General features: G+C 41.4%; 111 protein-coding genes, 1 tRNA gene and 7 pseudogenes (2 of these 119 only partly in view). 20 read left to right on the top strand and 99 right to left on the bottom strand.

The genetic code is table 11. The features are described from left to right. The 31 genes and pseudogenes from D8790_RS02170 to D8790_RS02015 form a co-directional block, all read right to left on the bottom strand. A protein-coding gene (locus D8790_RS02170) for an energy-coupling factor transporter transmembrane component T family protein (protein ID WP_125387412.1) crosses the window boundary here: on the bottom strand, positions 1–817 show its 5' portion. 20 nt of this gene lie to the left of the window's left edge; the window shows 817 of its 837 coding nt (coding positions 1–817); the start codon lies at positions 815–817; its stop codon lies off the left edge, out of view. Then, positions 810–1,613: pseudogene (locus tag D8790_RS11035) on the bottom strand (energy-coupling factor ABC transporter ATP-binding protein); the annotation flags it as partial. The pseudogene D8790_RS11035 and the gene D8790_RS02170, both read right to left, overlap by 8 nt. Positions 1,614–1,640: 27 nt before the next feature. Then, positions 1,641–2,495, bottom strand: a pseudogene (locus D8790_RS11030) (ATP-binding cassette domain-containing protein); the annotation flags it as partial. Between the two features lie 7 nt (positions 2,496–2,502). Further along, positions 2,503–3,264 (bottom strand): nucleoside phosphorylase, encoded by a 762-nt coding sequence (locus D8790_RS02160; RefSeq protein ID WP_125387410.1) that lies wholly within the window; start codon positions 3,262–3,264, stop codon positions 2,503–2,505. Positions 3,265–3,522: 258 nt separating this feature from the next. Next, positions 3,523–4,239, bottom strand: a complete 717-nt coding sequence (locus tag D8790_RS02155) for a hypothetical protein (RefSeq protein ID WP_125387409.1) — start codon at positions 4,237–4,239, stop codon at positions 3,523–3,525. 299 nt (positions 4,240–4,538) lie between these two features. Then, positions 4,539–5,357 carry a hypothetical protein gene (locus D8790_RS02150; protein WP_185761889.1) on the bottom strand — a complete coding sequence of 273 codons (819 nt, stop codon included), beginning with the start codon at positions 5,355–5,357 and terminating at the stop codon, positions 4,539–4,541. A gap of 110 nt (positions 5,358–5,467) precedes the next feature. Next, positions 5,468–6,274 carry a hypothetical protein gene (locus tag D8790_RS02145; RefSeq protein WP_260470255.1) on the bottom strand — a complete coding sequence of 269 codons (807 nt, stop codon included), beginning with the start codon at positions 6,272–6,274 and terminating at the stop codon, positions 5,468–5,470. 311 nt (positions 6,275–6,585) lie between these two features. Then, a complete protein-coding gene (locus D8790_RS02140) occupies positions 6,586–6,936 on the bottom strand; it encodes a TfoX/Sxy family protein (protein WP_125387408.1) in 351 nt (116 codons plus the stop codon). 9 nt (positions 6,937–6,945) lie between these two features. Continuing rightward, on the bottom strand, positions 6,946–7,359 hold the full coding sequence (locus D8790_RS02135) for a VOC family protein (protein ID WP_002907088.1): 414 nt from the start codon (positions 7,357–7,359) through the stop codon (positions 6,946–6,948). 56 nt (positions 7,360–7,415) lie between these two features. After that, positions 7,416–8,219, bottom strand: coding sequence for a helix-turn-helix transcriptional regulator (locus D8790_RS02130; protein ID WP_125387407.1), 804 nt, complete (start codon positions 8,217–8,219; stop codon positions 7,416–7,418). A 155-nt stretch (positions 8,220–8,374) separates the two neighbouring features. Continuing rightward, positions 8,375–9,361 carry an oxygen-dependent tRNA uridine(34) hydroxylase TrhO gene (trhO, locus tag D8790_RS02125; protein ID WP_125387406.1) on the bottom strand — a complete coding sequence of 329 codons (987 nt, stop codon included), beginning with the start codon at positions 9,359–9,361 and terminating at the stop codon, positions 8,375–8,377. A 137-nt stretch (positions 9,362–9,498) separates the two neighbouring features. After that, positions 9,499–9,991, bottom strand: a pseudogene (locus D8790_RS02120) (DUF6773 family protein). A gap of 9 nt (positions 9,992–10,000) precedes the next feature. Next, positions 10,001–10,678 (bottom strand): CPBP family intramembrane glutamic endopeptidase, encoded by a 678-nt coding sequence (locus D8790_RS02115; RefSeq protein WP_125387405.1) that lies wholly within the window; start codon positions 10,676–10,678, stop codon positions 10,001–10,003. Beyond that, positions 10,675–11,151, bottom strand: a complete 477-nt coding sequence (locus D8790_RS02110; RefSeq protein WP_125387404.1) for a DUF6773 family protein — start codon at positions 11,149–11,151, stop codon at positions 10,675–10,677. The genes D8790_RS02115 and D8790_RS02110 overlap by 4 nt, the downstream gene beginning before the upstream one ends. A 44-nt stretch (positions 11,152–11,195) precedes the next feature. After that, positions 11,196–11,690: a DUF6773 family protein gene (locus D8790_RS02105; protein WP_125379194.1), complete on the bottom strand. Its 495-nt coding sequence runs from the start codon at positions 11,688–11,690 to the stop codon at positions 11,196–11,198. Positions 11,691–11,709: 19 nt separating this feature from the next. Then, entirely contained in the window at positions 11,710–11,907 is a 198-nt protein-coding gene (locus tag D8790_RS02100) for a helix-turn-helix transcriptional regulator (protein ID WP_005591814.1), read from the bottom strand. Then, complete coding sequence (locus tag D8790_RS02095; RefSeq protein ID WP_125387403.1) at positions 11,891–12,091, bottom strand: potassium transporter; 201 nt, start codon at positions 12,089–12,091, stop codon at positions 11,891–11,893. Before D8790_RS02095 ends, D8790_RS02100 begins: the two co-directional genes overlap by 17 nt. A 134-nt stretch (positions 12,092–12,225) precedes the next feature. Continuing rightward, the gene (locus D8790_RS02090; protein ID WP_061910022.1) at positions 12,226–12,789 is read right to left on the bottom strand and encodes an ECF-type riboflavin transporter substrate-binding protein; all 564 of its coding nucleotides are present in this window, start codon (positions 12,787–12,789) and stop codon (positions 12,226–12,228) included. A gap of 11 nt (positions 12,790–12,800) precedes the next feature. After that, on the bottom strand, positions 12,801–13,646 hold the full coding sequence (locus D8790_RS02085; RefSeq protein WP_015605665.1) for an SAM hydrolase/SAM-dependent halogenase family protein: 846 nt from the start codon (positions 13,644–13,646) through the stop codon (positions 12,801–12,803). Positions 13,647–13,871: 225 nt separating this feature from the next. Beyond that, entirely contained in the window at positions 13,872–14,465 is a 594-nt protein-coding gene (locus tag D8790_RS02080; RefSeq protein WP_125387402.1) for an MptD family putative ECF transporter S component, read from the bottom strand. A 514-nt stretch (positions 14,466–14,979) separates the two neighbouring features. Then, positions 14,980–15,672 carry a methionine ABC transporter permease gene (locus D8790_RS02070; protein WP_005591809.1) on the bottom strand — a complete coding sequence of 231 codons (693 nt, stop codon included), beginning with the start codon at positions 15,670–15,672 and terminating at the stop codon, positions 14,980–14,982. Position 15,673: 1 nt separating this feature from the next. Next, positions 15,674–16,738, bottom strand: a complete 1,065-nt coding sequence (locus tag D8790_RS02065; RefSeq protein WP_125387401.1) for a methionine ABC transporter ATP-binding protein — start codon at positions 16,736–16,738, stop codon at positions 15,674–15,676. Next, positions 16,728–18,104, bottom strand: coding sequence for a M20/M25/M40 family metallo-hydrolase (locus D8790_RS02060; protein WP_125387400.1), 1,377 nt, complete (start codon positions 18,102–18,104; stop codon positions 16,728–16,730). The genes D8790_RS02065 and D8790_RS02060 overlap by 11 nt, the downstream gene beginning before the upstream one ends. A 206-nt stretch (positions 18,105–18,310) precedes the next feature. Further along, positions 18,311–19,186 (bottom strand): MetQ/NlpA family ABC transporter substrate-binding protein, encoded by an 876-nt coding sequence (locus D8790_RS02055; protein ID WP_045500767.1) that lies wholly within the window; start codon positions 19,184–19,186, stop codon positions 18,311–18,313. 86 nt (positions 19,187–19,272) lie between these two features. After that, positions 19,273–20,106: an amino acid ABC transporter substrate-binding protein gene (locus tag D8790_RS02050; protein ID WP_005592302.1), complete on the bottom strand. Its 834-nt coding sequence runs from the start codon at positions 20,104–20,106 to the stop codon at positions 19,273–19,275. Positions 20,107–20,308: 202 nt separating this feature from the next. Continuing rightward, entirely contained in the window at positions 20,309–21,445 is a 1,137-nt protein-coding gene (locus D8790_RS02045) for an amidohydrolase (protein ID WP_125387399.1), read from the bottom strand. 109 nt (positions 21,446–21,554) lie between these two features. Further along, entirely contained in the window at positions 21,555–22,649 is a 1,095-nt protein-coding gene (locus D8790_RS02040) for a DUF4352 domain-containing protein (protein ID WP_185761888.1), read from the bottom strand. Positions 22,650–23,118: 469 nt separating this feature from the next. Further along, a complete protein-coding gene (locus tag D8790_RS02030; RefSeq protein WP_125387398.1) occupies positions 23,119–23,679 on the bottom strand; it encodes a hypothetical protein in 561 nt (186 codons plus the stop codon). Between the two features lie 28 nt (positions 23,680–23,707). Continuing rightward, on the bottom strand, positions 23,708–24,118 hold the full coding sequence (locus tag D8790_RS02025; protein ID WP_125387397.1) for a peptide deformylase: 411 nt from the start codon (positions 24,116–24,118) through the stop codon (positions 23,708–23,710). An 80-nt stretch (positions 24,119–24,198) separates the two neighbouring features. Then, on the bottom strand, positions 24,199–25,098 hold the full coding sequence (scrK, locus tag D8790_RS02020; RefSeq protein ID WP_061911497.1) for a fructokinase ScrK: 900 nt from the start codon (positions 25,096–25,098) through the stop codon (positions 24,199–24,201). Positions 25,099–25,257: 159 nt separating this feature from the next. Then, positions 25,258–27,144 carry a sucrose-specific PTS transporter subunit IIBC gene (locus D8790_RS02015; RefSeq protein ID WP_005591796.1) on the bottom strand — a complete coding sequence of 629 codons (1,887 nt, stop codon included), beginning with the start codon at positions 27,142–27,144 and terminating at the stop codon, positions 25,258–25,260. Between the two features lie 199 nt (positions 27,145–27,343). On the opposite strand from D8790_RS02015, the gene D8790_RS02005 reads away from it, so the two are divergent. Together D8790_RS02005 and D8790_RS02000 are read left to right on the top strand one after the other, a co-directional pair. Beyond that, a complete protein-coding gene (locus D8790_RS02005) occupies positions 27,344–28,798 on the top strand; it encodes a sucrose-6-phosphate hydrolase (RefSeq protein ID WP_125387396.1) in 1,455 nt (484 codons plus the stop codon). Then, complete coding sequence (locus tag D8790_RS02000; RefSeq protein ID WP_125387395.1) at positions 28,779–29,744, top strand: LacI family DNA-binding transcriptional regulator; 966 nt, start codon at positions 28,779–28,781, stop codon at positions 29,742–29,744. The genes D8790_RS02005 and D8790_RS02000 overlap by 20 nt, the downstream gene beginning before the upstream one ends. Before the next feature lie 277 nt (positions 29,745–30,021). Here D8790_RS02000 and D8790_RS01990 read toward each other — a convergent pair whose 3' ends face one another. From D8790_RS01990 to D8790_RS01955, 8 genes are all read right to left on the bottom strand, one after another. Then, the gene (locus D8790_RS01990) at positions 30,022–33,840 is read right to left on the bottom strand and encodes a pullulanase (RefSeq protein ID WP_125387394.1); all 3,819 of its coding nucleotides are present in this window, start codon (positions 33,838–33,840) and stop codon (positions 30,022–30,024) included. 396 nt (positions 33,841–34,236) lie between these two features. Then, complete coding sequence (locus D8790_RS10790) at positions 34,237–34,443, bottom strand: hypothetical protein (RefSeq protein WP_125387393.1); 207 nt, start codon at positions 34,441–34,443, stop codon at positions 34,237–34,239. Between the two features lie 55 nt (positions 34,444–34,498). Next, complete coding sequence (locus D8790_RS10785) at positions 34,499–34,714, bottom strand: hypothetical protein (protein ID WP_125387392.1); 216 nt, start codon at positions 34,712–34,714, stop codon at positions 34,499–34,501. Between the two features lie 693 nt (positions 34,715–35,407). Then, positions 35,408–35,845 (bottom strand): transcription antitermination factor NusB, encoded by a 438-nt coding sequence (nusB, locus tag D8790_RS01975; protein ID WP_181951229.1) that lies wholly within the window; start codon positions 35,843–35,845, stop codon positions 35,408–35,410. Continuing rightward, positions 35,838–36,227, bottom strand: coding sequence for an Asp23/Gls24 family envelope stress response protein (locus D8790_RS01970; RefSeq protein WP_125387390.1), 390 nt, complete (start codon positions 36,225–36,227; stop codon positions 35,838–35,840). Before D8790_RS01970 ends, nusB begins: the two co-directional genes overlap by 8 nt. A 30-nt stretch (positions 36,228–36,257) precedes the next feature. Continuing rightward, positions 36,258–36,818 (bottom strand): elongation factor P, encoded by a 561-nt coding sequence (gene efp, locus D8790_RS01965; protein ID WP_125387389.1) that lies wholly within the window; start codon positions 36,816–36,818, stop codon positions 36,258–36,260. A gap of 61 nt (positions 36,819–36,879) precedes the next feature. Then, on the bottom strand, positions 36,880–37,941 hold the full coding sequence (locus D8790_RS01960; RefSeq protein ID WP_125387388.1) for a M24 family metallopeptidase: 1,062 nt from the start codon (positions 37,939–37,941) through the stop codon (positions 36,880–36,882). 66 nt (positions 37,942–38,007) lie between these two features. Next, positions 38,008–39,414 carry a Cof-type HAD-IIB family hydrolase gene (locus D8790_RS01955; RefSeq protein WP_125387564.1) on the bottom strand — a complete coding sequence of 469 codons (1,407 nt, stop codon included), beginning with the start codon at positions 39,412–39,414 and terminating at the stop codon, positions 38,008–38,010. 66 nt (positions 39,415–39,480) lie between these two features. On the opposite strand from D8790_RS01955, the gene D8790_RS01950 reads away from it, so the two are divergent. Beyond that, a complete protein-coding gene (locus D8790_RS01950; RefSeq protein ID WP_125387387.1) occupies positions 39,481–40,443 on the top strand; it encodes an asparaginase in 963 nt (320 codons plus the stop codon). A gap of 165 nt (positions 40,444–40,608) precedes the next feature. On the opposite strand, the gene D8790_RS01945 is transcribed toward D8790_RS01950, so the two are convergent. The 3 genes from D8790_RS01945 to glyQ are packed head-to-tail and all read right to left on the bottom strand — an operon-like array spanning position 40,609 to position 43,846. Further along, complete coding sequence (locus D8790_RS01945) at positions 40,609–40,866, bottom strand: DUF896 family protein (RefSeq protein WP_125387386.1); 258 nt, start codon at positions 40,864–40,866, stop codon at positions 40,609–40,611. A 20-nt stretch (positions 40,867–40,886) separates the two neighbouring features. Further along, on the bottom strand, positions 40,887–42,926 hold the full coding sequence (gene glyS, locus D8790_RS01940; RefSeq protein ID WP_125387385.1) for a glycine--tRNA ligase subunit beta: 2,040 nt from the start codon (positions 42,924–42,926) through the stop codon (positions 40,887–40,889). Positions 42,927–42,928: 2 nt separating this feature from the next. Then, a complete protein-coding gene (glyQ, locus tag D8790_RS01935) occupies positions 42,929–43,846 on the bottom strand; it encodes a glycine--tRNA ligase subunit alpha (RefSeq protein WP_002893545.1) in 918 nt (305 codons plus the stop codon). Positions 43,847–44,454: 608 nt separating this feature from the next. Between glyQ and D8790_RS01930 the strand changes: the two genes are divergently transcribed. The 5 genes from D8790_RS01930 (at position 44,455) to serS (ending at position 49,188) form a co-directional block, all read left to right on the top strand. Next, the gene (locus tag D8790_RS01930) at positions 44,455–45,444 is read left to right on the top strand and encodes a PTS sugar transporter subunit IIB (protein WP_125387384.1); all 990 of its coding nucleotides are present in this window, start codon (positions 44,455–44,457) and stop codon (positions 45,442–45,444) included. A 44-nt stretch (positions 45,445–45,488) separates the two neighbouring features. After that, positions 45,489–46,295 (top strand): PTS mannose/fructose/sorbose transporter subunit IIC, encoded by an 807-nt coding sequence (locus tag D8790_RS01925; RefSeq protein ID WP_002908912.1) that lies wholly within the window; start codon positions 45,489–45,491, stop codon positions 46,293–46,295. A gap of 18 nt (positions 46,296–46,313) precedes the next feature. Further along, positions 46,314–47,255, top strand: coding sequence for a PTS system mannose/fructose/sorbose family transporter subunit IID (locus D8790_RS01920; protein WP_125372482.1), 942 nt, complete (start codon positions 46,314–46,316; stop codon positions 47,253–47,255). Between the two features lie 70 nt (positions 47,256–47,325). Further along, entirely contained in the window at positions 47,326–47,697 is a 372-nt protein-coding gene (locus tag D8790_RS01915; protein ID WP_125387383.1) for a DUF956 family protein, read from the top strand. 213 nt (positions 47,698–47,910) lie between these two features. Continuing rightward, on the top strand, positions 47,911–49,188 hold the full coding sequence (gene serS, locus D8790_RS01910; RefSeq protein WP_125387382.1) for a serine--tRNA ligase: 1,278 nt from the start codon (positions 47,911–47,913) through the stop codon (positions 49,186–49,188). Positions 49,189–49,474: 286 nt separating this feature from the next. Here the strand turns inward: serS and D8790_RS01905 are convergent, their stop codons facing one another. Continuing rightward, the gene (locus D8790_RS01905) at positions 49,475–51,433 is read right to left on the bottom strand and encodes a peptide ABC transporter substrate-binding protein (RefSeq protein ID WP_185761886.1); all 1,959 of its coding nucleotides are present in this window, start codon (positions 51,431–51,433) and stop codon (positions 49,475–49,477) included. A gap of 279 nt (positions 51,434–51,712) precedes the next feature. Between D8790_RS01905 and pbp3 the strand changes: the two genes are divergently transcribed. Further along, positions 51,713–52,990, top strand: a complete 1,278-nt coding sequence (pbp3, locus tag D8790_RS01900; RefSeq protein ID WP_125387380.1) for a D-alanyl-D-alanine carboxypeptidase PBP3 — start codon at positions 51,713–51,715, stop codon at positions 52,988–52,990. Between the two features lie 191 nt (positions 52,991–53,181). Here pbp3 and sufB read toward each other — a convergent pair whose 3' ends face one another. The 9 genes from sufB to D8790_RS01855 form a co-directional block, all read right to left on the bottom strand. Then, on the bottom strand, positions 53,182–54,594 hold the full coding sequence (gene sufB / locus D8790_RS01895) for a Fe-S cluster assembly protein SufB (RefSeq protein WP_125383452.1): 1,413 nt from the start codon (positions 54,592–54,594) through the stop codon (positions 53,182–53,184). Between the two features lie 17 nt (positions 54,595–54,611). Beyond that, on the bottom strand, positions 54,612–55,049 hold the full coding sequence (sufU, locus tag D8790_RS01890; RefSeq protein WP_125387379.1) for a Fe-S cluster assembly sulfur transfer protein SufU: 438 nt from the start codon (positions 55,047–55,049) through the stop codon (positions 54,612–54,614). Next, complete coding sequence (locus D8790_RS01885) at positions 55,036–56,268, bottom strand: cysteine desulfurase (RefSeq protein WP_125387378.1); 1,233 nt, start codon at positions 56,266–56,268, stop codon at positions 55,036–55,038. Before D8790_RS01885 ends, sufU begins: the two co-directional genes overlap by 14 nt. Positions 56,269–56,308: 40 nt before the next feature. After that, positions 56,309–57,571 (bottom strand): Fe-S cluster assembly protein SufD, encoded by a 1,263-nt coding sequence (gene sufD / locus D8790_RS01880; RefSeq protein WP_125387377.1) that lies wholly within the window; start codon positions 57,569–57,571, stop codon positions 56,309–56,311. A gap of 41 nt (positions 57,572–57,612) precedes the next feature. Further along, complete coding sequence (sufC, locus tag D8790_RS01875; protein WP_125387376.1) at positions 57,613–58,383, bottom strand: Fe-S cluster assembly ATPase SufC; 771 nt, start codon at positions 58,381–58,383, stop codon at positions 57,613–57,615. Positions 58,384–58,467: 84 nt separating this feature from the next. Beyond that, on the bottom strand, positions 58,468–59,640 hold the full coding sequence (locus D8790_RS01870; RefSeq protein ID WP_125387375.1) for a glycosyltransferase family 4 protein: 1,173 nt from the start codon (positions 59,638–59,640) through the stop codon (positions 58,468–58,470). Beyond that, positions 59,631–60,374 (bottom strand): adaptor protein MecA, encoded by a 744-nt coding sequence (gene mecA, locus D8790_RS01865; RefSeq protein ID WP_125387374.1) that lies wholly within the window; start codon positions 60,372–60,374, stop codon positions 59,631–59,633. The genes D8790_RS01870 and mecA overlap by 10 nt, the downstream gene beginning before the upstream one ends. Positions 60,375–60,485: 111 nt before the next feature. Further along, positions 60,486–61,328: an undecaprenyl-diphosphate phosphatase gene (locus D8790_RS01860; RefSeq protein ID WP_125387373.1), complete on the bottom strand. Its 843-nt coding sequence runs from the start codon at positions 61,326–61,328 to the stop codon at positions 60,486–60,488. Positions 61,329–61,416: 88 nt separating this feature from the next. Further along, a complete protein-coding gene (locus D8790_RS01855; protein WP_260470254.1) occupies positions 61,417–63,252 on the bottom strand; it encodes a DUF2207 domain-containing protein in 1,836 nt (611 codons plus the stop codon). A 190-nt stretch (positions 63,253–63,442) separates the two neighbouring features. Between D8790_RS01855 and D8790_RS01850 the strand changes: the two genes are divergently transcribed. Together D8790_RS01850 and D8790_RS01845 are read left to right on the top strand one after the other, a co-directional pair. After that, entirely contained in the window at positions 63,443–65,008 is a 1,566-nt protein-coding gene (locus D8790_RS01850; RefSeq protein WP_125387371.1) for an ABC transporter substrate-binding protein/permease, read from the top strand. After that, positions 65,005–65,745: an amino acid ABC transporter ATP-binding protein gene (locus D8790_RS01845; protein ID WP_005591761.1), complete on the top strand. Its 741-nt coding sequence runs from the start codon at positions 65,005–65,007 to the stop codon at positions 65,743–65,745. The genes D8790_RS01850 and D8790_RS01845 overlap by 4 nt, the downstream gene beginning before the upstream one ends. Before the next feature lie 93 nt (positions 65,746–65,838). On the opposite strand, the gene D8790_RS01840 is transcribed toward D8790_RS01845, so the two are convergent. From D8790_RS01840 to D8790_RS01755, 17 genes are all read right to left on the bottom strand, one after another. Next, entirely contained in the window at positions 65,839–66,054 is a 216-nt protein-coding gene (locus D8790_RS01840; RefSeq protein ID WP_001130035.1) for a capsule biosynthesis transcriptional regulator, read from the bottom strand. A gap of 110 nt (positions 66,055–66,164) precedes the next feature. After that, positions 66,165–67,061, bottom strand: a complete 897-nt coding sequence (locus D8790_RS01835) for an SPFH domain-containing protein (RefSeq protein WP_048766446.1) — start codon at positions 67,059–67,061, stop codon at positions 66,165–66,167. Positions 67,062–67,154: 93 nt separating this feature from the next. Then, complete coding sequence (ilvA, locus tag D8790_RS01830) at positions 67,155–68,405, bottom strand: threonine ammonia-lyase IlvA (protein ID WP_125387370.1); 1,251 nt, start codon at positions 68,403–68,405, stop codon at positions 67,155–67,157. A gap of 70 nt (positions 68,406–68,475) precedes the next feature. Beyond that, positions 68,476–69,498 carry a ketol-acid reductoisomerase gene (ilvC, locus tag D8790_RS01825; RefSeq protein WP_125387369.1) on the bottom strand — a complete coding sequence of 341 codons (1,023 nt, stop codon included), beginning with the start codon at positions 69,496–69,498 and terminating at the stop codon, positions 68,476–68,478. A gap of 65 nt (positions 69,499–69,563) precedes the next feature. Next, positions 69,564–70,040 carry an acetolactate synthase small subunit gene (gene ilvN / locus D8790_RS01820; protein ID WP_005591757.1) on the bottom strand — a complete coding sequence of 159 codons (477 nt, stop codon included), beginning with the start codon at positions 70,038–70,040 and terminating at the stop codon, positions 69,564–69,566. Further along, positions 70,033–71,733, bottom strand: coding sequence for an acetolactate synthase large subunit (locus D8790_RS01815; protein WP_048766450.1), 1,701 nt, complete (start codon positions 71,731–71,733; stop codon positions 70,033–70,035). Before D8790_RS01815 ends, ilvN begins: the two co-directional genes overlap by 8 nt. Before the next feature lie 161 nt (positions 71,734–71,894). Continuing rightward, the gene (locus D8790_RS01810; protein WP_125387368.1) at positions 71,895–72,494 is read right to left on the bottom strand and encodes a response regulator transcription factor; all 600 of its coding nucleotides are present in this window, start codon (positions 72,492–72,494) and stop codon (positions 71,895–71,897) included. Beyond that, positions 72,491–73,597, bottom strand: coding sequence for a sensor histidine kinase (locus tag D8790_RS01805; protein WP_125387367.1), 1,107 nt, complete (start codon positions 73,595–73,597; stop codon positions 72,491–72,493). Before D8790_RS01805 ends, D8790_RS01810 begins: the two co-directional genes overlap by 4 nt. A gap of 4 nt (positions 73,598–73,601) precedes the next feature. After that, positions 73,602–74,336, bottom strand: coding sequence for an ABC transporter permease (locus D8790_RS01800; RefSeq protein ID WP_125387366.1), 735 nt, complete (start codon positions 74,334–74,336; stop codon positions 73,602–73,604). A 12-nt stretch (positions 74,337–74,348) separates the two neighbouring features. Further along, positions 74,349–75,224, bottom strand: a complete 876-nt coding sequence (locus D8790_RS01795; RefSeq protein ID WP_125387365.1) for an ABC transporter ATP-binding protein — start codon at positions 75,222–75,224, stop codon at positions 74,349–74,351. A 183-nt stretch (positions 75,225–75,407) separates the two neighbouring features. After that, positions 75,408–75,584 carry a hypothetical protein gene (locus D8790_RS10475; RefSeq protein WP_185761885.1) on the bottom strand — a complete coding sequence of 59 codons (177 nt, stop codon included), beginning with the start codon at positions 75,582–75,584 and terminating at the stop codon, positions 75,408–75,410. A gap of 146 nt (positions 75,585–75,730) precedes the next feature. After that, the gene (locus tag D8790_RS01785; RefSeq protein ID WP_125387363.1) at positions 75,731–76,327 is read right to left on the bottom strand and encodes an SP0191 family lipoprotein; all 597 of its coding nucleotides are present in this window, start codon (positions 76,325–76,327) and stop codon (positions 75,731–75,733) included. 263 nt (positions 76,328–76,590) lie between these two features. Further along, positions 76,591–78,255: a fatty acid kinase ATP-binding subunit FakA gene (gene fakA, locus D8790_RS01775; RefSeq protein WP_125387362.1), complete on the bottom strand. Its 1,665-nt coding sequence runs from the start codon at positions 78,253–78,255 to the stop codon at positions 76,591–76,593. Positions 78,256–78,257: 2 nt separating this feature from the next. Next, positions 78,258–78,623 (bottom strand): Asp23/Gls24 family envelope stress response protein, encoded by a 366-nt coding sequence (locus tag D8790_RS01770; protein WP_005591747.1) that lies wholly within the window; start codon positions 78,621–78,623, stop codon positions 78,258–78,260. Positions 78,624–78,768: 145 nt separating this feature from the next. Continuing rightward, complete coding sequence (gene rpmB / locus D8790_RS01765; protein WP_001140948.1) at positions 78,769–78,957, bottom strand: 50S ribosomal protein L28; 189 nt, start codon at positions 78,955–78,957, stop codon at positions 78,769–78,771. Positions 78,958–79,092: 135 nt separating this feature from the next. Next, on the bottom strand, positions 79,093–79,758 hold the full coding sequence (locus D8790_RS01760; protein WP_125387361.1) for a LiaF transmembrane domain-containing protein: 666 nt from the start codon (positions 79,756–79,758) through the stop codon (positions 79,093–79,095). A 5-nt stretch (positions 79,759–79,763) separates the two neighbouring features. Further along, a complete protein-coding gene (locus tag D8790_RS01755) occupies positions 79,764–80,210 on the bottom strand; it encodes a LytTR family DNA-binding domain-containing protein (protein WP_125387360.1) in 447 nt (148 codons plus the stop codon). Positions 80,211–80,614: 404 nt separating this feature from the next. Between D8790_RS01755 and D8790_RS01750 the strand changes: the two genes are divergently transcribed. Further along, on the top strand, positions 80,615–80,878 hold the full coding sequence (locus D8790_RS01750; RefSeq protein WP_005591744.1) for a SemiSWEET family transporter: 264 nt from the start codon (positions 80,615–80,617) through the stop codon (positions 80,876–80,878). A 53-nt stretch (positions 80,879–80,931) separates the two neighbouring features. Here the strand turns inward: D8790_RS01750 and D8790_RS01745 are convergent. Next, positions 80,932–81,004 (bottom strand) — tRNA-Thr (locus D8790_RS01745). A gap of 212 nt (positions 81,005–81,216) precedes the next feature. Here D8790_RS01745 and D8790_RS01740 point away from each other — a divergent pair. The 4 genes from D8790_RS01740 to D8790_RS01725 all read left to right on the top strand — a co-directional run bounded on the left by D8790_RS01740 (position 81,217) and on the right by D8790_RS01725 (position 82,920). Further along, entirely contained in the window at positions 81,217–81,669 is a 453-nt protein-coding gene (locus tag D8790_RS01740; protein ID WP_062123566.1) for a DUF3290 family protein, read from the top strand. Further along, positions 81,669–82,298, top strand: a complete 630-nt coding sequence (locus D8790_RS01735; protein ID WP_125387359.1) for a DUF421 domain-containing protein — start codon at positions 81,669–81,671, stop codon at positions 82,296–82,298. The genes D8790_RS01740 and D8790_RS01735 overlap by 1 nt, the downstream gene beginning before the upstream one ends. 135 nt (positions 82,299–82,433) lie before the next feature. Then, positions 82,434–82,637, top strand: coding sequence for a CsbD family protein (locus tag D8790_RS01730; RefSeq protein ID WP_125387358.1), 204 nt, complete (start codon positions 82,434–82,436; stop codon positions 82,635–82,637). Between the two features lie 40 nt (positions 82,638–82,677). Then, positions 82,678–82,920 carry a hypothetical protein gene (locus D8790_RS01725; RefSeq protein WP_125387357.1) on the top strand — a complete coding sequence of 81 codons (243 nt, stop codon included), beginning with the start codon at positions 82,678–82,680 and terminating at the stop codon, positions 82,918–82,920. Positions 82,921–82,944: 24 nt separating this feature from the next. Here the strand turns inward: D8790_RS01725 and D8790_RS01720 are convergent, their stop codons facing one another. The 9 genes and pseudogenes from D8790_RS01720 to D8790_RS01680 all read right to left on the bottom strand — a co-directional run bounded on the left by D8790_RS01720 (position 82,945) and on the right by D8790_RS01680 (position 93,042). Beyond that, positions 82,945–85,854 (bottom strand): type I restriction endonuclease subunit R, encoded by a 2,910-nt coding sequence (locus tag D8790_RS01720; protein WP_125387356.1) that lies wholly within the window; start codon positions 85,852–85,854, stop codon positions 82,945–82,947. Positions 85,855–85,866: 12 nt separating this feature from the next. Then, positions 85,867–87,204, bottom strand: coding sequence for a restriction endonuclease subunit S (locus D8790_RS01715; protein ID WP_125387355.1), 1,338 nt, complete (start codon positions 87,202–87,204; stop codon positions 85,867–85,869). Continuing rightward, positions 87,197–89,374 carry a type I restriction-modification system subunit M gene (locus tag D8790_RS01710; protein ID WP_125387354.1) on the bottom strand — a complete coding sequence of 726 codons (2,178 nt, stop codon included), beginning with the start codon at positions 89,372–89,374 and terminating at the stop codon, positions 87,197–87,199. The genes D8790_RS01715 and D8790_RS01710 overlap by 8 nt, the downstream gene beginning before the upstream one ends. Continuing rightward, positions 89,375–89,545, bottom strand: coding sequence for a helix-turn-helix domain-containing protein (locus tag D8790_RS01705; protein ID WP_446677477.1), 171 nt, complete (start codon positions 89,543–89,545; stop codon positions 89,375–89,377). 655 nt (positions 89,546–90,200) lie between these two features. Next, the gene (locus D8790_RS01700) at positions 90,201–90,884 is read right to left on the bottom strand and encodes a S24 family peptidase (protein ID WP_125387353.1); all 684 of its coding nucleotides are present in this window, start codon (positions 90,882–90,884) and stop codon (positions 90,201–90,203) included. Positions 90,885–90,914: 30 nt separating this feature from the next. After that, positions 90,915–91,753, bottom strand: a pseudogene (locus tag D8790_RS01695) (ImmA/IrrE family metallo-endopeptidase). Positions 91,754–91,857: 104 nt separating this feature from the next. Beyond that, positions 91,858–92,187: a hypothetical protein gene (locus tag D8790_RS01690; RefSeq protein ID WP_125387352.1), complete on the bottom strand. Its 330-nt coding sequence runs from the start codon at positions 92,185–92,187 to the stop codon at positions 91,858–91,860. 100 nt (positions 92,188–92,287) lie between these two features. Next, positions 92,288–92,626: an HNH endonuclease gene (locus tag D8790_RS01685; RefSeq protein ID WP_125387351.1), complete on the bottom strand. Its 339-nt coding sequence runs from the start codon at positions 92,624–92,626 to the stop codon at positions 92,288–92,290. A 182-nt stretch (positions 92,627–92,808) separates the two neighbouring features. Next, positions 92,809–93,042, bottom strand: coding sequence for a hypothetical protein (locus D8790_RS01680; RefSeq protein ID WP_125387350.1), 234 nt, complete (start codon positions 93,040–93,042; stop codon positions 92,809–92,811). Here D8790_RS01680 and D8790_RS01675 point away from each other — a divergent pair. Beyond that, a pseudogene (locus D8790_RS01675) lies at positions 93,029–94,132 on the top strand (tyrosine-type recombinase/integrase); the annotation flags it as partial. The gene D8790_RS01680 and the pseudogene D8790_RS01675 sit on opposite strands and share 14 nt — an antisense overlap. A gap of 645 nt (positions 94,133–94,777) precedes the next feature. Here D8790_RS01675 and D8790_RS01665 read toward each other — a convergent pair. From D8790_RS01665 to D8790_RS01640, 5 genes and pseudogenes are all read right to left on the bottom strand, one after another. Next, positions 94,778–95,827: a DUF389 domain-containing protein gene (locus tag D8790_RS01665; protein ID WP_125387349.1), complete on the bottom strand. Its 1,050-nt coding sequence runs from the start codon at positions 95,825–95,827 to the stop codon at positions 94,778–94,780. A gap of 278 nt (positions 95,828–96,105) precedes the next feature. Continuing rightward, a pseudogene (locus tag D8790_RS01660) lies at positions 96,106–96,411 on the bottom strand (DUF898 family protein). A gap of 58 nt (positions 96,412–96,469) precedes the next feature. Continuing rightward, a pseudogene (locus D8790_RS01655) lies at positions 96,470–96,910 on the bottom strand (FtsX-like permease family protein); the annotation flags it as partial. 544 nt (positions 96,911–97,454) lie between these two features. Beyond that, on the bottom strand, positions 97,455–98,402 hold the full coding sequence (locus D8790_RS01645) for an AEC family transporter (RefSeq protein ID WP_125387348.1): 948 nt from the start codon (positions 98,400–98,402) through the stop codon (positions 97,455–97,457). A gap of 76 nt (positions 98,403–98,478) precedes the next feature. Beyond that, positions 98,479–100,104, bottom strand: a complete 1,626-nt coding sequence (locus D8790_RS01640; protein WP_125387347.1) for a malolactic enzyme — start codon at positions 100,102–100,104, stop codon at positions 98,479–98,481. A gap of 358 nt (positions 100,105–100,462) precedes the next feature. Here D8790_RS01640 and D8790_RS01635 point away from each other — a divergent pair, with 358 nt between their 5' ends. Both D8790_RS01635 and D8790_RS01630 read left to right on the top strand, forming a co-directional pair. Further along, positions 100,463–100,813, top strand: a complete 351-nt coding sequence (locus D8790_RS01635) for a helix-turn-helix domain-containing protein (protein ID WP_004185387.1) — start codon at positions 100,463–100,465, stop codon at positions 100,811–100,813. A gap of 127 nt (positions 100,814–100,940) precedes the next feature. Further along, positions 100,941–101,819, top strand: a complete 879-nt coding sequence (locus D8790_RS01630) for a LysR family transcriptional regulator (RefSeq protein WP_125387346.1) — start codon at positions 100,941–100,943, stop codon at positions 101,817–101,819. A gap of 208 nt (positions 101,820–102,027) precedes the next feature. On the opposite strand, the gene rpsI is transcribed toward D8790_RS01630, so the two are convergent. From rpsI to truA, 10 genes are all read right to left on the bottom strand, one after another. Continuing rightward, a complete protein-coding gene (gene rpsI / locus D8790_RS01625; protein WP_096363147.1) occupies positions 102,028–102,420 on the bottom strand; it encodes a 30S ribosomal protein S9 in 393 nt (130 codons plus the stop codon). 18 nt (positions 102,421–102,438) lie between these two features. Further along, positions 102,439–102,885, bottom strand: coding sequence for a 50S ribosomal protein L13 (gene rplM, locus D8790_RS01620; protein ID WP_003026230.1), 447 nt, complete (start codon positions 102,883–102,885; stop codon positions 102,439–102,441). Between the two features lie 183 nt (positions 102,886–103,068). Next, positions 103,069–103,932 (bottom strand): DegV family protein, encoded by an 864-nt coding sequence (locus D8790_RS01615; RefSeq protein WP_125387345.1) that lies wholly within the window; start codon positions 103,930–103,932, stop codon positions 103,069–103,071. A gap of 142 nt (positions 103,933–104,074) precedes the next feature. After that, positions 104,075–104,719 carry a hypothetical protein gene (locus tag D8790_RS01610; RefSeq protein ID WP_125387344.1) on the bottom strand — a complete coding sequence of 215 codons (645 nt, stop codon included), beginning with the start codon at positions 104,717–104,719 and terminating at the stop codon, positions 104,075–104,077. Then, positions 104,719–105,450, bottom strand: a complete 732-nt coding sequence (gene rlmB, locus D8790_RS01605; RefSeq protein ID WP_125387343.1) for a 23S rRNA (guanosine(2251)-2'-O)-methyltransferase RlmB — start codon at positions 105,448–105,450, stop codon at positions 104,719–104,721. Before rlmB ends, D8790_RS01610 begins: the two co-directional genes overlap by 1 nt. Positions 105,451–105,861: 411 nt before the next feature. Next, positions 105,862–107,145, bottom strand: coding sequence for a trigger factor (gene tig, locus D8790_RS01600; RefSeq protein ID WP_048763290.1), 1,284 nt, complete (start codon positions 107,143–107,145; stop codon positions 105,862–105,864). A gap of 427 nt (positions 107,146–107,572) precedes the next feature. Next, a complete protein-coding gene (locus D8790_RS01590; protein WP_125387342.1) occupies positions 107,573–108,136 on the bottom strand; it encodes a TIGR01440 family protein in 564 nt (187 codons plus the stop codon). Between the two features lie 12 nt (positions 108,137–108,148). Then, positions 108,149–108,631, bottom strand: a complete 483-nt coding sequence (locus D8790_RS01585; RefSeq protein ID WP_061910637.1) for an ECF transporter S component — start codon at positions 108,629–108,631, stop codon at positions 108,149–108,151. Continuing rightward, a complete protein-coding gene (locus D8790_RS01580) occupies positions 108,621–109,382 on the bottom strand; it encodes a bifunctional hydroxymethylpyrimidine kinase/phosphomethylpyrimidine kinase (RefSeq protein WP_125387341.1) in 762 nt (253 codons plus the stop codon). The genes D8790_RS01585 and D8790_RS01580 overlap by 11 nt, the downstream gene beginning before the upstream one ends. Beyond that, complete coding sequence (gene truA / locus D8790_RS01575; RefSeq protein WP_125387340.1) at positions 109,372–110,121, bottom strand: tRNA pseudouridine(38-40) synthase TruA; 750 nt, start codon at positions 110,119–110,121, stop codon at positions 109,372–109,374. Before truA ends, D8790_RS01580 begins: the two co-directional genes overlap by 11 nt. Before the next feature lie 121 nt (positions 110,122–110,242). Between truA and D8790_RS01570 the strand changes: the two genes are divergently transcribed. Beyond that, the gene (locus D8790_RS01570) at positions 110,243–110,770 is read left to right on the top strand and encodes an NUDIX hydrolase (RefSeq protein WP_125387339.1); all 528 of its coding nucleotides are present in this window, start codon (positions 110,243–110,245) and stop codon (positions 110,768–110,770) included. Positions 110,771–110,881: 111 nt separating this feature from the next. Here the strand turns inward: D8790_RS01570 and D8790_RS01565 are convergent, their stop codons facing one another. The 5 genes from D8790_RS01565 to comA form a co-directional block, all read right to left on the bottom strand. Continuing rightward, complete coding sequence (locus D8790_RS01565) at positions 110,882–112,033, bottom strand: ABC transporter permease (protein WP_125387338.1); 1,152 nt, start codon at positions 112,031–112,033, stop codon at positions 110,882–110,884. A 3-nt stretch (positions 112,034–112,036) separates the two neighbouring features. Beyond that, positions 112,037–112,717 (bottom strand): ABC transporter ATP-binding protein, encoded by a 681-nt coding sequence (locus tag D8790_RS01560; RefSeq protein WP_125387337.1) that lies wholly within the window; start codon positions 112,715–112,717, stop codon positions 112,037–112,039. Beyond that, positions 112,714–113,292, bottom strand: a complete 579-nt coding sequence (locus tag D8790_RS01555) for a TetR/AcrR family transcriptional regulator (protein WP_125387336.1) — start codon at positions 113,290–113,292, stop codon at positions 112,714–112,716. Before D8790_RS01555 ends, D8790_RS01560 begins: the two co-directional genes overlap by 4 nt. 280 nt (positions 113,293–113,572) lie before the next feature. Continuing rightward, the gene (locus D8790_RS01550; RefSeq protein ID WP_125387335.1) at positions 113,573–114,928 is read right to left on the bottom strand and encodes a bacteriocin secretion accessory protein; all 1,356 of its coding nucleotides are present in this window, start codon (positions 114,926–114,928) and stop codon (positions 113,573–113,575) included. 14 nt (positions 114,929–114,942) lie between these two features. After that, positions 114,943–115,343: the 3' end of a peptide cleavage/export ABC transporter ComA gene (comA, locus tag D8790_RS01545; RefSeq protein WP_005591091.1), read on the bottom strand. Its footprint extends 1,753 nt past the window's final position; 401 of the gene's 2,154 nt are visible here — the last part of the coding sequence; the start codon falls outside the window, past its right edge — the gene reads right to left on this strand; the stop codon is at positions 114,943–114,945.

Below are 115,343 nucleotides of genomic sequence, written 5' to 3'. Positions count from 1 at the left end.
AGCGTCCTTGATTGACAACAAAAAGAAGAAGGCTAAGGACTAGTAGAAGGACGGACACCACGATTACAAGCTTGTCTAGTTTGCTGAAGGCTTGCTGGGTGTACCAGGTTCGCTTTTTGTTTTTCCCAAAGCGGCGCAACTCCATGGCCGTTGCGATAGTGTTGATTCGCTCGAGCGAGCTGAAAATCAGGGGAATGACGATTTGCAGATTGCCCTTGACCCGCTTGCTAAGGGGAGCTTTCTTGGATAATTCTTGCCCACGCGCCTCCTGAGACATCTTGATGAGGTAAAATTCCTCCTGCAAATCTGGAATATAGCGCAGGGTCAGACTGACCGCATAGGCAATCTTATAGGAAAGGCCGATTTGATTTAGACTGGAAGCAAATTGACTGGGATGGGTGGTCATGAGAAAGATCACCGCTAGGGGAATCGTTGAGAAATACTTGAGCAAAAGATTCAAGAGATAAAAGAGCTCCTGAAGCGTGAGATTATAAGCTCCCCATCCTGTCCAAAGCAGATTCTTTGCTCCATAAATCTCCACCCCATACTGCGGGGCAAAGAGATAGACCATGAGAATATTCAGCGCTGCAAAAGTTCCCGCAAAAGCCAAAACGAAAGAAATGTCTTTCAGCCGAATCTCAGACACTCGAAACAACATCAGGGAAGCCAGAGCCACAAGAAGGAGGAAACGCGTATCGTAGCTCATCATGGCCGCCACCGAAACTAGGATAAAAAAGATCAGTTTGCTAGCACCAGAAAGAGCATGGAGAAAAGTCTTTCCGGCATGGTAGCCAATCAATTTCTGTTGATTAAACATGACTTTCCTCCTTTTTTCGCATGTAAAATTGAGTCAGAGCTAGCGGATCCACTCCCAGCTTCTCAGCTAGGCTAAAAATCGAAGTTTCCTTTAGATTGGCCGCTGCAATCAACTCATGATTGGACAAAACCTGAGCAGGCGACTGGTCTGCTAAAATCTGGCCGTCCACCACTACGATTGCCCGATCCGAATAATCCAGCATGAGCTGCATATCATGGGTAATCATGATAATCGTGTGCCCCTGCTGGTTTAGCTCATCGAGAAAGTCCATCATTTCTGTGTAATGGCGCTGATCCTGACCAGCTGTTGGCTCATCCAAAAGGATAATCTCTGGATTTAGTACCAAGATAGAAGCAATGGTCACCCGCTTCTTCTGACCAAAAGACAGGGCTGAGATTGGCCAACTGCGGAATTCATAGAGACCACAAGTTTTGAGAACAGCATGAACTCTTTCTTCAATCTCTGCTTCTGCCAAACCACGCAACCGCAGTCCCAGAGCCACTTCATCAAAGATCATTGTGGTCGAAATCATCTGATTGGGGTTTTGCAGAACATAGCCAATCCGCTCTGCTCGCTCCTTGATAGAGTCGCACTTGATATCCCGTCCCTGCCAACGATACTCCCCTTCTGTATCAATAAAACGACAGAGAGCCTTGGCTAGAGTAGACTTGCCAGCTCCATTTTTCCCAACGATGGCTATCCGCTCACCCTTGAAAATCTTCAGACTGATATCCCGCAAAATAGGTCTCTTGCTCTGATAGGCAAAGGAAACATGGTCGAGTTCCAAAAGTGCTTCGTGACGACTGTCATCCTGCTCTGCTTTTTGCTCGGTCAGACGCTGCGAAAGTTCTGTAAGCTCCAGCTTTGTAAAATCAGCCAGATGAGTCGCACTTGCCACATCAAAACCAAGCTGCCGCAAGGCTGTGATATAGAGGGGTTCTCGGATCCCATTTTCTGCCAAGAGCTCTGTCTTGAGCAAATCATCTGGCGCACCGTTAAAGAGAATCTCCCCATCATTGACGAGGGCAACTCGGTCAACAGGTCGATAAAGAACGTCTTCCAAGCGATGCTCGATGATGATGGTCGTGGTCGCAGCTTCTCTATGAATCTGATCAATCAAGTCAATCGTGTCCTGACCAGACTTAGGATCGAGATTGGCCAAAGGCTCATCAAACAGCAAAATTGGACTCTCATCAATCAAGACACCCGCCAGACTGACCCGCTGCTTCTGCCCACCAGACAAGTCTTGAGGACGATGGTCCAAAAGCTGCTCTAGTTCCAGCTGCTTGGCCCAACGCAGGACTTTCTCCCGCATCAAGGGCAAATCCACCATATCATTTTCCAAGGCAAAGGCCAGATCCTCTGCCACACTGAGTCCGATAAACTGACCATCCGTGTCCTGCAAGACCGTGCTAACAAGATTTGACTTGTCATAAATACTGCTATCAAAGGCTGGCTGCCCCTTAATTAAGAGTTGCCCACTAGCCTGACCCTTGTAAATATTGGGAATAATGCCGTTGAGACACTGACCTAAGGTTGACTTACCAGAGCCAGACGGCCCAATCAGCAGGACCTTTTCCCCCTCATAAATGGTCAGATTGATATGCTTCAAAGTCGGCTCCGACTGAGCCTGATATTGAAAACTAAAATCTTCAAATTGAATAATTGGTTTTTTCATGTTTTTTCTATAAGGCCAGAGCGATCTGAATCGCCAGATTAGCCACCTTGTCTTTCTCGTCTAAGTCCGCATGATTAGCCAGATTGCGCATGTCCCAAGCCTCCTCAGACAGATGATCCGCCGCATAAAAGAACTGGCAAACTTGAACGCCACGAAAGGCCGCTACAGCCGCTACAGCCGAGCACTCCATATCCACACAGATAGCTCCCGCCTCTTTTCGCCTGCGCAACTTGTCCGCAGTCTCTCGGAAAATGCCATCGGTCGTCCAAACCTTGCCCAAACTATAGGAAATCCCTCGCTGCTCAAGGAAATTTACCAGAAAAACCTGCAAGCCGACATTGACCGCTATCTCCGAACTAGCCGGCTGGTAATGATAACTAGTCCCCTCATCGCGCAAAGCCGCCGTCGGAATAATGACGGATGTTTCTTTGATATCCTCGTCCAGCACACCACAAGTCCCAAAGAGAACCAGCTTTTTCATACCAAAAGCAATCAAATCCTCCAGAATAGCCACACAAGCAGAAGCACCAACTGGTACATTAAAAAGAGCTAACTCCTGTCCATCCGCAAAGACCCGATAGATAGGAATTTCAATGTTGGCCATAGATGTCGTCGTAATCAACTCATGGTCAAAATCCGCCAACATTCGGGCAAAGGTCTCCCGAGCAAAGCAGGACACTGCCGTCTGCGGAAAGCCTTCAACAGGCTCTATCAAATCCTCTGGATTGATGATGGCCTTACGGTTTTGATCAAACTCTTCAAGAATCATCGGCTTGTTTTGTCCCTTTCTTTAGCATGAAATAGCCAGCTAGCATCCACTGACTCTATCCTACTATTGTATCATAAAAAGGCAGTCTACTGACTATTACCAGCATATTTTCTAGCTAGCCAAGGATATAGGCAGACTCTATAGCAGGGACAGGCTCAAGCGCATTTCAAAACAAAAAAGATTGGGATAAACCCCAATCGATACACCAATATACCCTATACCATTTAAACTATCCTCTCATCTCAGCGGCTTGTATATTCACTTTTTCTTTCTAAATCTATCTCTATCAAATTCCTTATCTTGGATCATATCTGAGGACACTTCTATATGTTTGATGGGAGTTGTTTCTTCGACATCATTGCGGTGTTGATAAGCATAGATAATATGAAACCAAGTTCGATATAAGTAAGGACCCATAGTCATAAAGAGAAATGACATTCCCCATCCCCAAAAATACTCATACCCTAACATACCTAAAAAAACACAGCAAAGAGATAAAATTAATGGTGGCCCCATTACAAAATTATATACATTTCTAATAGCCTTGGCAGATATAATCTCTTCAGAGTCCAAGTCAACCAAACAGCTCATGACGATAATAATCACAAGGGCATAGATAAGGGGGAGGGAAAGTTTTAAGCCAATAAAACTATGGTCACCGCTCATAGCGCTAAAGCCAACAATGGCATAAACATGACCAGTCAGATACATTAGATAGGTCCCAAAACTTGTTAAAACCCCTCTCTTAAGGTCCAATAAGAAAAACAGATTTAAAATCCAAGTAACAATCCCTGCAATAAGCAGACCTTGATATAATGATGGATTTTTTAGGACTTCTAAGCCTCCTGCCAAAAACATAAAAAATACTAAGGGATAAAAAATTATAATCCCACATACAACTCCCCAAAGAGGGACGGGTCCTTGTACACTCCTGCTTTGAAATTCAAAAGTTTTTTTAATTCGTTCCAGTATCATTTAAACCATCCTCTCATACCTTTTATCAGGCTATAAATTACTGTCTTAGGATTGTCTGAAGAGGTACCTTATGACAAATAACTTCTAACCTTTGTTAGCTGGTACTTGATACCACCTATCGATCTACTAAAAGCTGATTTCTAAGCTTGTAGCCCAGATAAATTAATCTTTATTTTTCACCATTATAACTTAAAAGAAGCATTTTTTCTAGCTTACTCATTAGAGAACAAAAAAATCCCAAGAGAAAACTCTCGGGATTTCTACCCTACTCCCAATCAGTAAACCAGTACGTTTTGACATTAGTTTGCTTCTTCTAAGTACCTCTTCGCTTCCTGAACATAGAAGAGCTCAGGATTTTCATTTGTAATACTCTCAAATAAGGCACGTGTGCGTTCCTTATCACCTTTCAATTGCGCATTAAGAGCACTGTAATAAGAAAACATAATTCGAGACAGTTTGTTCTGAGGTTCTGTTGTATCAAAATAGTCATTCGTTCTTTTATCACAAATAATATCAAAGGTTGCTTGTAAAAATGAAATATCTTTTATCTTGTGTTTCATTTGAGATTTATATGAACCTGATAATCTGTTCATTTCTTTTAACAATTCTTGTGCCTCATACAATCTTTTAGAATGCACTAAATCCAATATTTTATAATAATAGCCATTAAATATGTAATTAAAACTATCTCTTTTTTTCAAGCTACTATTCTGTATTTCGTCCAAATAAAGTAGGCTTTCTTGAAAATTTCCTTTATAAAAAGAAACCGTCGCATTCGCTAATAACTTAGATAAGAGTTGTGTTTTCTTATTGTAAGAACTTAAATAGGCTTTGTTAATTATATCTAAATATTTATCTAACTCAATATTGTTATTTAATAGCTCAAACAAGCTAAGATCTAACAAAATTTTTGAGAATAAAATAATAAACAAAATGATAATTAGTAAAAACATTATTCCCTTTGTGAACAGTGTAGATGGATGATTAAAAAGATAAATATAGAAAATTATTGTTGAAAATATTAGTATAAAAAAACAATATTTCCAAATAATTTTTAAAAAAATGAATTCTATTTTTTGAACTGGCCAACTCAAAATGCTATCAATAATTTTTTTCATAAAACACCCCTTATTTATGAAATAGTCTCTTCTAAAGTTTATACAAAATACAGATATAGATTCTTCCAGCCTCATATTTAATAAGTCTTACCTTATTATATATGAGGGCCTTATCTCGCAACTTCTAAATACTTCTTCGCTTCCTGAACATAGAAGAGCTCAGGATTTTCACTGGAGATACTTTCAAACAGACTATGTGCATAGGCTTCATCACCTTTTAACCGAGCGTTAAGCGCACTGTAATAAGAAAACATAATTCTAGACAGTTTGTTCTGAGGTTCTGTTTTATCAAAATAGTCATTCACTTCCTGATTGAACACGATATCCTTGATTGCCTCTGCTTGAGAAACCAGGGCTCCCTTAGTATTTTTCCAGTCAGATGCTTTCAATAATTTTTCTTCAAAGTGGACTATTGCCCTTTGGTCCTGTAAATGAATAGAGATGAGAAGTTGATAATATGATTGACTCAATACGTAGCTAGGTCTATATTTTAAAGCTATGTTTGTAAGATCAATATTTGATAAATATGATTGTGCTAATAAAAAATTCCCCTTTAAAACAGATATCTCACCGTTTACAAACTCAAGACTAGTTATATATAGCTTCTTGTCCGCCCTACGAGAATGTTCTGCTGCATATTCATAGAATAACTGATATTTCTTTAGGTCAATACCTACTTCTTTCCAATATTTTATTACATTACCTATTAACCTTTTCAAAAAATAGGCATTGAATAAAAATAGCACAGATAAAAATAAGAGGATACGAACTACAACTATACTTTGTTTTATTAATAAAAAGAAACCTATACTAGCCAAAAATACTGATAATACTGCTGAAAATATTGATATTCTATCAAGAAGCAAAAAGTTTAATTTTATATCATTATTTGCCAACTTCGCTGTTAGTTTTTTCATTTTCTTTCTCCGTATTATGATTACCGTTATTAAATAATGTGACAATCTCCTTTACAAAAAGAGATTTTATACCATTTTTAGACTTATAGAAAAATCTTATTTATTAAAGCACCCTTTAGTACTCACAGTATTATAATAATTATAGCATAAAGATTTTTCACTTTATATGTATAATTGCAGCACCCTTCTTACACTATCGCAAAATAAAAACTTTAGACAGTATCCGCCTAAAGTTTTTTTCTTCACGATTCAATTACTGAGCTACCAGTGTCTCCAAACTTTCCCCAATCGCAGCCAAACGCTCTATCACTTCATTTTTGCGTCAGCTTCTGATTGTAGGCCAAGGCTAGCTTGATCCAGTAAGGCAGTTCCTTTTGTCCTTCGCCATCTAAATCAATATAGCCATGATAAAGCCTACCCTTCATCACTGTGACACTGGCACCATTTTTAGGCAGGACCTGCTTTTCCATTTCCTTACCGATGCGTACCATGACAAGCTCTTGACCTCTCGAACTCACAGTAACGGTCATCTTACCTCGGACCATAAAAGCCAAACCACCAAACATCTTCTTCTCTTCCACCTCTTCTTCAAAAACATGAGGAGGAAGTTCAGTAGCTAAAATGGCACGGACTTGCTGGGCTAAGGATTCACTATAAGCCATCCTTCTGCCTCATTTCATCACATCCCAGCCGATACCAAAACGGTCAATCAAGCGGCCATAAAACTCTGCGAAAGCTTGTTCCTCTAAAGGATAGAGAATTTGTCCACCTTCAGCAAGCTTAGCAAAGAGCTCATCGGCTTCTTCTCTACTATCTGGGCTCAGAACCAACCATTGATTAGGCTGATGATTGCTAGGAATAGATAGGTCATTAAAAACACCTACATCCTCACCATTCAGGGTCAAGTTTTCTGTATCTAAAGCAATCCAGGCAAGCTTATCCCGTTTTTCTGCAGGAAGGTTTGCTGGATCCATCATCTCACTGGCTCGTACAAGTCCCTTTATCTCTGTCTGAAAAAGATCTGCATAAAAACGAAAAGCTTCTTCGGCCTGACCATTAAAACTTAAAAACACGTCTAATTTCATTATTGTTCCTCCAATTTTTTATATCTGAGAATAAATCTCTAGTATCAGTTTATCAATTAAGATAAAAATTTTCTTATTCTCAATTGCGCTTGTTTGGCTAGGGAACGCATGATTAAAACTGGAAGATTAACTGTAATAGGTGGATCGCTGGGCAAGGGCCTGCGCATGCTGATTTCCTCCTGATAGATGCTATCGCCTGAAAAAGTGAGAGGCTCATCGCTGCCCCAGCGAAAGTTATGCTTCAAGACATAGTTTTTAGTTAGGCATAAATCCTCCAGCAATTCACAGGCCAAAAGATAGTAGTGACCATCCGGTACATTTTCAAAAATAAACCGGCTCTCCTGACTCAGTGCTACTCCGATAACCGGCTCTTCTTTGGGTATGCGGGTTTTAAAAAGCCCGACACAACTAATACGTGGTTCATACCCCTCAGGATAAGATAGCGTCACAGTCAATCGATTGCCACTTTTACAGTCGGGATCCTGATGCAAGAAAGCTCCCTTCTCATCCAGCTGTTTGACCATGAAATCATAAGCCTTGGTTGATTCCTGATAGTATTTTTTAGGCGAAAGTCCAGTATGCCGCTTAAACGTATTGGAGAAGCTGCCTAGGCTATCATAACCAGCTTCCATAGAGGTATCCGTCACATTTTGCCGCCCTTCCACAATCTCCTGAATCCCTTTTTCCATCTTAAGAGCTTCCACATATTGCTTGATAGAAAAGCCCATCTTTTTCTTGAAAGTTCTGGATAGATGGGAAGGGCTATAGTGGAAATACTGAGCCAAATCGGTCAGACTCAGCTCTTCATCTGCATACTGACGCAGATACGCTGCCACTTCTTCCATGATAGCTTTAGACATAGACTTGCTCCTTTCCCATTTATTAAGCCCATTATATCACATCAAAAAGAAAGGACAAAACATCGAAACCTGAATAAAGAAAAGCTAAGCTGCAAATAAATAATGAAAAAACTTTAGACACTATCCGTCTAAAGTTTTTTATCTTCACAATTCAATTACTGAGCGACCAGTGTTTCCAAGCTTTCTCCAATCGCAGCCAAACGCTCCATTATTTCTGCCTGGCTCAGGCCGTTTTCAGCCACATAGCGGTTACGAGGGTGAACGCGACATTCGTGAGAACAGCCACGGAGGTATTTGTCTTCATTTTCTTCTGAAGTCAGGATGCGGCGGTTACACTCTGGATTGCCACAGTTGACATAGCGCTCGCAAGGAGTACCGTCAAACCAGTCTTTCCCAATCACGACTGGGTCAACATGGTTGATATCAACGGAGATACGCTCATCAAAGACATACATCTTGCCGTCCCAAAGTTCACCCTGAACTTCTGGATCTTTACCGTAAGTTGCGATTCCTCCGTGCAATTGACCGACATCCTTGTAGCCTTCACGAACCATCCAGCCTGAGAATTTCTCACAGCGAACACCACCAGTACAGTAAACAACCACGCGCTTGTCCATGAACTTCTCTTTGTTATCGCGAACCCATTGCGGCAATTCGCGGAAGTTGCGGATGTCTGGACGAATGGCCCCACGGAAGTGACCCAGGTCGTACTCATAGTCGTTACGAGTGTCTAGGACAACTGTATCTTCGTCAAGAAGGGCTTCTTTGAACTCTTTTGGAGACAAGTAAGCACCCGTTGTTTCAAGTGGGTTGATGTCGTTGTCAAAGTCATTGTCTTCCAAGCCCAAGTGCACAATTTCTTTCTTGTAGCGAACAAACATTTTCTTGAAAGCTTGCTCGTTTTCTTCGTCAATCTTGAACCAAAGGTCTTCCATGCCTGGAAGGCTGTGAACGTAATCCATGTATTTTTGAGTAGTTTCATAGTCACCAGAAACCGTTCCGTTGATTCCCTCATCTGCTACCAGGATACGGCCTTTCAGACCAATGGATTTACAGAAAGCCAGATGATCAGCTGCAAATTTCTCAGCATTCTCAATCGGAACATATTTGTAGTAAAGTAGGACGCGAATATCTTTTGCCATAAGATTTCAACTCTCTTTTCTCTATAAAATTTTCTGAATTTTTTAATTCATCTATTTATTATAACCTGATTGAAAAAACTGGGCAAAAAATTTGTTTGGAAAATAGCAGAGCTAGAATCTCTACGTAGAAAAGCAGGTTAGCTCTCTTTCTCCAATTCTTCCAAATACTTCTCGAAGCGATTCTTCTGCCACTTGCTGAGACTCTCCAAGAGAATATTGACCAGCAGCATCAAGGAAAGTGAATGACAAAAGTAATTAAAATAACAAATAGAAACATGGGGTGAAAAACACTATTGTGATAAATAGCATGATTGAGCTGGAAATTCTGGCAGGCAATCAAAAGGGTCAGAAAGCCTGTCGCAGCCAGTACCCCCCCCAGATAGTCAGACTGAAACTATTGTAATAATTAGCCCCCAGATACTGAGCTCGACACATGAAATAAAGAGAGGCAATGGCAATCAAAACCAAGAAGGGCTGATAGTTAATGGCTCCAGCATTCATAGCTACAGAACCAGCTTATAAGGCTAGACTACCATACAGCAAAAGACTAAAAGCCTCCATGCCGGCCTTGTTGACAAGCTGCTCTTCCCGTTCGTCTAAGATTTGACGATTAATAAGTTTCATTTTCATTTCAAGCTCCTATACTTCTACTCCAAAAATAGTAATTAACAACATAAGAATGGCAGGAATTCCGTTATTTATCATGTGAACTGCGATACTGACTTCCAAGCGCCGAGTTCGACAAGCCAGCAAGGTCAAAATCACAGAAGCACCGCCATAAATCACAAAAGACATGATATTGGTTGGACCATGAAAAATCGCAAAAAGCAGTCCGCCTATGATATAGCCCCAGCTTTCATAGCCTTTAAAGATTTTTAGAGGAATAATGCCACGGAAAATAATTTCTTCTGCGATGGGCGCTAAAATTCCAAGCATGATGGACAATAAAATTACATCCCCTCTTCGGAACTCCTCCATCAAAGATGCCTGATTAGCCGTTGTCACTTCTCCATGCAGCCATCGGAGTAGTACCGTCCCAAGGACAGATATGAGCAACATGCCTAAGAGGCTGAGAGCAATTCGTTTCCCGTCTCCTTTTTGAAAAATTTTTCCAGATGGAGATAGGATGCCAGTTTTCTCTGCTACCGTGACAAATACCAGTAAAATGAGGATTATCAGCGAAAGCCCAAGACCAATGGTCCATTGTTTGGGAAATTGATAAGTTATTGCTAGCTGCTGAAACAGCATAGGGAGGATATACAAGGCCAAGGCTAAAAAAGCGCAGCCAACCCAGATCAATCGTTTCCACCAAGTCATTCTTCATCCTCCAATTCCTGATCGAGCTTTGCCTGACCTTTGCCGTTTAGGTAAAGACTGATCTTGTCCATGGTCAAGCTTCCAAGCATAAACAGTAGCATTGCAAGAGCCAGCTTGAGCAGATACAAAATGCTTAACATACTAGCCAGATTTTCTCGCTGACCAAAGAAATCAATGCCCATAACGATGAGAACAAAGACGACTCCACCGCCAAAACGCTCTGGCCATTTTTCCTCTCTCACCATATCACCAACATCAATGCCTAGGCTTACACGACGAAGCAAGGCATATAGACCTACTAGGGTAAGCAGAATACCTTCTGGCAGATAGGCCAGCAAGCTTAGATGAAGGACATAGGCTTTGAAAAATACAGAGATAGCCAAGAAAAGAAACATTCCTAGTACTAACTCCCCCGCAACTTTGCCGTCCAATTTTTCTGTTCGTTCATCTTTTATAACAGGCTGCTTCTTCATTTTCTTTCTCACTTTCTTATTTATAAGTTAAAGATTCATTGATTCTAATTCTCATCATTTTCTAGTTCTTGGTCTAATAAAAGCTGTCTCTTCTGATAAAAATAATCGACCAACTGATCAAATATACTAGAAAAGGCAGTTAGCAAAGCTACAATAAAAATAAATTGCAAAATTGGATGATGGCGAAAGAATGGTCGAAGAGCTGAATTTCCACTCCACATCTGAACAGCCACGATTACAATCGCTAAGATAGCTCCGTTAGCCAAACGACTTCTGAAACTCCTATGCCCAATAGATGGCTTGTCGCGTCTGATATCAAGTCCCAACTGCCAGCTACGAATTCCAGCATAGATTTCCATAGACAAAATAACTAGAATTTCCGGTAAGTAGCCTTCGACTGGCACATGCCAAATCATAATTTTGATAAAAATAGAGATAAGGAGCAAGATAATCGCAAAAAATGCAACTTCATTTCCTAATTTTCGCTCAAGTTGTAGAGTCCGCTCGTCTGTATAGACTTTTTGTGGTTTGTCCTTCATTTTCTTTCTCACTTTCCTACTATTCTTCCCAAAACAACTGATCCAGCGTTTTATTGAGGCATTTGCAAATGGCCAAGCATAGACTAAGACTGGGATTGTACTTGCCTGCCTCAATCAGGCCAATGGTCTGACGAGTCACACCAATGGCATCAGCCAAGTCGCCTTGAGTCATGTCATGCTCAGCCCTTGCCATTTTTAACCTAAGATTTTTTGCCATGGTCACCATCCTTTTCGTATTTCTTTTGCCCGCCTATGGCGTAGGAAGTAGAGCCAAGGGCGACATCAGCACAAGCGATTATGATAAAGGTTTGATCTTTCTGAATCATGCCAACTACTAGTAGAACTATCGCCGATACAAGACAAATAAGTAGTGTAAGCAGATTATTCCCTTTCTTATTCATATTTGCGCTCCTTTCGTCTTCATAAATCCATTATACAATATATTTTAAATAATGCAATATATAAATTACATTTTGTTTTTTATTTTGTACAAAAAAAGATTGGGACTTTCCCAATCTTTAATTATCTAATTTGATTAATCTTTCTTAAGGCTGCCTGAGCGAGTCTGAGTACGAGCGTAGGCTAGTAAGAGCAAGGTTCCTGCTACGGCAACTGTCACTCCATTGGACAGAGTTGCCACAAAGCCTTGCACAAAGACCTTATTGACCGGCTCGCTATAAATCAAGATATCTCCAATTGGAGCGACCAAGAGCCAGACAAAAGCATTGGCCAAAAGCTGGAAGATATTGAAGTTGACGATGTCCTTCACTTCAAAAACACCTTCTGCTGCACGAATGCGATTTTTAAACAAACCGAGAATGAAACCAAAGAAGGCACTAGCGATAATCCATGACCACCAGAGACCGTAGCCAGCCATAGCGTCTTTGATAACGTGACCAATCAAGCCCATCAGGAAGCCGACAAAGGGGCCAAAAACGACACTAAAGAGAGCCTGAACCGCATATTGCAACTGAATACTGGTATTTGGGACAGGTGTTGGAATGCTAATCATTCCGATAACTACAAAAAGTGCAGCTCCAATCCCCGTTGCAACGACTTCTTTAATGGTAAACTTTGTATCTAACAATTTCTTTTTCATAATGTTCTCCTTTAATTTTCTATACGTTTAATCTCAATATGCCATTGAGCACCAACACCAACATTATAGGCCTTGGCAAAGGAACCTTGGTTAATAGCCAAGCCTACCCGATAGAGGGAATTGATGTATAAAATTGGCTGACCAATACGGACATCCGCAAAGGACTTGCCATAGGTCACTTGGTTTTGATAAACCAGCATATCATTGTTGTAAATAGTAACTTCGAAACGGTCGCCAAAGTTTGGCTCCAAGGTGCAGAACTCCTCGCGCGTAATCGAAGTCCAAAGGGAACCAAAGCGAACATCCAAAATGTCAATAGCTCCACTGACCAAATTATCCGCTAGCCTTGTTTCGACAACAGGGATTTCGACAATTTCTTCGACACTCAACTCTGGGCCAACTTCCTCAAAACTGATATGGCCGCTAGCCAGCTTTGCACCTGTGTAGGCATAGACATCTCGCCCATGAAAGGTATAAGAATGCTCGGTATTCTTACGGCGATTTTCCACCTCAGAGATTTCACGAATGGCTACGATGCCGACATGTTTTTTGATAAAGGACAGCGTTCCATTATCGGGAGTTACGATATATTGATTTTTGCTGGTCTTAGCAACCACGCTTTTCCGCTTGGAACCCACTCCCGGATCCACGACCGAAACAAAGGTCGTTCCCTCTGGCCAATAATCTACCGTCTGAAAGAGACGATAACTACCCTCAAAGATATTGTAAGGGGTGATATCATGGGTCAAATGATGGATTTTCAGCGTTGGTGATTCCTCCAAAGCCACTCCAATCATAGCTGACACTGCTCCATCTACCAGACCGAAGTCCGACTGCAGCACTAATATGTTGTTCATCTTATTCCTCCCAGGCCCTAAGCCTGATATTCTCCAAGTCTTCTAATCTTACCAAAATTAGGCTCTTTTCGCTAGAGCTGGAGGCATAGAATTTTTTTATAACCGTCTATTTCTCAAAGATATAGCATGCAAGCTAGTTTTTTTCTGGATCAAACTTATGCCAGAACAATTCCTTGAGTAAGCTAAGATAGGAAAGTCCGGCAACTTTTATCTTGCTTAACTTTTTTATGACTGAAAATCAGCTTTTTCACTGCGTTTCTTTACCAGATATTGGCCCAGCAGACCACCGATTAAAGCACCTGCCACTACCATCACGATAAAACTAGCAATGGTCGGGAAATCCAACGGCAGCAAAATCCGATTGATGTATTCTGCTGTCTTGCCACGCGCCACCAAGCTATCAATATAAGCCTGACGCGCTAACCACATGAGGATAATAGGGCCCGAATTGACAAAAGAGAAACAAACAAAAGAAAGCAGATTCCAGAATTTATTTTCGTATTTGCCCATGCCTGCAATCGTGTCTGCCAAAAGACCGAACACCAAGCCCGGCAGACCAGCAATCATAAAATGACCAGACAGGAGGAAAAAGCCTCCCATTATTAGGCCTACTAAGCTGATCGCTCCAAATTTTTTAATCTTGCTTTGCAGCAACATATAAACGCTTCCGCCAAAAACTGCAGCAAAGACTGGAGCATAGAGCATATTGCCAGCATTGTCAAAAAAGTGACCTACTAGTACTCCTAGTCCGACACAGAGAAAGTAGAGCAGAGCAAAGACTCCCGTCCATTTCAACTCTTTCAGTGTTAACGATGTCATTATTGAATCCTTTCTAATTGTGAAACTAAAACTTCATAAAACTATTGATAGCTATATCCTTGATACGTGCAAATGCGCATTTCATGCTTTGCCATCCTTCCTGCAGGAGGAAGTTCTAGCAAGGTTTGTAGATCTAGCATCCTTGATAAGCTTTCTTCCTAGGAAAACTAGTTGTTTATTAAAGCAACTTTCCTCGGCATGGGCAAAATCCAGCACTGCCAAGAAGTAATGTATTATGCTATTTTTCTATACGTAGCTTTATTTATTATAGCATTATGAAAATAGAATGTAAATTAAATTTTCAGACTTTTCAAAGGATGATAGTTGACAAAAGGAGGCTGGGACAAAAGTCCTAGCCTCTAAATTGTATTTGGATTGTCGAGCAAGACGCAGTGGTTGAGTAGGGTTCTATTACGCTGATTTCATCAGCGTAATAGAACCCTACTCAACTGTGCGGAGGTGGGACGACGAAATCGAATTCTAACGAATTACCGATTTCTGTCCCACTCTCTGTCTAGCGATGACTGATCTTTCTAGTTAGGAAATCTCCCAGAAACTGGATAAAGAAGATAAGAAGTAAGAGCAAAACAGTCGCTAAAATGGTCACGTCTTGGTTGAAACGTTGATAACCGTAGGCAATCGCTACGTTCCCAAGGCCGCCTGCACCGATCGCTCCCGCCATAGCTGTTTCACCAACTAGAGAGATTAGGGTCACTGTTGTCACCCGAATCAAGTCTGGTAAGCCTTCACGCAGGTAAACGCCGATGATATCCCATGAGTTAGCCCCAACTGCCTGCGCTGCTTCAATCACACCACGGTCTAATTCTGATAGAACCACCTGCACCTGACGGGCAAAGAAAGGGAAGACCGCCAAAGATAGTGGCACCAAAGCTGCTGTTGGACCAATCCCTGTCCCCACAATCATCCGTGTGAAAGGATTGATTAAAGCTAGGAGAATGATAAAGGGAATTGCCCGAAAGATGGATGTGACCTTATCCAAGATGAAAAAGGCTGTTTTATTTTCTAAAATACCCCCTGGCGCTGTCAATACCAGGAAAAGTCCAGCGATCAAACCTAGAATGCCACCGATCAGGAAAGAAATAATCGTCATATAAAGGGTCAAATAAATCGCTGTTCCCCAGCCAGCCTGACCAGCCCAGCCCATTTTATAGACGTTAGGCAAAAATGTTTTAATCAAGTCTATCAATCTAAATTCCTCCCTTAAGCACCTTTAATTCTACGCCAGCAGCTTGTAAATTGCTTTGAGCAGACGCAAGATTTTCTGCATTTCCTGACAAAATGACTACCATCTCCCCGACAGGAACATTGTCTAAAATCTCAATGTTAGCATGTAAAATATTGGCTGAAACTTGATACTGTTTGTAGATATCGTTGATAATGGCTGTATCTGTCACTGTACCAGCATACTTCAAATGCGCCAAGACAGAATCCGCTGGCAGATCTTGCACAATCTTCTGTTGATTGATTTTAACCATCGCTTCAGTGATACCTGTTGCCGTTGTGATAAAGTCTTGGGTCAATTTGTTCTGCGGATTGGTAAAAATATCCAAAACCGAGCCTTCCTCGATCAATTTCCCATTCTGCATAACAGCCACGCGATTAGCAATATCTTTTACAATCTGCATTTCGTGCGTGATGAGTACAATCGTCAGCCCCAACTTTTGATTCAAATCCTGAAGCAAGGCCAAAATTTGCTTGGTTGTTTTAGGATCCAATGCCGAAGTCGCTTCATCTGAAATTAAGATTTTCGGATCATTAGCCAAGGCTCTAGCAATCGCCACGCGCTGCTTCTGACCGCCAGACAGCTGAGACGGATAATTATCCGCTCGATCTTCCAGACCAACCAATTCTAAAAGTTTGCGAACCTTCTCCTCTTTTTCAGCAGCAGACAAGGAAGAGTGCTTCAAGGCAAATGCGACATTTTCTTTAGCCGTCATCTGGGCCATCAGATTGAAATGCTGGAAAATCATGCCAATGTCCTTGCGCTTTTCCCGCAGTTGAGCCGCATTCAATTGGACGCTCTCCTTGTCATATAGGACTGTTCCATCTACAGTAATGCGACCACCAGATGGCTTTTGCAGAAGGTTAATAACCCGCACCAAAGTTGACTTTCCGGCACCAGAATAACCCACGATACCGTAAATATCCCCCTGATTGATGTGAATGGTCACATCTTCAACCGCCTTGATGACACGATTTTTCTGTGTAAAAGTGACATCTATACGGTCTAATTTGATAATTTCATTGCTCATAACTTCTGATTAACTCCTTGATTAATTCAATATGGGTATAATAATCGGCAATCTTGACATTTTCATCGCCACCATGATCCCGACTGTTAGCATTTCCCAAACCAAAGGCAGCCATCGGAACTTCCAAAGCCTCAAAGACTGTATGCATGGGGCCTGTTCCTGCCGATGTCGGAAGCACCGAGATGCCCTCTGGATAAAAATCCTTGGCCAGTTCAATCACATTCAGGATAGAAGGAGCACTCATATCGCTACGATAGCTCATTTCTCCCAATGTATAAGTTAATTCTACCTTATCATAGCCATTTTTGTCCAGTTGCTTACGAATCTTGTCCAAGACATCATGGGGCTCTAAGCCTGGTACCAAGCGCACTTCCATCTTGGCAGATGCATATGCTGGGAGGATGGTTTTGACTCCTTGCCCCTGATAGCCCGAACCGAAGCCTTCAATGTTAATGGCTGGCTCAAAATAGAAGCGACGCAGAAATTCCTGCCTGTCCTCTTTCAAGACTGGAAGCTGGAGGCCGTAAATTTCCTTCAACTCTTCTGGTGTCTTCAGAGCGTACTGGGCAATCAGAGCTAGCTCTCGCTCATTGGGCTCCTGTACTTGCTCATAGATACCCTCCACCAAAATTTGACCGTCAGCACTACGCAGGCTAGAGATAGCATCCATCAAGTACCAAGAAGCTGAATTAATGACACCGCCATAGCTAGAATGAATATCGACTTCCGCACTGCGAACAGACATATCAAAGGTGACAATCCCCTTATTTCCACCAGAAATTTCAAGCTGACCTAGATTATTACGCGTGCCCTGCTCCCAGACCAGCAGATCTGCTCCCCGCAAATGTTTCTTATGCTTGGCCAGATATTTATCCAAGTCTGTTGAAGCCGACTCCTCTGCTCCCTCCATCATGAAGATGATATTGACTGGCAGCGAACCATGCTCTCGGATATACTTACGTACCGCTGTCAAACGCGCAGTAATGTGCCCTTTGTCATCATCGACCCCGCGACCATACATAACACCGTAGTGGACTGACAGAGTAAAAGGATTGTTGGTCCAAGGCTGGTCATTATCGGCCGGCACTGTATCATAGTGGTGATAGAAAATGATAGTCTTGGCCTCAGGATTGTCCGACTGAAACTCTGCCAATACAAAGGGAGCCGTGTAACTGTCATCAATCATCACTTTAGCACCCGCGGCAGTGAAAATTTCTCCCAGATAGGTAGCTACCTCCTTGAGCCCAATTTGCTGGGCAAAGATAGACTTTTTAGAAATCAAAGTCCGCAACACTTCAAAATAGTGTTGGGCCACCTCATCATTTTCAAACTTTTTAATTTGTTCACTCTCAGTTGAGAAAGGCATGTGTAACTCCTACTAATCGCATCTGTTTAAAGATTATCTGCTATGATTCACGAAAGATCAAAGACTTGCTGTCAGGTAAGTCTGTGACTCTGCGTTTTAATATTGCTAAGTCATCTCCGCTGATAAAAACTCTAACTAATAGCAGATAAAGGGCTGGAGAAATCCATTCCCCGCCCTTTCTATCTTCAATTATTTTCTATAAAATCTTACCAAACTGGTTGATCCATACCATCTGAAGATTCTTCAATGACTTTTTTAACTTCGTCAGTATGGTAAGCCTTGATGATTTTCTTGATGGCATCTGCCTTGTCAGATTTTTCCCAATCTTTCTTAGCAGCAATCAGGTTGTACCACAGTTTAGAATTTTCATCTGTCTTTTCTTTGTAAAGAGCGCTCTTGTAGTCAATACCAGCTTCACGAACGAAGGTATTGTTGACAACCGCTGCATCTACAGAAGTAAGAGAAGCTGCTGTTTGAGAAGCATCCAATTCAGAAATTTTCAAGTTTTTCTTGTTTTCTTTGATGTTAGCAACAGTCGCAAGTTTCGTTGAATCCACGTCCAACTTAATTAAACCAGCTGCTTGAAGAAGGTTCAAGGCACGGCTTTCGTTTGTTGCATCGTTTGGTACGGCAATGCTTCCGTTTTCTGGAATATCTTTTACATCAGTATATTTGTTTTTGCCATCTTTAGTACCAGAGTAAAGGCGAATTGGTGCGATATACGTATCTGCTACAGACACCAAATCAGCATTGTTTTCTTTATTCCAGTTTTTCAAGTAGTAGTAATGCTGGAAGGCATTGATGTCTACATCGCCATCGCGAACTGCTTGGTTAGGTTGAGAATAGTCTGTAAATTGGGTGAACTCCAATTTAACACCTGCTTTATCCTTATCAAGGATTTCTTGAACCTTGTTCCAACGTGCTTCTTCTGTATCGCTGAGGCTCATCACACCAACTTTTACAGTCACTGTTGCACTGTCTGCTGACTTAGCGTTTTTTGATGTTGAAGACGAGCAAGCTGCCAAACCAAATGCTGCTACAGCTAAGAGTGCTGTTGCGCCAAACCATTTTTTCAATTTCATGAGATAATCTCCTTATAAAATATATTTTTTTCTAGTGAAAGGGTTGTAAGTTATTTCCAATTGCTTAAGGCAAAGAAAATCAAAACTTACTTGATATCCTTGGCATCTGGCAAATAAGTGCCGCCAAAGAATTCTTTTGATAATTTTTCAAGTGTTCCATCCTCGTAAAGTTCCTTGATCCGCTTGTTCATGAAGGTTTGAAGCTCTTCTTGTCCTGAAGCAAGGATTGGATAAACATAGGGTTGTTGGTCACTTGGAAGTTCAATCACTTCGACATTATCTAAACCTTGGTCTTTGATGATGGTATCTACTGTGATACGTTCAAAGATCTTGTAGTCTGAACGGCCATCATTCAAATTAGCTAGGATTTGCTGGATTGTACCATCTGTATAGTTGATAGTTGTTGGGTTTGAACTGTGCTCTTCATTGTACTTTTCCAACTGCTTAGCTGTTGAAGTACCTTGAACAACCTCAGTAGATTTGCCTCCGATATCGTCTAGCGACTTGATATTCACTCCTTTACGAACCACCAAGACGGTTGGGTTTTTAGCGTAAGGGTTGGTATAGAGGTATTTACCAGCACGGTCTTCTGAATAACTGATGTTATTGGCACCAATTTGGTAGCGGTCACTATCCAAGCCAGAGAAAACAGAAGCCCATTTGGTTTTGTTGAAGTTGACTTCGTACTTATCTGAACCTTTGAAGATTTCACGAAGCACTTCAATTTCGTAACCAGTTAGTTTTCCGTCCTTATCCTCATAAGAGAAAGGCTTGGTTGTTCCAACCGTTCCGACTTCAATCGTCTTTTTCTTTGTAGCACTATCTTTACTTGCAGAAGACGAGCAGGCTACAAGCAGCCCAACTGCAAGACTTCCTACCACAGCAGTGGCAGTGTATTTCAATATTTTTTTAATATTCATATCCCTATCTCCTCCTAAAGAGCATGTTTCTATCATACCAAAAGTCGAAAATCCTGACCATTATATATTTTTTATCAAGGTGATAGATTTTCTTTATCACTGATTCGATGATTCAAACTATGAAAATATCGAAATCTTGTTTTTTTATGATAACAAAAGAAGAGGAGCTTGCCTAGTTCTTATTTTCTATGAAAGACTATAGTTATTTCTTATAGTGTTTGAGGAGAAAGAGGGCGTTTTCGACATAGTAAGGCACGGAGACCTGAAAGGCCGCATCGTCAATCGTCATGCTATCATGGTGCAGGTCAGGTGCATCTGCTGCACCATTTGAGCCAATAAAAGCAAAGACACCAGGGATTCTTTCTTGATAAAAGGCAAAGTCTTCGCCAGCTGAAGACGGCTGAGCAGGCAGTAGCTCCCCGATATTCTGAGAATTTTTGAAAATAAGCTCGGCTAATTCTGGATCATTATAGGTCACTGGCGGAGTCTGATCCCAGACAATGGTGACCTTAGCACCAAAATTCTCCGCCGTGTGCTCCACAATACGGATAAAATCCGCCTTCAAACACTTTTGCAAATCAGGATTAAAACAACGAATGGTGCCTTCAAAAAAGCCATTTTGCGGCAGGACATTCCAAGTCGCCCCAGCCTCAATGTGGGTCACCGATAAAACAACTGGCTCAAAGGGCGAGACAGTCCGAGAAACCAGTGCCTGAAGATTTTGAATCATGCTGGTCAAGGTCAGCACCGTATCCACTCCCAAATCTGGTCGAGCCGCATGGCTACTGACTCCCTCCACAGTCACCTTAAACTTCTCTACGCCTGCCATCATAGCTCTCGGCTTCAAGGCTATTTGCCCAGCTTTTAACTGGGGCATATTGTGAAAACCAATAATCGCAACTACATCATCCAGCAAACCCGTAGCCAGAACTTGACTGGCTCCTTGAGAGGTTTCCTCGGCTGGCTGAAAAATCAGGCGAATGGTTCCCTGTAAATCTTCTTCCATAGCCTTGAGCAACTCCGCCGCTCCCAGAAGACTAGTCTGATGAAAATCATGACCGCAGGCATGCATGACACCAGGATTTTGGCTAGCGTAAGGCAGACCTGTCTGCTCTATAATGGGCAGGGCATCAATATCTGCTCTCAAGGCGATAACTGGTTCTCCCTGACCGATTTCGGAAATCAAGCCCGTCTCTAGGCCAGAGTCCAAGATTTTTATCCCCAAGTCTTGCAAATAACGGCTTAGAAAGGCCGTTGTTTCATATTCTTGGCCAGACAGCTCTGGATGCTGATGGAGATGATGACGCGTTTTTACTAATTTATCATAGAATTTTTTCATGGTAGACTCCTTTACTCTACATATCTACCCTCCAGTATAGCACAAAGCTAGGCTAGGAAACAAAATAAAATAGAGAACAGAATGAAGCATCTGCCCTCTCATCTTGCTATTAAGATATATCGCCTTCAAAAGCTCTGACGATAGATTCATAAGAATAATCACGCTCTAGGACCCATTTGCCATCTGTTTTGACAAATTTCAACTGATAATCTCGCTCTGGTGTAAGGAGAGGACGTGAATCCATTCCAGCCATCATGTCATTAGCATAGCTCTTATCGGTAGCTTTATAGACGTCACTCAGACTTCCATATTCAGAGCGATGTTTGTCATAAAAATCTTGACGGTAGGTATACATGGTTTTATTTAGACTGACCGTTCTCGGTTTGATCTTGATAACGATTGAATTTGGCATGTACTGCGCTACTGTGTAATCAATTTCTGCGCGTTTGGCATTACTTTTCACATAGGCATCAATGAAAGCATTGATTTCATCATCACTAAATGGATAGTCATGCAATTTACGTGTAAAATCTGCTGCAAAAGCTGCTCTATAATCTTTTTTATCTTGCTCCAAATCTCCGCCTAAAACCAAATCACCTTTATCTTTAGAAGATTTTGTCTTGGCTTCTCCTCCCAAGAAAACAGCATTGAGGTAATCAGAAGCTAATTTCTTTGATTCGTCAACATGATTCGGATATTTCGCAGGATCAACTTTTAGTTTGATGGGTTCTGCTTTTTCATCGGAGCCGTAGGATTTCTTCTCATAGTGAAGTTCATATTTCTTGCCATCTTCAACCTTAAAGACCAGATTACCAGAAAGAGTCTTTCCTTCCGCTAAATCTTCATAGCTCAGTGTTTTAAAGTTTTCTTTGTCGTCATAGACTCCGACCGGCTGGATCTTTTCTCCCTCTGAGTCATAAAAACCAATGTCAGAGGAGGAAATCATAATCTTATCATTTGTTTTATTTTTAATTTCCAAAGACAAGGCCAAGTATTTGGCATCAGCTGATCCGTTGCTTGGCATAATAAACTGACCATCCTTAATCTGGATATCAACCTGCCCATTGCTGGCTGATTTTTTGACAGTCGTTTCCTGGCTTGGCTTACCAGAATGTTTTTTATTTGGACTTGGAAGCAAAGCACAGGCTGTTAAGCTCACACCTGCCACAAGCAAGGCTGTGTATTTGAATACTTTTTTCATCATTGTCTCCTTAATTTCTTAATGCTGTGACTTTTCTATTTTATCATACTTGGCTAAACTGGTAAATAGCGTTTAAAATTACCATCATGTAAAAATGCATCCTTGCAATCTCTAAAATGACCAAGCAGATCAAATGAAAATTTTAAAGTGCGGTCTTAAGTAAAACAGGCAACATTTCTAACTCTCATATTAAGAAATTGGTTACAAAAAAGAGAGTGGGACAGAAATCGGTAATTCGTTAGAATTCGATTTCGTCGTCCCACCTCCGCACAGTTGAGTAGGGCTGTAAAAGCTGATGAAATCAGCGTAGTAGAGCCCACTCAACCACTGCGTCTTGCTCGACAATCCAAAGACAATTGAGAGGCTAGGACTTTTGTCCCAGCCTCCTTTATCTTTTATCCAACTAATCTTACATCGATAAAATAAGCAGATCAAATCCCTGCTCTAGAATAATCTTCCTCATCATTCATTTCTATGGAAAGAGCCACTTGATATGAGGCGCAAGATTGGAAATTTCTTGATGAAGTTCATTGAAGCTAGCATTTTTCACATCATCCAAGTCCAAAGAGACCGCACTCTCCTCTTGATTTTTAGGATAGAAATATAAAATTCGACTGCCCGGTTCTGACCTAGATCCATAGAAATCGTATTCAATTTGCTCAATCTCCTGCCACAAGAAGTACTTCTCTCTTTTAGCAGATAAGCCTCTCAGCCTTATTCCCATCTCATCCATCTCTAAAATCGGTGGTTTATGATTCGAAATATAGCCTAGAACGATCATAAAAATAGCGGTTATGCCCATTCCCCAATAGAGCGGATTGAGCATATTGTTGCTTTCTTCAGTAATCTGCCTGCTTCTTTGGTCTTCTTTGTTGGTAGAAGCCCTATGAACCAGTTGATTAGCACTATTTTGACTTGTTGACTCAAGGGAGGCCTTATCCATAGATACAAAAGCCATGATAAAAAAGATAGCAAAGAGTAAGAGAAAGCCTATGGCATAAAATTTTGCTCCATCGCGCTGATATACTTTCATTCTATTCCTATCCTTTCCAGATATATTCCTATATGAGAATTCCTTCCAAATGATCCAATTCGTGCTGGCAGATTTGCGCTGGAAAATCCTCTAACGTGATGGTCTTCTTCAGCCAATTCTGATCCAGATATTCGACAGTGATTTTCTGGTAACGAATGATTGACCGACTGCCTGTCAAGGATAGACAGCCCTCTTCCGTTTCATAAGGGCCAGACTTCTGAATAAGAACTGGATTAAACATGACTATGGGCAACATACCATACATAAAAATAATCACCCGCTTTTGGAAACCGATCATATTGGCAGCAAGACCGACACAAGACTCTCTATGAGCCAACAAGGTATCCTGCAAATCTTGGGCTAAAAATAGGTCAGCCTTTGTAGCTGGGACCGATTTTTGCTGTAAAAATAAAGGATCTTTCACAATTGCTTTTTGCATATTTCACCTCAAATGGAAGAGGCTGGATTCCCTATCTCAGCCTCCTTTGTTTATTTGAAAACTCTCAACGTCTTATTTACTTATTTTGCATAGCGTTCGCTAATATCTTTTGCGAGGACAAAATTTCCTAGTGTAGCCGAGCCATTTCCTGCGACAGCCGGTGTAACAATGTAATCACGCACATCTGGCACTGGCAGATAACCATTGAGCAGGACAGTAAATTTTTCACGGACACGGTCCAACATGTGCTGTTGCGCCATCACACCACCACCAAAGACAATGACATCCGGACGGAAGGTCACCGTTGCTTGAATAGCTGCCTGCGCAATATAGTACGCCTGGATATCCCAGACAGAATTATTGAGCTCAATGTTTTCACCACGCACACCCGTCCGCGCTTCTAAGCTAGGACCTGCTGCTAAGCCTTCCAAACATCCCTTGTGGAAAGGACAGACGCCGTTAAAGCCTTTTTCCTCATCCATCGGGTGCTTAGCCACATAGTAGTGGCCCATTTCTGGGTGGCCTGTACCCCCAACAAATTCACCACGTTGGATAGCACCAGCACCAATCCCTGTTCCAATCGTATAATAAACCAGATTTTCAATGCGACCACCAGCATTGTTACGGGCTACAACTTCACCATAAGCTGAGCTGTTGACATCTGTCGTAAAGTAGATTGGCACATTCAAAGCACGACGAAGCGCTCCCACGATATCTACATTGGCCCAATGTGGTTTTGGAGTTGTCGTAATGTAGCCATATGTTTTTGAATTAGGGTCAATATCAATTGGACCGAAAGAGCCGACTGCCAGACCTGCTAAATTGTCAAAACGAGAGAAAAACTCAATCGTTTTATCTAGCGTCTCAATCGGCGTAGTTGTAGGAAACTGTGTTTTTTCTACAACATTAAAATTTTCATCGCCCACAGCACAGATAAACTTCGTTCCACCGGCTTCTAAACTTCCGTATAATTTTGTCATTTCAAACACCTCTTGTATTCTTTATACTCCATTATAGCATATTTCCCTATTGGAAATGGCTCTATATTTTAGATTTTCCTCTGTAAATCTTAGCACTCAAGTAAAAAACGAACAAACATAAGTTGTTCGTTTTCCTTTGTTGACTTTCTATAGCTAAGATTAAGCTTTCACTTCAATAATCGCATCGCCTTTAGCAACAGTTCCTTCTGCTACTGGAGTCACAGATGCGTAGTCAGCTGTGTTAGTCACGATAACCATAGTCGTGTCATCCAGACCAGCTGCTGCGATTTTAGCTGAATCAAAAGTTCCAATAATATCGCCAGCTTTGACTTTAGAACCTTGAGAAACTTTTTGATCAAATCCTTCGCCATTCATAGACACTGTGTCAATACCAACGTGGATCAGGATTTCAGCACCATTAGCTGTCTTCAAACCATAAGCATGGCCTGTCGCAAAAGCAATTGTCACTTCTGCATCGGCTGGGGCATAAACGACACCTTCAGTTGGTTTGATCGCAATCCCTTGACCCATTGCTCCGCTTGAGAAAACAGGATCATTTACATCGCTCAAAGCTACTGCACTACCAACGATTGGAGAAATGATTGTTTCATCTTGGAGAGCTGCTGGAACATTACCAGTTGTTTCTTCTTCGACAAGGCGCTCTGTAGTAGCATTTGTAGCAACTTCAGCTTCATCTTCGTAACCAAACATGTAAGTAAGAGCAAAACCAAGAGCAAATGATACAGCTACCATGAAGAGATATTGGAAGAGCTGTCCATTACCGATGTAAAGCATGGTACCTGGGATGATGGTGATACCATTACCAGTACCAGCAAGTCCAAGGATAGAAGCCAATCCACCACCGACAGCACCAGCGATCAATGAAAGGAAGAATGGTTTGCGGTAACGCAAGTTAACCCCGAAGATGGCAGGCTCTGTAATACCAAGGAAGGCAGAGAGAGCAGCTGGGAAGGCAAGAGTTTTAAGTTTAGGATTTTTAGTTTTGACACCAACAGCAACGGTTGCAGCACCTTGAGCTGTCATAGCTGCAGTGATGATAGCGTTGAATGGGTTAGCATGGTCAGCTGCGAGCAATTGTACTTCAAGCAAGTTGAAGATATGGTGTACACCTGATACGACAATCAATTGGTGAACTCCGCCGATCAGCAAACCACCTAGACCGAATGGCAAACCAAGAATAGCTTTTGTACCAATAAGGATGTAGTTTTCAACAACGTGGAAGACTGGTCCGATCACGAAAAGTCCAAGAATTGACATCACCAAAAGGGTTACAAATGGTGTGACCAAAAGATCCAAGACATCTGGCACAACCTTACGGACAGCTTTTTCAAACTTAGCTCCGACAACCCCGATAATGAAGGCTGGAAGAACAGAACCTTGCAAACCAACGACTGGGATGAAGCCGAAGAATTTCATTGCAGTCACTTCACCACCAGAAGCAACAGCCCAAGCATTTGGAAGTGAGCCTGAAACAAGCATCATACCAAGAACGATACCAACGGCTGGATTTCCACCGAATACACGGAAGGTTGACCAAACCACCAAACCTGGTAGGATAATGAAGGCTGTATCTGTTAAGATTTGAGTATAGGTCGTTACATCATCTGGAAGCGTCATTCCAAGAGCGTTCAAGAGACCACGAACACCCATGAAGAGACCAGTTGCTACGATAACTGGGATGATTGGTACAAAGACATCACCGAAAGTACGGATGGCACGTTGGAACCAATTCCCTTGCTTAGCAGCTTCTGCTTTCATGTCATCTTTTGATGAAGTTGGCAAACCTAAGGCTACAACTTCGTCATAGATTTTATTAACCGTACCAGTACCAAAGATGATTTGGTATTGGCCTGAGTTAAAGAAAGCTCCCTGAACTTTTTCTAGATTCTCGACAGTATTTTTGTCGATCTTTCCTTCATCTTTAACCATAACGCGCAGACGAGTCGCACAGTGGGCTACACTGTTAACGTTCTCACGTCCACCCAAGGCTTCGATGACCTTTTTTGCAATTTCAGTATTGTTCATTTGCAAAAATCTCCTTATAAAAATATTGTAAAACTTTTTGAAAGCGATTTTATCACCTTTACGAATATTATTTTACCATGATTCAGAGATATGTCAAGCGTTTTGCAGAAAAAATATTTTTTTACTATTAAATGTTGATTTTTCAGCAGAAAACGTTTACTATAGTAATAAGAAATAATATGATTCGGAGGACAAAAGATTGGCTTGGACGACTGAAAAACGCTACAAACGCTATGAAGACTGGACTCAGGAAGAGCTACAGCAGATCAAAGAAAACATCGCTAAATCTCCTTGGCGGACTAACTACCATGTGGAGCCTCAGACAGGTCTGCTCAATGACCCCAACGGCTTCTCTTATTTTGACGGCAAGTGGGTGGTTTTCTACCAAAACTTTCCTTTCGGGGCTGCCCACGGTCTCAAGTGCTGGGTTCAATTAGAAAGCGATGACCTAGTTCACTTCACTGAAACCGGCCTTCGGGTGCTGCCAGATACTGCTCTGGACAGCCACGGTGCCTACTCAGGCTCTGCCATGCAGTTTGACGACAAGCTCTTTCTCTTCTACACTGGCAATGTTCGTGATGAAAATTGGGTGCGTCACCCCTATCAAATCGGTGCCTTGTTAGACAAATCAGGCAAGCTCGAAAAAATCGGCAAGGTTTTGATTGAGCAGCCTGCTGAAGCGACCGACCACTTCCGCGATCCACAGATTTTCAATTACAAAGGGCAATTCTATGCCATTGTCGGTGGGCAAAATCTAGATAAACAAGGCTATGTCAAGCTTTACAAGGCAATTGATAACGACTATACCAACTGGGAAGCCGTTGGCGATTTGGACTTTGCCAATGACAAGACGGCCTATATGATGGAGTGTCCTAATCTAGTCTTTATCAATGACCAGCCAATCCTGCTCTACTGCCCTCAAGGTTTGTCTAAGGACGTACTGGACTATGGCAACATTTATCCAAATATGTATAAAATAGGTCAATCGTTTGACACAAATCAAGCTGCTATGATTAATCCTAGCCCTATCCAAAATCTGGATTATGGTTTCGACTGCTACGCGACCCAAGCCTTTAACGCACCTGACGGTCGTGCTCTGGCTGTCAGCTGGCTAGGTTTGCCTGATGTCGAATACCCATCTGACCGCTTCGACCATCAGGGTGTCTTCTCTCTCGTCAAGGAATTAACCCTGAAAGACGGCAAGCTCTACCAATACCCAGTGCCTGCTATCAAGAATTTGCGAGCAGAGGAACAGCCTTTCACTCCTTTGGCAGAAAGTAAGAACAGCTACGAACTAGAGCTAAATCTCGCTGCGGATACCGAACACGAAGTCGTCCTCTTTGCAGACAAGGACGGCAAGGGTCTACGCATCAACTTCGACCTCAAGGCAGGGAAAGTGACAGTTGACCGCAGTCAGGCGGGTGAACCTTTCGCTCTGGACTTTGGAACCAGCCGAAGCTGTGATATTGACAAAGAAGCAACAATCGCTACTATCTTCATCGATAAATCAATTTTTGAAATTTTCATCAATAAAGGAGAGAAAGTATTTTCCGGCCGTGTCTTCCCAAGAGAAGACCAGACAGGCATTGCCATTACCAAGGGCAATCCAACCGGTACTTACTATGAATTAGATTATGGTCGCAAAGCTAACTGATGTAGCAAAACTAGCAGGAGTCAGCCCTACAACTGTTTCCCGCGTCATCAACAGGAAAGGCTACTTATCTGATAAAACTATTTCCAAGGTTGAGGCAGCCATGCGAGAGTTGGCTTACAAGCCCAACAATCTGGCGCGCAGCCTCCAAGGAAAATCAGCCAAACTAATTGGACTCATTTTTCCCAATATCAGCAATGTCTTTTATGCAGAATTGATTGGCAAGCTAGAGCACGAGCTCTTTAAACAGGGATATAAAACTATCATTTGCAATAGCGAGCACGACTCTGACAAGGAGCGTGAATACCTTGAGATGCTCGAGGCCAATCAGGTGGACGGCATCATTTCCGGCAGTCACAATCTAGGCATCGAAGACTACAATCGCGTGACTGCTCCCATCATTTCCTTTGACCGTAACCTTTCACCAGATATTCCAGTTGTCTCCTCAGACAACTATGGCGGCGGAGTGCTGGCAGCTCAGACCTTGGTCAAGGCTGGCGCCCAAAACATCATCATGATTACTGGTAATGACAACTCCAATTCCCCAACTGGGCTGCGCCATGCTGGCTTCGCCTCTGTTCTACCAGACGCTCCAATCATCAATGTCTCTAGCGATTATTCTCCCGTCCGCAAGGAAATGGAAATCAAGCATATTTTAACCTATGAGAAGCCAGATGCTATCTTTGCTTCAGATGATTTGACAGCCATTCTAGTGATGAAAGTCGCTCAGGAGCTGGACATCCAGATTCCTAAAGATTTAAAAATCATCGGCTACGATGGCACCTACTTTGTGGAGAACTATTATCCTCAATTAGCGACTATTAAACAGCCGCTGAAGGATATTGCCAAACTTTTGGTCGATTTATTGCTACAAAAAATTGACAAGCAAGAAGTCACAACGACTGGCTACTTCCTACCTGTGAACCTCTTGCCAGGCAAAAGTGTGTAATTTTCATTCAATCCCTACTAAATAAGAAAATACGACTTCCATTTTGGAAGTCGTATTTTTATCTATCACGGCTGAAAAATATGAATTTCTACAACTGCTGAGTTTGGGACAAAAGTCCTAGCCTCTCAATTGTCTTTGGATTGTCGAGCAAGACGCAGTGGTTGAGTGGGCTCTACTACGCTGAGTTCATCAGCTTTTACAGCCCTACTCAACTGTACGGAGGTGGGACGACGAAATCGAATTCTAACGAATTACCGATTTCTGTCCCACTCTCACTTTATTGCTTCTTTCTAAAAGTGAGCAAGCCAGCCAAGAAGGCAAGGGAAGCACCTAAAATCGCCAGCAGGGAAGTTTCTGTGCCCGTTTTCGGCAAGACTTTTTCTGTCGAAGCAGTCTCAGTAGGACTTACTTTGTCCTGCTGTGGCTTTGCGGCAAGTGGTTTTTGACTCTCTGACGATGGAGATGTAGATGGAACTTGAACAAGCTTATTCGACAATTTAGGACTATGGCTTTGTTCTTTTTGAAGTTCCTTAACGCTGCCTTGAGGCTGATTTTGCTGGATATCTTTACTTGTATCTTGAGGCTTTTCTTCTTGAGCTGGACTCGCCTTTTTAATCCGCAAAATTGTCGCCGTCAGCGGAGCTAGGGTCAAGCCATTGCTACTTCTAGTGACACCAGCTGGATTTGCAATAGCAGAAACTCCTGCGCTATTGCCATCAGCCACAACCTCTGCACCTGCTAGATGCTTGTAGGCTTCACCAAAGTTGAAGTTTCGCTCCTTTTTATCCGCATTGACAAAGACTGCATAAATATCGCCATTTGAAGCAACCACTTGGTAGCCAAGGACAAGGTCTTCTTTCTCAACTCCATCCTTTCCAGGCTGGGTGATGAGAGTCACATTTTGATCCACTTCTGCTTTGGAACTGCGGGTAAAGGCGTCCGTTGATTTCCGCAAACTAATCAAGCCCTTCATGTAGGCATGGCTCTTTGCATTTTCAGGGAATTTCTCCGCATCAGTCGCCTTGGTCCAGTCAAAATGATTGACCGCGTCGCTTGAATCATAAGAATCATGAATGAAATACGGGTATTCAAACGGCGTGCCGTCCTCATTGGTCAACAAATGCGCTTTGTTTGGAACCTTGTCTTCAGAAACAGGATATTTATAGGCAGGATCGCGGAATTGCTTGGTCCGGCCGTACTCTTGACCAGAGTGGATAAATGGTGTCCCTTGCGAAGTCAAAATCATCAGATTTCCCAGACGTAGGCGGCGATGAATCTCTTGATTATTGGCAGCCACTGCCGGATCTTTCTTGATCGACTGGGCAATGATATCAAAGAGCGTCAGATTATCATGGGCCGCAATGTATTGGATCACATCCCCTGGGCTATCTGCCTCAAAATTGGTTGGCTGTGCCTTGATATTCTTGAAAACATCTTCTACATTTCGTTTACCACCAGTGATAAAGGCTGGTGTTCCCTCATTTGGATAACCTGATTTCAAGGTGTTGCGAATATCATCTGAGAAGACCGCCACCGTGTCTGTTGACTTCATCCAAGACTGGTCAGCAGGCTGGACTGCTTTATTTTCATCACCTGCATAAGTCTTCCAGCCCTCACCCAGCATAATGAGATTTGGGTTGAGCTTCTTGGCTTCTTCAAAGGCTTTTTGGATGGACTCAGCATCGTGGTCTCCCATCATATCAAAGCGGAAGCCATCTACCTTGTACTGTTCCGTCAGGTACTTGATCGAATCCACCAAGACCCGTCTACTCATATAGTGGGTAGTCCCCAAGCGGCCGCCACCAAAGCTGGTTCTCGGTGTGCCATCCGCATCCATAAAGTGGTAGTAATTAGGCTCCAAGTCCTCGAAGATAGAAGTCTTAGCCGTATGATTATAGACCACGTCCATGATAACGCCCATACCACGCTTATGAATTTCGTTGACAAGATTTTTAAATTCCTCAATGCGCTTGGCTGGATCTGTCGGTGTGCTCGAATACATACCTGTCAGCGAGAAGTAGTTTTGCGGGTCATAGCCCCAGTTGTAGTTGCTGTTGCTGGAAGCGTACTTGTCCATGCGCTCAGCATTTTTCAGCTCATTTACAAAGTAGTAACTCAGAACTGGCAAGAGCTGAACGTGGGTCACTCCCAGTTCTTTCAAATAATCCAATTTCTCAATGAAAGCTGAGAAGGTTCCAAATTGAGATTTCAAATCCTTTGAGATAGCTGGATCTGAAGTAAAATCACGAACATGCGCCTCATAAATCAAAGCATCTTCCCGCTTCTTGAAGTTCGGAATAGTTGCATAGGTCAGGTCTTTTGGTCCATATTCACTTGGATCTACAAAGGCTGCCTTGGCAATCTTGTAAGTATCCCCCTTGTCCGCATCTTCACTGTTCCAAGCAGCTAAAGACTTGGCATAAGGATCCAGCACCAGAACCTTTTTGCCGCCACGGCTAATTTCATAATGATAGAAATAGCCACGATAGTCAGAAAGACCTAGTCCGCTCTTAGGCGTCAAGCTGCCAGTCCATGTGCCAGACTCACCCTTCTGCATAGCTATGCGCCCAAGGACCTTGTTCTGATCTTCCTTGTCATAGACCACCAAATCAACTTGATCCGCACTCGGTGACCAGAAGGTCAGGTCTACTTGTTTGCCCGCTTGAGAAACACGCGCGCCCAAATCACCATCATACTTGTAAAGACTGTCCTTCAGCTGCCAGTTCATGCTGGTTTTAAATTGGTCGTTGCCATATTTGATAAGATAAGGTGACTGAGCTTGGTTAAAATCACCGATTAATTTTGCGCTTTTATTCTTAGGATCCAGAACCACATCTTTAACAGTGACTTCTCCGCCATCTTTGTTGGTAATTTTTAGGTTTTTCAGAATGTCTTCTTTTTTAGCGTTTTCCAAAGTAGAGAAGGTCGCCTCAATCTCTGTCAAACTAACATGCTGGGCTCCTGTCATGCGGACATCATTGACAAAGTATGGGTTGGTATAAACCGTTGGATCCGCATCACGCAAGAAAATCTGGCTAGTCTTACCCAAATTTGCAAAATTATAATCCTGTTTTTGAATCTTCACATCATCTCCTGACTTGCTTTCATCTAAAAGCAGGAAACCAATCATCTTTGCAGCCTCTTTCAGAGGAACATCTACGTAGCGACCGTATTTTCCAGTCTTTTCAAAGTCCACGCCATCAGGCCAATTTTGACCTGGATTTTGCACATCTCCCCAGAGCCAAAGGGATTTCTTATCATACTGACCATCTGTGCGATAATAATTGATCCGAAGCATTCCTTCTTTCAAAGGCTCGGAGGTATGAGGGTTATAGTCTTTGTCAAACCAAACTTCATTCATCTGAGGGCTGAGCAGCTCAACCGTCTTATCACCCGTAATATTTTGACCTGCTGTATTGTTGATTAAGAGACTAACCTTGCTTCTTTTCTCTGCCATCTTGACATCAAGGTAATAGCCATAATCATCTTTTTTAGCTGTCGCAAAACTAGTCGCACCAGTCGGCCAACCTCCCTTTTGACCAGAAGGCGTTTCAACATCATCCCAAGTCCATAAACCTAAGCTATCCAGATTCTCGGATGGTAGATTTTTGAAATGGAAACGCATATGGCCATCTGCGATAGCATCCTTGGTCGATGTCTCTGACTGATCAGTTGACGCTGGCTTTTCTTTCTCGTCAGATGCAGCTGTTTCCTTTGCTTCTTTCCCAGCTGCTTCTAGAATCGCACTAGAGTCTGCCCCCTCTGTCGGCTGAGCAGCTTGATTTACGACTGCCTCAGGCTGGGCGCTTTTCTCGATATTGCCTTTTTGTTCGCTTTCTTTTTGCGCTGAACTATCCACTTCCTCGGCTTTTGCTTCATCTGCTGGCTTAGGCAAAGCTTCTGAATTAGCAGCTGATACTGTTTCCGTTGCTGGGCTAGTCGTAGCCTTTGTCTCATCCGCTTTGACTAACTGGGCACCTCCAAAGAGAAAGCCAGACGCAATCACGACAGATGCTACTCCGACTTTCAAGCGACGAATCCCAAAATAATGACGCTTTTCACTGGTCCGAGACTGTAGATGATAGTTTCTTTTCATAAATAAAAAAACTCCTTTATTTTTTCCTATAGAAAATACGTGTGCAAACGTTTTCTGTATTTATTATACAGATTCTCTATCGAAATGTAAAGGTTTTCATAGATCATTTTTTTATTCCAAAGCTTTATGTATGATTTCAGATTCCTTTCATACGAAATCCACCGGCTCTCTCTTTGTTGTTTAAGATAATGAAACTAAAAATTTCTTTAGACTCATCAAAAGAAGCATTTCTTGCATAAATCTTTTCTTTAAAAGTATTTTTTAATGCAGTTCAATCCCTGATTACTTTTTGGTATCATATTCACTATCGTTTTCCTTAGCCTATCGCCTGCATTCAATAGCACTGTTCGTTTTTTTAGAAAGATAAGGTTTTCCCAAATTCTAAAGGAAATCAAACTAATCTACATAGAAAAATCTTCTATAAATTCGCGCAATCGTTAAAATTATGATTAAAAGTATAGCTATTATAGACAATACTATTTTCCCAAAACTTATTTCCGAACGGATTATAAAAATGTGAAAGAGAGGTGCCAATCCTAGACCTATAGCAATTAGATAACTAGCAAAGTTTATTGAACCAAGACCTGCAAAAAAATGTTTCATTTTAAATACCCAACTTTTTAACTTTCATTTTATAGTGACTCTCTCTAAATCAGTTTCATTGCTTACTTCTCACCTTTTCAAAGAAATTTGATAGTAAATGTACTCCACTGAAGGCTATTACTATGTCAATTGGTAAGAAATAGTAATCCCATATAAAATGAGACAAAATCAATGATAGAAATAAAATCCAATCAATATAACTATTCTTAAAATGTTCTGCGATTTTATGATATAGAAATGCAATAATAACTGAAATCAAAACAATCGTCATGCTTATCCTCTTGTAATCTGCAAATAATCCATGTATTCACCTGCTCTAAGCTATTCCTCTTCTTGGAATTTTTCAAGTACCTTAAAGCTTTTAACAATACAATCTATTAGATACTTCCTATCTCCTATTATAGCAATTATTATTTAATCCATAAAGTTTATATGTAGAAATACCATACAAAAACGGACAGCAACTTTTTCAACATTATCAAGTTTACTATCAGTTTAAATTTTCCCGTATAGCCCTATTCAAATAGTTATTAAATCCAAAATTCCTCCTCAAAAACTCTCTTCTAAAGAATTGCTCTTTAGGCAATTTTCTATTATCTCTTTCTTTTCTTACTTAGACTGACTAGACGATTCCTCATCTCTAAAAAACCTAGTAAAAATCGTAAGAAACGAAAGCGATTTATCCTATAAGTAGAGATGAAAAGCACATTCGAGGTCTAGCTTGCCATGAATCTATAGGAAAAAGGACCGGCCGAGACCTAAGTTGCCATGAATTTATAGGGAAAGTAAGCAGCCGAGGCCTAAGTTGCCACAAATCTATAGGAAAAATGGCTGACCGAGGCCTAAGTTGCCATTAACTTATAGCAAGATAGACTGTTCCAGACATAGACCCTATAACGGAAACTTTTTAAGCATTATCAGCAACTGCAACTATCAAAAACCAAAAAAAGCTGAGACAATCGTCTCAGTCTTTTTCTTCTGTTATAAATTGGCTTAAAATACCATTGATAAACTTACTTGATTTTTCATCAGAAAATTGCTTGGAAAGTTCAATGGCTTCATTGACCGCTACTCGCTCAGGAGTATCAAACTCTGTGATTTCAAAGATGCCTAATCGCAGGATATTCTTTTCCACTAAGGTCAGACGCTCAACTGTCCAGCCTGCTTTCAAGTGCTGGGCGATTTTCTTATCTAATTCTTCCTTGGATTGAGATACTCCTGTGACCAAGTTGAGTAGAAATGCTGGGATATTGACTTCAGCATCTGTCTGCTCTTCGTCCTTATCATAAGTATAGGCAAAGCGACAAGACTCAATGGCATCCCCTTCATACTCTAGGCTCATCAAGGCCTGAAACGCCCGCTGGCGTAGCTCTCTTCTAGATTCTAACAAAACATCAGTCATTGAGGAAATCCTCATCAAACAGATCTTTCAAATCTGGTTTTGGTGATTTTTCTGGAACAATACCTGCCACATGGATATTGACAGCAGACAGCTCCACTTCAGCCATATCGCTTACAGCGCTTTTGACTGCTTTTTGGATTGCAACTGCAACTGTTGGTACACTGATACCGTACTCCAGATATAGGTAGATATCAACTGATATGTCGCTACTTTCATCTGTATGCAGCGCAACACCGCGTCCAAGCGTACGCATAGAAAGACTATCTGACATGCTTTTATTTGCAAAAGAATGAACGCCCTCTACCTTAGCCGTAGCAATGGCAATAATTTTTTCCAAGACTCGTGGCGCAATAACGATTTCGCCTAATTGTTCGTTTGCCATAAGAATTCCTTTCTATATGAAAGATTGAAATTACGCACGAGAAACGTAAGTTCCTTCGGCTGTATTGATGACCAATTTTTGTCCAACTTCGATGAAGTCTGGTACGTTGACAACAAGACCTGTTTCAAGAGTTGCTGGTTTACCAGAACCTGTTACAGTAGCACCTTTGATAGATGGTTGTGTTTCTGTTACCACCAATTCAACAGTTGTAGGTACTGTTACACCAATCACTTCTGATCCGTAGAATTGGATTTTCACATCTGAGTTTTCAAGGATGAATTTCAACTCGTCCTCTACATTAACGACTGGGATTTCGTATTGGTCATAAGTCTCAGTATTCATGAAATACGCAGTACCATCCATTTGGTACAAGTATTGTGCTGGTACTGTTTCGATGATCGCTTGTTCAAATTTTTCTTCTGGACGGTAGCTAGTCTCAAATGTAGAACCAGTACGAACATCACGCAATTTCATACGCATGATAGTATTTCCCTTACCTGGTTTGTGGTGGCTTGCTTCCAAGACGCGGATCAATTTACCATCTGCAGTTTCAAAAGTCATTCCAGCTCTCAGCTTGCTTGCTTCAATCATTTGTTTTTTACCTCTTTAATAAATAATTTACTCTTTATTCTACCATAAAGCTTGATAATTCTCAAATCACAATCAATTCTTTTGGAGCGAGGGTCAAGACCTCACAACCAGTCTCTGTGATCAGAAGGTCATCTTCGATCCGAACGCCGTATTTACCATCCAGATAGATCCCCGGCTCATCGGTCAGAACCATACCAGCCTTGATCGGCTCTTCTGACTTGCCAAAGTAAGGAATCTCATGGATGTCCAGACCAATTCCGTGGCCAATTCCGTGGCTAAAGTAAGGGCCGTAGCCTGCATCGTTGATAATCTGGCGTGGAATCCGATCAAAATCAATACAGCTGAGTCCAGCTTTAGCCGCTTCTATCAAGGCTTGATTGCTGCGCAGGACAATGTCATAAATCTCCCGCTCTTCATCTGTCACCTGCCCCACATGAACAGTCCGTGTCATATCGCTGACATAGTGGTTATAATAGCAGCCAAAGTCCATGGTCAGGGTTTCACCATTTTGGATAACCTTGTCACTAGCCACACCGTGCGGCATAGCAGACCGATAGCCCGAAGCGATGATAAAGTCAAAGGAGGCACCTGAAGCACCTAGCTGGCGCATACGGGCATCCAAAAAGTTCATGACAGCCAGCTCCGTCGTCTGACCAGGCTTGATAAAGTCCAGCACGTCTAGGAAGGCTTGATCCGAAATCTGACAGGCCTTGCGAATAGTCGCGATTTCTTGCTCATCCTTGATCATGCGCAGATTTTCGATAAAGGCTGTCATCGGCACCAGCTCATGACCAGCAAACACACTTTCCAGCATCTTGAAGTAAGCATAGGAAATCTCATCATCAAAACCGATTTTTGCCAACTGATCGTCTGCAATGATTTTAGCAATTTCTCCAACTGCATCCCGCGTTTCAACAATATCAAAGCCTTCAACCACGCCCTTAGCAATCAAGGTATAACGAGAATCTGTCAGGAAAATTCGTCGTGACTTGCTGATGAAAACTGTCGCTTCCGTGCCGCTGAAACCGGTTAGATAGTAAATATTTTTCAGATTGGTTACTAGGACAGCATCGCATTCTGTCTGAGCCAAGGCTGCTTCAAATTTTTCAACTCTTGATAACATGAGAAAACCTCCGTAAAATAATTCGATTGAGTATCGTAAAATAAAAATTCTGTTGATGAAGAGTCGCTACTCTTCGTCTTTTGATTCTTTTTGCGCCTTTTCCACATTGCGCTGATAGGCCTGAATCTGTCGTTCCAACTCCCGTTCGATCGCTGGTTCTGGCGCATATTTTTCTTCCCAGTCATCTGGTTTGAGGATTTTATGGGTTACTGGATCAAAATGCGCTTTTCCATCTGGGAAAATTTTCCCCATATTGGCCTGATGGACAATATCGAAAATCCGCTCAGGATCAACTCCCATCAAGACAAAGCTACCGTAAGTAAAGTAGAGCGTATCGATCAGAGCATCCACTTGACCAACTAAGGAGATTTCTGCCTTGCTCTTGCTACGAACCTTGGTAGCAGCCTTATCTAAAGCCTCGTGCATTCTGGTCATCGACTGATCAAATTCTTCCTCTGAAGAGCTGGCAGCTCTGAGAAATTCAACCAACTCTTCCAGCTTAAAGTCAGCGCGATGCCGTGCTTCTTCTGGTGTCCAAGCGATGGGTTCTTCCTGCGTAGACTCATCCATAACACTATGGAAAGTCTTAACCTTATTGAAGTGGTGATCGCGGGACACAAAGACTTTCTCACTCGCTAAAATACCAAAATGTTCTAGTGCCCGATGAATCCCATCCTGACTATTGCTGCTCGTCGTATGCTTGGCTACTTCCTTGACAGAGCTGGTACCATTCCCCATGGCAATAGACAAACCAACTCCCGACAGCATTTCCAAGTCATTGTCAGAGTCGCCGAAGGCCATGACCTGATGGATATCAAAGCCATACTCTTGACCGACTAGACGAATGCCCTCTAGCTTGGACATCCCTTGATTGATGATGTCCGCTGCATAAGGACTAGAACGAGTAAATTTCAAATGCGGGAAATCCGCTTCAATCTTTGCACTCTCAGCCGGATCCGCCAAAATCAGAACTTGATAGATAGGTTCTTGAATCAATTTCAACAGGTCTTCTTCATGCTGAGGAAGGGCCTTACTTACAATCTTGTTAAAACCATAGCTCACCGTCCGAGTCATCTTTCTAGGAATAAACTGGGTAGCCCACTGTGAAAAAGAACTCATACCAAAGGTCATAATTTTTGAACCTTGCATGGCCTGTTCTGTCCCCAAGGAAATCTCTTTTCGGTGCTCCTTGGCATAGGCAATCAGATCACGCAGGCTCTGCTTATCAATCGGTGTGGCAGAAATGACCCTGTCTTTTGAAAAAATATATTGACCATTGTAGGTGACAGCAAAGTCTAAATCCAGCTTATCCATAAAAGGCTTGACAAAGAAGGGGCCCCGACCTGTTGCTAAACCGACCAAAATCCCTTGTTCTTGCAAACTCTTAATGGCAGCTTCTGTCGATTTCAAGACGGTTCGACTGTCATTAATCAAGGTTCCATCTATATCAAAAAAGACGGCTTTTATTTCCATTGATTTTCTCATTCTTTCCTTTTATGATACAATAAATTATAACACAATTCACGGAGAAGCTCATCTATGAATAAGCAAATTTTAGTTTTACATACGGGTGGAACCATTTCCATGCAGGCTGATGGAAGTGGCGCTGTCAATAGCAGCCAAGACAATCCCATGAACCATGTGGCTGTTCCCTTAGAGGGTATTGAAGTGACGGTGGTTGATTTCTTCAACGTTCCCAGTCCTCACATCACTCCCAAGCACATGCTCGAACTCTACCAAAAAATCAAGGCTGACGCTGACCAATACGACGGTGTGGTCATTACCCACGGAACCGATACTCTAGAGGAAACGGCCTACTTCCTTGATACCATGGACCTGCCTGACATCCCTGTCGTTTTGACCGGAGCTATGAGAAGTTCAAATGAACTCGGTAGTGACGGAGTTTATAACTACCTGACTGCTTTGCGGGTAGCCAGTGACGAGAAGAGTCGAGGTAAGGGCGTTCTCGTCGTCATGAATGATGAAGTGCATGCTGCCAAATATGTCACTAAAACCCACACCACCAATGTCAGCACCTTTCAAACTCCGACGCACGGTCCTCTAGGCCTGGTCATGAAGCAGGAAATTCTTTATTTTAAAACAGCAGAGCCTCGCGTCCGCTTTGATCTGACTAGCATTTCGGGACTGGTACCCATCATTCCAGCCTATGCCGGTATGAAAACAGAACTGCTTGATATGCTGGATTGGCAAAAGCTAGACGGTCTCATCATCGAAGCCTTTGGCGCAGGCAATCTGCCAAAAGAAACTGCGGAAACATTAACAGAGATGGCAGAAGCTGGTCTCCCCATCGCTCTCGTTTCACGTTGTTTCAACGGCATTGCTGAGCCTGTCTACGCCTATGAAGGCGGTGGTGTCAAACTGCACCAAGCCGGAATCATGTTTGTCAAAGAGCTCAATGCACCGAAGGCTCGCATCAAGCTGCTGATCGCCCTCAATGTCGGCCTAAGTGGTCAAGCATTAAGAGACTATATAGAAGGATAAAAAACCAAGCTTGTCTACTCGCTTGCTAGGCATTATTTCTTGATTTTCCTTTATAAATGCTGTATCCCTCGATATAAAGTTCATAAATATTCTTAGCCTTAAGCTAAGTTATAAACTGCAAAAAAAGACTCCGAAATCATAAATCGGAGTCTCTTTTTCTTGTTTTTATGAATTTGGATCATCTAGACTGCGGCCATGAAGACCTTTCTCGCGCTGGATTTGACGCAATTTTTCAGGTGTCACATCATTGCCTTCCTCGTCAACGATCTTGATGCCTTCAATGTGATGGCGAACAGAGCGGCGGTAGCCTTCGATATACTCTTCACGAAGCTTGGCTTGTTCCACTTTTTCCTCAGCAGTTAAGCCTTCCGTTTTTTTCTTTTTAGCCAGTTCGTTGATACGTTCAATTTTTTTAGGATCCATGATTCTACCCCTCTTACCTTTTATTTGGTATTAATCTGATTAAACTGCGCCAGCTGTCCCGCTTTGGCTGTCAAAGAAGACAGGAGAGCTAGGCGATTGTTACGCACAGCCTTATCTTCTGCCATAACCATGGTATGGTCAAAGAAAGTGTCAATAGCTGGACTGAGGGCAAAGAGTTGGTCCAAATTGGCAGCTAAGTCAACTGTCAGCTCCACTTTTTCAATAGCAGCTGCCAAGTCTTTTTCCTCTTGATTTTCAAAGAGTGCTGGATTGACAGCTGTCTGCCCTTGAGCTTTCTCAGCTAGATTGAAGACTCGAGACAGGCTTTCCACTGCTGACTTAAAGTTGTCTTCCTGAGCTTTCTCAGCTAGAAGTGTAGCTGTTTCTACCAAATCGCGTACGACGAAGTGAGTGCTTTGAAGAACAGCCGTCACGATGTCTTTCGGAATGCTGCGGTCCATCATTTTCTCAACGCGGGCACGGAAGAAGTCTAACACGGCCTCTTGATTGTCATAACTTAGGCTATCAAACTTGAGTTCGTAAAGTCGACTAACCAACTGAGCCAAGTCAATGTTCCAGCCAAACTTGTCCAAAATACGCACAACACCCTGAGTCGCACGGCGCAGCGCATAAGGGTCATTAGAACCACTTGGAATCAAACCAACTGAGAAGAAGGACAGAATAGTATCCAGCTTATCAGCCAAAGCCAAGACCGCACCAACCTTGGTGTCAGGCAATTCGCCATCGGCTGAAGTCGGCATATAGTGCTCCCGAATGGCAGCTGCAACTGCAGCATTCTCACCAGCCAGAAGAGCATACTTCTCACCCATGATACCTTGCAACTCATCAAACTCACCAACCATGCCAGTCAGCAGGTCAAACTTATAAATAGCTGCTGCACGGGCCAAGTCAGCCGTCTCATCAGCATCCAATCCTGCTTCTTGCGCCAAGAGAGCAGCAATCTTGCCAGTCCGCTCCATGTGCTCTGCCAGAGAGCCAATCTTTTCGTGAAAGGTCACATTGCTCAGCTTTTCAACCAAGTCGGCAATAGCTAGTTTTTGGTCTTCCCGCCAGAAGAATTCTCCATCTTCCAGACGAGCCACCAAGACTTTCTCATTTCCCTTGATGACATTTTCTAGATGCTCAGCATTTCCGTTGCGGACAGAGATGAAGTGAGGTAAAAGTTTGCCTTCAGCATCGCGCACAACAAAGTAACGCTGGTGCTCTTTCATGGAAGTTACCAAGACTTCCTCTGGCACCTCTAAGTATTTAGCATCAAAATTACCTAGGAAAGCAGTTGGATATTCTACCAGATTCAAGACTTCATTGAGCAAGTCTTCGTCAATCTCGATAGAAACACCGTGCTCCTGCTCTAACGCCCGAATCTGTTCGATAATCATCTTTTCCCGCTCAATAGGACTGGCAATGACAAACTGAGCACGCAGGTCGTCTTCATAAGAATTTGCAGAAGCAATCTCTGCTTCTTGACCTAGGAAGCGATGTCCACGGCTAGTACGGCCGCTCTTGATGTCCAAGAAATCCAAATCAAAGGCCTGCTCATCTAAGAGCACAGTCAAGGTGTGGACCGGGCGGATATATTCAAAGGTGTTGTTGGCCCAGTGCATGCTGACAGGGAAGGTCAAAGCTTGCAGAACTTCGGTCACTGCTGGGATGATTTCCTCTACAGGGCGACCGACCTCTTCCTTAGTCACATAGACGTATTCTTCGCCCTTGATTTCGCGGAAAGTAATGTCCTCAACCGTCAAGCCCTTGCCACGGACAAAACCTTCGGCAGCCTTTGTAAAGTTCCCATCAGCATCCAGAGCAATTTTCTTAGAAGGGCCTTTAAAATCTTCTGTTAAGTCGGACTGCTTATCCGCCAAGCCAACTACGCGCACCGCCAAACGACGAGGAGTTGAGAACATTTCAATTTTCTCAAAGGTCAGACGATGGTCTGTCAGGAAGGCTCCCATCTTGTCACGCAGCTGCTTCATGCTCGGTGTCACGACATAGGCCGGCATTTCCTCCAAGCCTAATTCAACTAATAAATTTTTTACCATGATTATTCTCCCTCCTCTGCCAAGAGTTTCTCGCGAGTCTCTGCATCCAAAAGTGGGTAGCCTAGACGCTTGCGCTCAGCAACAAAGGTCTTAGCCACAACACGAGCCAGATTACGAATACGAGCGATATAACCAGCCCGCTCTGTCACAGATACAGCACCACGCGCATCCAAGAGGTTAAAGGTATGCGAGCATTTGAGAACATAATCATAGGCCGGGTGCACTAGATGCTCGTCCAGACAGCGCTTGGCTTCTGCTTCAAACTTCTCAAAATTCCCCAAGAGCAAGTCTTGATCGCTGACCTCAAAGCTATACTTGGAATGCTCATACTCAGGATGCGTGAAAATTTCGCCATACTTAACGCCATCAGCCCACTCAATATCATAGACAGAGTCTACTTCCTGGATATAAGAAGCCAGACGCTCCAGACCATAAGTCACCTCAGCAGTCACCGGCTGAGTTGGCAGACCTCCGACCTGCTGGAAGTAAGTAAATTGAGTGATTTCCATCCCATCCAGCCAAACTTCCCAGCCCAGACCAGCCGAGCCAGTTGACGGATTTTCCCAGTTATCCTCGACAAAGCGGATGTCGTGCTCCAGCGGATTGATACCCAAAAGCTCCAAAGACTGCAAGTAAAGTTCTTGGATATTGCTTGGAGACGGCTTCATGACTACCTGAAATTGATGGTGCTGATAAAGACGGTTCGGATTTTCCCCATAACGCCCATCTGCTGGTCGGCGAGACGGCTCTACATAGGCCGCATTCCACGGCTCAGGCCCAATTGCCCGCAGGAAGGTATAGGGACTCATTGTTCCCGCCCCCTTCTCATTATCATAAGCCTGCATGAGCATACAGCCCTGGTCATTCCAGAACTGCTGTAAAGTCAAAATAATTTCTTGAAAGGTAAGTTTCTTAGACATTAGTTACTCCTTTTTTGTTTCATTTCCAGCACTAGGTTTGTCCTCTGTTCTGTTTGAACAAGCAAAAGAACCACATCCGACAGTCCTAGGCTATTGTGACCTAGGGGCGTCAAAACGCGGTTCCACCCTAATTTATTACTTCATTACGTTTAAAAATGCTAACCGAAAGCGCCATCTGCACTGCTTCCCTATCCGGCTCACACTATCCCGAACTCGCTAAAAAGTAGACAATGAGAATTCTTTCTAAAAAAGATTATAGCAGAAAATAGATAATTTGTAAAATACTTCTTGGACTTCAGCTATAAATTCTTCCTATATAAATTTGCTTTCTATCAATCTAGTAGATAAGCATTTTCATAGAAATTTTCAACGACTTTCATATATTAACCTAGTTACATTGATGATCTAATCTTCATCTAATTATTTAGTGAGAAGAAAGGATAAAAAAAGACTGATATAACAGCGTTTTTCACTAGAAATAGAATTTGAAAATAATTGTCGCTTCGATTCAGGTACTTGCATTTTTCATGAAAACGTTTTATAATAATAGTTAGCCTTAAAGTTTTCTTAAACTTAAGTCAAACATTTTATAAGGAGGAAAAACAATAATGAGTATTGGAATCATTATTGCCAGCCACGGTGAATTTGCTGCCGGCATTCATCAGTCAGGTTCTATGATTTTTGGTGAGCAAGAAAAAGTTCAAGTTGTAACTTTCATGCCAAACGAAGGTCCTGATGATCTGTATGCAAAATTCAATGACGCTGTGGCTTCGTTTGATGCAAACGATGAGGTATTGGTCTTGGCTGACCTTTGGAGTGGGTCACCATTTAACCAAGCTAGCCGTGTCATGGGTGAAAATCCAGACCGCAAGTTCGCGATTATTACAGGTTTGAACCTGCCTATGCTAATTCAAGCCTACACAGAGCGCATGATGGATGCAAACGCTGGCGTAGATGCTGTCGTTGCAAACATTATTAAGGAAGCTAAGGAAGGCGTAAAAGCACTTCCAGAAGAGCTAAATCCAGTCCTAGAAAGCGCTGCTCCTGCTGCTGCACCAGTTGCTCAAGCAGCTATCCCAGAAGGAACTGTTATCGGAGACGGCAAGCTCAAAATCAACCTTGCTCGTATCGATACTCGTTTGTTGCATGGACAAGTTGCAACAGCTTGGACTCCAGATTCAAAAGCAGACCGTATCATCGTTGCTTCTGACTCAGTAGCTAAAGATGAACTTCGTAAAGAACTCATCAAACAAGCTGCACCTGGTAATGTTAAAGCAAACGTTGTTCCAATTGATAAGCTGATTGCTGTTTCAAAAGATCCACGTTTCGGTAATACGCACGCTCTTATCTTATTTGAAACTCCACAAGATGCCCTACGCGCTATTGAAGGAGGTGTGCCAATCAAGACTCTCAACGTCGGCTCAATGGCTCACTCAACTGGTAAGACAATGGTCAACAACGTTCTGTCAATGGACAAGGACGACGTGGCTACTTACGAAAAATTGCGTGATCTCGGAGTTGAATTCGACGTACGTAAAGTACCAAATGACTCTAAGAAAGATTTGTTTGATTTGATTAAGAAAGCCAACGTGCAGTAGAATCAAACGTTTTGCTTTTATTAATTTACGAAAGGATTTAGAACATGTCTATTATTTCTATGGTTTTAGTAGTCTTTGTTGCCTTCTTAGCTGGTCTAGAAGGTATCTTGGACCAATTCCAATTCCACCAACCGCTGGTTGCTTGTACCTTGATTGGACTGGTAACTGGTAATTTGGCAGCCGGTGTTATGCTGGGTGGCTCTCTCCAGCTGATCGCTCTTGGCTGGGCTAATATCGGAGCTGCTGTGGCACCTGATGCTGCCCTCGCTTCTGTTGCCGCTGCCATCATCATGGTACTGGGTGGAGACTTCTCAAGCAAAGGAATTGCTGTAGCACAAGGTGTTGCTATTCCACTTGCTGTTGCTGGTCTCTTCTTGACTATGATTGTCCGTACTTTGTCAGTCGGTTTGGTTCACGGTGCAGATGCTGCTGCGAAAAAAGGAGACTTCAAAGGCGTTGAACGCGCTCACTTCATCGCTCTCTTCATGCAAGGAGCACGCATTGCTATCCCTGCAGCACTGCTTTTGATGATTCCTGCTGAGTCTGTTAAATCTGCTCTTGAAGCTATGCCAGCTTGGCTATCAGAAGGTATGCAAATCGGTGGTGGTATGGTCGTTGCCGTTGGTTATGCCATGGTTATCAACATGATGGCAACTCGTGAAGTATGGCCATTCTTCGCTATTGGTTTCGCTTTGGCTGCTGTCAGCGAACTCACTCTGATTGCCCTTGGTGCAATTGGTGTCGCTATTGCCCTCATCTACCTTGCCCTGTCTAAAAAAGGCGGAAATGGTGGTGGCGGAGCAACAGCTTCATCTAACGATCCAATCGGCGACATCCTAGAAGACTACTAAGAAAGGAGACACACTATCATGACAGAATTAAATACTGTAAAACCTGATGAGTCAGGAAAATTGACTCTTTCAAAGGCTGACCGTCAAAAAGTTTGGTGGCGTTCTACTTTCTTGCAAGGTTCTTGGAACTACGAACGTATGCAAAACCTGGGCTGGGCTTATTCACTGATTCCAGCCATTAAGAAACTTTATACTAAAAAAGAAGATCAAGCTGCTGCTCTTGAGCGTCACTTGGAATTCTTCAATACTCACCCGTATGTTGCAGCTCCAATCATCGGAGTTACACTTGCACTTGAAGAAGAAAAAGCAAATGGTGCAGCAATTGACGATGCGGCTATCCAAGGGGTTAAAATCGGTATGATGGGACCTCTGGCTGGTATCGGAGACCCTGTCTTCTGGTTCACAGTTCGTCCTATCCTTGGTGCACTTGGGGCATCTCTTGCTTTGACAGGAAATATCATCGGTCCACTTATCTTCTTTGTAGCTTGGAATGCTATCCGGATGACTTTTCTCTGGTACACACAAGAATTGGGCTACAAGGCTGGTTCTGAAATCACTAAAGACATGTCTGGTGGTATCCTCCAAGACATTACCAAAGGCGCTTCAATCCTAGGTATGTTTATCTTGGCTGTTCTGGTTGAGCGCTGGGTATCAATTAAGTTTGTCTTTAACGTTTCATCTGTTAAGCTAGATGATAAAGCATATATCCATTGGGACAAATTGTCTAGTGGCTATAAGGGTATCCAAGAAGCCTTTGCTCAAGTTGGTCAAGGACTATCTCAAACCCCTGAAAAAGTTACAACTTTCCAACAAAACTTGGATTCCTTGATTCCTGGTTTGATGGGACTACTTCTAACTTTCGCTTGTATGTGGCTGCTTAAGAAGAAAGTATCCCCTATCACTATCATCATCGCCCTCTTTGTAGTTGGTGTACTAGCTCACGTTGCTGGTTTGATGTAATTAAAAAGAAGGTTTCGGCCTTCTTTTTATTGTGGTATAATAGCTATATCATGTAAAAGGGAGAGGTTCTATGGCACAATCGCAAAATAAATCGATTGAATTTCAAACGACAGGAGTTTCCTATCTGGGTTTGGGTGGCAAGGTTGGGAAGTTTTTGGTCGGTGATGTCGCACTGGAATTCTACGCTGACGCCAATGTAGAAGACTATATCCAGCTACCTTGGTCTAGCATCCAGCAAATCGGTGCCAATGTCTCTGGGAAAAATATCAGTCGCCATTTCGAAGTTTTTACAGACAAGGGTAAGTTTCTCTTTGCTTCTAAGGATACTGGAAAGATTCTCAAAATTGCACGGCAACATATCGGAAATGAAAAAGTCGTCAAATTGCCTACCTTGATCAAAACAATTGGCCAATTCTTTAAAAATCTATTTGCAAAAAAATAGAAAATCCTGTATAATCTAGGAAACGGATAAGTAAGACTACGTCTTCTTTCAGAAAGTCTGCGGGTGCTGCGAGCAGATAGGAGTCTAGTGTGAAATTCTACCGTTGTAAGACAACTACATACATAATTAAGTGCACACCTGTGAAGTTGGATGGAACCGTGGCCTAGCCGCTCCAACAGTTTCCTCGGTGTGCTTTTATTTTTTGGAGGTTTTATGTTAGATTTAAAACGTATTCGGACAGACTTTGATGCTGTCGCAGAGAAATTAGCTACCCGTGGCGTAGCAGCTGATGTGCTCAATCAAATGAAGGAAATTGATGAGCAGCGACGTGATTTACTGGTGAAAGTAGAAAATCTCAAGGCAGAACGCAACACCGTTTCTGCAGAGATTGCCCAAGCCAAACGTAATAAAGAAAATGCAGATGACAAGATTGCTGCTATGCAAAAACTATCTGCTGAAATCAAGGACTTGGATGCTACTTTGGCTGAATTAGATGCTAAATTGACCGAGTTCACCACAACCCTGCCAAACATTCCGCACGATAGCGTGCCAGTCGGGGCAGACGAGGATGACAATGTAGAGGTCCGTCGCTGGGGTACACCGCGCCAATTTGACTTTGAAGCTAAGGCTCACTGGGATTTGGGCGAAGACTTGGATATTCTGGATTGGGAACGTGGCGCAAAAGTTACTGGAGCCCGCTTCCTCTTCTACAAAGGCTTAGGAGCTAGACTAGAGCGTGCTATCTACAACTTCATGCTGGATGAGCATGGCAAAGAAGGCTATACAGAAGTCATCACTCCCTATATGGTCAACCATGACTCTATGTTTGGTACCGGACAATATCCTAAGTTCAAAGAGGATACTTTTGAACTGAGCGACACTAACTTCGTGCTCATTCCAACTGCCGAAGTTCCACTGACCAACTATTATCGAGACGAAATTCTAGACGGCAAAGAATTGCCAATCTACTTCACAGCTATGAGCCCATCTTTCCGCTCTGAAGCTGGTTCTGCTGGTCGTGACACACGTGGTCTCATCCGCCTGCACCAATTCCACAAGGTTGAAATGGTCAAATTTGCCAAGCCAGAAGAATCTTATGAAGAGCTAGAAAAGATGACTGCCAATGCAGAAAACATCCTGCAAAAGCTCAATCTGCCTTACCGCGTTGTTGCCCTTTCTACTGGCGACATGGGCTTCTCAGCTGCTAAAACCTACGACTTGGAAGTCTGGATCCCAGCGCAAAATACCTACCGTGAAATCTCTAGCTGCTCTAACACAGAAGATTTCCAAGCTCGTCGAGCACAAATTCGCTACCGTGACGAAGCAGATGGCAAGGTCAAACTCCTCCACACTCTCAATGGATCTGGACTGGCTGTCGGACGTACAGTCGCTGCTATCTTAGAAAATTACCAAAATGAAGATGGTTCTGTGACCATTCCTGAAGTCCTACGTCCGTACATGGGTGGCTTGGAAGTCATCGCACCAAAATAAACAATGAAAGGTCCGAAACAATCGGACCTTTTCTTATTTTACTTAAGGAGAAATCCAACAGTTCAGAAAGAGAAACGAAATATAGGATTTTCCACTTTAAAAAGAGGCTGGGACAAAAGTCCTAGCCTCTCAATTGTCTTTGGATTGTCGAGCAAGGCGCAGTGGTTGAGTGGGCTCTACTACGCTGATTTCATCAGCTTTTACAGCCCTACTCAACTGTGCGGAGGTGGGACGACGAAATCGAATTCTAACCAATTACCGATTTCTGTCCCACTCTCCTTTTCTGTTACTTAACGTGACTTGCTAAGTCTTCTTGAGCTTTTTTATTTGATTCTTCTTTTTCTTTTTCCCATTTTTTCAAAGCTTTTTGATAATCAGCTACTGTCAGAACCTTATCTTGAAGCTCCATTCCCTTAAATACATAGACATCACCCTTGATACCTACATAAGAGTAAGCTTTGGTAAATGGTACGACCTTTTGGACCATTGGTGAAGCGCCTGCAGAAATAGATGGGATCACAATGGAACTATCTGTTAACCAAGCCTGCGCTGCTGCATATTTCGTATAGCGAGCATTGGTATCTTGCTTTTCTGCATCTGCCTGATCCAAAAGCGCTTTGTAGTCCGTTAAACCAACCTTGGAAGCAAGGTCTTGGTTTTGACCTTTTGTCAGACCAATATTATCCAAGATATCCCCTGTCTCTGGGTTAAAGATATTCAGATAAGTCACTGGGTCTTGGTAGTCTGCTGACCAACCAGACATATTGAGGTCATAGTCCTTTTGGGCAGCTGTTTCTGCGAAGTAAGTAGAGTTATCAAAATCGTCTGATGACATTTGATGCACGTCAATCACAACGTTTTCTTGGCCTAGAGCTGCCTCAACAGATTGTTTGAAGGAGTTGGTCCGCTGCACCATGATTTTATCAGTTTGGTCAACTGGTACATCTAGATGAATTGGGAATTCAACTCCCTGTGCTTGCATAGCTTCTTTTGCTTTAGCAAATTCTGCCTTGGCCTTATCTGGGTTGTGGATGCTATCTTGGGCATCAGCTAATTTGACACCTTGCCATTCATCGCCATAAGAAGCCAACTGTGATTCAACGACATCCGAGAAGTCCTTGCCATCTACTTGCACAAAACTAGGAGGCACAAGCAAGCTTCTGATAATTTTCGTTGCTCCTTCATTACCATTCATCTGGGCACCAAAGGATTTACGGTCAAAAGCAAAGTTGATTGCTTGACGGAAGTCTTTATTTTGAATCGCTTCTTTGCTGGCAGCTTTTTGGGCATCTGTCTTAGAAGTGTGGCTATAAGCCTGACGATTCAAGTTAAAGGCATAGAAATAGCTAGTTGAATTTTGTGGAGTAAAGATGATGTTGTCTTTGTATTTCTTTTCTACTGATGCGTAGTTTGAGCTAGTCGGATAGAGACGAGCTTGTGTATAAGCACCATCAGTAAAGTTACGGATCAACGACTCTTGGTCAGAACCATCGTAGTAAGTCAGCTTGACATCTTCGATCTTCACATTGTCCTTGTCCCAATAGTTTTGGTTTTTAGAATATTCGATAACAGACTTAGAAGTAAATGACTTTAATACATATGGACCATTGTAGAGGATACCGGAAGGTTTCACGGTACCAAAGTCTTTGCCTTCTTTCTTCAGAAATTCTTCGTTAATCGGGAAGAGAATGCCCATCGTTGTCTTAGAATTCCAGTAGCTTTCTGGTTGATTCAGGGTGTATTGGACTGTATAGTCATCGATTGCCTTGACACCTACAGTAGAGAAATCATTGCTTTCCCCTTTGATATAAGCATCCAAGCCTTTGATAGAGTTTTGCACGATTGGTAATGCTTCTGATTTTTCATCTGCAGCGTGCTTAAGCCCTGTTACAAAGTCTTGTGCCTTGACAGCAGCATACTCTTCACCTTCTGCTGTGTACCATTTAGCGTCCTTACGCAACTTATAAGTATAAGTCAGGCCGTCTTTAGACACAGTCCAGTCTTCAGCCAATGAAGGGATAAGATTCCCATATTGATCATTTTCTAAAAGACCGTCGACCAAATTGGCAATAACGTCAGAAGTGGAGGAACGATTGGAGTTTACATAATCCAATGTATCTGGATCTGTATTGTAGACATAAGAATATGTCTTTGCCGAGCTAGTGCTTGACTTGCCACAAGCAGCTAAGAATAGCGCTGATGCTGCAACCAAACCAGTAATAGCCAACCATTTAGATTTTTTCATGAGCAGATCTCCTTCTTTAGATTATGTATTATTATACATCATTTTTAGACAAATACAAGTCTTATTTAAGAAAATTTTAAAATCCTATACATTTTTCTTATTTTTATTGAAACAAAGTATAGGAAAATTTTTATGCATTTTCATATATTTTCATAAACATGCAGAAAATCTTATAAATAAAAATTTGTTCAATATTTTACAAGGATTCTTGAATAGGATTATCAAAAATATCGGCTTTTTTATGTTACAATAGATTTATTACTAATCTAGGGGAAAGAAATGAAAAAACTTTTTGTATTCCTACTGCTATTCTTTGGTCTGATTGCCAAGCCTGTTCTGGCAGATGACTATGAAATTGCCGCTAAAAGCGCCATTGCTGTCGATGCAAACTCAGGAAAAATCCTCTATGAAAAGGAGGCTACAAGCCCACTAGAAGTCGGTGCTATTACTAACATTTTGACTGCTTATCTGGTTTACGAGGCCATTGCTGATGGCAAACTGAGCCTAGAAACTGAGGTTGATATTTCTGATTATGCTTACCAGCTGACAGTAAATCCCTCTATTGCGAACCTGCCTCTGGAAGCGAGACGCTACAAAGTAAAGGACTTACTGAATGCCTCTCTTTTGGCCAGTGCCAACAGCGCCACTATTGCTCTGGCAGAAAAAGTTGGTGGAAGTGAGGAAAATTTTGTCAAGATGATGAAAGCCAAACTCAAGGAATGGAATATTTCTGATGCAATCATTGTAAATGCTACTGGTACGGATATTCGTTTACTAGATGGTTCGCTAGAAACTACCAATAACGAAGAGGAGTCCGCAGAGAATTCTAAAAGCAAGAAAAAACAAGAGACTGTCAATAAGTTCAGTGCTTATGATATAGCTGTGATTGCCTCACATCTGATCGATGACTACCCAGAGGTCCTTGGCGTCACTTCTAAATCTCATGTGAATTTTGCAGGAATCCAACTAGAAAATCCCAATTTAATGTTGGAAGGCTCTCCTAGTTTTCGGACAGGAGTGAAGGGTTTGAAGACAGGAGGATCTGAGCAGAGTGGTGTTTCATTTGTCGGTGTGACAAGTGAAAAAGGGATACGATTGATCACAGTTGTTTTAGGAGTCGCACAGGAAGATAACGACCCTAATACCCGTTTTGGCGTTACATCTAGCCTAATGACCTACGTTACGCAAAATTTTTCTCCGACAGTCTTGGTCAAAAAAGGGGAAAGATACAACAACTCCCAAGTAGCTGTTAGAGACAGCCAAGAGGATAAGGTCGCTGCAGTTGCTAGTGAGGATTTGGTAATCCTAGAACGGATAGCCAATCAGGCTGAACATAAAGTTACCTTTACTCCAAGTCCACAGGAGCTGCGGGCACCTTTGAAAAAGGGTAGTGTAGTAGGTACCCTCACTTATACAGATTCTGAGCCAATCGGCCAGGGCTACATCGAAAATAAGAAAACTTCTATTTCTATGATTACAGAAAAAAAGGTTGAAAAAGCTATTATTTTTAAAGTCTGGTGGAACGACTTTGTCCGCTTCGTCAATGAGAAGTTATAAAAGAAATACCGCGAATCAATTGATTCGCGGTTATTTGTATAGTCGTAAACGTTTAACGTAATCAAAAAAGTTCTTTGAGGGTTAACTAGCAATCGAGTATTCCGCTACTGTTTAACAGGTCCTCTGAATCTTTTAAACACTTTGCTTAAGCAAAGATTTATTCACAATTAAAAAGAGGCCAATGCCTCTTTTTATCCGACAGATCCTTCCATTTCATAGCTAATCAAGCGATTGAGCTCAACTGCATATTCCATCGGCAGTTCTTTGGTGAAAGGCTCGACAAAGCCCATGACAATCATTTCAGTCGCTTCGGATTCTGACAAGCCACGGCTCATGAGGTAGTAGAGCTGCTCTTCAGAAATCTTAGAAACCTTGGCTTCGTGTTCCAAAGCTACCTGCGAGTTGTGGATTTCATTAAATGGAATGGTGTCTGAGGCAGACAAGTCATCCATGATAATAGTATCACACTCGATATGGCTGACAGATTTCTTAGAATTGCGAGCAAAAGTCACTTGTCCGCGGTAGTCTACCTTACCTCCGCCCTTGGCAATGGACTTGGAAACAATAGACGAGCTAGTGTGTGGCGCATTGTGGATCATCTTAGCCCCTGTATCCTGATGCTGACCAGCATTGGCAAAGGCAATAGAAAGCATGGTACCACGCGCCCCTTCTCCATCAAGGTAAACAGATGGGTACTTCATGGTTGTTTTGGCGCCCAAGTTTCCATCGATCCACTCAACCGTCGCATCTTTCATAGCCCGCGCTCGTTTGGTTACAAGGTTGTAGACATTATCAGACCAGTTTTGAATGGTTGTATAACGCATATAAGCTCCATCCAAGGCAAAGATTTCAACAATAGCAGCATGCAAGCTGTTACTTGAATAAGTAGGCGCTGTACATCCTTCTACGTAGTGAACACTTGCTCCCTCATCAACGATAATCAGGGTCCGTTCAAACTGACCGGAATTTTCATTGTTGATACGGAAGTAGGTTTGAAGCGGAATGTCTACCTTAACACCTTTTGGAACATAGATAAAGGTACCACCAGACCAAACTGCAGAGTTAAGTGCAGCCAACTTGTTGTCTGTCGGCGGAACCAACTTAGCAAAATACTGCTTAAACAATTCTGGATATTCCTTGAGAGCTGAGTCTGTATCTGTGAAGACAATTCCAAGTTTTTGGAACTCTTCCTTCATATTGTGGTAGACCACTTCGGACTCATACTGGGCAGCTGCACCAGCCAGGTAAGCTCGCTCTGCTTCTGGAATCCCAATCCGCTCAAAGGTTTCCTTAATCTTCTCAGGCACTTCATCCCAGCTTCTAGCAGGCTTATCAGAGGCCTTTTGGTAATAAATCAAGTCATCAAAATTAATTTCCGACAAATCCGGCCCCCAAGTCTGCATCGGCATCTTTTTAAAAACCTCGTAGGATTTGAGGCGGAAATCCAACATCCACTCTGGTTCACCCTTGGCTGCAGAGAGCTCACGAATAACCGCTTCATTCAGCCCTTTCCCTGTTGAGAGAACAGGCTCAACATCGTCATGGAAACCAAACTTATACTCACCGAGATCAATCGGTTTTGGTTCTACTCTTTCTTCTGACATAATTTCCTTTCACATTCTTACTTTTTATCTTCTTCAATTGCTCGCTTGAGGGCATTCCAGCCCAAGGTCGCACACTTAATCCGCTGCGGGAATTTGGCAACGCCTGCTAAAAAGGCGCCATCGCCCAATTCTTTCTGGCGACTGTCTTCTTGGCCCTGAACCATCTGTGAGAAAACTTCCGCTAACTCCAGCGCCTGCTCTTTTGTCTTGCCCAGAACCGCATCCGTCATCATGCTGGCCGAAGCCGTAGAGATGGTACAGCCAGAATTAACAAAAGCAATATCCTCAATCTCATCTTTATCATTAAACTTCACAGACAGGCTGATAACATCACCACAGGTCGGGTTATTGAGAACTACTTGCTCCACATCTTCCAACTTACCATGATGATGGGGGTAAGCTGAGTGGTCGGTCACAACCGCCTTGTAAAGACTGTCTAACTTAGAAAGCGCCATTGAAAAACTCCTTTGTCTTTTCTAAAGCATCCACCAGCTTGTCGCAATCCGCATAGGTATTGTAGATGTAAAAGCTGGCCCGCACAGTTGCTGGCACCTGCAGATAGGTAAGCAGAGGCTGAGCACAATGGTGACCCGCCCGAACAGCCACTCCCTCATAGTCTAGAGCCGTCGCAACATCATGCGGATGGAGACCATCCAGATTAAAGGCAATCACGCCTGAGCGCTGGGCCAAATCCTGAGAACCATAAATGGTCAAGCCTTCCACCGCCTGCAACTTAGGAAATACGTAGGCAATTAAGTCCTGCTCATGCTGAGCAATGGCATCCATGCCCAAGTCTTCCAAATAATCAATGGCCGCCGCAAGACCGATTGCTCCTGCCATATTTGGAGTGCCGGCCTCAAACTTCCAAGGTAGTTCCTTCCAGGTCGCCTCCTGCTCATAGACGAAATCAATCATTTCGCCACCGAACTCGACTGGCGACATATGCTCCAGCAGCTCTTCCTTGCCATAGAGGACGCCGATTCCAGTAGGTCCGGCCATCTTATGTCCCGAAAAGGCGAAGAAATCCACATCCAAATCCTGCACATCAATCTTCATGTGCGGAATGGATTGAGCCCCATCCACCACCAAAAGCGCTCCTTGCTGATGAACCAGCTGGGCAATCTCCTTGATGGGATTGATGACACCGAGGACATTGGAAGCATGAGCCAGAGAGACAAACTTGGTTCGCTCACTGAGCTTGGCACGGAAATCCTCCATATCCAGAGCCCCGTCCTTGAGATAGACATAGACCAGCTTGGCTCCGGTCTTCCTACAAACTTCCTGCCAAGGAATGACATTGGAATGATGCTCCATAATAGAAATCATCACTTCGTCACCAGGCTGCAGCCTTTCAGCCGCAAACTGAGCCACCCAATTGAGGCTCGTTGTGGTCCCTCGTGTAAAGAGGACTTCTCTGCTAGAAGCCGCATTGATAAAAGAGCGAACTCTTTCTCTGGCTGCTTCATAGGCCGCTGTCGCTCGCTCGGCTAGCGTATGCACACCGCGGTGGACATTGGCATTGTCTCTAAGATAGTAGTTTTCAATAGCCGCTAGCACCTGCTTGGGTTTCTGGGTTGTCGCCGCATTGTCCAAATAAACCAAAGGCTCATCATTGACAATTTGGTCCAAAATGGAAAAATCTTTCTTGATTGCTTCTGCATTAAATCCAGACATGAAGACTCCTATCTACTTACACGGGACAAGGCCCAGCTTTTTATCTTTTTGCGAGAATAATATCGATATTTTCAATCATTTCATCACGGACTTCCTTAACAGGGATTTCTACAATCACTGAGCCCAAGAAGCCACGTACGACCAAGCGTTCTGCCGTCGCCTTATCAAGACCCCGACTCATGAGGTAATACATATCTTCTGGATCCACCTGGCCGATAGAAGCTGCGTGACCAGCTGTCACATCGTTTTCATCAATCAAGAGGATTGGATTAGCATCTGAGCGTGCTTGGTCAGACAGCATGAGAACCCGGCTTTCCTGCTGAGCGTCTGCACCCTTAGCACCCTTAATAATATGGCCGATACCATTGAAGGTCAAGGTTCCTTTTTCCAGGATAACCCCGTGCTGCAGGATATTTCCGATAGAGTTGCAGCCATAGTTAGTCACTCGGGTGTCAATTCCCTGAACTTGCTTGCCACTTGAAAGAGCCACTACTTTCATATCCGCATGGCTTCCATTACCGTAAAGGTCGCTGTCAAAGTCAGCCACAACATTGCCTTCGTTCATAACGCCGATAGCCCAGTCAATCATGGCATCATTGTCCAGCTTACCTCGACGGCTGATATAAGCCGTTACATTTTCGCCCAAGCGATCAATAGCAGAAAACTTAATCTGAGCTCCAGCCTGAGCAATAACTTCGACAGTGATATTAGCTGTTACTGGAACAGAGCCCTCACCGTAAGTTTCCAAACGTTCCAAGTAGTTAACCTTGGAATGCTTGCCTGCGATAATCAAAATATGCTTGTTAAAAGGAACATCGCTTTCGCTGTCCTGATAAAAAATTCCTTCAATCGGCTGGTCAATCTCAACATTGTCCGGCACATAAAGCACCGCACCGCTGTTGAAGTAGGCCGTATGGTAAGCCGCCAATTTGTCCTCGTCATACTTGACTGCGGACATAAAATGCTTCTCCACCAGCTCTGGAATTTCTTCCAAAGCAGAGTGGAAATCAGTGAAGACCACACCTTGCTCTGCCAAATCAGCTGGCAGCTGCTCAAGGACAGTTTGGGTTCCCATTTGGATAAACTTGAGATTGTCTCCAAGAGCCGTGAAATCTGGCACATTGGTCAGAGGCTCGCTATCAGAAATCCGTCCGTCTCCCAGATTCCAGCGGTGAAATTTAACCCGCTCAATAACTGGCAAGTCTAGCTGATCAATCTTGTCAAAAGCCTTTTGACGAAGATCAGCCAACCATGCTGGTTCTGCGTGAACTTGTGAAAATTCTTGAATCAATTCTTTTGTCATGTCATTCTCCTATCTTTTATCAAAGTCAAAAGAATGTTTGACTAGACTTCTTCAGTATAGTTGAAGCCCAACTCTTCAGCCAATTTGGCATAGCCTTCTTTCTCCAAGCGGACTGCCAATTCTGGACCGCCAGAAAGAACAACTTTCCCCTCCATCATGACATGAACTACGTCTGGGGTGATATAGTTGAGCAGGCGTTGGTAGTGGGTGATGATCATAGCGCCAAAGCCCTCTCCACGCATAGCATTGACCCCTTTAGATACGACCTTGAGAGCATCAATATCCAGACCTGAGTCAATCTCATCCAAAAGCGCAAAAGTTGGCTCTAGCATAAGCAACTGCAGGATTTCATTGCGTTTTTTCTCACCACCTGAGAAACCTTCGTTGAGGTAGCGCTCAGCCATCTCTTCTTTCATGTTGAGCAGTTCCATCTTTTCATCCAGCTTCATGATAAAATCGCGGACAGAGATTTTTTCATCGTCTTCCTTGCCAGCATTCATGGCCGCACGGAGAAACTCTGCATTAGTAATACCAGGAATTTCACTAGGATACTGCATCGCAAGGAAGAGTCCCATACGAGCACGCTCGTCTACTTCCAGCTCCAAGATATTAACCCCATCAAAAAGCACCTCTCCTTGAGTTACTTCGTAGTTAGGATTTCCCATAATGGCTGCAGACAAGGTAGATTTCCCTGTTCCATTTGGTCCCATGATGGCTGCAACCTCTCCCGTTTTCAGCGTCAAGTTGACTCCCTTAAGAATTTTCTTCCCTTCAATTTCAACATGAAGGTCTTTGATTTCCAATACAGACATGATTGTTTTCCTTTCCTTTTTGGCAATTTATGCTTTCTTTAGTATACCAAAAAAAAGCCCAAAAGGCTTTTATTTTGTTTAGAACTATTCTTGTTTGCGGCTCTTTTGATGCCTTTTCTGTCGAACTTCTTCTCGATAAGAAGAGTTCCCGATAAAACGCAAAATGTTGAGCAAGGGCGTCCTTTGTGGACCCAGCACACCTATTAGTTCTACTAAGAGTTCGACACCTAGCAAAAGACCAATTACGAGGAGGAGTCCGCCGATGCGGGTCGATACATTTAGCAGGAGGGAAATCATAGAGAAAATCATCGAAATCCCATAGATAACTAGAACAGTTCCCCGATGTGTCAATCCTAAGGACAAGAGCCTATGGTGAAGGTGGTGACGGTCAGGCTGATAAAATTTCTGACCAGACAAAGTACGACGAACGATTGCTAAAAAAGTATCGGTAATTGGCACACCCAAGATAATCATAGGTGTGACAATCGCTACTGCCGTTGCATTCTTCAAGCCTTGTAGAGACAGGACTGAAATCATAAAGCCGATGAAAAGAGCCCCCGTATCCCCGCCATATATAATGGCTGGATGATAATTGTAAGGAAAGAAGCCAGCAATAGAGGCCACTAAAACCAAGATGGTCAGGGTCAGGAATAAATTATGACCCGGTAAGAAAAAGTAGGAAACAATGCCCATGGTTAGCAAGGAAATAATGGAGACCCCGCTAACAAGGCCGTCTAAACCATCCATGAGATTAACCGCATTGGTAATGGAGACAATCCAGAGAATGGTCAAAATGAAAGATAGCCAAGGCGGGAAAAAGAGATGGGGACCACCAAAAGGAATCTTAAAGTCATCCAAGCGGAAATCCGTCAGCCACCAAATCAGGCAGGCAGCCAGCACAATCCCCCCTAGCTTCAGCAGAGGACTTAATTCTTTAATATCGTCGATAAGACCCGTCAGGGCAACAATCAAGCCCCCCAACACCACTGGCCAAATATAATCAAAATAAGTCTGTTCAAAGAAAGTGACACCAACAATCTGCGGCATGAAGACCAAAGTCGCCACGGTAAAAGCCGTCACAACTGCCAGTCCGCCTGCACTCGGCATGGGCTTTTTATTGATTCGTCGAGCATTGGGATAGTCGACTGCATCCATTTTAAAAGCCAAGAGCCGAACGAGGGGAGTCAGCAAAACTCCGACAACAAATGTTGCTAGTAGCACCAAAATGAACTTCAATGGAAAAGCAATCATACGCATTCAACTTTCTGCAACTGTTGGATAGCTTCTGTCACCAAAAGCAGACGCCCGTGTTCTTGTAGGACAGAACGTGTAATATCTGTATCCTCAGCAAATTCACGCATTTTAGCCAGTAACCAAGCTGGATAAAGAGCAGGTTGCTCTTCCAAATCTACCAAAATAGTCAGATAGTAGGCAGAGTCGTATTTATAAAGTTCTGATAGGTCTATTGGGTAGTCAACCGTTTTGGCGAAAGAAACTGCACTCTGCAAATCAGTAAATGACAAAATATAGTAGACATAACGGTCTAGATTTTCTTCCCTATCTTCTGAAGAATCTACAGAAGCCTCCTGGTCATCCTCTGCTGCTTCTAAAGATTTGACTGCCTCAAGGTCATCCTTACTCTTTTCAAAGATATTTTTCTCTAAAGTCTTTAAGAACTCATCTGGAGACATTTGGCTGAGCTCGTCCATGTCCGGTAGATTTCCCAAATCTTCAAAATTCAAATTCTTATCAATCTTGGATCTCGTCACAAAGACATCCAGCTTGTCTGGCTTAGGCGTCACTCGAAAGCTCAGCATGCCACTGTCTAAAAAGCTGTCCGGCATTTCCAACTCATCCAAAATAGTATAGAAAAACTCTTCTGTTTTTTCTTGGGGAACTAGGAAATCTGCAATTTCCATTCCGTGTTCTTCTAGATCTTCCAACTGGATGGTGATTTTAATCGTCGAATCATTAATCTGTTTCACTTCCATCTCATCAACCTCATACTTTCATAGTCTTTCTATTATACTAAAATTCTAAACTTATTTCAAAAAAATAACTGGTCAAATAAGAAAAGGCTGGGAAAATTTCCCAAGCCTTGATTAACCAATAATGACCTTGATCAGACCGTAAACCAACAGCAAAACTCCGAGTCCGATCCGATATTTACCAAAGATTGTAAAGTCATGATTCTTGACATAGTCTGTCAGGAAGCGAATCACATAAAGGCTGACTCCGAAAGCCACTCCCATCGCTACCAATAAAAGGAATAATTGATCGAAACCTAAAGAATTACCCTTGATGATAAATTTCAGGATTTTCAGCCCACTTGCACCAAACATTATTGGAATACCCAAGTAGAAAGTAAACTCTGTCACAACTGGTCGGCTGACACCATTCAAGAGACCACCAACAATGGTCGCACCTGAACGGCTGGTTCCTGGAAAGAGGGACAAGACTTGGAAAAGACCGATATAAAGAGCTGTTTGATAAGGAAGTCTGCTCAATTCCGTAACGGTCGGTTCCACCTGCTCTCGTTTTTCCAGATAGATAAAGGCACCCCCGTAGATAATCAGCATGATCGCAACGGATACCAGATTATAAAAATGCGCTTCAAACCAATCATCTAGGAAAAGACCGATGATTGCAGCTGGCAAAGCAGCAACGACTACCTTGGCCCAGAGCTGCCAGGTCAGCTGAATTTGACGAGCTGTTTTTCCTGGTTTAAAAGGATTGAGCTTATCAAAATAAATCACCACAACCGCTAAGATAGCTCCCAGCTGAATGACTACATTGAACATTTCCATGAAGGCTGGATTTTCATTTTTATACTTGATAAAATCTTGAATCAGAATCAAGTGGCCGGTACTCGAAATGGGTAGCCACTCTGTAATTCCTTCAACAATTCCATAAATAATGGACTTTAAAATTTCAATAATAAACATAGATAACTCCTAAAACAACTTTAACATTTATTATACCACATATTGGAGGAGAGGAAAAGCTTTCTCAAAGGCTTTGGCAAGCTTTTTATCAAAAGGCTCCGCCCCCGCCGCCTCCACCGCCACCAGAGAAGCCACCTCCTGCTCCGCCTCCCGATGAAACAGAAAAATGACTGGCCGTCGAGGCAATGTGTCCATAATTTGAAAAACTATGGGAACTTGCGTAGAAAATAGGATGAAGATTGTATTGTAGATAAGTATTCATAGACGCGTTTTCCAAGGAAATCTGACGCAGCTTCATGACCCGACTAACACGATCCGCATAGCCAAATAGGGTAGCATAGACCAAAAGTCGGTTCCACAGGACAATGCCCTCCACCTCGGTATCGTATAGGCGAGCGATGTAGCGTAGCATATTCGCAAAGCTATTCCAGAGATAGAAATCATGGGCTCCCTCATCGCTCAAGACACCATCCCGCTGATATAACTGCAAGGCTCTGCCCAGCAGAACCGTCAACACCGAAGCAACAGCTGCAAGTGGAAGATAGAACCAAATAAAACCGTCTAGCTTGATCAAATAGACAAAAAATGTCAAGAGAGACAAGCCAAAAGCAAGGAAACTTGCCATTAGAGCCAACCACAAGAGAAGCTTTTCTCCCCGTTTCAAAGGACGATAGTGATCCAGCAAGTTTAGCTCCCGAATCTCCTTTAATACTTGTTCAGACAAAAGGTTTAAATCAGTTGAAAAGCGATTTTTTATTCGATTGCCTATTTGACGGATTCGTGCTTCATCTGCTGATTTCTTATTTTTATAAAGATCTTCTGAAATCTGATAAGATTCAAACAAGTCTGCTACAACTGCCTGTTTATGGTCGCCAAATGTCATCTGTAAGAATTGACCTTCAAACTCTGACAAACCTTTTTTAGAAGTTGGTTTCAAGATTGGCTTGTCTGCAGTTCCTAAAAGCTCGATATAGCCTCGATCTATCAAATCCAGCAAGGTCGCCTGCACCAAATTTTCAAATTTCAAATGCGCTCGTCCACCACTGGTCGGATCGACTTCTCTCATATCCACAGCAAAGATATTAGCCGCTACAATGAGAGGAGCCAGATCTTGCGGAGCTTCATAGAGGCGAGCGTCTTTAGGAAAAGCTTGGCTAGGGCGAATCTTCATCCGAAAGATCAGATAAAACATCCCCGAAAGCACCAGCAAGAACAAGGCCAAAAGAGGCAGATAGACTTCTCCCAAGCGATGATAAAACTGGCTCTTAGCTACAATCTCTTTCTCAACTGCTTGAAAAGTCTGTAGATAGTCGGTTGCTTTTGGATCCTCTGCTGCCTGATGCAAGGCCTGTCGATGCCAATATCCATGCAGTTCGACCTTCTTCCTGCTAGGCAAATGAGATAGCTGAATCTGATAAACACCACGATTTTCATCTATAATGGCCGATTGGCCAAAATAACCTGTATGAACATACATGTCCGTTAAGGTCCAAGTTCCCAGACCCCAAACCTTAATCGTCACATTTTGCAGTTCCTCTTCCCAATCACTAATCGGCGTCCATTTGAGCTCTGCTATATCTTTATGGAGGAAAAGAAGATTGGTCAAGTTCCATGTGACTGTTACTTTGACCGTGTCGCCTTCTTTACCTGCATTGTAAATCTTGACTTCGTAGCCATCTCCCAAATCTGTGACTCGTGGCTCAAAGTCATATTTTACGACTCCATTGGTTTTCACGGAAACTTTTGGGTCTGAATCAATAGCAAAGCCTTCTGGCATCTTTCCTGCCGAACCCAAAGACACCATCTGGCCATTGTAATCATCATCAAAATGATAGGTCACCTCTTCTGTATAGGTGGCTGTATTATCGGCATGGATCTCCAAATCTCCTTGATAAGACTGGATTTGATAGTCTAAAGCTGACACCGTTCCAGCAAAAAACAAACTCAAAAAAAGAAGGAAAATTCCTGACAAGTACCTTTTCATAAACCAAAGTCCTTTTCTAAATCTTTATTCTATTATAGCATTTTTCTCAAGTAAGGGCTTACCAGGATTGAAAAGTCGAATATTTTTCGGTAGAATAGAAAGAACTATTTTAGAAGGACTAGGAGAGAATATGAAAAAATTCATTTTAACCTTATTGACAGCCCTTCTCGTCTGTCTTGGAACCCTTACCGTAGCTCAGGCGGATGATTATCTCAGAATTGGGATGGAAGCGGCCTATGCCCCTTTCAACTGGACCCAAGATGATGATTCGAATGGCGCTGTCAAAATCGAAGGAACAAATCAGTATGCCAATGGCTACGATGTCCAAGTTGCTAAGAAGATTGCTCAGGAAATGGGCAAGGAACCTCTAGTTGTGAAAACTTCTTGGAACGGACTGATTCCAGCCTTGACCTCTGGTAAAATCGATATGATTATCGCTGGTATGAGCCCAACAGCCGAACGGAAAAAAGAAATCGCCTTTTCTAACAGCTACTATACTAGTGAGCCTGTTATGCTGGTTCGAAAAGACGGCAACTACGCCAATGCCAAGACCCTTGAAGACTTCAAGGATGCTAAAATCACCTCCCAGCAAGGGGTCTATCTTTACAATCTGATTTCTCAACTGCCAGGTGCCAAGCAAGAAACGGCCATGGGAGATTTCGCCCAAATGCGTCAAGCTCTAGAATCTGGTGTTATTGACGGTTACATTTCTGAACGTCCCGAAGCTCTGACAGCTGAAGCTGCTAACTCTAAGTTCAAAATGATTCAATTCAAAGAGGGCTTTGAAGTTGGTGAAGAGGATGCTTCCATCGCCGTCGGCATGCGTAAAGACGACAGCCGAATCGAGCAAGCTAATGCAGCTATCGCTAAACTCTCAACGGATGACCAAACGCAACTGATGGATCAAATGATTAAAAATCAGCCTGTAGATACTGACACCGACGATGCAGAAGATACATTCTTCAACAAAGTTTTTAAGATTTGGAAGGAGAATTGGCCGCAGTTCTTACGCGGAGCTAGTTTGACCTTGCTCATTTCCATTACAGGGACAATCGCTGGCCTCCTCATCGGTTTGCTGATTGGGGTTTATCGGACAGCACCGATTTCAAAAAACAAGGCTTTAGCCTTCCTACAAAAACTATTCGGTTGGTTCCTCAATGTTTACATTGAAATCTTCCGTGGTACTCCTATGATTGTACAATCCATGGTTATCTACTATGGAACGGCCCAGGCTTTTGGCATTTCGATTGACCGGACAGCTGCAGCCATCTTTATCGTTTCTATCAATACTGGTGCCTACATGAGTGAAATTGTCCGCGGTGGTATCTTTGCCGTTGACAAGGGACAATTCGAAGCAGCTACTGCGCTCGGAATGACCCACGGTCAAACCATGCGCAAGGTCGTCCTGCCACAGGTGGTCCGCAACATTTTGCCTGCAACTGGTAATGAATTTGTCATCAATATCAAGGATACATCTGTCCTGAATGTTATCTCCGTGGTGGAGCTCTACTTCTCAGGAAATACCATTGCAACTCAGACTTATCAGTATTTCCAAACCTTCACCATTATCGCAGTCATTTACTTCGTCTTGACCTTTACTATCACTCGAATCCTACGTTTCATCGAGCGGAAGTTTGACACAGATCATTACACAACAGGTGCCAACCAAATGCAGACGGGAGAATTGAAACAATGACCGAAACAATTTTAGAAATTAAAAATCTCAAAAAATCTTATGGGGAGAATCAAGTCTTAAAAGACATTTCTCTGACTGTCCACAAGGGCGAAGTTATCTCCATTATCGGAAGTTCAGGTAGCGGAAAATCAACCTTTCTCCGCTCCATCAACCTCCTCGAAACACCTACTGCTGGCGAAATTCTCTACCGCGGAAAAAATGTCTTGGATGAAAATTACGACCTGACTCATTACCGCGAAAAATTAGGCATGGTCTTCCAAAGTTTCAATCTTTTTGAAAATCTCAATGTCCTAGAAAATACCATCGTAGCTCAGACAACCGTACTCAAAAGAGAGCGTGCTGAGGCAGAAAAGATTGCCAAAGAAAATCTGGAAAAGGTAGGTATGGGTGAGCTCTACTGGCAAGCCAAGCCTAAACAACTTTCAGGTGGACAAAAACAGCGGGTTGCTATTGCGCGTGCGCTTTCTATGAACCCTGATGCCATCCTTTTCGATGAACCAACTTCAGCTCTTGACCCAGAAATGGTTGGCGAAGTCCTGAAAATCATGAAGGAATTGGCTAAAGAAGGCCTGACTATGATTGTCGTGACCCACGAAATGGAATTTGCCCGCGATGTTTCCAGCCGTGTTATCTTTATGGATAAGGGCGTCATCGCAGAAGAAGGCACTCCACAAGAATTCTTTACCAATCCTAAAGAAGAACGAACCAAGGAATTCCTACATCGCTTCTTGAAATAAACAACCAAGCAAACAAACAAGACGGAAAAAGATACATCCGCCTTGTTTTTTTATTCGCAAAATAAAAAAGCGGGTTTCCCCACTTTCCGAAGATTAGTCTTCAAACTTTTCATGATTCTTATCGTAGAAATCAATCAAGCCAAGAGCTGTTTCAAAAGAAATATTCTTTACTTTTGCACGTCCTTGAGCAAGAGCAATAATTGACATTTCACGCGCGTTTGTTTCTTTACTAATACGGTAACCTGTAATTTTTTTGTCACGAACCCATCCAACGACTGACTCTACTTTTTCAAAATTTGATTTAGCCATTTCTTACTCCTCTCTAACTTATTTCGAATACTAATATAATGGTTTTTATACAGTTTGTCAACTTAGAAAAACCAAAACAAACAAATTAAATAATTCTGAATATTCTATATTTATTTAGCTTTGAGGGCTGAAAGGATCTGGGTGCGAATACTCTCCACTCCATCAGGATTTGCTGGAAGGAAGATCGTGTTATTTCCTTGCTTATCTGCAAAATTATTCAAGGTATCTAAATACTGGTTAGTCAAGAGGATGGACATAATCTGTTCTTCTGTCAACTCAACATTGGCGCCTTTAAGCTCCTTAATTGAGTCTGCTAAGCCGTCTACGATTGCCTTCCGCTGCTCTGCAATACCGACCCCATGAAGACGGTCTTTCTCAGCCTCAGCTTCTGCAGCAGTAACGATTTTGATCTTATCTGCTTCTGCCAATTCCTGAGCTGCCACGCGCTTGCGTTGAGCCGCGTTGATTTCGTTCATAGATTGCTTGACTTCTGCATCTGGCTCAACCTTGGTAATCAAGGTCTTGACAATGATGTAGCCATAAGTCGACATTTCTTCAGCTACCTGCTTTTGAACTTCTAGGGCGATCTCATCTTTCTTTTCAAAGAGCTCGTCCAAGGTCAGCTTAGGAACAGAGGAACGCAAAGCGTCTTCGATGTAGGACTTAATCTGCGCTTCTGGTCGCATGAGTTTATAGTAAGCATCCGTGACATTGTGTTCATTTACCCGATACTGAGTCGCCACATTCATGGTCACAAAGACATTATCCTGAGTCTTGGTCTCAACAATAATGTCGCTTTGTAGCAAACGCAATTGAACACGAGCGGCGATTTTGTCAATTCCCAAAGGCAAACGAACATTCATCCCACTTGTACTAGTCTTGTGGTAACGACCAAAACGCTCAATGATGGCAACAGACTGCTGACGCACAACATAAAGCGAGCTAAATGCCAATAGACCACAAAGAAGAACAAAAATGAGAAAGAAGAAAAAGAAATTCAGTAACATAAGCGCATCTCCTTAATTTAATATAGTATATTCTAGCACAGTCCTTACTCACTTGCAATTAAAAAGTGGGATTTTACTAAAATATTTTTAGGATCAGACTAACATATTGTAAAGCGTTTCATTTCCGTTTAGATTGATGAAGGAAGGATCAAAATGCTCGATTCGATTGATCAGACCCGCATAGTCATGCTTATTGGCCAAGGCAATCCCAATCAGGACCGGTCCGGTTCCTTTGCTGGCCCTCTTGATGTATTCAAATCGAGTGATGTCATCATTTGGCCCTAAGATATCATTTACAAATTCACGTAAAGCACCTGGCCGCTGCGGGAAATTCACTACAAAATAATGCTTGATACCATCATAGATAAGGGCACGCTCTTCCATTTCAGGCATACGGTTAATGTCATTATTTCCGCCCGAAATGATACAGCAAACAGTTTTTCCTTTGATATATTCTCGCAACACTTCTAAGGCCGCCACGCTAGCTGCACCAGCAGGCTCTGCGATGATTCCTTGTTTAGAATAGAGATCAATCAAGGTTTCTGAAATCAAGCCTTCATCAACCCCGATAAGTGTTTCTACATTCTTCTTCGTTGCTTCATAAGTAGAGGCCCCTACCTTTTGGACTGCGATACCGTCCGCAAATTTGTCAATTTCATTGAGTTTGACAGGACCGCCTGCTTCAAAAGCTGCTCTCATACTGCGGGCTCCATTCGCCTCTACCCCGATCACTTCAATTTGTAGCTGGCTTTCCTTGATGTAAGTAGATACTCCTGCGATAAGACCGCCGCCTCCTACTGGTACCAAGACCAAGTCTAAATCGATGGACTCCCGAGCTGTATCTTCTAGGATTTCATAAGCAACTGTTCCCTGGCCTGCTTGAACGTGAGCATCATCAAAAGGATCGATGAAAGTCCGATTTTCCATCCGTGTGAATTCCATAGCCGCCCGAGCAGAAGCATCAAAAGTATCTCCTACTAGCTTAATCGTAACAAAATCGCCACCAAAGAAACGAACCTGTCCAATTTTTTGTTGAGGAGTTGTGATAGGCATAAAAATAGTAGCTGGGATTTGCATTTCATTACAAGTGTATGCGACACCTTGAGCGTGATTGCCCGCAGAAGCGCAGACAACCCCACGTTCTCGCTCTTCCTTGCTCAACTGAGAAATGGCATAATAGGCACCACGGATTTTGAAAGAACGGACACGTTGGGCATTTTCCTTTTTAAGATAAATCTTTGCCCCATACTTCTCTGACAAGTAATGATCATAATCAAGCGGTGTATTGACAACAACATCTTTTAATACCTTATGAGCACGAACGATATCTTTTGCTGTTAACATTCCTTTTCCTTTCTTTCCAAATGAGGTAAACAAACTCAGCTGGGATTCCAGCTGAGTTTTCCACACAATCTTAGTTGTAGATCTTGAAAGCATCGTCGTCGTTTTTACCAACAAATGGCATTGCTTTACGCAATTCCGCACCGACTTTTTCAATTTCAAGGTTAGCTGCTTGTTCACGGTAAGCAGTCAATTTTGGACGTCCAGCTTTATAGTCATTTACAAAGTCATTTGCAAATTTACCATTTTGAATGTCTGCAAGAACTGCTTTCATGTTTTCTTTGACTTGCTCAGTAATCACACGTGGACCTGATACATAGTCACCGTATTCAGCAGTGTTTGAAATAGATTGGCGCATTTTCTTGAATCCACCTTCATAGATCAAGTCAACAATGAGTTTCATTTCGTGCAGCACTTCAAAGTAAGCCAATTCTGGGGCATAGCCTGCTTCTGTCAAGACTTCAAAACCTGCTTCGATCAGGGCAGTCAAACCACCACAAAGTACAGCCTGTTCACCAAACAAATCTTCTTCAGTTTCTTCTTTGTAAGTTGTTTCAAGCAAACCAACACGAGCAGCACCAACACCTTTACACCAATCCATCGCGATGTCTTTGGCATTCCCAGTCGCATCTTGGTAAACCGCGTAAAGAGCTGGAACACCGAAGCCTTCTTCAAAAGTACGGCGAACCAAGTGACCAGGACCTTTTGGTGCACACATGAAGACATCTACATCAGCAGGCACTTTGATAAATTCAAAGTGGATATTGAAACCATGAGCAAATCCAACTGCGTTACCAGCTTCCAAGTTAGGAGCGATTTCTGCTTCGTACAATTCTTGTTGAATTTCGTCTGGTGCCAAAATCATGATAACGTCAGCCAATTTAGCAGCTTCTGCTACTGTATACGTGTCAAAGCCATCTTCTTTAGCCTTGTCAAATGACTTACCAGGACGAACACCGATAATCACATCATGACCTGTATCACGCAAGTTTTGTGCATGAGCATGACCTTGCGAACCATAACCGATAACGGCGATCTTTTTACCGTCAAGTGCTGCTACTTTTACATCTTTTTCATATTCCATTGTTACTGCCATAATGTTTACTCTCTTTTCTATTTTTTATTGCCTTATAGGCTGGTTTAACAAATTAAAGGTTTGATTTAATCTCGGGTAAAGCCAGTTGCCCCAGTCCGTGCGATATTGCGAATGCCGTAAGGACGGATGACTCGTAAGAGCGCTTCGCTCTTTTCTGCATCGCCCGTCATCTGGATAGTGATTGAGCTTGGCGCCACATCGACTACCGTTGCACGGAAAGGCTGGATAATGGCCAAGATTTCTGCACGCTTAGCAACTGGTGCCGATACCTTGATCAAAATAACTTCTCGCTCTAGGTGAGGATGATCTGTAATATCTCGCACCCGAATCACATCAATCTGACGATTAAGCTGCTTGATAATCTGCTCCACTTCATTGAGGGAATTTACATCAATGATAATGGTGATCCGAGAAACATTTTCATCCTCGGTCGCACCTACAGAGATACTTTCGATATTGACCTGACGTCTGGAAAGCACACCAGTGAAGCGATTCAGAACACCCGAACGATTCTGGAGTTTAGCTGTCAACATTCTACGCATGGAACTTCACCCCCAACATCTCATGATTGCTCTTGCCAGCTGGCACCATTGGAAGCACGTGCTCCTTGCGAGAAATATCTACCTCGATAAACATCGGTATATCTTCCTTTAGGACTTCCAAATCTTGAGCAATAGTCTCCGGATTATCAAATTTATAGGATTTGACACCATAAGCCTGAGCCATCAGCTGAAAATCTGGCAAACTGTCAAAGACTGACTCGGAGGTACGACCATCATAGAAGGCTTCCTGCCACTGGCGAACCATACCTAGCGAATGATTATTGAGCATGATGACCTTAATCGGAATCTTGTAGATATTTAGGATGGCCATTTCTTGATTGGTCATCTGGTAGCCGCCGTCTCCAACGAAGAGAACCACTTCCTTATCAGGATTGGCAATCTTTGCTCCAATCGCTGCTGGAACACCAAAGCCCATGGTTCCAAGACCACCAGACGTAACGAGCTGACGCTCGTTGCGATAAGGATAATACTGGGCTGTCCACATTTGGTGCTGGCCAACGTCCGTTACCACAATGGCGTCGCCCTTGGTCAACTCACCCACGCGCTCAATAACAGCCTGAGGTTGGACAACTCGTTCCTTCTTATCATAGGAGCGTACCCGCTCCTTGTCTCGTGTCACCTTTTCTATCCACTTGCTAGTATTGTTGTGCACCTGCTCTTCTTCAAGCAACATTTGCAAAGCTTTCTTGGCATCTCCTACAATAGGAATATCCACGCTGATGATCTTACCAATTTCTGCTGGATCGATATCAATGTGGGCCACTTTAGCGCTTTTAGCAAAGGTTTTAGGATTACCAGTCAGACGGTCATCAAAACGACATCCAATGCTAATCATGAAGTCCGCTTCCGTCATCGCAATATTAGCCGCGAAAGAACCATGCATGCCACCCATACCCAAGAACAAAGGATGATCTGTCGCAATCGTTCCCTGACCCAACAATGAGGTCACTACTGGAATCTGATACCGCTCTGCAAAAGCAACCATCTCCGCTGCTGCCCCTGCATAGCTAATACCACCACCAGAAAGAAGAACAGGTTTTTTAGCCTTGGAAAGCTGTTTAAGAATCTTCTTAATCTGTAATTCATTAGGCTCAATTGTTGGCTGATAGCTTGGCAGATGCAACTGAGTGTCATAGATAAAGTCCGTATCCAGAGCTGAGACATCCTTTGGCAAATCAATGACGACTGGCCCAGGACGACCTGTGGTCGCAATGTGAATGGCCTCCGTAATAATTCTTGGTATGTCTGCCGTCTCCCGTACCTGATAATTGTACTTAGTGATGGGAGTAGTAATACCGACAATGTCGGCTTCTTGAAAGGCATCCTTACCAATGCCTGGTGTCGCTACCTGCCCAGTAAAAACCAAAAGGGGAACGCTGTCACTCATAGCGTCGGCAATCCCAGTAATGGCATTGGTTGCCCCCGGACCACTGGTTACAACAGCCACACCAATTTTCCCAGTAGACTTGGCGTAGCCTTCTGCTTCATGAACACACCCCTGCTCATGGCGACCAAGAATATGGCGGATACCTTTAAAGCTATAAATAGCATCATAGAGGGGCAAGACTGCACCACCAGGATAGCCAAAAATAGTATCAACACCAAGATTCTTCAAGGTTTCCAAGACCAGCTGCGAGCCGGACTTAGGAGTTTCTAATTGGATTCTTTCCATATTTCCCCTTTCATTTATTTACAATTTTCTAAAAATTCAAAAAGCTTTCTACTATGATAACATTTTTGAAAAAAATTGCAAGTATCGCGGATGTTTTTTTTCATTCTGAATGAAAAAGATAAGAAAATCCCGCTAAATCCGAATGTAGCGAGATAACTATTTTATATCCATCCTTGTTCTTGAGCAATTCGGACAGCTTCCGTACGATTGTCTGCTGCTAGCTTGGCCAGGATGGTCGACATATAGTTGCGAATAGTTCCATTTGATAAATAGAGCTTTTCAGCAATTTCTTTATTAGAAAGCCCTGTTGCTGCTGCTTCTAAGACTAGAAGTTCCTGATGGGAGAGGGGATTTTTATGAGTCATCAGCACTTCCATAAGTTCAGGCGAGTATTCTTTTTGCCCAGCCAAGACCGTGTGGATGGTTTTCATCAGATCCGCAATGCTTCGTTCCTTGAGTACATAGGCATCAACATCCGACTTAACCGCTCGCTCAAAATAACCTGGCCGCTTAAAAGTTGTCACAATGATAACCTTGACAGTTGGCTGGTATTCCTTGATCCATTCTAGGACATCCAGCCCTGTCTGATAAGGCATTTCTACATCCAAGATGGCCACATCGACTGGATTGGTCTTGAGTAGCTCAATAGCTTCACGACCATCTGCCGCCTGATAAACAACTTCAACATCCGGCTGCAACTGCAAGAGCTGGCAAAGGGCATCCCGCAGCATACTCTGATCTTCTGCTAATAATATCTTCATCGCTCGTCTCCTTTAATCCTATACGGCAAGCGCACGCGAATAATGGTTGGCTTGTGATTGCTGATGACCTCCACTCTACCATCAAGCCCCTCCAAGCGCTCACGTACCGAATGCAAGTCTTGGCCCGTCACTCGCTTAAAGCCTCGGCCGTCATCTTCAACTTCCAAGATCAAATCTCGATCCTGACTATACAAATCAATCCTGGACTTCTTGGCCTCCGCATGCTTGATAATATTGGTTGCTAATTCCAACAAAATCATACTAATGGTAAACTGTATTTCTGTAGGAATGCTGGCGACATTGAGCTGATTATGAAGCTCCAAGTCAATAGCGCTCATTTCCAGCATAGTTCGGATTGTTGCTAATTCTTCATCCAGCGTCCGCGTCTTGAGATTGTCTACAATCCGTCGAACATCAGCCATGGCCTGCTTACTGATTCGTCGCACTTCCTCCATCTCTTTCTCCGCCTGCTCGTAGGCCTCCATTTGTAGGAATTGCTGGGCCAACTCTGTCTTGACACTGAGCATGGCAAAGGTATGGCCCAGACTATCATGTAAATCCCGTCCGATTCGATTGCGCTCATTTTCCGCTAAGAAAAGATTGAGCTGGGCATTTTGCTTACTTTTTTCTTCCTTGAGCTGTTCAGCAACTTGAATACGATGCAGACCTAGGGTCAAGAAATCCGCAAAGAGAAAGGTCGTTGAGAAAAAGACCAGATAGCCAGTGCTCAATTGATGTTGCAGATACACCCCGACCAGAAGAGCTGGTTGGACAGCTAGGAAACTCCAAAAGCGCCAAGATGTAAAGGAAATTTCCTTGTAATGATAAATTAGAAGATTTGATAAATAAAAAATATACCAAACGAAGCCCCCATTCAGCCAAATGGAAGTATAAAAAATGTAAGCAAGCATGACCCACCAGGACAGCGCCTGGTAGAAAGGCTTTTTCTCTGTGAGTATGGTATAGTAAGCCCCTATAAACAATGCTGTCCAAAGCAAAGTCAAAAGCGGGTATTCACCACTGATGACACCCGCTATTGGAAAGATAATAAAGACCAGAGAAATATGAAACATATGATGTATGTTTTTGAACTTTTCCCACATAGAATTATTTAACCTCAATCCGTTTTTTGAGCTGAAGGACTAAAATGCTAAAGAAAATGGTGTAGACTAGGACGATTAGCATGGCAGAGAGATTCCAGTCATGGTGTTCCAAATAGCCAGAAACCACCTGCATGAGCTGATAGCTTGGCGTTAACTTGCCGATAGATTGCAACCAGTCTGGAAACATAGTCAGTGGAAACCAAAGCCCACCCAAGACTGCTAAAGCCATATAAACGATATTGCCCACAACAGACATGAGCTGAGCACTGGGCAGGAGACTGACCAAGACGCCCATGGCGATAAAGACCATACTGCCAACCAAAAGAATTAGGGCAATCACGAGCCAGTCCATCATGGGCATATTGACTCCACGAACGAAATGTCCAACAGAGAAGACCACGATGATGGAAAGCAGAAAGGTCAACAAAGTACTGAAAAGCTTTGATATATAATATTCTACCATAGAAACGGGCGAATGCTGAATCAATTTTTGCCAGTTATTAGTCTTGTCCGACTGCAAGGTGCTGGGAATACTGAAAAAGGCACTGGACATGATACTAAAAACGGTCATAGAAAAGAGATAGGTATGGAGCACAAGCGTCGGCACATCAGAACCTGACATCATTCCTGAAAAGATCAGATAGAATACGCTGGGTAGCCCGATAGAGAGCAGGTAGTAAGCCGCCTGCCGCTTCATCAAAATCAACTCCATTTTCATTAAACTAACCATATTTTTCATAATGCTGCTCCTTTACTCTTGTGTCGTCTCAAAAATACTATCCAGCAGGGTTCGATTGCGGACTTCGATTTCTTCAATCGTACAGCCATGCTCCTGCAGAATTTGCCAGACCTGACTGGCATCCTTGGTCGCAAAAGATAGAGCCTTTTGCTTGATTTCAATATCTGTTACACCAGCTATCTTTTCCACTATTTCTTTATAGGAAAGGGGCAGGGTGAAGTGTTTTTCCTGCTCTTCCTTGCGCATGGCATAAGGCGTGGTGTCACGGATGAGCTCTCCCTTATGAAGCACCAAAATCCTGTCAGCCGTATGCTCCACTTCTTCAATATAATGGGAAGAATAGACAATGGTCACGCCTTGCTTCTTGAGCTGATCCACAATTTCCCAGAAATGCTGGCGCGTCGAGGTATCCATAGCCGATGTCGGCTCATCCAAGAAGAGAATCTTTGGACGGCCAATCAAGGCTAAGATAAACGAGAAGAGGCGTTTTTGACCACCAGAGAGCTTGGAAGCTAGCTGGTTCTTTTGCTTGTCAGAAAAGCCCAACAAGACATCGATTTCCTCTTCAGACAGGCTATTGGGATAGATAGATCGAAAGAAAGCGAGGAGTTCCTTGACTTTCAAATCCCCCACCACTGTATTTTCCTGAGGCAAAATGGCAACCATCTCTTTCAAACGATTATCCGTTGGCTTTAGCCCCTGAACTAGTGCTTGACCAGAAGTCAGGAATTTATCGCCTAGGAGACAGTCCATCAGAGTTGTTTTGCCAGCTCCGTTGGGGCCAATTAGAGCCACACAATCCCCTTCTTCAATGTCAAAGGAAATGTGACGCAAGATTTCCTTCCCCTGAATGCTTTTAGATAACTTTTTCACTTCAATCAATTTCATGATCTTCCTCCTTAATAAAATCATAGACGAGCGGCCAGATGACAAAGACAACTAGAATCACTCCCCCTACTCCTATATAAAATTGCCGGGGTAGAAATTCCAACAGAAAACCCGGTATCATTTGAAAACACCATACACCCATTGCAACTCCAATGAATAAGATGGACAAGTATTTTTTCATTTCTACTTTCTCCTCTTGCTTAACTTAGCCACTTCCTTTAGGACATAGCTAGCCATTCCCAAGCTAGCAAAAATCTCCCAAGGAAAGCGGTAAAGACCTGCTCCGCTCATTCTCGCCAACTGATAAAACATCATCCCAACAAGACTCAAGACTGCTACCTTTATCAACCATATTTTCATGTAACTACTCCCTATTTCTTCATTTCTTACTTGTATTATAAAACTTCCTGCATCTTCCGACTAGATGATTTTGTCACTAGACCATATGACAAATGTCATGGTTTCTAGGCAGCAAAAAAGACGAGATAACTCGCCTTTATACACTCTTATTCTTCTTTCAAGCCGCCTAATTTCATCCCTAAAATAAACATTGAAGGAGAGGTGTCTTTTATGTCATTAAGTCCCAAGTCTTTAAAGAAAGATAGACTTGCTGCTTTTGCTATATCCATTTTCTCAAAATCCAGATCAACTATGGCCTGTAATTTCTTATCAGCTGTTACGGAGTATTCAATCGTCACTCCTTCCATATTCTTAGCTTCCACATAGTTTGGTTCTGATTCCATTCCTTCTCGAATGATAGCGGTCATTTCCTCTGGGCTCATAGTGGCTGCAGCACCACTAGCTTCTTCTGGCAAATTACTCAGCAGCTCCATTCGAAGTTTCAAGAGTTTGTCTCCTCGATAGGTCACCGTATCACGATGATGAATGCCTTTGAGGTCTCCGACCAAGGTTTTAGAGACAATAGCTGTACTTTCAGAAGAAGCACTCGTAGAGGAGTCACTTGAGCTTGAGCTCGAGCTAGAACTTGTTTTAGCAACTTTTGATTCAGCTGGAACTTTCGGACGATGCTTGCCATATTTTGGAAATACGCAACCTGTCAATAATACAGAAGCAGAAATAACTAGAATAAATAACTTTTTCATAGTACACCTTTTCTTTTTATTTTTTCCAGTATACCATAATGCCACTATCTTGTCTAAATCTTGCATATAAAAAAATCAAAGAGGCTGGGGCAAAAGTCCTAGCCTCTCAATTGTCTTTGGATTGTCGAGCAAAGACGCAGTGGTTGAGTGGGCTCTACTACGCTGATTTCATCAACTTTTACAGCCCTACTCAACTGTGCGGAGGTGGGACGACGAAATCGAATTCTAACGAATGACCGATTTCTGTCCCACTCCCAAATAAATTATTCTACACTGAAAATATATGGATAAACTGGCTGATTTCCTTGGTGGATCTCAACTTCTAGATCTTCATATTCTTCCATCAGATCTTGAGCCAAGCCATTTGCTAATTCCTCGTCACCATCTTCACCGATATAGATGGAAACAATCTCACTGTCTTCATCCAACATCTTCGCAAAGGTTGCTTTTAAAGTTGTTAACATATCTGGATTTGACACAAGGATTTTGCCATCAACCATACCCAAGTTATCATTTTCATGGATTTCGAGGCCATCAATGGTCGTATCACGAACTGCAGTCGTAATGCTACCGCTGACCACGTCGCTCAAGGCAGCTGTCATTCGATCATGGTTCTCTTCGATAGTTTTTCCACTATCAAAGGCCAAAAGGCTTGTCAAACCTTGAGGAAGCGTACGCGTTTCAATCACTGTCGTTGGTTGCTCAAGCACTTCTGCTGCAGATTGAGCCGCCATGAAGATATTTTTATTGTTTGGCAAGAAAATGATATTGCGCGCATTGACCTGATCAACAGCCTTGATAAAGTCCTCTGTAGAAGGGTTCATAGTCTGACCACCAGAAATGATATAGTCCACACCCTGAGCCTTGAAGATTTCAGCAAGGCCCTCACCAGCTACTACGGCGATAATAGCGTATTCTTTTTCTTCAGCTGGCTTGGTAGCTTTTTCTTCCTTCTCAAGCTGGGCTTCGTGCTGGTTACGCATGTTGTCCACTTTTACCTTGACAAGGCTACCATACTTCAATCCTTCTTGCATAACAAGACCTGGATCTTCTGTATGGACATGCACTTTCACGATTTCATCATCATTAACTACCAGCAAGGAATCCCCAAGCTCATTCAAATAATTACGGAATTCATCATAGTCAAAGTCCTTGACATAGGTTGGTCCTTGCTTCAAAGCCACCATGATTTCTGTACAATAACCAAAAGTGATGTCTTCTGTCGCCACATGGCCTGCTACAGATTTGTGGTGTTCAGCATTGATCATCTCAGTCATCGTAGCCGGAGTCGCTTGGAAATCTTCTGATGCGATATATTCGCCAGTCAGGGCAGAAAGGAAGCCTTCATAGATAAAGACCAAACCTTGACCACCAGAGTCCACAACACCAACTTCCTTGAGAACTGGCAACATATCTGGCGTTTTAGCAAGGGCAGCCTTTGCTCCTTCAAGAGCCGCTTTCATAACTTCGACAGCATCATTTGTCGCTTCAGCTTTCTTTTTAGCACCGATGGCCGCACCACGAGAAACAGTCAGAATTGTTCCCTCAACTGGCTTCATAACAGCCTTATAGGCTACTTCTACACCAGACTGGAAGGCAAGAGCCAAAGCTTGTCCATCAAGCTCATCTTTTCCTTTTACGCTTTGTGAAAAACCACGGAAGAGCTGTGACGTGATAACACCAGAGTTCCCACGCGCACCCATCAAGAGTCCCTTGGCAAAGATAGCGGCCACTTCACCAACTGTTGAAGCTGACTTATCAGCTACTTCTTTGGCACCATTTTCAATGGTCATGCCCATATTCGTTCCTGTGTCACCATCTGGAACTGGGAAAACATTTAAAGAATTGACATATTCAGCCTGTTTATTTAAACGAGTTGATGCCGCCTGCACCATTTCTTGAAATAAACTAGTAGTAATATTTGACACGATTATTCTCCTACAACTTTAATATTTTGGATATAGACATTCACTGTGTGGGCAGTGATCCCAAGTTGATTTTCCAAACTAAACTTAACGCGTTCTTGGATATTTTTGGAAACTTCACTGATTTTAATGCCGTAGCTCAAAACGGTATAAACATCAACTGCAATACCACCATCCTCAGACGTTTTTACTACCACACCCTTGGCATAGTTTTCTTTACCCAAAAGAGCTTGAAAGTTATCTTTAATTGCATTTTTGCTGGCCATTCCAACCACACCAAAAATTTCGGTTGCTGCGCCGCCAACGATTGTTGCAATCACGTCATCAGTCAGCTCAATTTGACCATCTTTTGTATTGATTTTTACAGTCATCACTTGTACCTCAAAAGTATTTTATAGTTTATTTTACCATATTTTAGACAGGGTGTAAAAGAGGAAGGACAGAAATAAACTGTCTAGTCTGAAAATTCAACAACAAAAAAGGGAAGGAATAAATCTTTCCAATCCCTTTCATGTATTAAACGCGTTCAACTTTACCTGACTTAAGCGCGCGAGCTGAAGCCCAAACTTTTTTAGGTTTTCCGTCGATCAAAACAGTAACTTTTTGAAGATTTGGTTTAACAGCGCGTTTTGTTTGGTTCATCGCGTGAGAGCGGTTGTTTCCAGATACAGTCTTACGACCTGTAAAGTAACATACTTTAGCCATTAGTGTGTTTCCTCCTATTAGATCTAATATTACGGATGTGCTAGCACCACATACCGTACTATATTATCAAAAAACTTAGCTTTTGGCAAGTAAATTTTCCCAAACTTTGCAATTTCTGACCAATAATCCGTTTTCTTAAATGTAAACAATCTTCAAAGATCCAAAGGCGACGTTACCGCGCACATATAAAGTCTTGTCTTTCTCATTGACATTATGCGGATTGACCACTGTACCGAAAGCATTGTCCACATTTAGCTCTACTCGCCAGTTGCTTGGAATGTAAAGCACTGCACTACCGAAAGATACTTCCACATCAAAACTAGCAGAATCACCTAAAATTCTAGCATTATCAAAATAGATGGCCGCACTGCCAAAAGCACACTCTACTTTATCATGGATAAAATTATCCGAGTTGATATAGCGAGTCCCACTACCAAAGGAAATCTCTCCTTCCTTTGTAGACAAGCCTTTGCCAGACAAATAACGGACACCCCAGATTCTTCTCGGCTTAAAAATCATGTTAAGACCAATGCAGGCCAAAATGCCACCCATGATCAAGGTGCCTGTGGAGATAGCCAAAAAGTGATAGGCAGAATTGGCAATCATCAGAGCAATAATCGCCATAATCAAACCAGTCCCAAAATCTCGCTCCAAGAAATTTTCCAAAGCAAAATATGCAAACATGCCGACCAAAAGCAGGGGCCAGATATTAAAATTGAACATAGGAATACCAAAGTTTCCCTGAAGCAAAATCCAGCCGGCTAAAACCAAAAAACCGACGCCTAGAATTGTTTTTTTCATGATGATTACCTCACTTCACTTAACTTTTCTTTTAGTAGTTGATAATAATGCCTTGAAACATGCACTTTCTTATGTGTCTCAGAAAACTGGACGGAACTGGTACCTGAGAAAGACTTTTCTAGAGAATAAATCGCCCTAACATTAGCAATGGTTGATTTGGAAATTCTGCAAAAATAGCGGGGCAGTAATTCCTCTAGCTCATAGAGTTTCAACTTGACCTCATAGGCATCATCGCGCGCGTGGGCAAAGATTTTGGCTCCGTCGGTCTCGAAAAAGAGAATCTCTGCTAAATCTACAAAATACTCACTATTTTCCTTATAAAAGAGAATAGCTGGAGCAGTCGCTTCATTCAAAGCATCTTGAATCTTCTGAATCCTCTCATCAATCCGCGATACTCGAATCACCAATTCTGTATCAGCCAAACGATCGTCTAGCTCAATCCGAATCTTCATAAGCACTCCTCCCCTCTTTCTATCTTCATTATAACAATTTCTTGAAAAGAAACAAGGGACTTTCAGTAAGTGGTCAATTTGGAGCAGTAAGTGGTTATTTTAAAAGATTAAAATGAAATCAAAAATCTTGAATTTTCCCAGCATAAGGCTTCAAAGAAATTAATCATTACCCATTTTTATCAACACGACAATACTGATTTACTACTATTTCTATGATCATAAGCTCTCTATCCAGCCTAACAATGGATAAACCAGGTATGAACAATTCTAACGCTCCTTCTCAAACCACACTTGGCTATTTCGCTTAGTTTTAGATAAAAACTAAAACCTATTCTCCATACTGGCTTACGTCTCATTTGACAATTTTTTCCGTTTTGATATAATGGACGCTAAGGAGGTATCGTATGTCAAAACAAAAAATTAATCGTTTTGTCGGATCTATTGGAGCTTTTATTGGAATTCTTGTATTCGTCGCTTATATTCCACAAATTATCGCAAACTTACAAGGATCCAAAGCTCAACCTTTCCAACCACTATTCGCAGCAGTTTCTTGCCTGATTTGGGTTATCTACGGTTGGACAAAAGAACCTAAAAAAGACTGGATCCTCATTATTCCCAATGCTGCGGGGGTGATATTAGGTGGCCTAACTTTTCTTACTTCTTTATAAGAATTATATAAACAAAACCAGCAACCCCATAAAAAAGGTGCTGGTTTTCTTTCTGCCGATTGCAGGGATCGAACCTGTGACCTACGCGTTACGAGTGCGTTGCTCTACCAACTGAGCTAAATCGGCCTCTACCTGTCTCCTATTCTAGCACTCTGAACGATTTTGTCAAGTGCTATTACAGTTTGGAAACTCGAATGAAGTGAAATATTCTACTTAGGAATATACAGCTTCCATATTTAAAACAAGTTCCAGAAAACTTTATTTTTCGAGATAAAGCTATTGATGTAGCTGCTGAATTGTTTTATAATAGCTTGAATTCAAAAAAAGTGAGGGATCTTATGAAATTCTATTCATATGACTATGTACTGAGTCAGATTAGCCAGCAGAATTGGGTGATGGTGATTGTATCCACCTGCTTGGTTTTGGTGACAGGATTTTTCGCCTTTAAGGCCTATAAAGATAGACGAGGAAGTAAGTTCCGTGAACTATCCATTATTTCTATTTTGACCCTAGTAGCCACTGTTTTGATTAGTATTACGAATTTCCAAAGTAATCAATCAAATGACAATCAATTCCGTAGCTCCTTGCATTTTATTGAGGTTGTCTCAAAAGAATTAGGCGTTGAAAAGGAAGAAGTCTACGTCAATACTTCAGCTACGACAGATGGCGCAATTATCAAGGTTGGCAAGCAATTCTACCGCGCTATTAGCGGAACCGACCAAGATAGCTATTTATTAGAAAAAATGGAACTGTACAAATCAGACGTTGAACTTGTGGAGGTTGAAAAATAATGAGCTTTTTTATTACAATTGCAATTAAGTTAGCTTTGGGACTTGTTTCCCTCGTTTTTGTCATCAATGTGACAGGTAAAGGAAATTTAGCACCAAGCTCTGCAACAGACCAAGTACAAAACTTTGTTCTCGGTGGCATTATCGGCGGGGTCATCTACAATAGCTCCATTACTATCCTTCAATATGCAATCATCCTAATCATCTGGACTATTCTGATTTTGCTCTTAAAATGGCTGAACACCAATGTTTCCTACATCAAGCATCTGATTGATGGGAAACCAACTATTATCATCAAAAACGGAAAACTAGATCCTGAAGCCTGCCGTTCAAAAGGTCTATCCGCATCAGATGTCGCTTTGAAATTACGCTCCCAAGGAGTCTTCCAACTGAAAGAAGTCAAAAGAGCTGTCATCGAGCAAAATGGCCAATTGATTATCGTAAGAATTGGTGATGAAAATCCGAAATATCCGATTATTACAGATGGAGTTGTCCAACTTGAAATCTTAGAAACTATCGGCAAGTCAGAAGAATGGTTGATGTCCGAATTACAAAAAGAAGGCTTTGAAAATGTCTCCGATATCTTCATTGCAGAGTATGACAAGGGCGAAATTAATGTCGTGACCTATTAAAAATTATTTGTCATTTCGTAGCAATTATTTGCTTTTTCTTCGTAAAGAGTCTATACTGTATCTATTATCTCGCTTGAATGAGTATCAAACCGCATCCAACTTAGATAATACACTAAATAAACGGAGGAAATTTCCATGTCAATCGAAGAAAAATTCAACCAAGCTAAAGGTTCTCTCAAAGAAGGTTTCGGTAAGCTTACTGGCGATACAAAAACTCAAGCAGAAGGCACTGCTGAAAAACTAGCTTCAAAAGCGAAAGAAGTTGCTGAAGACGCAAAAGGCGCTGTTGAAGGTGCTATCGAAGGCGTTAAAAACATTATCAAAAAAGACGAAGAATAATCAGCGTCTATCGTTCTTATAGAAAAAACACTCTTATCCTATGCTTCTAGCAGAACTAGGGATGAGGGTGTTTTTCTATATTGCTAAGGCGTTGATTTTCAGAAGAGAACAAAAGCATCTCATGAATATCAAACTGAAACAAACAGGAGCCATGTTAACAAAACAAGAATTATCTGGGATATCACTGCTATATAATGACTTATTAGATAAATTTAATTCTAGTAATATTTCAAGGTTTTACTACAATGAATTTATTGCTTATTGTTCATTACCTGTTTTGTAATTTTAGCCGCAATACAAACTCTTCCTATTTTTTATCATACTTCTTCATTATTTCATCAAAAATCGTATCATTTAGCCAGTTACTGAAATTAGAATTATTTGTCCATTGACCGAAGAGCTCCATATTGTCCTGCATAATTTTACGAAGGACTTCTCTTAGCGCTGTTTCGTACTCTCGTTTGATATTTTCAAGATCAGAATTGTTCAGAGCGTTTCTAAACTTTTCATTCTTCATCACCATCTCTGGTAGTTCTTTAATTTGACGAGCAACATTATCCTTGTCTTGCCAATCGATATTGCCAAAGATGTCATTAAAAGTTGCAACGATATTTTCAAGTGAATCTAGCTCTAATTGCCCTTTCTTACCAGTACCAATTCCTAATCCTTCAACTGTCCCATCTTCATCTTCTAAGATAATATCCATTGTTTTTTTCTTTTCCAGACGGTAACTTTCCAGATCAATGGAATCCAAGATACCCTGTGAGAAATCCTCTCCTTTAGGTGCTGGTAGCCGATGGATTAACTGCTCGAAGAAAATAACTTTCTTTTCCCATTCCAATTGACCAATCGGCAGAATAGATGCCAGAAAATTGTAGGTTCTAATGAAAGATTTAACGCCACTCTTGAATACCACTTGCTCTTCCTCAGTTAATGCATTATATCGTCCTACAACTGTATCAATGATATTATCAATCATATTTCTTGAATGATTTTTTAAGAATAGTTCTACAACTTTATCTACTTCATCCTCTTCATAAACATACATTCCATCAAGTGTACCTAACAAATTATAAAGTTTGTTTGGGTCAGTTTCTTCTTCCAATTTCGTTTCACGATAATAAGGTTGGAAAGCTTCTTGAATATGTTCTGGTTTGTTTGCAAAGTCAATCACACATGTATCAATTTTATATTTAGCACTTCTATTCAGACGAGATAATGTTTGAACAGCCTTTACGTCATTTAACACCTTGTCAACATACATAGTATGAAGAAGTGGCTCATCATATCCTGTTTGATATTTATCCGCAACAATCAAGAATTTATACTTATCTTCTTTGAATCGTTCTGGTGTTTCTTTATCCGAAAATCCATTCAGACTTGTTTCTGTAACGACCTTACCTTTGTACTCTTTTTCTCCTGAAAAAGCAATTACTGCCTCAAAACCAGTGTTTGAACGTTTCAATATATCGCTAATAATATTATAGTACTCAATAGCACGAAGAATACTCTGCGTTATAATCATCGCTTTTGCTTTCCCATTTATTTTTGGAGCAACCGTAGTCAGAAAATGTTTGACCATTACTTCTGCTTTTTCTCGAATTGGAAACTCTTGCCCCTCAACATAGTTTCTGATTTTATATTGAGATTTCTTTTTATCAAAATCAGGATTGCTTTCTATAGTTTTATAGACCTTATAATAGTTTTCATAATGCGTATAGTTTTTTAAAACATCTAAAATAAAACCTTCTTCAATCGCTTGTTTCATAGAGTAGAGATCAAAGACACTGCCAAACATTTCAATTGTTTTAGCTTTTGGAGTTGCTGTAAAGGCAAAGAAGCTCGCATTCTCAGGCATCTTTCTTGCTTCAATGAATTCATTCAAATGATCTTCCATATCTTTATCATCTGTCGAAAGGCCTCCTGAGACTGCCATATTGAGAGAAGCAGCAGCTTTACCACTTTGAGAAGAATGAGCTTCATCAATGATAATCGCAAAGTTTCTTCCTTGTAAGTCTGTTCCAATCTTCTCTAGGAGATAAGGAAACTTTTGCACAGTGGTAATGATGATTTTTTTACCATCCGTCAGAAGGTTTTTCAAATCCGTCGATGAATTAGCATGACCAACAATACTCTTCTCATCAATAAACTTACGAATATTCGCTTCAATTTGCTTATCTAAATTCAATCGGTCTGTCACAACAATCACAGAGTCAAAAGCCTTCTTATCATTATAGCTCACTTCTACAAGACGATAAGCAAGCCAAGTGATGGAATTACTCTTTCCACTGCCAGCACTATGTTGAATCAAATAACGGTTCCCAACACCATGCTCTTTTACATCCTCTACCAATCGAGTCACTGCTCGATACTGATGATAACGTGGAAAAATCAGTGCCTCAGTATGTTTAACTTTATCCACTGAAATATAAGCGAAGTCACGAATGAGACTTGTTAATGTCTCTTTCTTTAAGAACTCTTTCCAAAGATAGTCTGTCATAGTCCCTGATGGATTAACAGGATTCCCAGACCCTCCAGCTTCTGTCCCTTTGTTAAAAGGCATGAAACGAGTATTTTGGCCATCTATTCTGGTCGTAAAGCTGATGAAGTTCTCATCAACTGCAAAATGTGCCATACATCGTTTAAAGGTAAATAATGTTTCCTTAGCATCACGGTCATTCTTGTATTGTTCTTCAGCGTCTTTATATGTCCATCCTGAGCTAGAGGCACGACTCTTAAGCTCCATTGTCATAATTGGCAAACCATTGATCATAATCGCTAGATCCAACTCCAACCCTCGATTCTTGTCAGAATAAGTCAGTTGGTTAGTGACAGCAAAAATATTAGTCTTAAACTCTTCGTATGAGCTTGGTCGCTTGGGATCTAATGCATGATAAAAGATAATCGTCCCTGATGAAGGGTAACACTTAATTCCGTTTTTAAGGACAGATACAATTCCTTCCTTCCGAATTTTATGATCGAGTTGCTTAAAGAATTTATCCTTACCAGCTACTGTATCGAGAGATAAAATATCATACTCACTTGGTTGTGATTTCTGAATGAACTCTAACAACCTCACTTCATCAAATGCATACTGGCGATTATAAGCACCTTTCATCTCATTATTATCAATATAAATATACCCGTTCTCATCTTTAAGATAACCAATGATATTGGTTTCTAACTCTTCTTCCATTTTTGTATCCTGTATTCCCATAAAAGGCACCTCCTATTCTTTTATTTCTTCTTCATCTGTTGAGATATCAACGTCTACTTTTTCATAAGATGGAATGACAACGCTACGGACATCTATCTTACCGGTCACCACTTCTGAAATGAGAGCGTGTTTGAAACTATTCAATTCTCCGATAATTGAATTACAGATATCAATGTTTCTTTTAACTATGCTTAACTTTTTTTCAATTCTCTCTACAATTTTCTTTTGTTCATTTAATGACACTACCGGAATTTTAATAGATTTTAAATCATTACTCTTAAATCTATATACTTTTATACCAGTTGATGCCTTTTTAAGTAATAAGGCATCTTTTTTTAAGCAATAGAACAAATACTTGGGATCAATCCCTTCTTTAGGTTTTATAAGTAATTGCTCTCCACCTATAAGACCTTTTTCATCTCTATCATAGAATGCAAAATGCCCTAAATCTTCAATAGTCTCGGACGTATAAACTGCAATAATATCGTTTCTATCAACTATTTGAGACGATTTGTAAAATTCATCATTTACATAAAAATTATAATTGCTATCTATAGTGTCAACTTTATACACCTTCCCATACTGTAATGCTACATATGTTCCCTTAGATAACAAATCATCTTTTGTAAAGGTTGAATTACCTCTAACTATATTTACATACTTCCTAATACTTTCTTCTTTCATATTTGAAGAGTTAAAAGAGATTATCTTTTCAAAAAGTCGATTAAGTTTTTCTATCTTCTCCTTCTCCACAATAATCAACCGATCAATCTCATTGATTTTCCAGTCTAGATAATCAGCAATTTGCTTCTGTTCTACTAATGGGGGGATAAGTAAGAGCCGCGTTTTTAACATATCCCAAGATATTCTCATGCGAACTGTGAAAAGGCGACCATCCTCTGATTCAGACATTTGAATACCTTTCCCTAACCCAACTAAACTTCTTTGAAAATTATAAGTTCTTAAAACATACTCCATGTATCTAGTAGAAAATAGGTCAAAATTTTGATTTACCAAAGGATAGTATACCGGACTCACTGCACCTAAATAATTGGAAATACCTACTGACCCAGCCACAATATTCATACAGTTAACTAAAATATCTCCGGGATAACAAACATTATAATTTCGTAGGTCTTCTTTCGGTTTATTACCTCCTTTTTCTTTTTTCTCAGAATAGGGTGAAACCCCATACTTCGCACTTAACGAAAGAACCTCTTGTGTGACTATTGGATTATTTTTCTCTTTTCTAAGATTAAATATCCGACTAATTCGGCCAAGTTCCCAATGTTCCGGAACTTTCTCCAGCCAAGGTAAATCAACTTTCTTATACCGTTCGTACTTATTCATACAATCCCTCCAAGATGCTTGCCATCATGCCATCTGATTGTTTTACTAATTCTTTGATTCGAGTAATAATGGTTTCGATACTTTCTAATTGTTTTGGTTTGTAGAAGTACTTGGTGAAGTTTATCTCATAACCAATTTGTGTCTTATCTGTATTGACAAAAGCATCTGGATAATATGGTAGCACCTCTTGGGCAATAAAAGCATCTATACCGCCTTCATAGGTCAGTGGGATGTTTTCTATATCGGTCAAATTCGTATTAATGATAACATTACCTTTACTGTCTGTTTGTATCTCCGCTTTTTCATCAATGATAAGTATATTGTCTAACATGCCTGTTGATTGTGCCTTTGTTAAGCTAGCACCTTTGAGGTTATAGGCTTTAAGAGCTTTAGTGAATTGCTCCTTGAATTTAGCATAGTCAAGGTAAAGTTCTTCTCGCTCAAGAGATTTTAACACATCCAAGTATGCTTTGATGTTCTCGGTATTTTTGAGTTCTGTTAGAGCACCTTTCGTGTATTTAAGTCCACTGATGGCTAGTTTTGTCTTATCAACGTTACTGTCTAAGGCACCAACTTCAGTTAAGATTGCTTCTAACTGTTCAAGATTTACTTGATTGCAAAGAACAGCTTGTCTAAGTGGACGCTCCACTGTCACCTTGTAGTAACCGAAGTCTTCGTTATTGAATATTTTTGAATGCTCGCTTTCTTTAAAATTTAGGTATTCATCAAGAATGAATTTACGATTCTCGTCTGATAGTTCACAGTTTTTCTTACCAAGATTTTTAGGTAAGGGACTCTTTATACTGCTAGCATCAATTAGTTGGATTTTACCTTTACGTTTTTCTTCTTTACGATTGCTGAGAATCCAGACATGCGTTGTAATTGGTGTGTTATAGAATATGTTCTCTGGTAACTGAATAATCGCTTCGATAAGATCTTCTTCAATCATATAGCGACGGGCATTACTCGCCCCACTGCCTGCATCACCTGTAAAAAGGGCTGAACCGTTATGTACTTCGAGAATGCGAGATCCTAATGCTGTCTCTTTCATCTTAGATATATTGTTTAACAAGAATAGTAACTGTCCATCACTGACGTCTGGAAGCATACGAAAATCTTCTTGTTCTTTATAAGATTTGACAAAACGTGAATCCATCACTCTTTTTTTAGCTTTATCATCTGTCCCCCCACCTAGGATGGTAAGATCTGTTTTCCAGTTCTTCCCATATGGTGGATTTGATAGCATAAAGTCAAAATGCTCTCCCGAAGTTTGGTCATAAGATAGGGTTGAACCATAGAAGACTTTATTTGCATTAGTGTCCCCACCCTTGATCAGCAAGTCAGCTTTAGAGATAGCATAAGTTTCTGGATTGACCTCTTGTCCAAACATGTGAATTGAGAGAGACTTACCTGCTTCTTGAGCAAAAGTCTGAAGTTTTTCTTCTGCTACTGTAGCCATTCCAAGTGTTCCACAGGCCCCATCATAGATAGAATATGTCCCATCTTTCAACTTATCAAGAATCGGTACAACAGCGATATCAGCCATCAATTCAATAACATCACGAGGAGTGAAGTGCTCTCCTGCTTCTTCGTTATTTTCCTCGTTAAACTTACGAATCAACTCTTCAAAAAGTGTTCCCATAGCATGGTTATCTAACCCTTTTTTTATCACTTCACCCTGTGAATTCACCTCATCATAAGGACTAAGATTCAATTCAGACGATGTAAATTTTTCAATGACAGAACCTAAGATGCCTGCTTCCGTCATCTTAGTTAGCTGATTATTGAAGTCAAACTTTTGTAAGATCTCCTTTACGTTTTCTGAGAACCCATTCAAATATTCTTCAAAATTCTTCTTAAGATTTTGACGGTTTGTTTCGTGCTTTAAATCTTTCAACTGAAATTGTGATGTGTTGTAGAATGGCATGTTCACAGCTGTTGCCAATGTTTTTTCAACATCCCACCCTTCTTTTTCTGCTGTCTCTTTAACTTTCATAATATTCGCTTTTTCTTTTTCGATAATAGTATCAAAACGGCGAATAACAGTCATCGGAAGAATAACATCACGGTATTTCCCTCGAACGTAGACATCTCGCAAACAATCATCTGCAACAGACCAGATGAAACTAACAAGTTTATTGTACTCCAATGCACTATATGAATTATCCATTTAATTATCCTCCAAAATAAATTTTTCAATCGTAATGATATCTCCAATATCACTGTCTAGTTCCCTACAAATTTTTCCAAGAACTACTAGAGAAACAGACTCCCCTTTTACCATTTTTGAAATCGTTGTTGGTGAGATCCCAGTTATATCCATTAGATCTTTCTTTTTCATATTTTATCAATTAATATTTTCCACAACCCATTGTAATTAAACTTCATTATTAAAACTCCTAGCTCCATATTCGTGTAGTTTAACTATATAATATCATAATTTAATATTCATTACTCAATAAAAAATAGAGCAACTCTAAGACTGCAATCTCAACATCCCAACAGTCGAGTCTTCTAACAAATTTCCTTTTGGATTTTTGCGGACACAAAATCCAACTCATTTTTACGAAATATATCCTTGTCAGAAATGAAGGAGATTAACGTCGAACTCAAGTTCAAAAAAACTTCATCAATAGAGTAGGTATAAATATCTTTTGGTCTACCTTAATCATTTAGAACCTTTTGTCTCTACTTATTAATCTTGATATACTAATCCATCTGTGGTGGTGCAACACCTGTCACTCTTGTCCAGTCTTCAATATAGCAAGCAGATTCGGGAATTATTGACACTTTTTACATTTTCGCATGTTAGATTTTCCAAAGGCCTTCTTAAACATAGTATACGATATATAATAGTAGGCTGCTTAATTACCTACTCAGCTCATAAAAAAAGAGACGTTTTTAGATAATGCACGCCTCTCTACACATTCAGCACTAACATAGAACAACTTCATATTGAAAAGGCATGTAAATGAATAACCACAGTTCCCTATAAACTAATCCTCCAAAGGCATGAAATTTCCCACAATCAGACCGATGATACGAGGCTCATCTTCGTAAGGAGCTAGCATATCCGTATACTTAGGATTGATAGAAACTAACCGTAAACCTTCCTCTTCACGGTAGACACGTTTGATATAAGTCTTACCATTCCAAACAACCGCATAGACAGCTCCATCATAATCAAAACCCGTTTCTCGAATCAGGGCGACAGAACCATTTTTATACTTGGGCTCCATGGAATCCCTTGATACCCAAAAAGCAAAGTCGTGAGCCAATTCTTCGGTGAAATAAACCGTGTCATAGTTTTTATCATCGTAGATAGCAGATTCAATACCAGCAGACATTTCTTCGTAAACACAGTATGCAATCCGTTTTTCTGCGATAGAAACAATTCTTCTCTGCTCGCTCTCTGCTAAAGCTTTAACATAGTGAGTTGCCTTTTCTTTGTTTTCAGGAGACAAAGTATTGTAATAACGCACAATATCAATCTCAGTAAAATAGCCTTTAGGCACTTTCAATAATTTCTCCAGCAAAGCAACCTTTTCAGTAGATGGTTCTTTTACCCCACGTTCCCAATTCGATACCGCTGGAATGGAAATCCCTAGCTTATCTGTCAGATCAAACTGTGTCATTTTTAACTTTTTACGCCTTGCTTTTAATTTCTCTGGTTGATACATTCTCTAGCCTCAAATCAATAATAATTTAAATTATTCTTTCTTTTTGGCTTGCTCTTCAGATAATTTATTCTTATCCCAAGCATAAGCAATACTTTTTCCTCTGTTATATAGTAACCAAACCTTGATATACTTTGCCTTATTTGTAATCTCTGACCAAATCTCTTGATTCAATAGTTCAGACACTTCTTCACTGGTTACAATACTACTCTTGCTCAATTTCTGAATAACTACATCAACAGGGGAGGGTCAATACTGATTAAAGTCATCCGCAATTTGATCTTTTATCTTATGAAAACAATGATGAATAGTGGCATTTTGACCATCAATGTACTCATCGACTACTCGTCTAATTTCTGTTTCCAATTCAAGATGATATTCCCTTAGCAGGTCAATAAGACGGTACGTAAGAGCCTCTTTAGACACTCCCAATGAGACATGGACTTCCTCAAAAGTATAGCAAGCATAATAAATTTTAGAAAGAAGAACAATATCAGGCATAAGGATAAATGCCGAAAAAATGTTAGCTTCCCGTTCAATATAACTATCCTGATTATCTACTGACTCAGAATAATACCACTTTCATGTTTTAAAAGAAAGTGTCCCAGCTCATGGCAAAGCGTAAAATTTTGTTTCGTAATAGAATTCTCCTGTTCATATGAAATACTAACACCTAGTTCATCAATTATTGTCAATCCCTCTATCTTTCGATCTGAAAAGTGGCGGGGAATCACCAAAATTCCTTTTTCACTCACATAATAATCAAAGAAAAAACGAAAGGTGTATTTCAATAAGGGAATACCCTGATTCTTCATCAACTGATAAAGAAATTGCTTGGCTTTTTCTTTAGCATTTACATACAAATCTTCCAACTTGTACCTCCTCTATTCTTTGGAAATACAAAATTTAACCAAATTAGTTAAATGTATTATATAAAAAGAGTAGACAAATGTCTACTTATAATGGTTCTATACATTTATTTCTCGACTTTTTTAAATGCCTTTAAAAATAATTCACTATTTTCTAACAAAGAAATAAATCTCTTATAAAAAGGTAGAATACACGAATTATTCGAATATACTTCCATTGCCGATTTTTTCAATCTCCTTACAATGCTGACTAAAGTATCAACTCCGCTAATTTCTAATGTTTCTTTAAAAAGAACCATCTTTTCTTCAATAATTTCTGTCATCATTTCAGAGTATCTTTTAGACAATTCAAGACATTCAAATGTTTCCTTAACTTTTCTATACAATTCTCTATCTTCAATTAACTCTTCTGAAATTAATTGATATTTCGGAATCATAAAAAGTTTTTCTTCCCCATTCGAAAAATCAATATATGAATTCTTATCACTAGTATCAATTACAATATTACATATTATAAAATCAACATCAACAAAATCATTAAAATAAGGATGATATGCTTGTCCTATAGATGATTTTTTTATTACACTTTGAACAACTTGGTAATAAATTCGCAGGAGTTATAGTTAAATAATCATATTCAGACTTGGGTAAAAAATGATCTAACTCATCATTACCATGCCTTTTTTCACAATAAATACATTTTCTGTTTGATATATTTAATAATTTTTCTACAAACTCGCTAGTTGTTGCTGATCCTCTAAACTTATCGTATAGCGCCTTATAGGCATCGTTACTTAACTTATCAGCTATGTTGTTGTGCTTTATATATTGTCCCAATTGATCCACATTTTTAGTATGAGATTCCATATTAGACATAAAATCCGCTTCAGCTCTAATTAAAATAGTTTTAGCACAGTTGAAAGTACTCCTAGCATAAAGGATATCCTCCTCACTTCTATTTTTTTGATTTAATAGATGGAACCAAGGTATCTTCTCTATAGGAAGAAATTAAGCTATCAAAAAATCAGCAATCCGAAAATCAGGGGGCAATACGGTTCTCAATCCTGACTCCTTTCATTATATAATTTTGTTACGAGTAATTTAAGCCCCAAAGTTCCAAGTTGATTGTCAAATTGAGAAATTATATCTTCTAATGTTGCATCGGGATTCCCAGCGACATATTTATCTATGATATTGATAAAGCCAGATTGATCTGACTCAAGACCAAAAACTTCAGACATTAAAGTACTAATATTTTGAGCAAATGTCTCCTTTGATAAACGAGATGCCACAAGATTTTCACCTCTTCTATCTAACTTATATATACAATTATTAGGTATACAACACATAGATTCAAAACTTAATGGGAATATCTTATTTAAAGATTTTTATAAGAAAATCTGGTTAGAGCCCTACAAAGCAGGTCAAACCACTACTACACTAAAACCTCCTACTAAAGCTACTGTTTTTCAAACAGAGAGTATTTTTAGATTACATATTCTTCCGATATTAGGGAAATACTCGTTAGAGCATTTAATAAATAATAAACAACTCGTTCTGTCACTCCTTACTCCCAAAGCAAATAGTTATGCTAATTTCAAGGTCATTAGGAGCTATGTAAATTCTGTTTTCGATTGGGCTGAGGAGCTTGAGTATATTCCATCAAATAAACTCCGAAAGACAATTAGTAGAATTAAAGCAAATAAAAAAATTCTCCTTAAAGAGAGTAAACGTGAAGAAGATCTTTCTCTCGATAAAGAGGAACTAAAATTATGGTTACAAGCTTTTGACACTGATTTAAAGGAAGGAATCATTGACCTAAAAGATTACACTCTCTTTTATACTACCTTCTTCTTATCTGACCGAAAATCAGAAAGTTATGCTTTGCAATGGAAACACATCAACTTTTCCACCGGAGAAATACTTATAGAACAAGCTTTAGATCGTTTTGGTAATGTAAAATCAACTAAAGGAAATAAAAAAACTCTTTTTATAGCACCAACTGAATTAATGGATCTTCTAGCAAATTGGAAAGTTAAGCAACAAGAAGAGCTCAAACTTTTCGGACTGAAGCAAACACAAAAACAGTTTGTTTTTACATATAATGATCGTACTAATAATATTAATCTTCCTCTCCATACAGACTATCTGAACTATAGAATGAAATCAGTTAGACGAAGACATCCCGAATTAGCACCAGCTTCACCACACAAACTAAGACATACTGGTGCTACTCTTGCTAAACAAGCAGGTATTTCTCTTGATGCCATTTCAGAAGCTCTTACTCATAGTGATAAAGAAATTACAAAAACTTACGTTAATACCAAAGATAAAGTCAATCAGACTGTAGGTGAAATTGCGTTTCGTAGTTTAAAAAATTGATGGGGTGAATATGGGGTGAATTTTGGGGTGAACTTTGATTTTTTGAAACAAAAAAAGACATCCAAGAGTAAATTCTTGAATGTCTGTAAACGTTGATATAATCGTATTGATTAACGTTTACTAAATTGTGAAGCTTTACGGGCTTTCTTAAGACCTGGTTTGAAAGATTTTTCTTTGAATAAATTTCAAAAGCTTGTAATATCAATGTTTCCACAAGTTTTCAAAAACTAAAAATTTCATCCAACTCCAACTAATTTCATCTGAATGGTGTGAACTTTATCCTAAAAATACACGAATTGAGCTGATAAATGCTAAAAGTTCACACCATTAGTCAAATTATTTTTTGTTACATACATTTTTTAGATGATAGACCTCCTAATTTATTTCTTATAGCGTTTGAGCAAACCTCCGTTATCAGAAAACAACCAGAAAGAAAAACCGCAAAATTAATATTTTCTTTCTGGTTGTTTTTTTATAAATTGAATTTGCAGTAAAATACTTTACTCATTTACACTATCCCTTTCTTCTATGTACTTTCTTTCATCTAAAGAAAAACCTCGTATTCATCAATTTTATTTTGTTATAGGTAAGAAAGAAGAACAAACAAGAAAAACACGGCATAAAAACCTATTCAGTTCATCGTCCTCAATCCTTGTCTGCTTCATTTTCTTTTACGAGATCTTTTTGCGAATCCTTTTCAGAGAGTTTTTGATCGATATACTTGTTAATGGTTTCATAAAATTCCTTGGTCGCTTCACTATCTAATTTTGTCGAATTATGGACTTGATTGACTTTCAATTGAACAGATTGAATACCGTAAGAGGCTTGTTTTTGGCGAATTGTTTCTAATTCTTCTTCTGAAATAGGATCTCCAACGACCGTCAAGACCAATTCATTATTCCTTGACTTGTAGACTTGATTTATGACCGTATGATTGGCGAACTCTTTTCCTACAAACTGTTTGATCCCTTCTTTTCGCGCTTGATCCATCGTCAGAGTAACTGCTGAATAGCTGGCTGGAAGAACCAATAATACAATCAAGGAGATCAACCCAATTCTCATTTTAATATTTAGCTCTTTAAATGAACTTAAGGGAGATTTTCTCATCATAATTCTTGTTCCAACAATGTTGATTAGCATGATAAAGACACAGTTGATCAAGAAAAGATAAAGAGCACCAAATAAAAATCGTACATTTCCATTAGCTAAACCATAGCCCGCAGTACAGATAGGTGGCATCAAAGCTGTTGCGATGGCTACTCCTGGTACGATATTGTTTGCTTCTTTTTTCCTTGAACCAATGAAACCTGCTATCCCACCAGCAATAGCAATGAGAACATCCCAAATGGTTGGAGAGGTTCGTGCAATCAACTCGCTACTTGCATAAGATAAGGGAGAAATCCAGAAATACAGAGTCGATACAAGCAAACTGACCAATACTTGAGTAAATAAAACCTCTAGAGATTGCTTGATTAAACGCGTATCAAAAATAGCTAAACCAAACCCCAGTCCAACAATTGGTGTCATAAGAGGGGAAATCAGCATGGCTCCAATAATGACAGCTGTTGAATTCATATTTAGACCTATAGAGGCAATAAAAATCGCACACATCAAAATCACTGTATCTCTTAATCGAACATGAAGATCATCATATAATTTCTCACGATATTCACGTGTTGAATAATTTCCGGTCATTGGTTACTCCTTTTATTTCATATAATCTTGTTTCTGCCTGGATGATGGTAGAGAGACTTCTGTCCAATCTTACATATTTTTAATGCTCACCTGTCATTCTTTTGAAAATTATCCTTTAAATATCCATCAATCTATCCTTAACATTATATCAAAAATTTTACAGTCTTTCTCTGAAGAAATCAATTAATCTAAAAGATAGAGAAAGGAAGTAATTTTTGTTTCCTTATCCGAAGATGAAAAAACGTTATCTCCTCTGAAAGAAGATGCCGTTTTAATCTTTAAACATGATGAGTGTGTTTGACAATCCATTGCTCCATTTTTATGTTCAACCAGAAGCCATAGATTCCAAACATGATGATGGTTAGAAGAAACTACTTGATCCAGTTACCGAATAGTTGTGTTCCAGTCCCGTCAAAGTATAGACGTTGCCCATCCACTACTGTGTGTTTGGTTTTCCAATTTTGCATCATGCAAACCGCCCAAGGTGTTGCGATCCCAAAGGTAAGCCCGAAAATTATGGCTACTAAGATAGAGTATCCAATATAATCTAGGATTCCTCCGTCAAAATAACTTTCAGATTTTATATTATCTCCTTTATTTTTATATGTTTATATTCTAGGCACTCTATTGCATTATTATTTTTTACATTTGAACAATCTTACGATAACTTCTTGAAGTAATCATAAAGATTAAAACATAGATGAGTGCAAAGATTCCACAGATTGATAAGGTTATTGTCAACATCATGGTCGCATCGACTACTCCAATGACCTTTAGAATCAAGCTCCACATATGATAAGCAAAGGTCAGATGGAGGAAGGCAAAGATTACAGGAAGAAAGAAAACGGTCAAGATTTGCTTGTTAATAGTTTGCTTGATCTGCTTTTGATCCAAACCAACCTTTTGCAAAATTACAAAGCGTTCGCGGTCTTCATATCCTTCAGAGATTTGTTTGTAGTAGATGACTAATACAGTACCGACCATAAAGATAATGGATAGGAAGATACCGATTAAGAAGAAGCTACCAAACATTGCATTGCCTTCTTGGCTATTATTTGCTTTACTAGATCCGTAAACAACGCTTTCCTGATTTTCAAAATGAAGCGATTGTTTATAAGGAGAGAACAAATCTTGTCCTCTCCAGAGTATGACTTTTTGGTAACCCACTACAGTTGACAAAAATGCCAGATGAGGTGTTTTTTAGCATGCCCTTTTATGGATCAAAAAGTGTTAAAAATAAGACAGTAACCTCAGAATAGCTACTGTCTTAACTCTTTTTTTACTTAAAGCCTTGATAGACTTAACAAATGGTAGAAAAGAGCCTGAATTTGGTGTGAAAAGTGGTGTGAATTTTGTTAAAAAACGTCAAAAAACACCCCATGGTGTGAACCATGAAGTGTTGTAAATGCTGTATTGTAGCCATTTCTTAATGTTTTGAGAACTGTGATGCTTTACGAGACTTTTCAAGCCTGGTTTGGAAAGTATGGGTTTCCGTTGGACTAAAAACAGCGTAATATCAAGGATTTTCAGAACGATATCTACTTTTTAATTTCATAAAATATGAATCAATATTTTTTAAACAGGGAAATTTCTTAACGCAGAACTTTCAAGCCTATCCTCTTCCTTCTTATCCTAATAAAGTTTGTAATATTGGAATAACAACGATAAATAGAACCATACTTAGAGTCACTACATTCGTAGAGAATTCCACATCTCCTTTTCCTTGATTAGCAAGGATTGGGAGAACGGCTAGAGCTGGTGTCGCGGACTGAATCATAAAGGTCTTAAATTCTACTGTCGCCATATTTGGTGCAAAGAACTTCAATACAAGAAGCATGATCAGAGGAGCTAGGATAAAGCGTCCAACTAAAGTGATAATTGTATCTTTATCAAAAGTAATAGTTTTCAAGCCTGCCTTTGCAAGAACGATACCAATATAAATCAGAGATAGGGGAGTGACGATATTTCCAACATAGGTTAAGGTATTCGTTGCGAAATCTGGAATAGAGATTCGGAGAATCAAAAATAGCAGAGCCATAAGAAAACCTACAAGCGGAGCTGGTAGCAATTTCTTCCAGTCAAATTTACTTGTCTTCTTGCTTTGGCCCGATTTACTATCGCTCGTCATCAAATACACGCCTAATGTCCAGGTGGAAATCGTGTTGGTGATATAGTAAATTAAGAAATATGGAAGAGCCTGATCCCCAAAAAGAGCAACGTTTAAAGGTAAACCAATAAAAATAGTATTGGCATTCACAAAGGTATTAATCAAGGTTCCTCGTCGTCCTGGACGGATCTTGAAAAGCATAACTGCAATATAAGCTACCATATATCCTAAGATAAATGCCACAAAAGTATAAAGGAGGCCTCCAGAAAGACTGATTAGTTTATCTAGTGTTAGGTATTTCATCACCGACACAAAAATTGACGCTGGCAAGGCTACATTCATAATCAAACGAGACAGGTTGGGACCAAAGTCATCTCCAAACCATCCCCTCACCTGAAGAATGTACCCCAAAACAATAATAGCGATAATCGGAATGATACTCGTAATCGAGGTTAAAAAGAGTGACATAGGTATCCTTTCTAAATTTCTTAAGTCCACAGCCTATATAAATTTGTCGGTATAGAAGGATAGCAGCAGGAATGAATTATTTATACTCTGGATACCACTTCAAATCACGAACTGCTTTGGCCATATCTGTTTCCTTAGCGCGTGCAAGACCTTGCTCTTGCGCTTTTTTAGCGACTGCTTCCGCTACTTTAATAGAAACATCTGCTACATACTTGAACGGCGGCAAAACAGGAGCTCCTGGTTGTCCTGGATTGACAATACCACTCAATGAATGAGCTGCTACTCCAATCATTTCATCAGTCAAAAGACTTGCTTCAGAAGCCAGCATACCTAGACCAAGACCAGGGTAAATCAAGGCATTATTGGCTTGACCAATCACATAGTCGACACCTTTATAAGAAACCGTATCAGCAGGAATTCCTGTTGCGACAAAAGCTTTGCCATCTGACCATTCAATCAAATCTTTGGCACTAGCTTCTGCTAGTTTGGTTGGATTTGACAAAGGGAAGATCATCGGACGCTCTGTATTTTCACACATAGCCTCTACTATTTCTTTAGTGAAGGTATTAGGCTGAGTCGAAGTTCCTACAAGAATGGTTGGATTCACAGTCTTCACTACTTCAAGCAGGTCAGTCAACTTGTCTGCGTTACTAAAGTCAGCACGTTTCTTAGCAAACGGTTTTTGCTCAGGAGTTAGGTCATCCATGTCATCAAAGAGAAGACCTTGTTTATCAACCATAAAGAAACGTTTATAAGCTTCTTCTTCAGAAAGACCTTCACTCACCATTTCACGAAGAACACGAGAAGCAATCCCTGCACCAGCTGTTCCCCCACCATAGCAGAGATAAACTTGATCTGTTAATTTTTCGCCACTAATATCCAGTGAACCAAAGATACCACCCAAGGTAACGATTCCTGTACCTTGAATATCATCGTTAAAGGTTGGAATTTGTTTTCGGTATTTTTCAAGAATATTGGCAGCATTCAAGCGACCGAAGTCTTCCCAGTGAAGGTAGAGTTTAGGAAAGAGGCGCTCTGCTGTTTGAACGAATTGGTCAATGAAGTCGTAGTAACGATCTCCGCGAACCCGTTCGTGACGATTCCCTAAGTAATTAGGACTATTCCGAAGTTCTTCACGGTTAGTCCCTGCATCAATGACTAAAGGAAGAACCATAGAAGGATCGATTCCAGCAGCACCCGTATAGACCATCAATTTCCCGACAGAAATATCGACACCATTTGTTCCCCAGTCACCGATTCCAAGAATTCCTTCTGCATCTGTTACAACAATGAGACGAATCTCGCGATCACCAGCAGCATTTTTCAAAGTGGCTTCAATATTTTCAGGATGATTAATATCAAGATATCCCGCATATTGGGGATCTACAAAGAGGTCACTATAGCCTTCAATAGTATCTGCAATGGTTGGGTCATATACAATTGGATTGAATTCTTCCAAATGTTGAGAAAAGAGGTAATAGAAAAGAGTCCGGTTGGTATTAAAAATTTCCATTAGGAAAAGACGTTTTTCCAAATCATTGGCTTTTGTTTGCATTTGTGCATAAGTTTGCGCCGCTTGTTCTTCAATGGTTTGAACATAAGGTGGCAATAAACCAATAAGACCTAGTTCCTTCCGCTCCTCTGAGGTAAAGGCAGTCCCTTTATTAAGGAAAGGATTGTTTAAAATATCATGTGCAGTCATAGTGCAACCTCCTTTTTGATAATATTATACCACTTAATATGTATTTTTAGGCGAACTTTGTTATTTGAAAAATACAATCGTTAGTGTATATGTTATAATGAGTCTAGAAGTAAAGTGCTTTTGAAAACTATTTATTCTGTAGGTTATTACTCAAAGCACCATTTTGTGATTCTTTAACCTCTTTATGTTATAAATTTCTATACTCGGTAATTGCTCTTTTCCATCGGACAAATAAAGCCATACAAAAATATAATTGATAAAGCAAATTACAATAGATAAATATCATTTAAGTTTTTTATACAATACTTCGTATTTTTTAAGCTGTTTTTTTGTCATACAAAACTTGTATTCTATTTATATGACAACTAAAAACTATTTACAACAATATATTTCCAAAAAAGTGAAATATTTTCGAACACAAAACAAAATGAGCCAGGAAGAACTTTCGGAACAAGCGGGACTTGGGCTTAAGTATATCAACCAACTAGAAAACCAAAATGTGAATCTGACCATTCACAGTCTTGAAAAAGTGATTGACGCCCTAGAGATGACCCCAGAGGAATTTTTCAATTTTGATAGCCTTGAATCAACCTCTGATAAGACTGACAATCTTTCACTCAAAAGAATCAACATGAAGATTAAACAGCTCCCTATTGATAAGCGAGAAAAGATCTTGGTCATTTTTGAAAGTATCTTAGACAATCTTTAATATCCCTGACTCACTTACATTTTAACCAGCGAATACTCGTATAGTCAAATTGTAGGATACGGATAAAATTTATTTATCTGGTGATTTCCACTTATTTTCCTTCTCCAACTATTGAAAGTGAGCCCATATGAATTTAAAAGATCTACAATATTTTTATGACCTCTGCCAGCTTCAATCCTATACGGAAGTGGCAAAACAACACAGTGTCACCCAGCCATCTATTTCTTATGCTATCAAGCGCTTAGAGGACTCCTTTAATTGCAAATTGATTCATCATGATCCCTCACATCGCTCCTTTAAATTAACTACTCAAGGACAAATCCTTCTGAAGCATACAGAACTGATTTTATCTGAGGTCATTTCTACTCGCAAAGAAATTAATCGCTCTTTGGCGCATTGCTCTACTGTAGGATTCCCTCCGATTATCATTCAGTATCTTTTCTCTGTCTTACATAAAGAAACTGAATTTGATTTTTTAAAGAAGGTACGTCCTATTCGTGGTGGATCCGTAGAATTATTAAACCTTCTCCTTAAGGGAGAACTAGATGCGAGCTTACTCGGATTGATTGAACCACTCAATCATCCTTCAATAGAGACACATGAACTCTTTCATAAAGAACTGTATGTCGTTTTATCTAAGAACCATCCTCTTGCTACTGCTCCTTCCCTTATTTTTGAAGAATTAGTAGATCAATCCTTTATACTCTTAGACGAACACTTTGTTCACCTGAAAGCTTTTGAACTACTTAATCAAAAGTATCAAAACAAGGCAGAAATATTCTTTAAGAGTGACGACATTGTCATCATTAAAGAACTTTTAAAGAAAGGGATTGGCGTTAGTTTACTGGCTGATATCGCACTTTCTGATGAAGATGATGATTTAATAAAAATCCCTCTAATACCGGAGGACCAGATAACATTTACAATTTATTACGCTTATCTCAAATCAGCTACGCCATCATCAGAAGTAGAGGCCTTATTTAATTTCATTAAATCATATGAATAGAAAAAAGCTCTAACTATCAACTACCTGATAGCTAGAGCTTTTTACATTATAGGTATTAGACTAAAGTACGAAGAAATAGAAAATTATTGACGAATCTTTTCATTTACCTGATACCATTCAAGGAGATGCCCAATTATAAATCTACAAAGTGTCGATAAAAAAGAACACCAAGAAAGGTGCTCTTTGTAAGTATAGTAATTCTTTCGAATTAACGTTTACTAAATTGTGAAGCTTTACGAGCTTTCTTAAGACCTGGTTTCTTACGTTCTACCATACGAGCATCACGAGTAAGAAGGCCTGCGCGTTTCAATGAATCGCGGAAGTCTGGGTCTACTTGAAGAAGGGCACGAGCGATACCGTGACGGATAGCGCCTGATTGACCAGCGTAGCCACCACCATCAACGTTTACGAAAACGTCGTATTGACCAACAGTTGAAGTAACTGCGAATGGTTGGTTGATAACCAAACGAAGGTCAGCGTGTGGGATGTACTCTTCAACATCTTTTTTGTTTACAGTGATTTTACCAGTTCCTGGAACAAGGTGAACGCGTGCAACAGCGTTTTTACGACGTCCAGTACCTGCATATTGTGCTTGTGACATACTTTATTGTTCCTTTCCTTAGATAAGTCCTGAAATATCAAGAACTTCTGGTTGTTGTGCAGCGTGAGTGTGCTCAGCGCCTACAAATACTTTCAACTTCATACCTTGAGCGCGACCAAGAGTATTGTGTGGAAGCATACCTTTAACTGATTTTTCGATCAAACGAACAGCGTTCTTAGAGCGAAGTTCACCAGCAGTGATAGACTTCAAACCACCTGGGTACATTGAGTGAGTGTAGTAAACTTTATCAGTTGCTTTTTTACCAGTCAATTTAACTTTTTCAGCGTTGATAACGATTACGAAGTCACCTGTATCAGTGTGTGGTGTGAATGTTGGTTTATTTTTTCCACGAAGTACGCTTGCTACAACTGCAGAAAGGCGTCCAAGAGGTACATCAGTAGCGTCTACTACATACCATTTGCGTTCAACTTCACCTGGCTTAGCCATGTATGTTGTTTTGTTCATGATTTCTCCTATATGAATATCGTTTTTGTTTACAGGGCGGATGTTCCGGTCCGCGGGTTATTTGAAAGGTTCCGGGGCCTTACAAATGGGGTAAACAATACCGCCTACTATCATACCAAATTTTCTAACCAAAAGTCAATATATTTGATGCAATTATTTATAAAATAACGATTTCATTTCGATTTAGTCTGAAAGTTCACTGCCAATGCTAAAGAGTCCTAGAGTACCTGGGCCGGTATGCGTCGAAATAACCGGACCAAGAGGCAGAATAAGGACTTCTGTGACCTGCCCAGAAGCTAAAAGCTTCTCCTTGACATTTTCAGCGACTTCTTTTTCGCCTGCATAGGCAATGACTACAAGTGGCTCAGAAATGGTCTCTAGAGTCATCCCAACTACCTCAGCCTGCGCCTTCTTCTTGCCTCGCACCTTAGCGACCGAATCCAGACTGCCGTCAGCTGTGACTGCGATGATGGGCTTGATATTGACCAAGCTTCCCATAAGAGCCGCTGCCTTTGAAATGCGGCCGCCCCGCATAAGGTGGTTGAGGTCATCCACCAAGAAATAGGTCTGGACTCTAGGCACTAGACTCTGAAGCAAAGCTGCCGTCCGTTCTAACCCTTGACCCGCCGCTCTAGCTCCTACAGCCTTCATAACCAAGAGGCCTTCACCCATCGAAGCTGCCTTGGTATCAAGGATGGTGATGATCGCCTCAGGATAATCCTCTAAGACCATCTCCCGCGCCATGACTGCACTTTGGTAGGTTCCAGACAGGGCTGAAGCAAAAGCCACATAGAGAACCGCTGTGCCCTCCTGAGCATACTGGCGGAAAACATCTTCAAATTGGCCGACATTGATCTGGCTGGTAGTCGGCTTGCTGCCCGACTCCATCTTGGCTAAAAGCTGCTCACTGGTTAGCTTATCCGGTCCGACAGTCTCATAGGTTTGCCCGTCCAGCTGAATGGTCAAGCCCAGAACCTGCACATCATGTTCTTGGGTCCAGCTTTCTGGCAGGTCTGCTGTCGAATCCGTTAAAATTTTAAAGGTCATTATTTTTCTCCATCATTTTTCAGTTCCCACAGAGAGGTTACCTCCATGGACATAAGCGGGTTAGTAGTGGTGATTTGACTGCCACCATATCGGGACTGGCTATTGGAAATTGCTTGCTTTTTAGGAAAGCTATTTCGCTCGGTCAGTCTAGAACAGGACTGACACCTTGAAACCCTTTCAAATCAAAAATATATTGAAAATATTCATCTTGTGAATTTTTTAAAATAAGGTTTGCTTTGCCATTAAGCAATTCAATACAGGTCCATTCCCCATCCACACTCTCAACATCATATTTTTTATCTTCTAAAAATAAATTTGTTAATTGTCCTTCTGGATATTTATTTTGGAAAGAAACCATCCCAGAGTTATCATTTCGGTAAGCAAGTACAGGAACTTCCACTTTTTGATTTCCCATATAAAAGGAACTCATACACCTCTTTTCAGCAAGGCACTCATATTTTCCTTTTACGTAATTCACAATCTCTTTATTTAAAATTGTAGAAAAATTGAGAATGCTGATGAGATCCGCCTTATCACTGGATAAGGTTTCGACCTCAATTAGGTATTTCAAAGCGCCATTTACCTGACTTCCTTGACCGTATAAATCCGTGCAATTCAAGGAATATTGGGTCAATAAATCCTCTAAGGGATACTGATCTGCTTCCTCAGTGATTTCAAAGCAAAAGCAATAATTATCTTCTCTTTTATTATGGTAGATATCATAAATGATCGGTTCAAACGTTTCTGTTTGATATTTTTCTAACGCATAAGCTCCTAGTACTTGCATTAGCCCACCCGATTTCTAAAGACTTCATACATGAGAATGGCCGCTGCGACGCTGGCATTGAGGCTTTGGACATGGCCATTCATGGGAATAGTCAGCATCTCATCCACCTGCTTCTTGATGTTGCTGGAAATCCCCTTGCCTTCGTTCCCAATGATGAGGGCTAGCTTGCCAGCCGTATTCCACTTATGAACAGGCGTTCCCTGCATATCCGTCCCAAAAATCCAGAAGCCAGCTTCCTTGAGCTTGTCCAGGGTCTGGCTGAGATTGGTCACACGGGCAATGGGAATGTGCTCGATAGCGCCTGTAGAGGTCTTGGCCACAACTGGTGTCACGCCGACTGCTCTGTGCTTGGGAATGATCACTCCCGTGACATTGGTAGCATCAGCCGTCCGTAAGATAGAGCCCAGATTATGCGGGTCTGTCAAGCCATCCAGAATCAACAGCAGAGGATTCTCTTCCTGCTCCGCTTTTTTCAAAATATCCGCCAATTCTGCATAGGCAAACTCCGATACCCGCAAGACAAAGCCTTGGTGAACGGCTCCGTCCGTCATCTCCTGCAAGATTTTCTTGGGTGTCCAAGAGATAGAGACCTTCTTTGCTGCCGCCAAATATTTGATCTTGCTCACGTTTTTCCCACGCAAGTCGTCCTGAATGTAAAGTTTATTTCCCGTATTGGCCATCAAGGCCTCGGTCACAGCATGCACGCCGTAAACAATATCATTTTTTTCCATACTAACAGTATATCACAAGCTCCCCCAAAAAATCTGTCTAAAAGCTAAATATCTCTCTATGACAGCCGAGCATTTCTCAGCAATCAGCTAAAAACTGCTTTTTGTTATCCTATTTATTTTTGAAATAATTCCTTATCTGAGACTTCGAAACTAGCTTGACTAGCCAGTCCTGCTAGCTATTTTCAAAACAAGAGACATCCCCTCTCGTCAAATACTTACTTTTGGCCAACGGCTATCTCAAGTATCATTTACCTTAAAAACTAAGGGAAAGTGACCAGCCGAGGCCTAGATTCCCCACATCTCTCTTGAACAGTTCCTATTTTAAACTATCCCTACAACATCAAAAAAGAGAGAACAAATTGTTCTCTCTTGTGCTTGCATTTGTCACCCACTAGGGCTGACTAGAAGCTATTATTTTACTTTAGCAGTGCTTGTGATGACTTCAACTGCTTTCTTAACAGCGATATCATGTTTAAGCATTTCTTCTGAAAGCAATTGGCGAACGCGGTCTGCTTCCATGTTGTAGTCTGTTGCCAATGAAGTGATTTCTGCTTCAACTTCTTCAGCGCTCGCTTCAAAGCCTTCTGCTTTCGCAACTGCTTCTACAACAAGGTTCGTCTTAGTGCGTGCTGCAGCATCTGCTTCATATTGTTTGTGAAGGTCTTCTTGAGTTGTACCAGTGATTTGGAAGTACATATCAGGAGAGATACCTTGACGTTGCATGTTGCCGAGGAATTCGTTCACAGCGCGATGAACTTCTTCGTGAATCATTTCTTCTGGAAGGTCAACGATTTCTGCGTTTTCTACTGCAAGATCGATCGCTGCTGCTTCAACTGCATCGTTGTAAGCTGCTTCTTTCGCTTCTGCTAACTCTTTACGGTATTTTTCTTTCAATTCAGCAAGAGTTTCAACTTCTTCGTCGATGTCTTTTGCAAGTTCATCATCAAGAGCTGGAACTTCTTTTTCTTTTACTTCATGGATTGTTGTAACGAATTTTGCTTCTTTACCAGCAAGGTCAGCTGCTTGGTAGTCTTCTGGGAAGGTTACAACAACGTCTACTGTTTCACCAGCTGAGTGACCAACCAATTGGTCTTCGAAACCTGGGATGAATTGACCTGAACCAAGTCCAAGTGAGAAGTTATCGCCTTTTCCGCCATCAAATTCAACACCGTCAACAGAACCAACAAAGTCGATGACAACTGTATCACCTTCAGCTGCTGCTCCATCTTTCAGAACCAATTCAGCCAAGTTGTTGCGTTCACGTTCAATGCGCTCATCAACTTCAGCATCAGTAACTTCCTTAGAAACTTCTACAGATACTTCAAGGTCTTTGTAAGCACCCAATTTCACTTCAGGTTTTGTCACAACTTCAGCAGTGATGACCCATTCTTGACCTTTTTCCATTGAAGTCACATCAATTTTTGGTTGTGCAACCACTTCAAGACCAGCTTCTTTTACAGCTGCTTCATAAGCTGCTGGAAGCAATGCATTCAAGACATCTTGATAAAGTGATTCTTCACCAAAACGTTGGTTGAAGACTGGACGAGGAATATGACCCTTACGGAAACCTGGTACAGCAATATTTTTCTTAACTGCATTAAAAGCACGATCCAAAGCAGGTTTGATTTGGTCTTGACCGATAGTAAAAGTCAATACACCACGATTTGTTTCTTTGTTTTCAAATGATACAGACATTCTGTCAGTTCTCCTTCAAATTTTTTGCATACAATCCATTATAACATAAGTAGCAGTTTTTTCAAGCGACACCTTTTATTTTTCGCCTTTTTCCCCTTTCATACGCTGAAATCTTAGCCACTTTTTACTCTTTTTTGACCATTGCCCAGCTCTCAGCAGACAATATTCTCTTATCACTGTGGGATTATTTCCCTCACCAGCACGAGAATCGACTGGCTAAGTCTACCATTTGGGAAAAGAGAGTGGGACAGAAATCGGTAATTCGTTAGAATTCGATTTCGTCGTCCCACCTCCGCACAGTTGAGTAAGGCTGTAAAAGCTGATGAAATCAGCGTAGTAGAGCCCACTCAACCACTGCGTCTTGCTCGACAATCCAAAGACAATTGAGAGGCTAGGACTTTTGTCCCAGCCTCTTTCTACTATTCTACTAGGTTTTTCGAATCCTATCTTCGATATAAGACGCTCTGGCTCCGCCAATTAACTTGGGACGACTGGCAAGGGCTGTAACGTGAGCCTGACCCAAACTGCGCAGTTGAGGGCGAATCGGAACCTGAACATGCTTGACATGCATTCCGATTGACGTATCTCCCACATCCAAGCCAGCATGGGCTGTGATAAACTCAACCTCCACAGGATCTTTGATATAATCAAAAGCCGCTAGCTGGCCACTCCCGCCTGCATGTAGGCTGGGTAGGACATTGACAATCTCTAAGTCTTTCTTTTCTGCCAATTCTCGCTCTACGACCAAGGCGCGGTTTAGGTGCTCGCAACCTTGAACGGCCAAGTAAATCCCCCGAGCTTGCAGAATATCTAACAAGGTCTTGACAATGACCTGACCGACTTCCCTACTGGAATGCTGGCCAATGTGTCCCCCCATGACTTCACTAGAAGATAGACCTAGGACAAAAATATTTCCCTTGACCAAACCCGCCTTGTCCAAGACATCTGTAGCGATCTGTCTGGTCTCCTTTTCAAGCTTCTCTAAATCCATCTTTGACCTCACTTACTCTGGCTGAACGGTTCTTTTCAAGACAAGGGGAAAAGCTCTGTAAAGGGCATAGCCGACCACCAAACCAAAAATATTTTGCATGACATTGCCCCAAATCGCTGCGATAGCTGCACCAGGGCCACTCAAAATGCTACCAAAGAGAGCATAGCCGCCGACCATGGCAAGGCCAGCCAAGAGCAAGCCGATATAACGTTGCTTGCCAGTGAAGCCGGCAAAGTAGCCTTGAAGACCATGGCAGATGAGGCTAAAGACCATCCACTGAGGATAGCCCGCCACCAAGTCAATCAAGAGACCGGACAAGCCACCAACCAAGGCCCCTTCCTTACGACCAAAATAAAATGCGGTAAAGTAAATCCCTGCATCTAGCAAGGTTAGAAAACCAGTGGGCGTAGGGATTTTGAAAAAATTCCCCAAAACAATGGATAGGGCTGTAATGACAGCCAGCAAAGCAATTTTTCTTGTCTGATTATTTTTCATATTGAATAACTCCATACTGATCTGAGCGCTGAATGGCGCGGTAAACAAAATCTTTTGAATAGTTGACGGCTTCAAGAGGGGATTGGCCTGCCAAAAGCTGACTAGCTATGCTAGAAGCGAAAGTACAGCCAGCTCCTGTATTATTATTTGGTAAAACAGGGCTTTCCAGTAGCTGAAAGTTTTTGCCATCGTAAAATAAATCAAGGGCCCGATCTTGGCTGAAACGATTTCCTCCCTTGATTACGACATTTTGAGCTCCTAGTTCATGGAGGGTCACAGCCGCAGCCTTGAGATCATCCAAAGTCCTTATCTCCGACTGAGTCAAGATCTCTGCTTCTGGTAGATTGGGCGTGATAATGGTTGTATAAGGGAAAAATTTGATCAATTCATCACGAAGAGCCGACACTTCCACATCGTGGGTCTCCTTACAGACTAGGACAGGGTCTAGCACAACTGGTATGCCCACTTGCATTTTGATGAAGGCCAGAGCCTGATCTGCAATGGCAACCGTTGGTAACAAGCCCAACTTGATAGCCGAAAACGGCACATCTTTGAGTGAAGAGAGTTGCTGCGCAAAGACCTGCTCGTCGGTCGGAAGAACTTCAAAACCCTTGTCCGTCATAGCGGTCAAGCAAGTCACCGCTACAAAACCATGCAGGCCATGGACCGTATAAGTAGTCAGGTCCGCATGAAGACCACCACCACTAAAAATGTCATTGCCAGAGAGAGCTAAAATCAACTTATTCTTCATAGATAATCTCCTTTAGATAAAGACCGTTAGGTGCTGCAGTTGGCCCAGCTAGTTGCCGATCTTTTTCTTCTAAAATCCGTTCGATTTGGTTGACCGGCATCCGCTTATTTCCAATCTTGAGCAGGGTTCCCACCATGTTGCGGATTTGCTTATAGAGAAAGCCATTGCCCGAAAAAGTAAAGACTAGAAAATTGCGTTGCGCATCAAAAGTCAGACTAACCTTTGTAATCGTGCGAACCTTATTTTCCACACTGGTACCTGAGGCTGTAAAGCCCGTAAAATCATGCGTTCCCTCCAAGGCTTTGATGGCCTGCTCCATTAGAGGAATCTCCAAAGGATAGGGATAATGGGTCGCATAGTGGCGCATCATCGGATTTTTTGGACGACCAATATCCACCAGAAACTCATAGGTCTTGCTGTGCGGCTTGTAACGGGCATGAAAATCTTCCGTCACTTCCTCCACAGAAATGACATCAATATCCTCTGGCGTCTGGGTATCTAAAGCAAAACGTAGCTTTTCTTCATCCCTAGCTGACGGGAGGTCAAAGTGAATGACCTGCCCAAGCGCATGAACGCCGCTGTCGGTCCGACCAGCTCCGTGAATGACAATGGGCTGGCCTTTGTTGATACGAGTTAAGGTTTTTTCGATTTCTTCCTGAACGCTCCGAGCATGAGGCTGGCGCTGAAAGCCAGCAAAGTCATGTCCGTCGTAGGAAATAAGGGCTTTATAACGAGTCATGTCCTTATTTTAACAGGAAAAAAAGCCTGTCGCAAGAGAGAAAGAATACAACTGTCCGGGTACAGAAAGTGTTGACATGAAGCTCTAAATCAAGTAAACTAAAAAAAGCAAGGAGGTTACTATGGCAAAGGATATTTCTTATAGGCAAGGGCAGGAGCGCTTTCGCTATCGGGCTGCTGCAGTCATCATTGAGGAGGAAGCCCTCTGTGTCATGTCTTCTCCTAGCGAGGACTATTTCTATTCAGTGGGAGGAGCGGTCAGATTTGGAGAGACCTCCGAAGAAGCTGTCCAGCGAGAAGTTTTCGAAGAAACTGGACAAAAGTATGAGATTGAAAAGCTGGCTTTTGTTCATGAAAATTTATTTTCAAACTCAACCGGCGTCCTCAAGGGACTAGAATGTCATGAGATTTGCTTCTATTACCTGATGAAGCCTCACGGCAAGCGATTTGACTACCAGCATAACCAAGAACAAGTCTACTGGATCCCCCTGACAGACTTGGAAAACTATAAAGTTTTTCCAAAGGAAATCACACACATCCTCAAGCACCTCCAGACAGGCATCCAGCATATCATCAGTAAAAAAGAGAGTGGGACAGAAATCGGTCATTCGTTAGAATTCGATTTCGTCGTCCCACCTCCGCACAGTTGAGTAGGGCTGTAAAAGCTGATGAAATCAGCGTAGTAGATCCCACTCAACCACTACGTCTTGCTCGACATTCCAAAGACAATTGAGAGGCTAGGACTTTTGTCCCAGCCTCTTTTATTCTCCTAACATGACCTGCTTAATAGTCAGTTGATCTATCCTTCTACTGGATAAATAGATTAAACTTTCATAGACTAAGACAAAGACTAGCAAAGTCATCAGGCAGACTCCAAAATCAAAATCATAGTCAACTTTCTGAGCTATTGATTTTTCCATCAATCTGAGTAAAAGCTGCATAATCCCGTATTGATAGCCCGTTCCTAAGACAAAGCCCAAAAAAGCAAGAAAGCGGTAGGGAGCAAACAAACTCTTATGGCACTCATTTCTGCTATAACCAAAAACCTTCATAATAGCTAGGGTTTCTTGATTTTCCTGCAGGAGTACTCCCAGCGACAGATAGAGGATTGCCACTGACAGGACAGTACCGATTGACATCATCATGATCTGAATGGTCTCATCTGTCAATTCTTTCATACCAAATGATAGCTGAATCATAGCTGAAAAGCACATCGAACCGAAAATGACAAAGAATATTAATAATTTTCTAGACCAGAGCAGACTGGCAGAAAGGTCTTTTAAAAAGGGACGGTCTTTTCTTATTCTCTTTCCTGTTTTCCTTTTTGGTGACTTTTGACTAGGGCTGACCCGCTTGAGCAAGTCTAGAGCAGGCAAACGTAGACAATAACTAGCGTAGAGAACGGCTAAAGCAGCAAAGGCAAGAGTCGGCAAGACAACAAGAAACAAGAAGAGGGGCCAATGTTGCCGAATGGTAATTTCAGGCAAAACTCCGCTTTGATTACGCAACTGATAAAAATGCGGCATCATGATAAACGAAGAGAAATAGCCTGTGCCTGTTCCCAAACCAATTGGAAGACTAAAAAGCCAAAACTTTCTAGCAACTTCCCAATTTTTATAGCCCATAGCCTTTAAAATTCCTAATTCTGGCTTATGCTGGTCGATAAATTGTCGAATGTAAAAGAAGAGAAGGAGTATCGATGTTAGGGATAAAACAGCTCCGCTAATTGATGCAATTAACCAAGAAATCGCAACTTGAGCATCGTAAGCAACTCGAATCTCAGGCAACCAATTTGTTTGATCTAATAAACGGATATCCAGATAAAAATTTAGGAAGAGATTGGTCACAAAGACCGCACAAAAGCTAATAATTGATACAACGACTAATCTATACAAATCTTTTATTGAAAACATAGCTTACCATCCAATCTCATAGGCCGTCTTGGGCTGGCTATTTGTCTCTAAGCTTTGAATCTGACCGCTATTGATATGGACAACAGTCTTAGCCATCTGAGCAATATTTGCATTGTGGGTCACCATGACTAGAGTGAAGCCTAGCTCCTCTTGAAGACTTAAAATATAGTCTAGAATCTGACGACCTGTTGCTTCGTCCAAGGCTCCAGTCGGCTCATCCAAAAATAGGACATTCGGTCTTTTAGCTAGGGCTCGTGCAATAGCCACCCGCTGCTGCTCACCACCTGACAGCTGACTTGGATAATGCTGAAGTTTATCACCTAAACCTAAAGCCTCTAAAATACGGACGTAATCTTGATTGCCTGCTAGGTTGGCACCCATTTTGACATTTTGCTCCACTGTAAGATTTGGAAGTAAGAAATACTGCTGAAAAATAAAGGCAATCTTCGCTCGACGAAAAGCCGTCAATTGAGCTTCTGTCAGCTGGGATAGATCTTCCTCACCGTAGTATACATGACCACTGTCTGGTTTTTCTAGGCCTGATAAAACGTTGAGCAAGGTTGACTTTCCAGATCCAGAAGCTCCTAAAATGACCAAGTAATCTCGGTCAGCAATCTCCAAGTCGATTCCTTTTAAAACTTCTCTTCCATTGTAGGACTTGCGAATTCCCTTTAATCTAATCATTCTTGCTTTCCTTTCATTTCCTTTAGGAGGGCAGTAAATACTTGCGTTAAGCGTTCTGTCACTTCCTCCTGACTAAAAGAATAAATACCCGCTGCTATCATGCTAGCCAAACCATGAGAATAGATAAATAAATGCTGATAGACAAACTCTGCACTCTCTATGGACATGGGATAATCCTCCATAATCGACTCTAATATCTGCTGATAACTATGGTCTTTCTGAGGTAAAAAATCCTTGAAAGACTCAATGGGGTGCTTGTGAGGATTTAGATAGAGAATTTTAAAAAGCTGAGGTTCCTGACTGGCAAAAAGGATATAGGCCATGCCAACTGCTCTGAAAGGCTTGGCTCGCTCCAAAGCCGAACGAATATATTGAACCAGAACGAACTCAGCCGCCCGAACAACCGAATGACTTAGATCCTCCATATTTTCAAACTGACCGAAAATAACCTTGGGGCTAGACTGTAATCGTTCCGCTAGAGAACGAGCGGTCAAACCAGCTAAACCGTCTTCCCTGACAATCCCTAGAGCTGCTTGGATAATTTCATCACGAGTAAATTTATTTTTAGGTGGCATCAAAACTCCTTTTAGATACAATTGTTGCGCAACATATGTTTCTTAAAATATAATATCACACAAAACATTAAAAAACAAGTATAAAAAGAAGCCTTTCGGCTTCGATTTTTTTATTGATAAATCGCCAAATAAAACGGGATCCTCATTTAGTCAACAAAAGGGTAACAAACAAACTCTTTTCCTCTATCTTTTAGGAATCCGTAAAAACCATGGCACAACCATGGTTTTTTCATATTTGCGAGATAAGAACTTCAATCAAAACTTATTGACCATTCTTGCTTTAGTCTCTTCTCAAGAATTCATCCAAGTAATAGTCAAAATAGGTTTTGCTTCCTGTGATGACTACTGCACGACCTTCAATACCGTAACGTATCTTCTTAGCTTGGGCATTCGTTAAGGTTATTTCAGCTTCCACCTTGAAGAAGTTGCCTTTTTCCGTTTTCGTCGCATTGTTGTCAATGTTTGAAATTTTAGATTTGAGAACAAATTCTTTATTATTTCCATCCATTGCAGTGAAACGCAAAGTCTCACCTTTTTTCAGACTAGCTACATCTTTCGAGGTCACATAGGTTGTGATAACGACCTTTTTTTCCTTGGTCAAAACAGGATACAACTGAGCGAGTAACTTCCCTTCGGGAACCAGATTCGCTCCTGCCGTTTCAGGATTTAGGTGGAGAATACCATCTTCAGTTGCTGTGATCATGCCTTTTTGAGTGATACCGCCTTGCACCTTGAGATTGTTTTCAACTTCTAAAATCTTTTGATTCAAAGCCGTCAACTCTTGACCAACTTTAGTTAATTGTTGAGCTTTCAAGGATTCAAGCTGGCTATCCAAACTTCCAGAATAGGCTTGCTGAGCACCGGAACCTGCATACTGCACCCGATAACCCGAAAGAGCTGATTCAAACTGCGAAATCTGGTTGTCAATCTGCGACAGAACTTGGCTCTTTAGCTGACCTTGACTATCAGCAGCGGCTTGCGCCTCATAAGCCTGATAAATGCTATAACCAGCATTGGTCGAAGGGACACTTGTCCCATTTTGGATGGCATTTCTAAGCGTTTGATAATCCGCCAATTTAGCATTGGTTTCATTGATCAAATTCCCCAGCTCTGCCTGTGAATTACTAGCTGCTGAGTTTTGAGAAGCAATGGTCGAATTTTGCTGCTCGGTATTACTACGGATACTCGCAGCTTGGTTCTTATAATCATTAAATGCTTGCTCATAGCCGAAGCGATCCTCTCCTGAAAACTGGCTAGTCCCTGTCTTCAGACTTTCTTGCAGCAGCTCCAACTGACGTTTTTGCTCCTTCAAGCTTTCTACTTGAGAGGAGAAGGTTTCTTTTTGAGTATTTTCGCTATCAGACTTATACTGAACTAAAAGATCCCCCTTTTTAACAACCTTGTTTTCCTTCAAGTTATTCGTGACAATAGCATTGTTACTGGTTGATTGGATGTTAGCCAGAATCTTGCTAGGTTCAATAGAAGCACCTGAAGTAATAGTGATTTCTTTTTTAGCAAAGAGGGAGAATAAGACCACAAAAATCAACAAGAAGAAAGTCGGTAAAATCACGCGCACAGAAAAGCTAGAATATCTACGGTTATAAAATTCGGCACTCTCTAAGTAATGTTCTTCCATCTTCTTTCTCCTTTCTAACTATTCACCAGATGAGCATAGAAGCCATCCTGAGCAACCAACTCTTCATGCGTTCCTTGCTCCACGATTTCACCCTTGTCCAGAACAACCACTTTTTCAGATCGCTCCGCAATGGTCAATCGATGGGCAATGAAAATGATGGTCTTGTCCAACTCCAAAAGGTTGTCAATAATCTTTTTCTCTGTCAAGATATCCAGATTGCTGGTCGCCTCATCAAGGATCAAAACAGGAGCATCGGTCAAAAGAGCCCGAGCCAAGGCCAAGCGCTGACGCTGACCACCTGAAATTCCTGAACCATCCGATGTCAATTCTGTTTGGTAATTCAAAGGCATCCGTTCAATATCTTCACGAATTTCCGCAATTTCCAACGCCCGAATGATTTCTTTCTGAGTAGTTC

This window comes from Streptococcus cristatus, assembly GCF_003943535.1.
Lineage (GTDB): Bacteria > Bacillota > Bacilli > Lactobacillales > Streptococcaceae > Streptococcus > Streptococcus cristatus_L.
Note: the sequence above shows the minus strand (reverse complement) of the source record. Positions and strands in the feature narration are given on the sequence as shown.

Excerpts from the sequence above, each read along its gene's own strand:
- D8790_RS02110 (WP_125387404.1), bottom strand. The coding sequence starts at position 11,151 with ATGAAGAAGCAGCCTGTTATAAAAGATGAACGAACAGAAAAATTGGAC.
- D8790_RS02090 (WP_061910022.1), bottom strand. The coding sequence starts at position 12,789 with ATGAAAAAGAAATTGTTAGATACAAAGTTTACCATTAAAGAAGTCGTT.
- sufD (WP_125387377.1), bottom strand. The coding sequence starts at position 57,571 with ATGACAAAAGAATTGATTCAAGAATTTTCACAAGTTCACGCAGAACCA.
- D8790_RS01735 (WP_125387359.1), top strand. The coding sequence starts at position 81,669 with ATGAGCTTTTTTATTACAATTGCAATTAAGTTAGCTTTGGGACTTGTT.
- D8790_RS01835 (WP_048766446.1), bottom strand. The coding sequence starts at position 67,061 with ATGTTACTGAATTTCTTTTTCTTCTTTCTCATTTTTGTTCTTCTTTGT.
- sufU (WP_125387379.1), bottom strand. The coding sequence starts at position 55,049 with ATGGCGCTTTCTAAGTTAGACAGTCTTTACAAGGCGGTTGTGACCGAC.
- D8790_RS02100 (WP_005591814.1), bottom strand. The coding sequence starts at position 11,907 with ATGGCAAAAAATCTTAGGTTAAAAATGGCAAGGGCTGAGCATGACATG.
- D8790_RS01955 (WP_125387564.1), bottom strand. The coding sequence starts at position 39,414 with ATGGAAATAAAAGCCGTCTTTTTTGATATAGATGGAACCTTGATTAAT.
- D8790_RS01905 (WP_185761886.1), bottom strand. The coding sequence starts at position 51,433 with ATGAAAAAATCTAAATGGTTGGCTATTACTGGTTTGGTTGCAGCATCA.
- D8790_RS02105 (WP_125379194.1), bottom strand. The coding sequence starts at position 11,690 with ATGAAGGACAAACCACAAAAAGTCTATACAGACGAGCGGACTCTACAA.
- D8790_RS01860 (WP_125387373.1), bottom strand. The coding sequence starts at position 61,328 with ATGTTTATTATTGAAATTTTAAAGTCCATTATTTATGGAATTGTTGAA.
- D8790_RS02060 (WP_125387400.1), bottom strand. The coding sequence starts at position 18,104 with ATGCCTTTCTCAACTGAGAGTGAACAAATTAAAAAGTTTGAAAATGAT.
- glyQ (WP_002893545.1), bottom strand. The coding sequence starts at position 43,846 with ATGTCTAAGAAACTTACCTTTCAAGAAATTATTTTGACTTTACAGCAG.
- pbp3 (WP_125387380.1), top strand. The coding sequence starts at position 51,713 with ATGAAAAAACTTTTTGTATTCCTACTGCTATTCTTTGGTCTGATTGCC.
- D8790_RS01950 (WP_125387387.1), top strand. The coding sequence starts at position 39,481 with ATGAATAAGCAAATTTTAGTTTTACATACGGGTGGAACCATTTCCATG.
- sufC (WP_125387376.1), bottom strand. The coding sequence starts at position 58,383 with ATGTCTGTATTGGAAATCAAAGACCTTCATGTTGAAATTGAAGGGAAG.
- serS (WP_125387382.1), top strand. The coding sequence starts at position 47,911 with ATGTTAGATTTAAAACGTATTCGGACAGACTTTGATGCTGTCGCAGAG.
- D8790_RS01665 (WP_125387349.1), bottom strand. The coding sequence starts at position 95,827 with ATGACCGGAAATTATTCAACACGTGAATATCGTGAGAAATTATATGAT.
- D8790_RS01845 (WP_005591761.1), top strand. The coding sequence starts at position 65,005 with ATGACCGAAACAATTTTAGAAATTAAAAATCTCAAAAAATCTTATGGG.
- D8790_RS01925 (WP_002908912.1), top strand. The coding sequence starts at position 45,489 with ATGTCTATTATTTCTATGGTTTTAGTAGTCTTTGTTGCCTTCTTAGCT.
- D8790_RS02030 (WP_125387398.1), bottom strand. The coding sequence starts at position 23,679 with ATGAAAGTATATCAGCGCGATGGAGCAAAATTTTATGCCATAGGCTTT.
- D8790_RS01815 (WP_048766450.1), bottom strand. The coding sequence starts at position 71,733 with ATGGAAAGAATCCAATTAGAAACTCCTAAGTCCGGCTCGCAGCTGGTC.
- D8790_RS01685 (WP_125387351.1), bottom strand. The coding sequence starts at position 92,626 with ATGTCTAATATGGAATCTCATACTAAAAATGTGGATCAATTGGGACAA.
- D8790_RS01750 (WP_005591744.1), top strand. The coding sequence starts at position 80,615 with ATGTCAAAACAAAAAATTAATCGTTTTGTCGGATCTATTGGAGCTTTT.
- D8790_RS01690 (WP_125387352.1), bottom strand. The coding sequence starts at position 92,187 with ATGATTCCGAAATATCAATTAATTTCAGAAGAGTTAATTGAAGATAGA.
- D8790_RS01585 (WP_061910637.1), bottom strand. The coding sequence starts at position 108,631 with ATGAAAAATAATCAGACAAGAAAAATTGCTTTGCTGGCTGTCATTACA.
- D8790_RS01700 (WP_125387353.1), bottom strand. The coding sequence starts at position 90,884 with ATGTATCAACCAGAGAAATTAAAAGCAAGGCGTAAAAAGTTAAAAATG.
- D8790_RS02015 (WP_005591796.1), bottom strand. The coding sequence starts at position 27,144 with ATGAACAATACTGAAATTGCAAAAAAGGTCATCGAAGCCTTGGGTGGA.
- D8790_RS01810 (WP_125387368.1), bottom strand. The coding sequence starts at position 72,494 with ATGAAGATATTATTAGCAGAAGATCAGAGTATGCTGCGGGATGCCCTT.
- D8790_RS01760 (WP_125387361.1), bottom strand. The coding sequence starts at position 79,758 with ATGAAAAAAACAATTCTAGGCGTCGGTTTTTTGGTTTTAGCCGGCTGG.
- D8790_RS01610 (WP_125387344.1), bottom strand. The coding sequence starts at position 104,719 with ATGCAAGTACTAGGAGCTTATGCGTTAGAAAAATATCAAACAGAAACG.
- mecA (WP_125387374.1), bottom strand. The coding sequence starts at position 60,374 with ATGGAAGTGAAACAGATTAATGATTCGACGATTAAAATCACCATCCAG.
- D8790_RS02065 (WP_125387401.1), bottom strand. The coding sequence starts at position 16,738 with ATGAGCAATGAAATTATCAAATTAGACCGTATAGATGTCACTTTTACA.
- D8790_RS01590 (WP_125387342.1), bottom strand. The coding sequence starts at position 108,136 with ATGGATTTAGAGAAGCTTGAAAAGGAGACCAGACAGATCGCTACAGAT.
- D8790_RS01560 (WP_125387337.1), bottom strand. The coding sequence starts at position 112,717 with ATGATTAGATTAAAGGGAATTCGCAAGTCCTACAATGGAAGAGAAGTT.
- rplM (WP_003026230.1), bottom strand. The coding sequence starts at position 102,885 with ATGAACAAAACAACATACATGGCTAAGCCAGGTGAAGTTGAACGCAAA.
- D8790_RS01730 (WP_125387358.1), top strand. The coding sequence starts at position 82,434 with ATGTCAATCGAAGAAAAATTCAACCAAGCTAAAGGTTCTCTCAAAGAA.
- nusB (WP_181951229.1), bottom strand. The coding sequence starts at position 35,845 with ATGACTGATGTTTTGTTAGAATCTAGAAGAGAGCTACGCCAGCGGGCG.
- D8790_RS02160 (WP_125387410.1), bottom strand. The coding sequence starts at position 3,264 with ATGATTCTTGAAGAGTTTGATCAAAACCGTAAGGCCATCATCAATCCA.
- D8790_RS01720 (WP_125387356.1), bottom strand. The coding sequence starts at position 85,854 with ATGGGAATACAGGATACAAAAATGGAAGAAGAGTTAGAAACCAATATC.
- rlmB (WP_125387343.1), bottom strand. The coding sequence starts at position 105,450 with ATGGAAAAAAATGATATTGTTTACGGCGTGCATGCTGTGACCGAGGCC.
- D8790_RS01580 (WP_125387341.1), bottom strand. The coding sequence starts at position 109,382 with ATGAAGAATAAGTTGATTTTAGCTCTCTCTGGCAATGACATTTTTAGT.
- D8790_RS01640 (WP_125387347.1), bottom strand. The coding sequence starts at position 100,104 with ATGACTGCACATGATATTTTAAACAATCCTTTCCTTAATAAAGGGACT.
- D8790_RS01795 (WP_125387365.1), bottom strand. The coding sequence starts at position 75,224 with ATGAAATTGATTGAAGTGAAAAAGTTATCTAAAAGCATTCAGGGGAAG.
- rpsI (WP_096363147.1), bottom strand. The coding sequence starts at position 102,420 with ATGTCACAAGCACAATATGCAGGTACTGGACGTCGTAAAAACGCTGTT.
- D8790_RS02115 (WP_125387405.1), bottom strand. The coding sequence starts at position 10,678 with ATGACTTGGTGGAAACGATTGATCTGGGTTGGCTGCGCTTTTTTAGCC.
- D8790_RS01710 (WP_125387354.1), bottom strand. The coding sequence starts at position 89,374 with ATGGATAATTCATATAGTGCATTGGAGTACAATAAACTTGTTAGTTTC.
- D8790_RS01930 (WP_125387384.1), top strand. The coding sequence starts at position 44,455 with ATGAGTATTGGAATCATTATTGCCAGCCACGGTGAATTTGCTGCCGGC.
- D8790_RS02000 (WP_125387395.1), top strand. The coding sequence starts at position 28,779 with ATGGTCGCAAAGCTAACTGATGTAGCAAAACTAGCAGGAGTCAGCCCT.
- D8790_RS01550 (WP_125387335.1), bottom strand. The coding sequence starts at position 114,928 with ATGGAAGAACATTACTTAGAGAGTGCCGAATTTTATAACCGTAGATAT.
- D8790_RS01970 (WP_125387390.1), bottom strand. The coding sequence starts at position 36,227 with ATGGCAAACGAACAATTAGGCGAAATCGTTATTGCGCCACGAGTCTTG.
- D8790_RS10790 (WP_125387393.1), bottom strand. The coding sequence starts at position 34,443 with ATGAAACATTTTTTTGCAGGTCTTGGTTCAATAAACTTTGCTAGTTAT.
- D8790_RS01945 (WP_125387386.1), bottom strand. The coding sequence starts at position 40,866 with ATGGATCCTAAAAAAATTGAACGTATCAACGAACTGGCTAAAAAGAAA.
- D8790_RS02050 (WP_005592302.1), bottom strand. The coding sequence starts at position 20,106 with ATGAATATTAAAAAAATATTGAAATACACTGCCACTGCTGTGGTAGGA.
- truA (WP_125387340.1), bottom strand. The coding sequence starts at position 110,121 with ATGACTCGTTATAAAGCCCTTATTTCCTACGACGGACATGACTTTGCT.
- D8790_RS01645 (WP_125387348.1), bottom strand. The coding sequence starts at position 98,402 with ATGTCACTCTTTTTAACCTCGATTACGAGTATCATTCCGATTATCGCT.
- D8790_RS01840 (WP_001130035.1), bottom strand. The coding sequence starts at position 66,054 with ATGGCTAAATCAAATTTTGAAAAAGTAGAGTCAGTCGTTGGATGGGTT.
- D8790_RS02045 (WP_125387399.1), bottom strand. The coding sequence starts at position 21,445 with ATGAAAAAATTCTATGATAAATTAGTAAAAACGCGTCATCATCTCCAT.
- ilvN (WP_005591757.1), bottom strand. The coding sequence starts at position 70,040 with ATGCGTAGAATGTTGACAGCTAAACTCCAGAATCGTTCGGGTGTTCTG.
- D8790_RS01705 (WP_446677477.1), bottom strand. The coding sequence starts at position 89,545 with ATGAAAAAGAAAGATCTAATGGATATAACTGGGATCTCACCAACAACG.
- D8790_RS01615 (WP_125387345.1), bottom strand. The coding sequence starts at position 103,932 with ATGACCTTTAAAATTTTAACGGATTCGACAGCAGACCTGCCAGAAAGC.
- D8790_RS01850 (WP_125387371.1), top strand. The coding sequence starts at position 63,443 with ATGAAAAAATTCATTTTAACCTTATTGACAGCCCTTCTCGTCTGTCTT.
- D8790_RS02150 (WP_185761889.1), bottom strand. The coding sequence starts at position 5,357 with ATGAAAAAAATTATTGATAGCATTTTGAGTTGGCCAGTTCAAAAAATA.
- D8790_RS01800 (WP_125387366.1), bottom strand. The coding sequence starts at position 74,336 with ATGAAAAATATGGTTAGTTTAATGAAAATGGAGTTGATTTTGATGAAG.
- D8790_RS02155 (WP_125387409.1), bottom strand. The coding sequence starts at position 4,239 with ATGATACTGGAACGAATTAAAAAAACTTTTGAATTTCAAAGCAGGAGT.
- D8790_RS02085 (WP_015605665.1), bottom strand. The coding sequence starts at position 13,646 with ATGAACAACATATTAGTGCTGCAGTCGGACTTCGGTCTGGTAGATGGA.
- D8790_RS01635 (WP_004185387.1), top strand. The coding sequence starts at position 100,463 with ATGACAACTAAAAACTATTTACAACAATATATTTCCAAAAAAGTGAAA.
- D8790_RS01725 (WP_125387357.1), top strand. The coding sequence starts at position 82,678 with ATGCTTCTAGCAGAACTAGGGATGAGGGTGTTTTTCTATATTGCTAAG.
- D8790_RS01990 (WP_125387394.1), bottom strand. The coding sequence starts at position 33,840 with ATGAAAAGAAACTATCATCTACAGTCTCGGACCAGTGAAAAGCGTCAT.
- efp (WP_125387389.1), bottom strand. The coding sequence starts at position 36,818 with ATGATTGAAGCAAGCAAGCTGAGAGCTGGAATGACTTTTGAAACTGCA.
- D8790_RS01740 (WP_062123566.1), top strand. The coding sequence starts at position 81,217 with ATGAAATTCTATTCATATGACTATGTACTGAGTCAGATTAGCCAGCAG.
- D8790_RS01885 (WP_125387378.1), bottom strand. The coding sequence starts at position 56,268 with ATGTCTGGATTTAATGCAGAAGCAATCAAGAAAGATTTTTCCATTTTG.
- tig (WP_048763290.1), bottom strand. The coding sequence starts at position 107,145 with ATGTCTGTATCATTTGAAAACAAAGAAACAAATCGTGGTGTATTGACT.
- D8790_RS02095 (WP_125387403.1), bottom strand. The coding sequence starts at position 12,091 with ATGAATAAGAAAGGGAATAATCTGCTTACACTACTTATTTGTCTTGTA.
- ilvC (WP_125387369.1), bottom strand. The coding sequence starts at position 69,498 with ATGGCAGTAACAATGGAATATGAAAAAGATGTAAAAGTAGCAGCACTT.
- D8790_RS01960 (WP_125387388.1), bottom strand. The coding sequence starts at position 37,941 with ATGTTATCAAGAGTTGAAAAATTTGAAGCAGCCTTGGCTCAGACAGAA.
- ilvA (WP_125387370.1), bottom strand. The coding sequence starts at position 68,405 with ATGTTAACAGCAAAAGATATCGTTCGTGCTCATAAGGTATTAAAAGAT.
- D8790_RS01755 (WP_125387360.1), bottom strand. The coding sequence starts at position 80,210 with ATGAAGATTCGGATTGAGCTAGACGATCGTTTGGCTGATACAGAATTG.
- D8790_RS01715 (WP_125387355.1), bottom strand. The coding sequence starts at position 87,204 with ATGAATAAGTACGAACGGTATAAGAAAGTTGATTTACCTTGGCTGGAG.
- D8790_RS01570 (WP_125387339.1), top strand. The coding sequence starts at position 110,243 with ATGGCAAAGGATATTTCTTATAGGCAAGGGCAGGAGCGCTTTCGCTAT.
- glyS (WP_125387385.1), bottom strand. The coding sequence starts at position 42,926 with ATGGTAAAAAATTTATTAGTTGAATTAGGCTTGGAGGAAATGCCGGCC.
- D8790_RS02040 (WP_185761888.1), bottom strand. The coding sequence starts at position 22,649 with ATGATGAAAAAAGTATTCAAATACACAGCCTTGCTTGTGGCAGGTGTG.
- D8790_RS10475 (WP_185761885.1), bottom strand. The coding sequence starts at position 75,584 with ATGAAAATATGGTTGATAAAGGTAGCAGTCTTGAGTCTTGTTGGGATG.
- D8790_RS02145 (WP_260470255.1), bottom strand. The coding sequence starts at position 6,274 with ATGAAAAAACTAACAGCGAAGTTGGCAAATAATGATATAAAATTAAAC.
- D8790_RS02025 (WP_125387397.1), bottom strand. The coding sequence starts at position 24,118 with ATGCAAAAAGCAATTGTGAAAGATCCTTTATTTTTACAGCAAAAATCG.
- D8790_RS02140 (WP_125387408.1), bottom strand. The coding sequence starts at position 6,936 with ATGGCTTATAGTGAATCCTTAGCCCAGCAAGTCCGTGCCATTTTAGCT.
- trhO (WP_125387406.1), bottom strand. The coding sequence starts at position 9,361 with ATGGCAAAAGATATTCGCGTCCTACTTTACTACAAATATGTTCCGATT.
- D8790_RS02130 (WP_125387407.1), bottom strand. The coding sequence starts at position 8,219 with ATGTCTAAAGCTATCATGGAAGAAGTGGCAGCGTATCTGCGTCAGTAT.
- D8790_RS02055 (WP_045500767.1), bottom strand. The coding sequence starts at position 19,186 with ATGAAATTGAAAAAATGGTTTGGCGCAACAGCACTCTTAGCTGTAGCA.
- D8790_RS01805 (WP_125387367.1), bottom strand. The coding sequence starts at position 73,597 with ATGTGGGAAAAGTTCAAAAACATACATCATATGTTTCATATTTCTCTG.
- D8790_RS01870 (WP_125387375.1), bottom strand. The coding sequence starts at position 59,640 with ATGCGTATGATTGCTTTTCCATTGAAGTTCATTTTGGTGCTACTAGCA.
- D8790_RS02135 (WP_002907088.1), bottom strand. The coding sequence starts at position 7,359 with ATGAAATTAGACGTGTTTTTAAGTTTTAATGGTCAGGCCGAAGAAGCT.
- scrK (WP_061911497.1), bottom strand. The coding sequence starts at position 25,098 with ATGACAAAATTATACGGAAGTTTAGAAGCCGGTGGAACGAAGTTTATC.
- D8790_RS01915 (WP_125387383.1), top strand. The coding sequence starts at position 47,326 with ATGGCACAATCGCAAAATAAATCGATTGAATTTCAAACGACAGGAGTT.
- D8790_RS01770 (WP_005591747.1), bottom strand. The coding sequence starts at position 78,623 with ATGACTGTAAAAATCAATACAAAAGATGGTCAAATTGAGCTGACTGAT.
- D8790_RS10785 (WP_125387392.1), bottom strand. The coding sequence starts at position 34,714 with ATGACGATTGTTTTGATTTCAGTTATTATTGCATTTCTATATCATAAA.
- rpmB (WP_001140948.1), bottom strand. The coding sequence starts at position 78,957 with ATGGCTAAAGTATGTTACTTTACAGGTCGTAAGACTGTATCTGGAAAC.
- D8790_RS01785 (WP_125387363.1), bottom strand. The coding sequence starts at position 76,327 with ATGAAAAAGTTATTTATTCTAGTTATTTCTGCTTCTGTATTATTGACA.
- sufB (WP_125383452.1), bottom strand. The coding sequence starts at position 54,594 with ATGTCAGAAGAAAGAGTAGAACCAAAACCGATTGATCTCGGTGAGTAT.
- D8790_RS01555 (WP_125387336.1), bottom strand. The coding sequence starts at position 113,292 with ATGCCACCTAAAAATAAATTTACTCGTGATGAAATTATCCAAGCAGCT.
- D8790_RS01630 (WP_125387346.1), top strand. The coding sequence starts at position 100,941 with ATGAATTTAAAAGATCTACAATATTTTTATGACCTCTGCCAGCTTCAA.
- D8790_RS02080 (WP_125387402.1), bottom strand. The coding sequence starts at position 14,465 with ATGACATCGTTAACACTGAAAGAGTTGAAATGGACGGGAGTCTTTGCT.
- D8790_RS01920 (WP_125372482.1), top strand. The coding sequence starts at position 46,314 with ATGACAGAATTAAATACTGTAAAACCTGATGAGTCAGGAAAATTGACT.
- D8790_RS01565 (WP_125387338.1), bottom strand. The coding sequence starts at position 112,033 with ATGTTTTCAATAAAAGATTTGTATAGATTAGTCGTTGTATCAATTATT.